This window comes from Nonomuraea antimicrobica (genome assembly GCF_039536965.1).
In the GTDB taxonomy this organism is placed as follows: Bacteria; Actinomycetota; Actinomycetes; order Streptosporangiales; family Streptosporangiaceae; genus Nonomuraea; species Nonomuraea antimicrobica.
The window spans coordinates 113,350-208,954 of record NZ_BAAAZP010000238.1 but is presented as its reverse complement, the minus strand read 5'-3'; the positions used below and the strand labels follow the sequence as shown (position 1 = coordinate 208,954).

Sequence of the window (95,605 nt, the reverse complement as noted above, 5' to 3'; positions counted from 1 at the left end):
CCGCACCCGCCGGCCGCCGGTCAGGCGAGTCTGAACTGCAGGTCGGTGTCCCAGTTGTGCGGGTCGGGCTCGACCCGCGGATCGGTGTTGTACAGCTCCAGGCGGCACCCCCAGTGCTCGGTGCCGTCGTGCTCGGTCATGTCCCACTTCAGCTCCTGCTCGCCGGCCCACTTCAGCAGGGACTCGATGGCGCCGGCGAGCTGGTCGGGGTGGCCGTGGTGGGAGAGGGTGGCGTAGCGTCCGGCGGGCAGCACCGCGGCGAACAGGTCGCCCTCGCCCGCCACCGGCGTCGCCACCGGCACCCCCGCCTGCACCACGAGCCGGTCGCCCGGCATGTCGATGCTCTCGTACCTCAGGAACGGCGCCCCCGCGATAGGGACCCCGAGCCCGGCCAGCCGGCCGACGATCTCGCCGATGCGGTCGGCGATCAGGCCGAACGTGGTCATGGTGATGGTGGCGCGCGCCCCGACGTAATGACGCTCGGGGAACTCGATGATCTGTGGCATGTTTCCTCCTTCACCTCCCAGTACGGAGCGCGGGCTCGAAACTCATCGGCAGCCCGAAGAACGGGAACAACCCGGGATCCAGGTACGTCGTCTCCCCCGTGATCACTCCCCCGGCCACCTCCAGCACGACCAGGGCGAACGGCTCCCCTCGCAGGTACTGGCCGAACGCCGGGCAGCCGTTGGCCCGCGTCGGCAGCAGCCGGGATCCGGCGCACGGCGCGTCGGAGGCGAGCAGCACCGCCCGGACGGCCTCGCGCCCCCGCAGCCACCATGTGAACGGCGGCATGGACGACGTGGCGTCCTCGTGCAACAGCGACACCAGCGCGGCCACGTCGTAGCGCTCGAAGGCCGACACGTACCGGGCCAGCAGCTCTCCGTCCACCTCCTCGTCGACGGGGGCGGCGGCGGGGAGCCGGGCCCTGGCCCGCTGCAGGACGCTGTTGACCGAGGTGACCGTGCTGGCCAGCAGGGCAGCCGTCTCGGCGGCGCTCCACCCGAGCACGTCGCGCAGGATGAGCACGGCCCGCTGCCGGGGTGGCAGGTGTTGCAGCGCGGCCACGAACGCCAGCCGCACGGACTCCCGCGCCACCGCCAGGTCGGCGGGGTCGAGCACGAGTGCGTCGGGGACCGGCTGGACCCAGCGGCCGGGCGGCAGCGGCTCGCCCAGTTCGGCTCCTGGAACGGCGGCGGGCCCGAGGTCCATGGCGCGGGCGCGGCGCTGCGGGCCCCGCAGCATGTCCAGGCAGACGTTCGTGGCCAGGTGGAACAGCCACGCGCGCAGCGGCCCCCGCCCGGGGTCGTACGTCCGCCAGGCCCTGACGAACGCCTCCTGCACCGCGTCCTCGGCCTCGAACCCGGAGCCGAGCATGCGGTAGCAGTAGCCGGTCAGCGCGGCGCGGTGCGCTTCGAGATCCATGTCAGCTCACTTCGATCTGCAACTCGGTGACCCACGCGTCCCGGTCGTCCGGGCAGTGCAGGGAGACCTCTCTGGCCAGGTCGCGGGAGCGGTGGCCGGTCTCCTCGATCCAGTGGGCCAGCGCCTGGAACGTCGGCCCGACCGCCTCCATCGGCCCGTGGTGGATGATCGTGGCGGCCGTCTCGATGCCGGGCAGGCCGGTCACCTCGAAGTCGTGCCGGCCGACCTGCCCGGGGGCCACGTTCACCGGCAGGCAGGCGTGCACCATGACGGAGCCGTCGTCCTCCTCCCGGTAGTGGGCGATGCCGGGGCCGGTGATGCGCAGGCAGGCGTCCTCCACCCGCCGGCACAGCTCCCCGAACAGCGGGCCGATGACCGGCCCGATGTCCGCGCCGTCGTAGCTGGCCGCCCTGGCGGAGAGTCGCGCGACGCGGACGGGGTTCACCCTCTTCAGCACGACCTCCGCCGTGCGCATGCGCCCCTCGGTCTCGATCGTGCGCAGCCGCGCCTCGACGCTGCGCAGCCTGTCCAGGTCGGCGTTGATCCGCTCTTCGAGCTGGGCACGGCGCAGGCGGACCATGCCGTGCAGCTCCTCCGTGCTCACCTTCTCGTCGAGGATGGCCCTGACCTGCTCCAGCGTGAAGCCGAGGTCCTTGATCGCGACGATGCGGTTGAGCCTGGCGAGCTGCTCGGCCTGGTAGGAGCGGTAGCCGGTGACCGGGTCGACGTGTGCCGGGCGCAGCAGGCCGATGGCGTCGTAGTGGCGGAGCATGCGTACGGACACCAGCCCCAGCCTGGCGAACTCTCCAATGCTGAACATGGTCTCTCCAGGTCTAGGGCCTGACACCGTGTCAGGGTCAACCTATGGCGATTTCTCATACCTTGGGGTATTTTTCGTCTCAAAGCGGGCGACCGAACGTTCGGTAGGAGCCATGATTCCCCAACTGTCCGACACCGGCGAGCGCATCAGGACGGCGGCGGTGCTGCTGTTCGCCCGGCAGGGCTACGCCGCCACGAGCATCAGAGACCTCGGCAGGGCGGTCGGCATGACCAACGCCGGGATCTACCACCACGTCGCCAGCAAGGAGGCCCTGCTGGCCGACCTCATGCGGGTGGCCCAGCAGGGGCTGATCGAGGCCACGCGCCGCCTGCTGGCCCCCTGCGCACGTCCCGCCGACCGACTCGCCCTGCTGATCAGCTCGCTGACCGCCGTCCACGCGCTCAGCCCCATGACCACCCGCGTCATGGACGGCGAACTGCGCTCGCTGACCCCCGGCTCCGCCGCCCACGACGAGATCATCGCGCTGCGCGACGCGTACGAGGCCCACTGGAAGCAGGCGCTGGCCGACGGCGTCGCCGAGGGCACGTTCCGCGTCGCCGACCAGAAGCTCACCCGGCTCGCCCTGATGTCCATGTGCACCGGCACCAGCGAGTGGTACCGCCCCGACGGGGACTCCACGCTGGAGCAGGTGTGCGCCGAGTTCGTGGCGATCGGCCTGGCCGCCGTACGCGCCCCGGCCCAGGCCGTCGTCACCGCCGACCTCTCCCTGCTGCCCGACTTCCCGTGGGAGCCGCCGCATGAGCGATACGATCCCCGACCTGATGAGGCACGCCGCCCGCACGTACGGTGAGCGCGAGTTCCTCTGCTTCCCCGGCCACTCCGGCTCCGCCTCCCCCGTCTCCCTCACCTTCGCCGAGGCCGACGAACGCTCCGACCGGCTGGCCGGGGCCCTGATCGGCCACGGAGTGCGCCCCGGCGACCGGGTGGCGGTCATGCTGGACAACGAGCCCGGCTGGCCGCTGAGCTGGCTGGGGGTGCTCAAGGCCGGAGCGGTCACCGTGCCGGTGAACGTCCGCTACCGGGCCGCCGACCTGGAGCACGTCCTGCGCGACTCGGGCGCCGTGGCCACCGTCACCACGGCCGGGCACGCCGCCCAGGTCCCGGGTGTGGTGCACCTGCGCGACGCGCTGGCCGACGGCGTGCCGCGCCCCGCCCCGCCGGCCAGGCCGCAGGACGTGGCGAACTTCCAGTACACGTCGGGGACCACGGGCTTCCCCAAGGCGTGCATGCTCACCCACGACTACTGGCTCAGGTCCGCCCAGGTCGTCGCCGACCAGATCGGCCTCCGTGACGACGACGTCCTGATGATCGCCCAGGCGTACTCCTACATGGACCCCCAGTGGGTCACCCTCCTGAGTCTCATCGGCGGCGTCCCGCTCGTGGTGCTCCCCCGCTTCTCCGCCTCCGGCTTCTGGGCGTCGGCCAGGGAGCACGGCGCGACGCTCACGTACGTGCTGGGCACGATGCCGCTCCTGCTGCACAAGCAGCCGCCGCACCCCCACGACCGCGACCACCGCATGCGCCTGGTGCTCTGCTCGGGCATCCAGCCCGACCTGCACCGTACGTTCGAGGAACGCTGGGGCGCCCCGTGGCGGGAGCTGTACGGCTCCACCGAGAGCGGCCCCGACCTGCTCATGCCGATCGACGCCGTGGAGACGGTCGGCACCGGCGCCATGGGCCTGGCCCCGCCGGGCAAGGAGGTCGAGCTCGACGCCGAGACCGGGGAGATCCTGGTCAGGGGCGCGCCCATGATGACGGGCTACTGGAACCACCCGGAGGCCACCGCCCACGCCTTCAGGGGCGGCTGGTACCACACCGGCGACCTGGGCCTGCGCGACGACCGGGGCCACATCCGGCACGCCGGGCGGATCAAGGACATGGTGCGCAGGGGCGGCGAGAACATCTCCTGCGCCGAGGTGGAGAGCGTGCTTGTCGGGCATCCCGCGGTCATGTCGGCGGCGCTCGTGCCCATCCCCGACGAGCTGTGGGGTGAGCTGCCGAAGGCGTTCCTGCAGCTCCGCCCCGGCCACGCCGCCACCCGCGACACGGCCATGAGCGTGATCGAGCACGCCGGGCGACGCCTGGCCCGCTTCAAGATCCCGGCGTACGTGGAGTTCGTCGAGGAGTTCACGCTGACCCCGTCGGCCCGCATCGAGAAGCGCCACCTCCTCCACCCCGGGCGCGACCAGCGCGCCGCCCCAGCCATCCAGGTCGACAAGGAGCAGAGATGATCGACGTTACGGTACGCGACGAGGTGGCCCTGATCACCCTCGACCGCCCCGACAAGCTCAACGCCCTCACCGCCGCCATGCGTACGGACCTGGCGGCAGCCGTCCGCGAGCACGGCCGCAACTCCAGGGGCATCGTGGTCACCGGCACCGGCCGGGCCTTCTCCTCCGGCGAGGACATCAATCAGGCGGTGGGCCGGTCGCTGGTGGACGAGGTCGAGCTGTTCCACGACATGACCAGGGCCGTGCTGGAGACGCGGGTGCCGGTGGTGGGGGCGATCAACGGGCTGGCCGTGGGCGGCGCCGCCGAGTGGACGCTCTGCTTCGACGCCCGCATCGGCACCCCCGCGGCCGAGTATTTCCTGCCGGAGAACCACCTCGGCCTGTCGATCTCCAACGCCGCCGGCTATCTGCTGCCCCGCCTGGTGGGCGGCCGGGCGCTGCGGCTGGTGCTCGACTCGACCCGGATGAGCGCCGCCGACGCCCTGGCCCTGGGGCTGCTGGACGAGATCGTGGCCCAGGAGGCGCTGGTGGCGGCGGCGATCGCCCGCGTACACCGCTGGAGCGCCCCCGGCACGGCCACGGCCGTGCACCTCGCGCTGCTGCGCCCGCCGCTGGCGGAGGTCGAGCGCGCCTTCGCTGCGGAGACGGAGGCGGCCAAGCAGGTGGAGGCGTCGGGCCTCGCCCAGGAGGGCATGTCGCGCTTCCTCAACCGGCCCAGGTCATGAGAGCCAGGGCCTACGCGACGACCAGGGCCGCCACCACCAGCGCCGCCGCGACGACCACCAGCACGATCGAGTCGTAGGACCACGTCACCCGGGCCGGCGCCGCCTCCTCCCCGCGGCGCCGGGCCGACTCGGCCCGGTCGCGGATCTGGTCACCCACCCAGTCGGCGTGCGTCTTGCCCGCGAACGCCTCCAGCGCCGCCTGCTCGCCCTTCGACAACGTCGGCTCGGTCTTGAGCCGCCCCCGCTGCGCCGGAGCGGTCGCCCGCCGCTGCGCCTTGGCCCGCTCGCGGGCGGTGCTCATCGGCGTCCACAGCCGCAGCACCTGCTCGTCGCCGTAGCGCACGGTGATCGCGTGGGACACCGTGACGTCGTCGATCGAGGCCCACGGCAGGAACGTGGTGCGGAACGGGTTGCGCCCCGCGAGCCCCGCCTCCGTCAGGACGGTGGCGGGGCGCAGCGCGACCGCGTAGACGAGCGCCGTCAGCGCCCCGAGCACGGCCAGCGCGACCAGCGAGGGCTTGCCGGTGTAGCGGACGATCAGGTCGAAGACGTTGATCGCGACGAAGGCCAGCCACACCCAGGCCAGCACGAAAGCGGTCCTGGACCGGTAGACCTGCTTCACGACTGCCACTTGATCTGCGCGAACCCCGGCTTGATCACGCCGTTGATCAGCGCCAGCCGCTCGTCGAACGGGATGAAGGCCGACTTCATCGCGTTGACCGTGAACCACTGCAGGTCGTCCCACCCGTAGCCGAACGCCTGGACCAGCTTGTGGAACTCCAGGGCCAGGGTGGTCGAGCTCATCAGCCGGTTGTCGGTGTTGACGGTGACGCGGAAGTGCAGCCGCCGCAGCAGCCCGATCGGGTGCTCGGCGATCGAGGTGGCCGCGCCGGTCTGCAGGTTGGAGGTGGGGCACATCTCCAGCGGGATGCGCTTGTCACGCACGTACGCCGCCAGCCGCCCCAGCTTGGCCGACCCGTCGCCGGCCACGGAGATGTCGTCGATGATGCGTACGCCGTGGCCCAGCCGGTCGGCGCCGCACCACTGGATGGCCTGCCAGATCGACGGCAGCCCGAACGCCTCGCCCGCGTGGATGGTGAAATGGGCGTTTTCCCGCTGGAGGTATTCGAAGGCGTCGAGGTGCCTGGTGGGCGGGTAGCCAGCCTCGGCCCCCGCGATGTCGAACCCCACCACGCCGCCGTCGCGGTAGCGCACCGCCAGCTCGGCGATCTCCCGGGAGCGCGCCTGGTGCCGCATGGCGGTCAGCAGCGTGCCCACCCGGATGCGCGGCTGCCCCCCAGGGCCGCGTGAGCCCTGCGCGAACCCGTCGAGCACCGCCTCCACGACCTGGTCGAGGCTGAGCCCTCTGGTGGTGTGCTGCTCGGGCGCGAAGCGTACCTCGGCGTAGACCACGCCGTCGTCGGCCAGGTCCTGGGCGCACTCGGCCGCCACGCGGACGAGGGACTCGCGCGTCTGCATGACGGCGACCGTGTGGTCGAAGGTCTCCAGGTAACGTTCGAGCGAGCCGGAGTCGGATGCCTCCTCGAACCACTCGCGCAGGTTGTCGGGGTCACCGGTGGGCAGCCGGCCGTAGTCGCTCTCCCTGGCCAGCTCGACGATCGTCTCGGCGCGGAGCCCGCCGTCGAGGTGATCGTGCAGCAGCACCTTGGGAACCCGCCGGATGTCGTCAAGCAAGGGACTCATCTGGCCATGATATGAGCACCCGGCGACCGGTTTTCAGTCGCGCCCCGCGCTCTCCGGGGAGAAGGCCGGCAGGCACACCGCGACGTATTCGGCGCCCTCCGGCCCGGTGCTGTAGCGCACCCTCTCCCCCGGCGAGGTCACCAGCGACTGCCCGGCCTCCACCCGCGTCGTGCCCCCATCGTGCTCCACGAGCACCGTGCCGCGCAGGACCACGGTGTACTCGGTGAACGACGGCGTCTGGGGCGGCTCCTCCCAACCGGGCGGAGCGGTCATGTGGGCGATGGAGATCGCCTCGTCGCCGCTGTTGACGCGGCCCACATGCTCGTCGATCAGTTTGCCACCGGGTACGGGGACACGGGTCGCCCCCTCGATCTTTCTCACCACCACGTCAGTGTGCCACGTCCAGGATCAGCCGGTGCGGCGAGTCCTGCTCGGTGAGCTGGAACGCGGCCCGCCGGGACAGCACCAGCCCGATGCCGACGCGGCCCTCGAAGTCGCCGGTCCTGACGACGTCGGTGAGGTTGTTCAGGTCGGCCTGGTAGACGGGGCCGCCGTCCCAGGTGGACACGCCCTCCTCGTCGTGGGCGTGCGCGGGGAAGAGCGTGAGCTGGAGGTAGGCACCCCCGCGCACGTTCATGGTCCGGCCGGAACCGTCCTGGACGAACTGGTCCACCCACTGCACGTTGTAGCCGGGGACGCCGCCCTTGAGGTCGACCACGAGGCGGTCGTAGGTGTCGTGGGCGGCGTACCGCACGTTCGTGACGATCGCGGGCTCCATGCCGCCGCGCTCGACGTCGACCTCGGCGGTGTTGGTCGGGGCGCCGGGCGTGCCCAGCTCCCCTGACGGGCTGCCGGACTGGGTGCCCGACTGGGCGGCGGGCGGGCTCTGGGGCAGGGTGGCCTGCGGGGCGGGGCCACACGCGGTGACCACGGCGAGGCAGGCGAGCGTTACGGCCACCCGGGCACGCGACGGCCGGCCGCAGGATGGGGATGACGTGCGCATGCCCGGTAGATGCCCCAGCGTACGGACCCGCAAGCGGTGTCATGCGGATCCGTGCACCGGTTTCGGCGACCCCACGGGAAGCACCGGAGGGCCCCTACGGCATGCCCGAGGTCAGACGGTCTCGTACGCCTTCACGTCGTCCTGCTCCACGGCCGCCGCCTTGCGCGAGCGCAGGCCGGTCGCCGAGATCGCCAGCCCAGCCAGGGCCAGCACCAGCGAGACCACGATGGCCGCGCGCAGCGAGCCGATGGAGAGCGTCTCACCGCCGCCCGAGGTGAGCACGGCGGTCACCGCGGCCAGCACGATCGCGCCGCCCACCTGTCCGGAGGTGTTGAGCAGGCCGGAGGCCAGCCCCTGCTCGTCGTCGTGCACGCCGCTGGTGGCCTGGATGTTCAGCGAGGGGAACGACAGCGCGAACGCGATGCCCAGCAGGACCATGCCGGGGATCACCATGCCGCCCAGGCTGGGGGTGCGGTCGATGCCCAGGAAGATCGCGTACCCGCCGGCCAGCGCGGCGGCGCCGATGACGATCAGCTTGCCGGTGCCGAACCGGTCGGCGAAGTCGCCCATCTTGGTCGACGTGAGCGCCACGAGCAGGCCCGCGGGCAGGAACGCCATAGCGGTGCCGAGGGCCGACCAGCCCAGCAGGTTCTGGAAGTACTGCATGGCCACGAACTGGAACGCCACGTACGAGCCCATGAGGATGAGCAGCCCCAGGTTGGCCCGCACGATGTGACCGGAGCGCAGGATGCCCAGCCGCACCAGCGGGTGGCGCATCCGCAGCTCGGCGAAGACGAACACGCCGAGCAGCACGGCCACGCCCACGAGCGAGCCGATCGTCTGCACCGAGGCCCACCCGACCTCGGGCGCCTGCACGACCGTGAACACCAGCAGCAACATCGACGCGCTGATCGTCACGGCGCCGATCAGGTCGTGACCGCCCTCGGCCCGCTCCTCCCGGCCCTTCGGCAACACCTTCAACGCGGCGACCAGCGCGATGATCGCGACAGGCACCGGCATCAGCAACGTCCAGCGCCAGCCGATCTCCGTCAGCAGGCCGGACAGCACGAGGCCGAGTGAGTAGCCGCTGGCTCCGCAGGCGGTGAAGATGCTCAACGCCCGGTTGCGCTCAGGCCCTTCGGGAAACGTGGTGGTGATGATCGACAAGGCGGCGGGCGCGGTGAAGGCGGCGGCCACCCCCTTCACGAACCTGGCCGCGATCAGCAGCCCGCCGTCGTCGACGACGCCACCGAGCAACGAGGCCACGGCGAACACGCCCAAGGCGACCAGGAACACCCTGCGCCGCCCGAGCAGGTCGGCGGTCCTGCCCCCGAGCAACAGAAGACCGCCGTAGCCCAGCACGTAGCCACTGACCACCCACTGCAGGGAAGACGTACTCAAGCCCAGGTCGTGCTGGATGGCGGGCAGGGCGACGCCCACCATCGAGACGTCCAGGGCGTCAAGGAAGATCACAGCGCAGAGCACGGTGAGCGCGCCCCAACGGGATGAGGTAGAGGACATGGAGCAGAACAATACATGCAGGCGCATCTAATGCAAATGCATTTAATGCCATTGCATGAGTTTTAGCGAAGTGGTAACCTCCGCGTCATGGACGAGCGGTTCGTGGTGGACACCTGGCACTACGTCCTGGGCAAACACGCCAAGGCGATGTGCGCCCTTGAGCGTGAGCTGGGCGACCGGCACGGCCTGGGGCCCAGCGAGTTCGAGGTGCTCGACCGGATCGTCCATCACGACAGGAAGCTGCGCATCCAGGAGCTGTGCGACGAGGTGCACCTGAGCCAGAGCGCACTGTCGCGGGTGGTGGCGCGGCTGGAGAAGGCGTCGCTGGTGTCGCGCGTCGTCTGCGACGACGACCGGCGCGGCGTCGTCGTGTGCATCACCGACGAGGGCCGCACCCGCCACGCCGAGGCGCTGCCCACGCAGCGCGCCGTCCTCTCCCAGATCTTCACCGACACCCCGGCCCTGGCCCCCTGACGGAGAAGGGGGCCGGAGTCAGGGAGCGGTGACGCGGTCGATGACCAGGGGCAGGTGCTCCTCCGCCGCCGGCCCCACCGCGTACGCGCCCTCCAGCGCCTCCAGCGCCCGGTCGAAGCGCGACGTCTCGTCCGCGTGCAGCGTCATCAACGGCTGCCCGTCCCGCACCAGGTCCCCCGGCTTGGCGTGCAGCACGATCCCCGCCCCGAACGACACCGGGTCCTCCTTGCGCGCCCGCCCGGCCCCCAGCCGCCAGGCCGCCAGGCCCACCGCGTAGGCGTCGAGCCGGGCCAGCACCCCGGACGAAGGCGCCTGCACGGTCAACGTCTCGGCCGCCCTCGGCAGCACGGCGTCCGGGTCGCCGCCCTGCGCCGAGATCATCCGGCGCCACGCGTCCATGGCGGAGCCGTCCTCCAGCGCCTTGGCCGGGTCCTTGCCCGGCGAGACCCCGGCGGCGGCCAGCATCTCCCGCGCCAGCCGTACGGTGAGCTCCACCACGTCGGCCGGGCCGCCCCCGGACAGCACCTCGACCGACTCCTCGACCTCCAGCGCGTTGCCCACGGCCCGCCCGAGCGGCCGGTCCATGGCCGTCAGCAGCGCGACCGTCCGCACGCCCGCGTCGGTGCCGAGCGCGACCATGGTCTCGGCCAGCTCCCTGGCCGCCGGGACGGTCTTCATGAACGCCCCGGAGCCCACCTTCACGTCGAGGACGAGGGAGCCCGTGCCCTCGGCGATCTTCTTCGACATGATCGACGAGGCGATCAGCGGGATCGACTCGACGGTGCCGGTGACGTCGCGCAGGGCGTACAGCTTCTTGTCGGCAGGGGCCAGCCCCGAACCGGCCGCGCACACGACCGCGCCGGCCGCCCGCAGGACGCCCAGCATCTCGTCGTTCGACAGCGAGGCCCGCCAGCCGGGGATCGACTCCAGCTTGTCGAGCGTGCCGCCCGTGTGGCCGAGCCCGCGCCCGGACAACTGCGGCACGTACGCCCCGCACGCGGCCACCACCGGCGCCAGCGGCAGGGTGATCTTGTCGCCGACCCCGCCCGTCGAGTGCTTGTCGGCCGTGGGCCGGTCGAGCAGCGACCAGTCCATGCGCTCGCCGGAGCGGATCATGGCCTGGGTCCAGTCGGCGATCTCGCGCCGGTTCATGCCGTTCAGCAGGATCGCCATGGCCAGGGCCGACATCTGCTCGTCGGCCACCGCGCCGCCCGTGTACGCGTCGATCACCCAGTCGATCTGCGCCGTGCTCAGCTCGCCCCGGTCCCGCTTGGCGCGGATGACCTCGATGGCGTCCATCACGCGCTCCTGCTGAGGTCCTGGGGCCCGAACGCGTACGGCAGGACGTCGGCCATGCGCTTCGGCCCGGCCTCGGTCTCGACCAGCAGGTCCTCGCCGCCGAACTCGTACAGGAGCTGGCGGCAGCGCCCGCACGGCATCAGCAGCTCGCCGTGGCCGTCCACGCAGGTGAAGGCCACCAGCCGGCCGCCGCCCGAGCGCTGCAACGCCGAGACCAGACCGCACTCGGCGCACAGGCCGAGGCCGTAGGAGGCGTTCTCGACGTTGCAGCCGGTGACGATCCGCCCGTCGTCGACGAGCGCCGCCGCCCCCACCGGAAACTTCGAGTACGGCGCGTACGCGTGCCGCATGGCCTCCGCGGCCTCGTCACGCAGGCCGTCCCAATCGATGCTCACTGTTGTTCCCCCCGGTTCAATGTTGCTCCCCCCGCCGATAACGCACGCCGTCGGCCTTGGGCATCCGCAGGCGCTGCGAGGCGACCAGGAGCACGAGCAGCGTGAGCACGTGTGGCGTGATGTAGACGAACTCGTCCGGCAACTGGCCGACGGTCAGCCAGAGCCAGAAGAGGATGACCGCGCCCAAAGCGGCCAGGGCCATCAGGGTGTACTGCCTGGCGCTCGTGGCCGCCAGCTCGGCGGGCCGGTCGGCGGAGATCAGGCGGCGGACCTGCAGGACGAGGTACGCCAGCAGCAGCACCGCGCCGAACAGGAAGAACGTGGTGACCGCGCCGGTGCTGCGCAGTTGCAGGCCGTTGGCGTAGCCGAACAGAGAGGCCCCGGCCGTGAGGCCGCCGGGCCGCCAGTTGCCGAAGATCATGGCAGCCAGGCCGATGAAGCCGCGCCCCTGCGTCTGGCCCTCGACGTACTTGGTGGAGACGAAGACCAGGAACACGCCGCCGAGCCCGGCGAAGGCCCCCGAGATGACGACGGCCGCGTACTTGATCAGGTAGACGTTGACGCCCAGCGACTCGGCGGCCCACGGGTTCTCGCCCGCCGAGCGCAGCCGCAGGCCGAAGGCCGTGTGCCAGAGCACGAAGAACGTCAGCGGCAGCATCAGCACGGCCACGATCACCAGCACGTTGACGTCGTGGGTGAGCCCGCGCAGGATGCCGGCCAGGTCGGAGAGCAGGAACCAGTGGGTGTTCTCCAACCGGCCGAGCAGGTCGGGTCCGTCGGAGAGCACCGGCAGGCTGATCGACGGCGCGGGTGAACTGATCGCAGGCGAGCTGGTGATGCCCGCGCCTGCGTCGGAGGCGGAGGTGCCCTCCTGGTAGAGGACCTCCGACAGGAAGCGGGTGACGCCGGGGCCGAGCAGGTTGATGGCGACGCCGCTGATGATGTGGTCGACGCCGAACGACACGGTCGCGATCGCGTGCAGGAGCCCGCCGAGCGCGCCGCCGAGCAGCCCGGCGACCAGCGCGGCCACGGCGCCCCACTGGTATCCGGCCCAACCGGCGAACCAGGTGCCGAGCACCATCATGCCTTCGAGGCCGATGTTGACCACGCCGGCCCGCTCGGCCCACAGGCCGCCGAGCCCGGCCAGGGCGATCGGCACGGCCAGCAGCAGCGCGGCGGCGAACGTGCCAGAGGAGGTGATGTCCTCCTGCCCCGACACGATCCGCACCAGCGACATCAGCAGGATGAGCGCGGCGACGCCGATCAGCGTCACGTGGTACTTGCCGATCCTGGTCATGCTGTCACCTCAACGGGGGTGTGCCTGCCGAGCTGCTGGGCGGCCCGTCGTTCTTCGAGCCTGAGCGCGAACCGGTTGGTCATCTCGTTGGCGACGACCACCAGCAGCACGATCGCGCCCTGAATGATCGTTATCACGGACGCCGGGACGTCGGCGAACTGCAACGCGCCCTGGCCCCGGTCGAGGAAGGCGAACAGCAGCGCGGCGATCGCGATGCCGCCGGGCTTGTTCCGGCCGAGCAGGGCCACGGCGATGCCGAGGAAGCCCAGACCGGCGGTGAAGTTGGAGTTGAAGGCGCCTCTGTCGCCGAGGATCTCGGGCAGTCCGATGAGCCCGGCGACGGCACCGGACAACACCATCGCCGCGATCACCATGGTTTTCGGATTGACGCCCGAGGCGAGCGCGGCCGGGCTGTTGAGTCCGCTGGCCTTGACGTTGAAACCGAAGCGGGTGCGTTCGAGCACGAACCAGATCACGATGCCGAGCACCGCGGCCACGACGAGGAAGCCCCACAGGCCGCCGTTGCGGGTGGGCGGGAGCAGCCCGAACCCCTCGAACAGGAAGTTCAGGTCGGGGAACATGCCGGAGGCGGGCAGCGGCGGCGTCGTGGTGGTGAGCTGGCCCTCCGCGCGCTCGCCGGCGAAGGGACCGCGGACGAGGAAGGTGGACAGGTTGATCGCGATGTAGTTGAGCATGATCGTGGCGATGACCTCGTTCACGCCCCTGGTCACCTTCATGACCGCGGGGATGAGCGCGTACAGGCCACCGACGATCGCCGCGACCAGGATGATCACCGTGATCCGGATCGGTGCGGGAGCCGTGAACGTGGAGCCCACGAACGCCGCGCAGACGGCGGCGATGCGGTACTGGCCCTCGACGCCGATGTTGAAGAGGTTCATGCGGAAGCCGATGGCCACCGCGAGACCGGCGATGTACAGCGGCACCGCGCGGTTGAGGAAGGCGGCGACGGAGTTCGCCTGCGCCCGCGCGGTCTCCCCGAAGTCGAAGAAGGCGGCCAGCGCGTCCAGTGGGCGCCCGCCCGCGATGACGATGGCCACGCTGCAGATCGCGATCGCCAGGATGATGGCGACGACGGCGCCGACGACGGTGAGCAGCGCCCGGTTGAGCCCGGCGGGCATCACGTCTCCTCGTTGCCGGCGATGGCGCCGGTCATGTAGCCGCCCAGCCGCTCGGGCGTGATGTCGGACGGGTCGAGCGCGGCCACGAGCCGCCCCCGGTAGATCACCCGGATCGAGTCGGACAGGCCGATCAGCTCGTCGAGGTCGGCGGAGATGAGCAGCACTGCCAGCCCGGCGGCACGGGCGTCGCGCAGGTGGTCCCAGATCGCGGCCTGCGCGCCGACGTCCACGCCGCGCGTGGGATGGGCGGCGATGAGGAACGCCGGATCGCCGCTCATCTCGCGGCCGACGATCAGCTTCTGCTGGTTGCCGCCGGACAGGGCCAGGGCGAGGGTGTCGACGCTCGGCGTGCGTACGTCGTAGTCCTTGACGATGCGCTCGGTGTCGGCCCTGGACGCGCGCCGGTCGACCCAGATGCCGCGGCGTGCGGGCTTCCTGGTCTGGTGGCCGAGCACGCGGTTCTCCCACAGCGACGCCTCCAGGAGCAGTCCCTGGCGGTGGCGGTCTTCGGGGATGTAACCGATGCCCGCTTCGCGGCGCTTGAGCGTGGACCAGGCGCTGATGTCGTGGAAGTCGAGGTCGATCCGGCCGTGCGCGGGGCGGATGCCCATGAGGGCCTCGATCAGCTCGGACTGGCCGTTGCCCTCGACGCCCGCGATGCCGAGGATCTCGCCCTTGTGGATCTCGAAGGACACGTCGTCGAGCAGGAGACGCTTGCCCTCTGCGCGGAGCTTGTCGGCGTACTGGGTGATCGAGGTGCCTTTGGGCAGCGGGTGGTGGCCGTCGGCCTCCATGGTGAGGTGCGCGGCCCTCAGCGCGACCGTGTCGGTCACCGTGGACTCGCGGGTCTCGGGGGTGGGCAGTTCGCTGCCCACCATCAGTTCGGCGAGCTGCCGCGCGGTGACCTCGGACGGGTCCACCTCGGCGACCGTGGTGCCCCGCCGGATCACGGTGATCGCGTCGGCGATGTCGAGCACCTCGTCGAGCTTGTGGGAGATGAAGATGACGGTCAGGCCGTCGGCCCTGAGCTCGCGCAGGTTCTGGAAGAGCTCCTCGACCTCCTGCGGCACCAGGACAGCGGTGGGCTCGTCGAGGATGAGGATGCGGGCGCCACGATAGAGGACCTTGAGGATCTCGACGCGCTGGCGGTCGCCGACGCCGAGGTCCTCGACGAGCTTGTCGGGATCCACCCGCAGGCCGTGCGTGCCGGCCAGTTCGGTGATGCGCCTGCGGGCTCCGACGGTGTCGAGCCTGCCGCCCTTCTTCGGCTCGGCGCCGAGAACGATGTTCTCCAGGACGGTGAAGTTGTCGGCGAGCATGAAGTGCTGGTGCACCATGCCGATCCCGACTCCGATGGCGTCACTCGGCGTGCGGAAGCTGACCTCAACGCCGTTGACCTTGATGGTCCCCTCGTCGGGCTTCTGCATGCCGTAAAGGATCTTCATCAGGGTGGATTTGCCCGCGCCGTTCTCCCCCACGATGGCGTGCACCGTGCCGGGCTGGACGGTGATGCGGATGTCGTGGTTCGCGACGACACCGGGGAAACGCTTGGTGATGCCCTCAAGCTCTACGGCAGGTTTCACCGTGGCCAAGGTGTCAGCACTCATCTGCCTCTCCTACAGGGGGCGGGATAGACAGAAGGCCCGAAGTTCGCGGACTCCGGGCCCTCGTTTGTCACTTCTACCCCGGCTTACGGCTTGGCGGGAACCGTGATCTTGCCGTCGACGATGTCCTTCCTGGCAGCGTCGAGCTTGTCCTTGATGTCGTCGATCTCGCCGCCCGTGGTGGACAGGCCGACGCCGTCGACCTTGAGGTCGTACGTGACGTTGGCGCCACCCTTGGCACCGCCCTGGAACGCCTTGATGAACTCGAAGACACCGACGTCGACGCGCTTGAGCATCGAGGTCATGATCACCGACTGCAGGTCGGTCTCCTTGACCGTCTGGCGCTGGTCGGAGTCGACGCCGATGGCCTTCTTCTGGGCCGCGGCGGCGGCCTGGAACACACCGAGGCCGGAGTCGCCGGAGGCGTGGTAGACGATGTCGGCGCCGTCCTGGTACATCTTCTCGGCCGCGACCTTGCCCTTGTCGGGGGCCTTGAAGCCGGTGAAGTCACCGTCGGGGGACAGGTACTTGATGTCGATCTTGGCGTCCGCCTTGACCGACTTCACGCCGGCCACGAAGCCCGCCTCGAACTTCTTGATCAGGTCGCTCTCGACGCCGCCGACGAAGCCGACGTGGCCCGACTCCGACTTGGTCGCGGCGGCGACGCCCGCCAGGTACGAGCCCTGCTCCTCGGCGAAGAGCAGGCCGGTCACGTTGGGGGCGTTGGAGGCGGAGTCGACGACCGCGAACTGGATCTCCGGGTATTCCTCGGCCGCCTTCTTGACGTCCTCGGCATAGGCGAAGCCGACACCGATGATCGGGTTGAAGCCCGCATCGGCGAGCTGGCGCAGCAGGTCGCCACGGTTGGAGCCGTCGGCGGAGGGGCTCAGCTCCTTGATCTCCGCGCCGAGCTCCGTCTTGGCCTTCTCCAGGCCCGCGTAGGCGGCGTCGTTGAAGGACTTGTCACCACGCCCGCCGACGTCGAACGCCAGCCCCACCTTGAGCGCGCTGCCCGGTGCCGCGCTGCTCGCGCCGGCCGCCGGCTCCTGATCGGCGGTAGTGCCCCCACCGTTGCCACCGCAGGCGGCCGCTGCCATGAGCATGACGCCGGCCACGGAGCCGAGCATGACCCTGTTGAATCGCTTGCCGAGCAACGCGACTCCCTTCCATTTCCCCGCCGCCGAATCTCATCGCAGGCGCGAAGAAACGTACGGCACCTGCACGGAAGATAGTTGCTTGACCAGGGACAACCAAACTCGCGCACAGGGTCGCAACCTGTCCGTTATCGACATCACTCGCGTCCGTGACCTGAAGCGAGATTCAGGCACACCAGACACCTCGCCGAAACTTTTGCCCAACTTTGGGGCACGATCACCTCTTGCCCGGAGGCCCGATCATGGCGGAGATTCCACAGCGACGGTTGAAATCTCGTATCGGAGTCCCGCATGCATCCCTGGAGAGCCCTCGCCGTGCCGCTGGCCGCGTTACTCGTGGCCGGCCTGTGCGGCGCCCCGCCCGCCGCGGCGGACACCCCCACCATCAGGATCGAGGACAACGCCACCCAGCCGGTCTTCTCCCGGGCCGACGCCGTCAGGCAGACGGTGTACGTCGAGGTCGAGGGGACCGACAGCGACCGCGACGGCGCGAACGACCGGGTGGCCGTGGACATCCTGCGGCCCAAGGAGACCGAGCAGGGCCTGAAGGTCCCGGTGATCATGGAGGCGAGCCCCTACTACGCCCCCGGCAACGACGTCGCCAACCACCCGGTCGACGTGGACGAGAACGGCGTCCCGCTGCCCGCGCTGAGCGCCCTGTCGGCCAGGTCGGCCGCCGAGCCGTTCGACAGCTACTACGACAACTACTTCCTCCCCCGCGGCTACGCCATCGCGTTGGTCGAGAACGTCGGCAGCGCCCGCGCCACCGGCTGCCCGACCTCGGGCGACCGCAACGAGACCGCGGGCCCGAAGGCCGCGATCGACTGGCTGAACGGCCGCGCCAAGGGCTTCGACGCCGCGGGCAACCCGATCGAGGCCACCTGGTCGACGGGCAAGGTCGGCATGATCGGCGTCTCGTACAACGGCACGCTGCCGAACGCGGTGGCCGCGACGGGCGTGGAGGGCCTGGAGACGATCGTCCCGATCGCCGCGATCTCGAGCTGGTACGACTACTACCGCGCCAACGGCGGTGTCCTCGCCCCGGGCGGCTACCAGGGCGAGGACCTGGACGTGCTCGCCAAGTACGTACTGACCAGGCAGAACGGCCAGGAGGCGTGCGGCGCGGTGATCGACGAGATCACCCAGACGCAAGACCGGATCACCGGCGACTACAGCCGCTTCTGGGACGACCGCAACTACGTCAACGACGTGCGCAAGGTCAAGGCCAGCGTCTTCCTCGTGCACGGGCTCAACGACTGGAACGTCAAGACCAAGCAGTTCGCCCAGTGGTGGTACGCCCTGGCCAAGCAGAACGTGCCCCGCAAGATCTGGCTGCACCAGGGCACCCACATGAGCCCCTTCAACCTGCGTACCGCCGAGTGGCTGCGCCAGTTGCACGGCTGGTTCGACCAATGGCTGTACGGCATCGACTCGGGCATCATGCGTGAGCCGCAGGCCGACGTGGAGATCGCGGCCGGTCAATGGGCGCAGCACGCCTCGTGGCCGCTGCCCCGCACGGCCACCGTGCCGCTCCACCCGGGCCCAGGCTCGACGCTGGGCCTGCTCCCGCGCCCGCGCACGGCGGCCGAGACGTTCACGGACCAGAAGGTCAGGACGGCCGAGCAACTCGTGGAGGCGACGGGGGCCGATCCGAACCGGCTGGCGTACACGACCGGGTCGCTGCCCGCCGACGTACGGATCTCGGGCACGCCCACGGTCTCGGTGCGGGCGTCGATCAAGGACGGTGCCTCGCCGTACCTGACGGCGCTGCTGGTGGACTACGGGACCGACGTGCGCCCGAACGGCACCCTGGTCTCGACCGGCCAGAACTACTGCTACGGCCAGGGTGTCCCGGGTGACACGGGCTGCACGACACTCAGGACGCTCGGCACCGCCACCACCCCTTACAAGATCGTCACCAGGGGGTGGCTGGACGTCCGCAACCGGCACCGCGCCGACCGCACCGAGCCGCTGCGCGCGGGCAAGGAGTACACCTTCACCTGGGACTTCCAGCCGACCGACTACCTGTTCAAGAAGGGCCACCGGCTGGGCCTGGTGATCATCTCGACCGACTACGACTACACCCTGCGCTACCCGCCGGGCACGAAGATCACGGTGTCGCCGGGGCAGTCGTCCCTGCGGCTGCCCGTGGTGTTCGGCAAGCTGCTCTAGCGTGACGGAGCCCGCCGCGCGGGCGGCGGGCTCCTCGGCGCACGGCGGCGCTCACAACTGGGCGCCCTCCCACAGCGCGCCGAACGTGGTGGTGGCCAGCGTGCGCACCCCCACGGCGATCGCCCGCTCGTCGATGTCGAAGCCCGGGTGGTGGATGTCGACCGCCGTCTCGCCGGGGACGCCGGTGCCGAGCCGGGCCAGCGCGCCGGGGACGGAGTCGACGTACCAGGAGAAGTCTTCGCCACCGAGGCTCTGCGGCGTGGGGACCGCGGCGGCGCTGCCGAACGCCTGGGTGATCGCGTTGTTGAGCATCTCGATGCTGCTCGCCTCGTTGACCGTGGGCGGCGTGCCGCGGCGGTAGTCGAGGTCGGTCATGATCCCGTAGGGGGCGGCGACCGCCTCGACCAGGTCCTTGATGAGATCGGGGGCCTGGTGCCAGGCCGCCTCGTCGAGCGAGCGCACGGTGCCCTGCAGGAAGCCCTCGCCGGGGATGGCGTTGAAGGCCGAGCCCGCGGCGATCTGCCCCCACACCAGGCTCAGGCTGGAGCGCGGGTCGACGCGGCGCGACAGCGCGGCGGGCACCTCGGTAACGATCTTGCTCAGCGCGAAGACGAGGTCGGCGGTGAGGTGCGGGCGGGCGGTGTGGCCGCCGGGCCCGCTCACGTTGATCTGCAGGTGGTCGCAGGAGCCGGTGATCGGGCCCACGCGGAGCCCGACGTGCCCGACCTCGATGCGCGGGTCGCAGTGCAGGGCGAAGATGCGGTCGACGCCGGACAGCCCGCCGTCGCGCATGACCTCGAGCGCCCCGGCCGCGATCTCCTCGGCCGGCTGGAAGATCAGCCGGACCCGGCCCGGCAGCGCGCCGAGCCGCGCCTGCTCGGCCAGGAAGAGGCCGACGCCCAGGACGACGGACGTGTGCGCGTCGTGCCCGCACGCATGGCAGACCCCGCGGTTGCGCGAGCGGTAGGGGACGTTCTTCTCGTCTTCCATCGGCAGGGCGTCGATGTCGGCGCGCAACGCCACGGTCGGGCCGCCCTCACCCCCGATGTCGGCCCACAGCCCGGTGCCCCGGCTCAGAAAGTGGGGCGTCAGGCCCGCGTCGACCAGGCGTTCGGCGATCTTCTCGGTGGTGCGGTGCTCGCTGAAGGCCACCTCGGGGTGCATGTGCAGGTCACGACGGAAGGCGATCAGCTCCTCCTCCGTCTTGCCGAGGAAGACATCGAGCTGTCCCACGAGATCGCGCCCCGCCGCAGCCCTCGGGGACGGCTCTTGTGCCGCGACCGACAACATGTCCAATGTCTTCCATCCTCACGCATTCGACTTCGTGCCAACCCCGCCCGGCGAGCCCGGCCAGATGCGCACGCGTGAGCGCTTTCGACGAATGCACACTCAGGCCCAGGCAAGGGTGTGACTGCAGACGAGCCGAGTGTCGGGCAGAACGCCAAGACCGGTAAGCCTCATGGACGCCCCGACGGTTACTCGACTCTATCTCTCCGCTGACCCGCAGAACCTCTACTAACCAAAAAGATAGCCGACGGCATGGCCGTAACCTCGGGTTTCGGTGCTCCGGACCTGCGCGGGTGACCCGGAAATAGTCCGAAGGGATCAGGAGATCGTGACCCGATGCTGCCAGTTCAAACGTGGTCAGCGATTCCGAATCCTGTCACCTTCCGCCATGGTCATCACACTCTAGCGATGGCTGCTTTTGAGAAGAATGCGTGCTTCACTCGCTATATGATCACTAATATCCCGTTCGGGGAGAAGTATGCTGGGTTGAGCATCTTCGAGCCGGGCGAGGGGACCCTGGTGGTCGTGCCCTCGCTCTCCCTTCCGCAGGATGAGCTCCGCCGGATCACCGGAGCCAGATCGTACGAGGAACGCATGCTGTTCTTGCTGCTCACGCTGCGAGAACCCAGGGTCAAGGTGGTCTACCTCACCTCCGCGCCGATCGACCCCGACATCGTCGACTACTACGTCTCGTTCCTGCCGGATCCGGACGACGCCGCCAAGCGTCTGACGCTGATCAGCCTCGACGACCCCTGGTCTCAGCCGTTGACCAGGGCCCTGCTCGACCGTCCCGACGCCGTCGAGCGGTTACGTTCGGCGATCGACGGCGACGCCTGGCTGGTGCCGTTCGTGCTGAGCGAGTTGGAGGAGGAACTCGCCTCGCTGCTCGGCGTCCCCCTCTACGGGCCCGCGACGTCCCTTTCCTATTACGGCTCCAAGAGCGGCTCCCGCGAGGTGGGACACGAGGCCGAGGTGCCGATGCCGCGCGGTTTCGCCGACGTGCACTCGGCGCTGCAGATCGAGGAGGCCATCGAGGCGCTGCCGGGCGAACGGGTGATCGTCAAGCTGAACGACGGATACTCGGGCCTCGGCAACGCGATCGTCACGAAGACCGACAGGTCACTGACCAGCTTCTCCGCGGCGGGAGAGACCTGGGGCAGCTTCACCGCGAAGATCCGGGAGCGGGGCGCCGTGGTCGAGGAGTTCATCGAGCACCACCCGCTCTACCACCCGAGCGCGCTGGCGCGGATCACGCCCGGCGGGCACGCGCAGGTCATGGCCACGCACGACCAGGTGCTCGGCGGTCCCAACGGGCACGTCTACCAGGGCTGCACGTTCCCGGCCGCCCCCGAGTACCGGGCCGAGGTGGGGGCCTCGGCCGGCCGGATCGCGCAGGTGCTCGCGGATCGGGGCGTGGTCGGCGTCTTCGGGATGGACTTCTTCGCCCTGAAGGCCGACGCCGGTTACGCGGCCCTGCTGTGCGAGATCAACCTGCGGATCGGCGGCACCACACACCCGTTGGGCGCGGCCATGCTGACGACCGGGGCCACGTACGATCCGGCCACCGGTCTGCTCATGTCCGGCGACCAGCCGAAGTACTACACCGCGACGGACAACTGCGCCGCCGCCTGCCTGCGCGGGCGGGCCCCCGGCGAGGTGATGCGGACGGCCGAGCGGCTCGGGATCGGGTTCGACTCGGGGCGGCGTACCGGCAACGTGTTCCACCTGCTCGGCGCCATCCCCGAGCACGGCAAGCTGGGCTTCACCTCGATCGGCGACTCCCGCGAGGAGGCCGACGAGCTGCACGCGCTCACCCGGCGTCTCCTTTGCGGCCCTTGACCGACGACTCGCGCAGGCCCCGCCAGCCGATGATCGCCAGTACGACGGCGAGGACGACGTTCACCGCGATCAGGATGCCGTGCACCACGTAGAAGCTGGTCGGATGCCCGTCGGCCAAGTTAAACCCCAGGTTCACCCACTCGAAGATCATGAATGCGCCCAAGATGATGAGGAATCCGGCGATCTTTCGTGACACATGTGCCTCTCTAGCATCGAAGGTGGATCTTCGGGGGATGTGTCGCCACATGGGCATTAACACGGAGCTACGCTGAGATCGCCATGTGGACGAAACTCGTGCCGGTCACGGCACTCATCGCCTCGGTCGCGCTCACCGGCGCGACCGCACACGCCGAACCGACGACGCCGGTCGGCGGCAAGGCGCTGGGCAGCCGCGGCCTGGTCGCCCCCGAAGGCGTCAAAAAGCCGCCCAAGAGCAAGGCTACTTCGTACGTCATCGCGGACGCCGACACGGGTCAGGTGCTCGCCGCGAAGGACGCGCACGGGCGTTACCTGCCGGCCAGCACGCTCAAGACGCTGACCGCGCTCACGCTCATCCAGAAGCTCGACAAGGAGCGCAAGGTCCGGCCCAGCCAGAACGCCTGCAACCAGGAGGGCAGCGCGGTCGGGCTGACGCCCAAGGTGACTTACAAGGTCGACGACCTGTTCAAGGCGCTGATGATGTCGTCGGGCAACGACGCCGCCATGGCGCTGGCCGAGACGAACGGCGGCGTCCCCAAGACCATGAGTGACATGAACGCCGAGGCCAAGCGGCTGCAGGCGTACGACACCGTGGCCAAGACGCCCAGCGGGCTGGACGAGCCAGGACAGAGCAGCTCCGCGTACGACCTGGCGCTGATCGCCCGCGCCGGCCTGGCCAACCCCGACTTCAAGCGCTACATCAGCACGAAGACCGCCAAGTTCCCGGCGCCCAAGGGCCACTACGAGATCAGCAACCACAACAAGCTGCTCTGGCGCTACGAGGGCATGGTCGGCGTCAAGAACGGCTGGACGTCCAAGGCCCAGGCCAGCTTCGTCGGCGCGGCCACCCGCGGCGGCCACACGATCGTGGTGAGCATCATGCGGCACGAGGGCTTCTTCTGGGACGAGGTGGCCTCGCTGCTCGACTGGGGCTTCTCGGTACGGGGCAAGGTCACCCCGGTCGGACAGCTCGTGGACCCGGTACCGGCCGGAGGGCTGGCCGCGTCCCAGCAGCGTCCTGGGGGCTCGCCCGCGCCGGGCGCGTCCGGCGCGGCCTCGGTCACGCCCGCCGCGCAGCCGCCGCTGCTCGGCGCCGCCGCCGCCAAGCAGACCGACGACACCAGGATGGTCGGCTCGCTGGTGATCGGCGGTGGGCTGCTGTTCGGGCTGCTCTGGCTCGGGTTCGGCATCCGCCGCAGGCGCCGCCGCTCAAGCACCTGACGGCGGGAGCGGTGACGGGGACGGCGGCGGGCCGAGGCCGGCGGTCGCCGTCCAGGCGGCCACGAAGAGCACGAGCCTGGCCGAGAAGTTGATCCAGACGAGCAGCCCGACGATCACCGCGAACGTGCCGTAGAGCGGGTTGCCCAGCGTGGTCGCCAGCAGCAGCGTCGCCACCTGCTTGAGCACCCCGAACCCGAGCGCGCCCAGCAGCGCCCCCTTGGCGATCACCCGGAACGGCCGGATCGGCCCGGCCACCCAGCCCAGCAGGATCACGAACAGCACCCAGTCGGCCCCCACGCTGGCCGCCACCCCCAGCGCACGAAGCCCGAGGTTGCCCAGTACGGACCCGCCGCCGAGCACGACGTCCATGACCTTGTCCGTGGCGGTCGTGGCGAACCCGGCGACCAGCACGGAGCTGATCGCCGTCACGCCGAGCAGGATCAGCGAGGCCAGGTCGCGCAGCTTGCCGAGGAAGAAGCCGAACGGCGGCGTGGTGATCATCGACATCTCGCGCAGCGCCCCGCGCAGGACGTCGAGCGCGCCGAGCCCGGCGTAGAGGAGACCGAGCAGGCCGATGATCCCGGCGGTCTCCTTGGTCCTGGCGATGTTCTCGAGGGGGAGCTGGGCGGCGATGCCCGGCAGTCGTTCCTCGATGGCCGTCTGCAGGGCGTGCCGGGTGGTCTCGCTGGTCGCCACCGTGAACCCGAGCACCGCGTACGACAGCGCCACCAGCGGGAAGAACGACAGGAACGCGAAGTAGGTCACCGCACCCGCCAGCCGGTCACCCGACTGGACCTCGTAGCGCTGGACCGCCCTGAGCAGATGGTCGAGCGACGGTCTGCGGACCCGCCAGCGCTCCAGCCCGGCACGGCCCCAGGCCCTCACCGACGCGACGCGTTCCGTCAAACTCGCCATCACACCCACTTCCCGGGGGCCTCCTACCCTGAGCCCGGGACGACGATCACGCGTCGCCCGGCCGCGGTGACGCAACCGCCCGCCGCACCGGCGCGGCGTCACCGGGAGCTCGGGGACAGCCTGTTCACGCCAATGGTCTGACCGGAAATGCGAGCAACGTTCGGATTGCCTGCTCTGTCACCGGCTCGCCGCTCCCCTCCTCGTGCTCTCTGAGCAGGGCGGAAACCAGTACAGGCGGACTTCGAGAGCCCTAGCCTGTGGGGTGTTGCGACCGATCCAGGAGGCGTCAGGCCCATGGCCGAAATCAGCACCGGGCAGATGGTCAGGCTTCAGCGCGAGCGGCGGGGAATGAGCACCACCGCGCTGGCCACACAGTCCGGCTGCACCCCCAGGCACATCGAGCTGATCGAGCACGGCAAGCGAACCCCCTCGCTCCCCCTCCTGCGGGAGATCGCCAAAGTGCTCGGCGTGCGTACCGCGGTGCTGTTAGGAGAGACCCCGCGCGACTCCCACGAGCCCAGCAGGCCGCAGATCAGCGACATCGAGCGGGCCCTGTTCACGTGCCGTTCGCTGGTGACCGACATCGAGCCGCCCGACGCCGACCAGCTCGCCGAACGGGTGACGGCCGCGCGCAACGCCTGGTTCACCTCGGCCTGGCGCTACTCGATCCTCATGAGCGCGCTGCCGTCGCTGATCACCGGCGCCGAGAGCCTGGCGCTGACGCCCACGCCGCGCGCCCTCACCGTGGCGACGGACGCGTACCTGCTGGCCAGGGGGGTGCTGAAGCACCTGCGGCGGGTGGACCTGGCCCACCTCGCGGCCGACCGGGCGATGCGCTTCGCCGAGGAGTCGGCCGACCCGCTGATGATCGCGTGGGCGCACTGGAACCTGGGGCAGTCGATGCTGTCCGACGACATGCACCAGATCGCCTACGACGTCGCGCGGCGCGGCCTCGAGTTCCTGGAGCCGCACACCAGGGACGGCGACGACCGCCACATCAAGGCGCTCGGCGCGCTGCACCTGCTCGCCGCGATCGCCGAGGCCCGCATGGGCGACGACGACCAGGCCAAGGAGCGGGTACGCGGCCCCGCCGCCCGGCTCGCCGAACGCGTCCAGGACGGCTCGGACGTCTACGACCTGGCCTTCTTCGGCCCCACCAACGTCGCCATCCACATGGCCAGCATCGAGAACGACACCGGCCACCCCGAGGCGGTGCTGCACATCGCCGACGACATCGACCTGCGCCGCACGCCGTCCATCGAGCGGCGCACCACGCACCTCGCCCAGGTGGCCCGCGCCTGCGAGGACCTCGGCGACGACGCCGCCAGCCTGCTCCACCTACTGCGCATCGAGCGGGAGAGCCCGGAGGAGCTGGACCACAAGCTGCTGCTGCGGGAGATGGTCAGGTCGCTGGCGCGGCGGGCACGGCCGTCCTGGGCCCCCGAGGTGCGCCATCTCGCCGAACGGCACGACATCCCCATCTGAGCCCCGCGTCCGAGCACCCCACCGGAGCCGCCCCATCTGGGCGAACTCAGAGTTCGGGCGCGGCGAACACGGAGTTCCTGCGCCCGAGTTCGTCACACTCAGGCATCTGGATGCCACTCTGCGTTCATGACCAGAGCGCCCAGTGCTGATTTCGTCATGGAACGTCTGATGGAGGAGGCCACCCGCGAGTTCCCTGGGTGGTCCTTCGAACGAGACCGTTCCGGCTGGACGGCCGTCCACGACAAGACCCGGCTCACCAGGCCCAGCCTGGCGGCCCTGCGCGCCATCCTGCGCGTGCACCGGGTGAGCCGCGGGAGCTGAGCGGGCCCGCCCACCGAGGCGAGAAGGGCCGGACACACCCAAAGGCGTGCCCGGCCCACGAGCTTCGGGACGTCAGAGCTTGGGCAGGAAGCCGACCCTGTCGCGCACCCGCGCCATGGTCTCCCTGGCCACCGCCGACGCGCGCTCGGCGCCGATCGCCAGCAGGCGGTCGAGCTCGGCCTCGTCGGACAGCAGCTTCTCCGTGCGCTCCCGGATCGGCGAGAACGCCTCGACCACGGCCTCCGCCACGTCTTTCTTGAACGTGCCGTAGCCCTGACCCTCGTAGCGGGTCACCAGCTCGGGGATGGACGTCCCGGTCAGCGCGGACTGGATGCGCAGCAGGTTGGAGATGCCGGGCTTGTTCTCCTCGTCGAAGAGCACCTCGGAGCCGGTGTCGGTGACCGCCCGCATGACCTTCTTGCGCAGCGGGCCTGGCTGCTCCAGCACGTCGAGGATGCCCGCCGGGCTGGAGGACGACTTCGACATCTTCGCCGTCGGGTCCTGGAGGTCGGTGATCTTCTCGACCTCCTTGAGGATGTACGGCTCCGGCAGCGTGAACGTGTCACCGAAGCGGTGGTTGAAGCGCTGACCCAGGTCGCGGGTGAGCTCGAGGTGCTGCTTCTGGTCGGCCCCGACCGGCACCCGGTTGGCCTGGTAGATCAGGATGTCGGCGGCCTGCAGGATCGGGTAGGTGAACAGGCCGACGCTGGCCGCGCTCTCCCCGAACTTGGCCGACTTGTCCTTGAACTGGGTCATCCTGGCCGCCTCGCCCATGCCGGTGAGGCAGATCAGGATCCAGGCCAGCTCGGTGTGCTCGCGTACGTGCGACTGCACGAAGACGGTGGACCGCTCGGGGTCGAGCCCGGCGGCGAAGAGCTGGGCCGCGGCGACGCGGGTGCGGCGGCGCAGCGCGGCGGGCTCGGTCGGCACGGTGATCGCGTGCAGATCGACCACGCAGTAGAACGCGTCGTGGGTCTCCTGCAGCGTGACCCACTGGCGGACCGCACCCAGGTAGTTGCCCAGGTGGAAGGAGTCTGCCGTGGGCTGGATGCCGGAGAGTACACGAGGTCTGGCCATAGCTGGCAATTGTGTCAGGAATCCAGCTCGGGGGGCGACTCGACGACCGGACGGCGTTTCACCCTGACCCTGGCGATCCGCCGGCCGTCCAGCTCGGTCACGGTCAGCTCGAAGCCGGAGAACTCCACCCGCTCCCCCACCGCGGGGACGTGCCCCAGCATGGCCATGACGAAGCCCGCCAGCGTCTCGTAGGGGCCGTCGGGCAGGCGGATGCCGGTCTCGGTGGCGAAGTCGTTGAGGTTGGTCAGGCCGTCGATCTCGATCTCGCCCGCGGGCAGGACGACGACGTCCTCCTCGACGTCGTACTCGTCCCTGATGTCGCCGATCAGCTCTTCGACGAGGTCCTCCATGGTGACGATGCCGGCCGTGCCGCCGTACTCGTCGACCACGATGGCCAGGTGCTGGCCCTCGTCGCGCATCTCGTTGAGCGTGCTGAGCAGGCGTTTGGAGGCGGGCACGAACTTGGCGGCCCGGATCGGGACGACCGCGCTCATCGGCTCGGTACGCCCGGCCAGCTCAGGCGCCAGCAGGTCGCGTACGTGCACGAAGCCCACCACCTCGTCGTACGACTCGCGGTAGACAGGGAAGCGGGAGTGCGGGAGCGCGGCGGCCAGCCGGGCGGCCTGGTCCAGCGGCGTGTCGGCCTCCATGAACTCCACCTCCGTACGCGGCAGCATCACCTCCCTGAGCTGCCGCTTCCCGGCGGCGAAGACCTCGCCGATGAGCTTGCGCTCGTCGGCGGTCAGGTCGGTGTGCCCGACCACCATGTCGCGAAGCTCCTCGGTGGTGACCTCCTCCCGGTCGGCCGCCGGGTTGCCGCCGAGCAGCCTGACCACGCCGTCGGAGGACTTGGACAGCATCCAGATGATCGGCCGTGACAGGGAGGCGATCCGGTCGAGGAACGGGGCCACGAACAGCGAGAGCCCCTCGGCCCGCTGCAGCGCCAGCCGCTTGGGCGCCAACTCCCCGAGCACCAGCGACACGTACGAGATCGCCAGCGTCACCAGCACGAGCGCGAGCACGGGCGCCACTCCCCTCGGCACCCCCCAGCCCTCCAGCGCGGGCGCGAACTGCGCGCCCAGCCGGTCGGCGCCGAAGGCGGCCGACAACATGGTGGCCACGGTCACGCCGATCTGCACGGCCGACAGGAACCTGTTGGGGTCGCGGGCCAGCTTGGCCACGCGCTCGCCGCGCCGGCCGAGCCGCGAGAGCTTGCGGACCTGGCTCTCCCGCAGGGAGACCATCGCCATCTCGGCGGCGGCGAAGAAGCCCCCGATCAGAATGAACAGCAGGACCAGGGCGATGTTCGCCGCGAGGGTGTCAAACATGGTGGTTGGCAGCGTACTCGTGGGTTTTCCCGCGTATGCTGAACGGCAAGCCGTACAAAATCAAACATATTTACACAGGAGTACACGTGAAGCTCTTGGTCACCGGAGGGGCCGGATACATCGGCAGTGTGGTCGCGGCGCAGCTCATCGAGGCCGGGCACGAAGTGACCGTACTCGACGACCTGTCGACCGGGCATAAGGACGCCGTGCCGGAGGGCGCCCGGTTCGTCCGGGCGGGCATCACCGAGGCGGGGCAGGCGCTCGACGGCGTGCACGCGGTGCTGCACTTCGCGGCCAAGTCGCTGGTGGGCGAGTCGGTGCAGCAGCCGGACCTCTACTGGGCCAACAACCTGGGCGGCACGCTGGCGCTGCTCGACGCGATGCGCGAGCACGGGGTGGACCGGATCGTGTTCTCCTCGACGGCGGCCACGTACGGCGAGCCCGAGCGCTCCCCGATCGAGGAGGGCGACCCGACCCGGCCGACCAACCCGTACGGCGCCACCAAGCTGGCCGTGGACACCGCGCTCAGCGCGTACGCCGGGCAGCGCGGCCTGGGCGCGGTGAGCCTGCGCTACTTCAACGTGGCCGGCGCCTACGGCCGCTACCGCGAGCGGCACACCGTCGAGACCCACCTCATCCCGAACGTGCTCAAGGTCGCGACCGGCGAGCGCGAGTCGGTGAGCGTGTTCGGCACCGACTACCCCACGCCCGACGGCACCTGCGTCCGCGACTACATCCACGTCGCCGACCTGGCCAGGGCCCACCTGCTGGCCCTGGAGGCCACCACGCCCGGCGAGCACAAGGTCTACAACCTGGGCAACGGCACCGGCTTCTCCGTGCAGGAGGTGATCTCGGTCTGCCGCGAGGTCACCGGGCACGAGATCCCGGCCGTGGTCGGCGACCGGCGTCCCGGCGATCCGGCCGTGCTGGTGGCCTCGTCCGCCAGGATCCAGCGTGACCTGGGATGGAAGGCCGAGCGGGCGTCGCTGCACGACATCGTTTCCGACGCCTGGGGAGCGCTTTCTGGCAAATGAGCCCTGCGGCGAGGAAATATGTGCTGTGATACCGAAATGTGAGGAGCTTTTCACCAAGGGTCACGAAGCTGGTCTTCGGTGCGCTGATCATGGTGGGCAGCCTCCTGGCCGCAGCCGGCGTGATCTTCGCGACCTCCCAGCCCGCGCCCGCCGGGCAACCGACGTCCTGCCCGCATGGGTTCCCAGGAGGGGCGACGCCGCACTGTCCAGAGGTGGCCCCATGAACACTGGCCAGAGATGGCCCATGAACGCGGACGCGCCCCCGCCTCGACGAGAGACGGGGGCGCGAATCGGCGTGCTCAGATGGAGCGGCGTGCTCAGATGGAGCGGCGTGCTCAGATGAGGCCGAGGTCGCTGACCGCCTGGCGCTCCTCCTCCAGCTCGCGCACGCTGGCGTCGATGCGCTCGCGGGAGAAGGCGTCGATCTCGAGGCCCTGGATGATCTCGAACCTGCCGTCCGCCGCGCGTACCGGGAAGGACGAGATGAGGCCCTCGGGCACGCCGTAGGAGCCGTCGGAGACCACGGCCGCGGAGGTCCACTCGGTGCCGTTGACCCAGTCGTGGACGTGGTCGATCGCCGCGTTGGCGGCCGAGGCCGCCGAGGAGGCGCCGCGCGCCTCGATGATGGCGGCGCCGCGCTTGGCCACCGTCGGGATGAAGGTCTCACGCAGCCACTCGGCGTCGACCTGCTCGGCCGCGACCTTGCCGCCCACCTCCGCGTGGAACAGGTCGGGGTACTGGGTGGCGGAGTGGTTGCCCCAGATCGTCATCTTCTTGATCTCGGTGACCGGGACCTGGAGCTTGGCGGCGAGCTGGGACAGCGCGCGGTTGTGGTCGAGCCTGGTCATCGCGGTGAAGCGGTCGGCCGGCACGTCGGGCGCGTTCCGCTGGGCGATGAGCGCGTTGGTGTTGGCCGGGTTGCCCACGACCAGGACCTTGATGTCGTCGGCGGCGTGGTCGTTGATCGCCTTGCCCTGCGGGCCGAAGATCCCGCCGTTGGCGCCGAGCAGGTCGCCGCGCTCCATCCCGGCCTTCCGCGGCATCGCGCCGACCAGCAGCGCGACGTTCGCGCCGGCGAACGCGACGTCAGGGTCGTCGGTGATCTCGATGCCGGACAGCAGCGGGAACGCGCAGTCGTCCAGCTCCATCGCCGTGCCCTCGGCCGCCTTCACCGCGGCGGGGATCTCCAGCAGCCTGAGCTTGACCGGTGTGTCGGCGCCGAGGAGCTGCCCCGACGCGATGCGGAACAGCAACGCGTAGCCGATCTGGCCGGCGGCTCCGGTGACGGTCACATTGACGGGCACCTTGACGGGCGCAGTGGCTGACGACGCCATGGCCTTCCCCTAACTCGCAGCGTGAATCATTGACGTTGGGGATGTTACCCGCATGTCATCAGCAATTTTCCATCGCGGGCACCTTCAGCTCCTCCTCGAAGTCCACGTTCCCGAACTGGCTGGTCAGCAGCTTCTGGACGACCCCCGTGGCGTAGAGGTCGGCGATCACGCCGGACACCGCCTTGCAGGTCTTCACGTCGCCGTCCTTGATCCCGACCGCGTAGCGCTCGTTGGTGAGCCTGGCCCCGAGGATCTTGTAGCGGGCGTTCTCCCTGGCCGCGAACCCGGCCAGGATGAGATCGTCACCCGGCACCGCGTCCACCTCGCCGGACCTGAGCAGGTCCATGCAGGCGGCGTAGTCGCTGGCGGCGTACGGCTCGACCTTCACCCGGTCCTGGACCGCGCCGACCGACGGGCTGTTGGGCGCGCAGATCTTCTTGCCCTTCAGGTCGCCGAGCTTCTCCACGCCGCCGCCCGCCCGCACCAGGACGTCCTGGTGCGCCAGGTAGTAAGGCCCGGCGAACTGGGTCTCGCTCCTGTCGATCGAGTAGGTGGCCAGGACCAGGTCGACCTGGCCATCTGCCAGGGAGGTGGCCCGGTCGTCGCGGCCCACCCTGACGAAGGAGACGTCCGTCGCCCCCAGCCCCTCCGCGATGCGTTTGGCGATCTCGACGTCGAAGCCCTGGAAGTCGTCACCGTTCTGCAGCCCGACGCCCGGCAGGTCGCCCTTGACGCCGATCACGATCTTCCCGGTGCGGGCGACCTTGTCCACCACCGTCGCGAAGCTCGGCTCGGGCCCGGTCGGGCCGACGGTCGGGCCGACCATGCCGCCGAGGGTCACGGGACGCCAGCCGTTCACTAACAGCGTGATCACCGCGACGGCGGTCAGCACGAGGGCGGTCAGCAGCGTCAGCCACACCTTCAGCCGCCTGCGCCGCGCGGGCGCGCCGGACTCGGTCGCCTGGTACGGCACACCGCCGGGCGGCGCCGTCGCGGCGGGATGGCTCGGGCCGCTCGCCGCCGTGACGGCGTCCTGACCGGTCACGTGCTGCTCGACGGCCTGCTGCCCAGTCGTGTGGCCCGTGGTGTGCTGGCCGCCCGTCTGGTGGCCCGTAGCGGGCTGCCCGGTCGTACGGTGGTCCTGCGGGGCCGCGGCACCCGCCTCGGTGCCCTGTCCGGCCGTCGCCCCGCCCGTGCCACCGGTCTGGGACGGCGACGGCGGCACCACGGACGAGCCCCGCCGGCCCGGCTGGTCGGTGATCGACCCGGCCGACACCCTGGTGAACGGCGTGGTGTCGTCACCGGCCAACTGGACGCCCCGGGTGAGCACCGCCGTGGAGGCGTTGACCGTGGACGACTGCCCCAGCAGCCGCAGCAGGATCTGGTCGGCGGAAGGCCGCTCGGCCGGCGACTTGGCCAGCGCCGAGCGCACCACGCTGCGCAGCGGCTCGTGCATCATGCCGACGTCGACCTCGTGGTTAAGGATCCGGTTGAGCACGACCGCGATCGACTTGCCCTCGAAGGCGACCGTCCCCGTGGCCGCGAAGGTGATGGTGGCGCCCCACGAGAACACGTCGGTGTAGGGCCCGATGTCGTCGCCGGCGATCTGCTCGGGCGCCATGTAGGCGGGGGTGCCGATCGCCCGGCTGGTGATCGTGCCGGTGGAGTCGATGATGCGGGCGATCCCGAAGTCGACCACGCGCGGCCCGTCGGCGGCGATCAGCACGTTGTCGGGCTTGAAGTCGCGATGCACGATCGAGGCGTGGTGGATCGCGGTGAGCGCGGTGGCGGTGCCGATGGCCAGCCGGTCGAGCACCGTGCCGGTGAGCGGCCCGTCGGTCTCGATGATCTCCCGCAGCGGCCGGCCGTCGATGTACTCGCTGGCGATGTACGGCGTGTCGCCGTCGAGATCGGCCTCCATGACCCGGGCGGTGCAGAACGACGCGACCCGCTGCGCCGCCTTCAGCTCTCGGGCGAAGCGCGACCTGGCGATCGTGTCACCGCTGAACTTGACGTGCAGGAGCTTGATCGCGGCCCGCTCATCCTGGTCGTTGACCCCCAGGTAGACGATCCCCTGGCCGCCCTCCCCGATCCGTCCGGACAGCCGGAAGGACCCCAGCTCGGTGGGATCGCCGGTGACCAGCGGCGAGATCTGCGGCATACGTCATCCCCACGTGTACAGAACCCATCGACGCAAACTTTACGACGCTCAGCAACTTCTCAGGAATCGGTTGAGGGTTAGGCACGTCACGGGTTCGCCTCTTTCGGCGCCGGTACCGGGCACTTGCGTCCCCGGGACGCGAGCGGAGAGGCTCTGATCATGGATCGCCTCCACGACATCGTGCTCTTCGGCGCCACCGGGTTCACCGGCGCGCTCACGGCCGCCTACCTCGCCCGCGAGGCCGGCCCCGGCACCCGGTGGGCGGTGGCCGGGCGCGACCGGGCCAAGCTCGAACGGCTGGTGGAGCGGCTCGGGCTGGACGTGCCGGTCCTGGTCGCCGACGCCGCCGACCCGGCCTCCCTGGCGGACCTCGCCCGCCGTACGCGGGTGCTGGCGACCACCGTCGGCCCGTACGTCCGGTACGGCGAGCCGCTCGTCGCCGCCTGCGCCGACGCGGGCACCCACTACCTCGACCTGACGGGCGAGCCCGAGTTCGTGGACCGCGTGTACGTCCGCTACCACGACCGGGCGGCGAGGAGCGGGGCCAAGCTCGTGCACGCCTGCGGCTTCGACTCCATCCCGTACGACCTCGGCGTCCTGTACACCGTCACCCGGCTCCCGGAGGGCGTCCCGCTCAAGGTCAGCGGCTTCGTACGGGGGAACGGGCGGCCGTCGGGCGGCACGCTGGCCACCGTGCTGTCCGCGCTCGGCCGTGCCAGGGAGACGGTGGGGCAGGGCACGCAGCGCCGTTCCGCCGAGCCCAGGCCCCGGGGACGCAGGGTCAGCTCCCTGCCCGGCGGCCTGCGTCACGTGGGCGGCTGGGCCCTGCCGATGCCCACCATCGACCCGCTGATCGTCGGCTACTCCGCCCGGCTGCTCGACCGCTACGGCCCCGACTTCACCTACCGGCAGCACTACGCGGTCCGTACCCTTCCCGCGGCGCTGGCGACCGTGGCCGGCGTGGGCCTGCTCGCGGCGCTCGCCCAGGTCCCGCCCGCGCGCCGCTGGGCCGAGGGCCGCCTCGGGCCCGGCGAGGGGCCGTCGCCGGAGCGGCGGGCCAGGAACTGGTTCAAGGTCACGTTCCTGGGCGAGGGCGGGGGCCAGCGCGTGGTCACGGAGGTGGCGGGCGGCGACCCCGGCTACGACGAGTCGGCCAAGATGCTCGCGGAGTCGGCCCTCTGCCTGGCCTTCGACGCCGTCCCCGACCGGGCCGGGCAGCTCACGACGGCCTCGGCGATGGGACGGCCGCTGATCGACCGCCTGCACCGGGCGGGCCTGACCTTCGCCGACAGGTCCTGATCCCGCCCCGCCGCCCTCCCCCGCCCGGACGAGGCGCGCTCAGTAGGGCAGGCTCCACGTGGTGAACGCCTTACGCAGGTACGGGGCCTTGAACTTCGGATAGGCCACCGTGCGCACGTCGCCGTCGGACGTGTAACGCATGTCCGGGTTGTTCTTGAGCCAGTCCAGCCACGCCGCCGAGCAGAACTGGGCGCAGTCGCCCTTCTTCTCCATGACCTTGATCCGCGGGATCCCCGCCGGGTCGAACGCCTTGCTGAACGGCGCCGCCGCGGGCGTGTAACCGGCCAGGAACGCGCCCAGGTGGTGGTAGTCCTTGCCACGCAGCGCCCAGTCCTTCTTGCTGGGCTGGTTGCCGTACGGCAGGGCGATGGTGGTGGGCTTGATGTAGGCCAGGGCGGCGATCTCCTTGCCGATCGAGCCGATCTGCTCCTCGACCTCCTTCTCCGGGCGGCCCCGCAGGTTGAGGTGGTCGCGGGTGTGGTTGCCGATCTCGAAGCCGTTGTCCTTGAGCCAGAGCAGCGTCTGCGCCTGCTCCTCGCGGACGGTCTTGCCGAACATGTCGCGCGTCACGTAGAAGGTGGCCTTCGGCTTCCAGCCCGGATGCGCGGCGGCCACCTCCTTGAGTATCGCCACCGCGGTGTCCTTCTGCGGGACGCCCATCTCGTTCAGGGTGAGCTGCGACGGTGACGAGTCGTCGAACGTCAGCACCACGGGATGCTTCCCGGCCGGGATGTCGATCTTGCCGACCACCATCTCGGCGGCGGTGATCGGCACGTAGTCCTCCCGGACCAGCCGCTCCAGGTCGGCCCTGAACTGCTGCGGCGACCGGTCGTCCGTCGTCTGCGGCTTGGCCACGATGCGGTGGAACATGAGCACCGGGATCTGCCCGAGCTCGTTGGCCTTGACGCTGGCGGCGGCCTTCACCTTGGCGGCCTTGGTCGCCTTGAGCCTGGCCGCGGCGTCGACCTTGTTGTCCGTCAGCTTGGCGGTGTCGGACTGAGAGCCGCAGCCCGTCAGGATGGCGGCGGTGGTGAGCGCCCCCAGCCCACTCAAAATACGCAGTCGCATCCTAACCCCCCGAGACACGTACGACTGTTGCGAGGGGGCTCATACCCAGGTGATCAACTGCGCCACGCCGCGAGATCGTCAAGACATGGGAAAACGCCGCCGCAGCGGCCCTCCACGCCGGGGCGGCGTGCGTCCTGGAGGCGGCCCCCGTACGACGAGGGCCGCCCCGGACGTCACGCCGAGGGGGGTCGGCGCCCTACTTCGGGCGCAGGCCGGACTCGATGGCCTCGATGATCCGCGGACGGAGTTCGGCGGCGCGGATGACGGCGTCGACGGAGCCGACCTCGACCGCCCGCCGGATGTCGTGCACCCGGTCGAACTCCGCGGCCACCTCGCCCAGCTTCTCCGCGCGGACCGACGACCGCAGCTCGTCCAGCTCCGCGGTCAACGCCGCCCTGCCGGTGCCCGAGGCCGCCGCGACCCTGGCCTCCAGCTCCTGGACCCGCGGATCGGCCGCGGTACGGGCGTTGACGTCGCCGGAGAACACCACCGCGGCGGCCGGCGCGCCGCCGAGCACCGAGGCGAACGAGCCCTCCAGCGCGAGCACGGTCATGTTCGGGTTCAGCGCCTTGGAGAACACCACGAACGCGCCGCCGTGGTAGCGCGAGATCACGCAGAACACGATGGGCCCGCGGAAGTTCACGATCGCGCGGCCGATCTCCGCCCCGTACTCCAGTTGGAGCTTGCGCATCGACTCCGGCGAGCCGTCGAAGCCCGACAGGTTCGCCAGCACCACCAGCGGCCGGTTGCCGCTGGCCGCGTTGATCGCCCGCGCGGCCTTCTTCGACGAGCGCGGGAACAGCGTGCCCGCGGTGTAGGTGTCGGGGCCGTCGGTGGGCGGGAAGCCGCGCCGCGGGACCGCGCGGGACTCGATGCCGAGCAGGCACACGGGCATGCCGCCGAGGTGCACGTCCTGCACCACCGCGGTCTCCGCGTCGGCCATGCCCGCCCAGCGCTCCAGCACCATGTGGTCCTGGTCGGACAGCGCCCGCATCACCGTGCGGATGTCGAACGGCTTCTTGCGGTCGGGGTTGGACACGCTGGAGAAGATCTCGCCGACGGTGGTGAAGTCGCTGCCCTCCATGGCGTGCGGGAAGCCGGTGACGTCGCGGTCGACGGGGTCGGTCGTCATCGCCCGCCGCGGTGCGTCCTCGCCGGGTGCGACGTAGGTGTGGTCGTAGTGCGCCATCAGCACGTCGCGGGCGGCGGTCAGGTTGGGGGCCCAGTAGTGGGCCTGCCCGTTCGGGCCCATCACCCGGTCGTAGCCGCCGATGCCGAAGTTGTCCTCGGCCGACACGCCGCCCGAGAAGTCGAGCGACTGCTTGCCTGTGAGCACCATCGCCGAGTCGGGCGTCATGACCAGGATGCCCTTGGTGTGCATGAGCATGGTCGCCTCGGCGTTCCAGTACGGCTGCGCGCCGACGTTGATGCCCGCGACCACGACGTTGATCTCGCCGCCGTCCTGGGTGAACTCCACGATGCGCTTGAGCGCGGCGGCCACCCAGTCCATGTTCTCGGTGCCCGACTCCATCGAGATGCGGGCGCCGGCGGACAGCGCGTACCACTCCAGCGGCACCCGCATCCGCTCGGCCAGGTCGAGCGCCGCGATCACCCGGCGGCACTCCGGCTCCGACAGCGCGCCGAGCGACTTCGTCGGGTCGCCGAGCAGCACGACCCTGCTGACGCCCGCCGGGTGCCGCGGGGTCGGCGTGGTGACCACGCCCGCGACGAGCGCCGCGGTGTTGCGCCCCTTCGGCCGGTCGACCGGGACCAGCGCGTGGCCGGCGTCGAGGTCGTGCTCGACGAAGTCGCCGAGCAGGCCGGTCAGCTCGTACGGGTAGACCGTGTTGCGGCTCCGCGCGCGCAGCACCTTCTGGCGGTAGTCGTCCAGCGGCTCGATCGGCTCGATCGACGGCTCGCCGATGGTCAGTTCGGTGCCGCCGGTGGCGTCGAGCGCGATGCGTACGGCGATCTTGGTCAGCTCGCCGGTCTCCCTGTCGCGCTGCCTGGCGATGAACAGGGTCTCCTCCAGCCCGGCGCCCGCGGTCGCGGGCAGCACGCGCCGGGCGATCATCTCGATCTCCGACCGGGTGATGTTGCTGGGCGGCCAGACGTAGACCACGATGCGGTTGGTGTTGAGGCGTCTCGACGGCCGCCGCGCCTGGGCGATGCGGATCGCGTCGACGCAGGCGGCGACGGCGTCCTCCGCCGTGGGCAGCGCGACCAGCCTGCCGTCGTGCTCACGCAGCTCGGTCAGGTCGCGCACCTGGGCGAACGCGACGAGGCGGTCGTCGGACGGGTTCTCCCTGGCCACGCACTGGAAGAGGTAGACCTCCTCGTCAGACGACGGGAGCCGGGTGAGGTCGAACTTGCTCAGCCGCTCCATCTGCATGCGCTGCGCGATGTACGGGTGCAGGCCGCGGATCAGCCGTTCCTCGGCCATCCCGGTCTCCGACGGGCGGAAGGTGAAGTGGTGGTGCATGACCGCCCCGCCGCGTCCTGCGACGGTGGCGGTGATCCTGCGGACCTGGCCGGGCAGCGGGTGCGCGCTCACGATCTCGTGCAGCGCGGCGGCCATCGCGTCGGAGTCCGCCGGCTGCCCTTCCCAGAGGAGGTAGATGTCGGCGTCGACGGCCTCCTCGCCCGCGGCCAGCTCGGCCAGCCCGCGCAGCGCGCCGCCCAGCGTCTCGATGCTCACGGCGGTGGAGACCACGCACGAGCCCGCCCGCTCGGCGATCACGAACGTGCAGCCCGCGACCTCGCTGGTGCGGACGGCGACGAGCTCCTTGTTGCCGTAGTAGCGCCTGGTCAGCACCTCCAGCATGATCGCGTTGTCCAGGTGGTCGCGGACGAGGCGCTGGCCGAGCAGGCGTACCAGCGGCTCGGTGCTGCGTACCATCTCGGCGACGCGCTCGGCGCGGTCGGGCGAGTCGGGGTGGGCGTCGAGGTGGCGCAGGTGCCTGCGGACGTTGGCGTAGACGCGGGCGCGGTTGCGGCGCAGCAGCGGCTGGCCGAACCAGGCGTACACCACGCCCCTGGCGAGGTCGGAGACGACGGGGAAGCGGACCTGCGTGGCGGCGAGGAGGCGTTCGAGCGCGAGGCCGGCGGGCTCGCGCAGCGCCTCGTCCGGCGGCGGCTCCCGCAGCCAGGCGCGCAGCAACGTCGCGACGATCGCGGCGTCGGCGGACGCGCGCTGCTGGGCCAGGAAGATCCGGAAGACGGCGGACTCCAGCTCGCCCGAGCGCTCCAGCTCGGCGACGCCGTAGTGCGTGAGCACCTTGGCCAGCCTGGCCTGGAACGTCTTCGGCAGCCCGGCCCGCTCGACGTCGAGGCTCTGCAGGTAGGTGTGGAAGTATTCGCGCGGGCTGTGCACGTGAGCGTCGCCGCCGCCGCTGTCGTCGCCCGCCGGCCGGTTGCGGCTCAGCTCGGTGAGGTCGGCGAACACCTCGATGAGCGCGATCTCCTCGGCGAGCGGCCGGTGACCGGTCTCGATGACCGACTGGCGCGCGGCGAGGTAGTCGTCGAGCACCCGGCGTTCGTCGTGCGGGTCGAGGTCGAAGCCCAGCAGCAGGCCGCGCAGGTCTTCCTGGCCGCGCGTGGCCCGGCGCCACGCCGGAACCGTCGCCTGCGCGATGGGCAGGTCGAGCGGGACGGCCCCGGCGGCCGTGCTCTCCTCCGCCTCGGCGGCGGCGTCGGCCAGCGGCTCCAGCCGCAGCAGCGGCGCACCGGTCTCCACCTGGCTGCCCACGGAAACGGCGCATTCCTTCAGCCGTGCCCTGAACGGCGCCCGCAGCACCGTCTCCATCTTCATGCTCTCCAGCACCAGCACCGGAGCGCCCGCCTCGACCTCGGCCCCCACCTCCAGCGGCGTGGCGACGACCAGCGCCGGGGCGGGCGAGCGGACGACGCCGCCCTCGTCGCGGCCGACCCGGTGCGCCACGCCGTCCACCTCGACCAGGAGTATGGGCCCGTGCGCGCCGGTGAGCAGGCGGTATCGGCTGCCGTTGACGGTGATCTGCCCGGTGTGCCGGTCGAAGCGGTCGAGCTCGACGTCGGCGGTGCGAGGGCCGTCACCCGTCTCGACGCCGACGCGGAACCGGGTCGCGCCGACCCGCGCGACCCGTACGCGGTAGCCGACGCCGCGCAGCTTGAGGTCGAGCGGCCGGCTGCTCTTGTGCTGCACCTGCGGGCGTCCGCCGAACGCCGTCGACAGCAGCCGCTGCCGCTCGGCGCGCTCCTCCTCCTCGTACGCCTCGATGGCGGCGGCGGCCAGCGCGACCCCGGAGTGGCGGTGCGTGACGAGCCTGTCCTCGCCGCGGACGCGGTCGATCCAGCCGGTGTCCGCGCTGGCGTCGATCGCCTCGGGCTGGTCGAGCAGGTCGAGCACGAAGCTCTTGTTGGTCGCGCCGCCCTCGATGACCACGGTCGTCTGCGCCATGGCCCGGCGCAGCCGACCGAGCGCCTCGTCGCGGTCGCGGCCGTAGGCGACGATCTTCGCGATCATCGAGTCGAAGTCGGCAGGGATGGTGTCGCCCACGCTGACGCCGGTGTCGACGCGGATCCCCGGCCCGGCGGGCAGGTCGAGCCGGACGATGCGGCCAGGGGCGGGCGCGAAGTCCCTGTCGGGGTCCTCGGCGTTCAGCCGGGCCTCGATGGCGTGCCCGCGCTCCACCGGCGGCACGCCGTCGAGCCGGCCGCCGGAGGCCACCCGGAGCTGCGCCTTGACCAGGTCGAACCCGGTGGTGCACTCGGTGATCGGGTGCTCGACCTGCAGCCGGGTGTTGACCTCCAGGAACGCGAACAGCTTGTCGCCCGGATGGTAGAGGAACTCGACGGTCGCCGCGCCGCTGTAGCCGACCGCCACGGCCAGCCGTTCGGCCGACGCCTTCAGCTCGGCCGCCTGCGCGGGGCTGAGCACGGGCGAGGCCGACTCCTCGACGACCTTCTGGTTGCGCCGCTGCAGCGAGCAGTCGCGCACGCCGAGCGCCCACGCGGTGCCCGCACCGTCGGCGATCACCTGGACCTCGACGTGCCGGGCGCCGGTGACCAGGCGCTCCAGGAACACGACGCCGCTGCCGAACGCCCGCTCGGCCTCCTGCCTGGTGCGCTCGTAGGCGTCGGTCAGCTCGGCCTCGTTGGCGATCACGCGGATGCCGCGCCCGCCGCCGCCCGCGGTCGCCTTCAGCATCAGCGGGTAGCCGATCTCGCCCGCCACCGTCACGGCGGCCTCGAGGGTCTCGACCGCGCCACGGCTCCACGGCGCGACCGGCACACCGACCTCCTCGGCGATCAGCTTCGAGCCGATCTTGTCGCCGAGTCTGCGCATGGCCTCCGGGCTCGGCCCGACGAAGGTGACGCCGATCCTCTCGCACAGCTCCGCGAAGGCCGGATCCTCGGCGACGAAGCCCCAGCCCACCCACGCGGCGTCGGCCCCGGTCTCCACCAGCGCGCGCTCCAGCACCTCAAGATCGAGGTACGGGCGCGCCGCGGCCGGACCGAGGCAGTAGGACACGTCCGCTTCCCTGACGAACGTGGCCGTCCGGTCGACGTCGGTGTACAGGGCTACGGTCTCCATCCGCGTCCCGGTCTCCGCGGCGAGGTCCCGTACTGCGTGGATGAGCCGCATGGCGGCCTCACCACGGTTGACGATGGCGACACGACTGAACACCCGAACGAGCCCTCCCGTTGGACCGACCCGGTGGATCGACCCCGTAGACCTACCTCTGCAGACCAACCTTGTGGAGCCAGCCTGGCCGCGCGACCCGCGAGACGCGGCACGGCGGCCCATGGCAATCTTCACTCTGCCCTCTGCCGACCGTCAGCGGCATGTCGCAGACAGCGCACGCTACCCGGCCTCATTTGTGGAAAACGCCCAAAAGACGTCCGCCATGCCGAGCGGCCGGGCACGTGCACCGCACCCGCCCCGAGCCCGCCCCGAGCCCGTTCGGACCCGCTCCGAGCCTGCGCGGCCCCGCTCGCAAGCCGCTCAAGGCCCGCTCAGGCCCCGCAGGGGGCCTGTGACGGCCCACAGGCCCACAAGGCGGGCCCGGCATGCGAGACGGCCCCTACCATACGCGGTAACCGCAGGTAGAGGCCGTGTTCGACGACGGCTAGGCCGACATCTTCTTCTTGAGGTTCTCGTCGAGCGCCCCCAGGAAGTCCTGCGTGGTGAGCCACTTGGCGTCGCCGCCGACGAGGAGCGCGAGGTCCTTGGTCATCTGACCGCCCTCGACGGTCTCGACGCAGACCTCCTCCAGCTTGGTGGCGAAGTCGATCACCGCGGGGGTGTCGTCGAGCTTGCCCCGGTGGGCCAGGCCGCGCGTCCACGCGAAGATCGACGCGATGGGGTTGGTGGAGGTGGGCTTGCCCTGCTGGTGCTGGCGGTAGTGACGGGTCACGGTGCCGTGCGCGGCCTCGGCCTCGACGGTGCGGCCGTCGGGGGTCATCAGCACCGAGGTCATCAGGCCGAGCGAGCCGAAGCCCTGGGCGACCGTGTCGGACTGGACGTCGCCGTCGTAGTTCTTCGCGGCCCAGACGTAGCCGCCCTCCCACTTCAGCGCCGCGGCGACCATGTCGTCGATGAGGCGGTGCTCGTAGATCAGGCCGGCCTTCTCGAAGTCGGCCTTGAACTCGCTCTCGTAGACCTCGGCGAAGATGTCCTTGAAGCGGCCGTCGTACGCCTTGAGGATCGTGTTCTTCGTGGAGAGGTAGACGGGGTAGTTGCGGTTGAGGCCGTACCGCATGGAGGCGCGGGCGAAGTCGCGGATCGACTCGTCGAGGTTGTACATCGCCATCGCGACGCCGCTGCCGGGGAAGTCGTACACGTCGAGCTCGATCGGCTCGGAGCCGTCCTTGGGGGTGTACGTCAGGGTCAGCGTGCCCTCGCCGGGGATCTTCAGGTCGGTGGCGCGGTACTGGTCGCCGAAGGCGTGACGGCCGACGACGATCGGCTTGGTCCACCCGGGGACGAGCCGCGGCACGTTCGACATGATGATCGGCTCGCGGAAGATCACGCCACCGAGGATGTTGCGGATGGTCCCGTTGGGGGACTTCCACATCTTCTTGAGGCCGAACTCCTCGACACGCGCCTCGTCAGGGGTGATGGTGGCGCACTTCACACCGACGCCGTACTTTCTGATGGCGTTCGCGGCGTCGATGGTGACCTGGTCGTCCGTGGCGTCCCGGTGCTCGATGCCGAGGTCGTAGTACTTCAGGTCGACGTCGAGGTAGGGAAGGATCAACTGGTCCTTGATGAACTGCCAGATGATCCGGGTCATCTCGTCGCCGTCAAGCTCGACGACGGGGCCCTCCACCTTGATCTTGGGCATGCGAATGGTTCCCCTTCAATGAATGGATGCGTTGAGGCTATCGGACCGGTCTGTCACGGTGCGAAAAGGGACAGGATCAATGCCTTGAGCCCGTTGTTGTAAAGCAGGAGCGAGGTCAGCACCATCACGAACCCGAACGCGGACAGCGTGATGACGTCGCTCTTCTTGCCCCTGAGGGCGAGCTGCCCGCCGTAGCCGGCGAAGCGCAGCGCGGCGGCGATCATGATGACGGCGCCCAGCGCGAACCCGCCCCAGCGCGGGTCCGCGATGAAGATCACGAGCACGCCGACAGCCGCACCCACCAGGATCAGCGGGTACGGCCCCCAGGTCTCGCGGTCAGTCCCTTGTCGGCTCAACACTCAACGCTCTTCTATCGGCTTCCACTTCTGGTCGGTCTCACCGATGTACTCACTGTCGGGGCGGATCAACCGGTTGTCCGCGTGCTGCTCGATGACGTGAGCGGTCCACCCGGACATACGGCTGACGGAGAAGACCGGCGTGAACAGATCGGTCGGGATGCCAAGGTAGTGGTAGACGGAGGCGGCGTAGAAATCGACGTTCGGATAGAGACCTTTTGTCGCGAAGACGACCTCCTCCATCTCCTTGGACATCCGGTAATACGTGTCGTCGCCGGTGGCCTCGCCGAGTTCGGCCGACATCCTGCGCAGGTGGGTCGCCCGCGGGTCCTCGGTCTTGTAGACGCGGTGCCCGAAGCCCATGATCTTCTCGCCCGCGGCCAGCTTGTCGCGTACGGCCTGGGCCACGCCGCTCGGCGACAACGACTCCAGCGTCTTCATGACCTGCTCGTTCGCCCCGCCGTGCAGCGGGCCCTTCAGGGTGCCGATGGCGGCGACGATGGCGGAGTGCATGTCCGACAGCGTCGCGGCGCAGACCCGGGCGGCGAAGGTGGAGGCGTTCATGGTGTGGTCGGCGTGCAGCACCAGGCACTCGTCGAAGATCTCGACCTCACGGGGGTCGGGAGTGCGACCGGTGACCTGGAGCAGGAAGTTCGCGGCGATGCTCTGCGACGGATCGGGCTCGGGAGCGGTGCCGCCGGTGCGGGCGGCCTGGTAGCGGGCGACCAGCAGCGGCTGCTGGGCCACCAGGCGGGCCGCCTTGCGCAGATTGGCCTCGGGGGCGATGGAGTCCTTGTCCGGATCGTCCGCGCCCGACAGCGAGACCAGCGAGCGCAGCGCCTCCATGGGCTCCTGCTTCTCGGCGATCTCGGCGATGTTCACGGACACCAGGGTGCCCAGCTCCCAGCCCCGCGCCAGTTCCTCGCCGTAGGCGTCGAGCTGGGAGCGGGTGGGCAGCTTGCCACGCTGAAGCAGGTGTGCGGTCTCCTCGAACGTCGCTCGGCCGGCCAGGTCGTGGATGTCGTATCCACGGTAGAAGAGGCGACCGGCCTTTCCGTCGATGTCGCTCAGCGCGGTGGACGCCGCGACGACATCGGCCAGACCTTTCGTGGGCTTGTCCGCCATGAGTGTTTCCTCCGCTTATCTTCGTCCGAAGTCTACCCGTGAGCAGGCAAAACCGACCGCAAAGGTCCAGACCAATTTCACGCCGGATTCTCCTTTCGGCAAAGGAGATTCCGCATCCCCTCGGTTGGGTAAGCCGGAGCTGTAGTAATAGTTACGGCGGGCTACCTGGGGAGGAACTGCCGTGGAGGGGCCGTTCATACGCATCGAGGACACTGGCGAGGTGGTCCCGTTGCGCCCCGAGATCACGACGGTCGGGCGAGGCCGGGGTGTTGACATCCGGCTCACCGATCCCAGCGTGTCTCGACTCCATGCCGAGTTCATCAGACGAGGACCCTACCTGTACGTCGTAGACCTGGGGTTGTCCAGGAACGGCACGCGGGTGAACGGCAGGCCGATCGCCCGGAGGGTCCTCGACGACGGCGACGTCGTCTCCTTCGGCGCGGCACGGGGTCGCATCGGTGGAGTCCCCCGTGAGGACTTCACCCCCGAGGTCGAGCTGCGCAGGGCGGCCGCACCCGAGCTGACCAGACGCGAGGTCGACGTGCTGACCTCGCTCTGCCGGCCGGCGCTGTCGGACGAGGCGTTCGTCGCCCCGGCGACCGCACGCGAGATCGCCGACGACCTGGTCGTGACCGAGGCCGCGGTCAAGCAGCATCTGCTGCGGCTCTACCAGAAGTTCAGGATTCCCGAGGGCACCAACCGGCGCACGCGGCTGGCCAACGAGGTCGTCGCGCTCGGTCTGGTGCGGCCGACCCCCGTGGTTCCGCCACAGAGGTCGTCGGGAGCCTCGGCCGAGCAGGCTTCGGCCGCTGGGCGCAGGGCTTCTTAGCACAGGATCGCGACCGGGGCTTCGGCGAGGGGTTCCGGCAGCGTCGGGACCTGGACGTCCACCGTGCCCGCGCGGGCACGGTGGCGAGCGGCGGCAGGCGTCCGAGCAGCGCTATGCCGCGCTCGTCGCGGGCCGGGAGATCGGCCCGCGACGCGGGCAGGCGTAGCGCGCTCTCGGATCACCCCGCACGGGTGCCGAACACGCGGCGCGTGGTCAGATCACGCGGAAACCGTTGCTGGGCTTGCTGGTGCGGTTGGCCCGGTCGACCGCGACCACGTAGTAGTGGTGGCCGCGCTTGCCGTCGGGGTCGGTCCAGCGCACCTGCCGGTCGCCCGGCACGACCGCGACCAGGTTGCGGGCGTCGGCGAACTCTCCGGAGCCCGCGTTCCGGTCGAAGCGGAAGACGGCGAAGAGGAAGGGTTCGTCCCTGCCGGTGGCCACCGCCCGCACCTCGACCCCGCCGTCGCGGCGCAGCGCGTACGCCACCACGGGCCGCCTGGGCGGCTCACCACCGGCCAGGCGCGGCAGCACGGGCGCGAGCGCGGGCCGCTGGTAGTGGTCGGCGACCGCGGTGCTGATCGAGCCGATCCTGTCCACCTTGACGTCGTTGGCGTTGTACCAGATGTCGCCGCCGATCTCGGGGTGGTCGCGGTTGAGCGTCAGGTGCCTGGACAGTTCGCCCGGCGCCTGCCACTCGGCGGCCTGGGCGGGGTCGCCCGCCTTGTACGCGGCCTGCCCGATCCACAGCAGCGTCTTCGTGCCGCTCGCGACGTCCGACCACCAGGGCACGAGCTTGGAGTAGTCGGCCGGCGGCTGCCCGATGTACCAGTAGAGCTGCGGCGCGATGTAGTCGAGCCAGCCCTTCTTGACCCAGCCGCGGGTGTCGGCGTGCAGGCTGTCGTACGACTGGCCGCCGTTGGTGTCGGAGCCGAGCGGGTCGGTGCCCTTGTTGCGCCAGATGCCCGAGGGGCTGATGCCCCAGGCGATCTCGGGCTTGGCCGCCAGCACGCGCGCCTGCATCTCCTGGACCATGAGGTCGACGTTGTTACGCCGCCAGGCGGCCAGGTCGGGGAAACCGGCGCCGTATTTGGCGAACTCCTCGGCGTCGTCGAAGGCCGTGGTGTTGGTGGGGTAGAAGTAGTCGTCGAAGTGCAGGCCGTCGATGTCGTAGCGGGTGACCGCGTCCATCATGGCGTCCTGGCAGAACGCGCGCACCTCGGGCAGGCCGGGGTTGTAGTAGAGCTTGCCGCCGAACGGCAGGATCCAGTCGGGGTGCTTGCGTCCGGGGTGGTCGGGGTGCAGCTTGGCCGGGTCGGCCTGCATCGAGACGCGGTACGGGTTGAACCAGGCGTGGAAGGCCAGGCCGCGCTTGTGCGTCTCGGCCACGGCGAAGCCGAGGGGGTCGTAGCCGGGGTCCTGCCCCTGGGTGCCCGTCAGATACTGTGACCACGGCTCGAACGGTGACGGCCAGAACGCGTCCGCGGTCGGCCTGATCTGCACGAACACCGAGTTGAGCCCGCGTTGCACGGCCACGTCCAGCCAGGCGAGATACTCCGCCTTCTGCTCCTCGGCGCTCAGCCCGGGCTTGGACGGCCAGTTGATGTTGACCACGGACGCGATCCACATACCGCGCATCTGGCGCAGCGGCGGAACGTACTGGGCCTGCGCTAAGGCGGGCAGCGGGACGGCGGAAGCGGCGGTCGCGAGAGCGAGACCCTTCAGGAGAGTCCTTCTGCTGGGCATGGGGGGTGGCCTCTCGGAAGTGGTTGTATCGAGGGCGACGATGACAGAAAATTACCTTCAGATCAACAACTGTGAAGGAAAATGCCGATGAGCGATGACCTGTACGGACTGGCGATGACGGTGTTGCACCCGGGGTTCGAGGGGACCTCCACCCCCGACTGGCTGCGCCGGGCGCTGGGCGAGGGTCTGGGCGGCGTGGTGCTGTTCGCGCGCAACGCGATCGACGAGCGGCTCGTACGACAGTTCCGCGCGGAGAACCCCGACGTGGTGGTCGCCATCGACGAGGAAGGCGGCACGGTCACCCGGCTGGAGGTCACGGACGGCAGCTCCTTCCCCGGCAACCGGGCGCTGGGCGTGGTGGACGACGTGGAGCTCACCGAACAGGTGGGCCGCCAGATCGGAAGGATGCTCGCAGATCTCGACATCACGCTCAACTACGCCCCCTCCGCCGACGTGAACGCGAACCCGGCCAACCCCGTGATCGGCGTGCGCTCGTTCGGCCCCACGCCGGAGCTGGTCTCCCGCCACACCGTCGCCTACATCGACGGCGTGCAGGGCGCGGGCGTGGCGGCCTGCGCCAAGCACTTCCCCGGGCACGGTGACACCGTCACCGACTCCCACCTGGCGCTGCCGACCGTGCACGCCTCGCGCGAGGTGCTCTTCGAGCGCGACCTGCCGCCGTTCCGCGCCGCGATCGAGGCCGGGGTGCGCGTGGTCATGTCCGGCCACCTGCTCGTCCCCGCCCTCGACCCGGCCGTGCCCGCGACGCTGAGCCGTACGGTGATGACCGAGATCCTGCGGGACGAGCTGGGCTTCGACGGGATGCTCACCACCGACGCGATCGAGATGCGGGCCGTGGCCGCCCTGGCCGCCCCCGGCGAGATCGTGGTGCGCGCGCTCAACGCGGGCGTGGACGCCATCTGCGCCGGGCTCTGCGACGAGGACGGCCTGCGCGAGATGCGCGACGCGATCGTGGCCGCGGTACGCGCGGGCACGCTCCCCGAGGAGCGGCTGGCAGAGGCCGCCGCCCGGGTGCGCGCGGTGTCGGCCTGGTACGCCGCCCAGGAGCCGCTGCGCCGCCAGGCGCACGACGACGTGGACGAGGACGCGGGCCTGCGGGCCGCCCGCCGGGCGCTGACCACGTCGGGGACCGCCGCACTCGGCCGCGGGCCGCTCGTCGTCGAGATCAACACCCGTTTCAGCAAGGCCGTGGACCCCGCCACCCCGACCGGGATCACCGCGGCACTGACCGCCCTGCTGCCGGACACGGCCAGGGTGCAGATGGAGGCGGAGGGCGAGCTGCCGCCGTTCGACGACCGGCCGGTCGTGCTGGTCGTGCACGACGCGGCCCGGCACCCGTGGGTGCGCGAGACCGTGGCCAAGGCCCTGGCGCTCCGGCCCGACGTGATCGTGGTGGACACCGGCGTGCCCGCCCCTCCCGACGGCGCGACCCACGTCGCCACGCACGGCATCTCGCGGGTGTCCGCGCAAGCCGCGGCCGAATGGCTGCTCACGTGAGCATGGAGCCCGCGAACCCGGTCGCGGCCGTACGCGCCGTGCTGCCCTCGCTCACCCCGGCGGCCCAGTCCATCGCCCGCATCATCCTCGACGACCCGGGGCTGGTCGTGCGCAGCACGATCACCGAGTTCAGCGCGGTGTCGGGGACGAGCGAGGCGACGATCGTCCGTACGGCGCGGGCGCTGGGCTTCGCCGGGTACTCGCAGATGCGCTTCGCGCTGGCCGCGGCGGTGGCCGTGGCCAGGGAGCCCGAGCGGCTGGTGCCCGGCGACCTCGGCCCCGACGACCCGCTCACGGACGTGATCGCCAAGGTGGCCAGGGCCGAGTCCGACGCCTTGGCCGACACCGCCGCCCAGCTCGACCCCGACCGGCTCGGGGAGGTGGTGAAGGCGATCTCCGAGGCGCGGCGGATCAACGTGTACGGAGTCGCCGCCTCGGGCCTGGTGGCCGCCGACCTGTCGCAGAAACTGCTGCGGATCGGGCTGTCCAGTCACCCGTTCAGCGATGCCCACCTGGCGTTGACCAGCGCCGCCCTGCTGCGGGAAGGGGACGTGGCGGTGGCGATCAGTTGCACCGGCGAGACGCCCGACGTGCTGGTGCCCACCAGGACGGCGGCCGAGGCGGGCGCGTCGATCGTGGCGATCACCAACAACCCGCGGTCCTCGCTGGCCGACCTGGCCGATCACACGCTGGTGTCGGCGGGGCGCGAGACGGCCTTCCGCCCGGGGGCGCTGGCCAGCCGGATCAGCCAGTTGCTGATCGTCGACTGCATCTTCGTCGGGCTCGCGCAGCGGCGGTACGAGACGGCGGACGCCGCCATCCGCGCCACCCGCCTGGCCATCGACAGCTACCGCAACCGGTGACCCGTGCTTACCGCGGTCAGAAGGGGTAGGCGGCGATGTCGCCCTGCATGGTGACCCACTGGGTCTCCGTGAAGGCGTCGAGGTTGGCCCCCGCGCCGCCGAAGCGGGCGCCCGTGCCCGAGGCGCGCACGCCGCCGAACGGGGCCACGGCCTCGTCGTCCACCGTCTGGTCGTTGATGTGCACGATGCCCGTCGGCACCAGGTCGGCCAGGGCCAGGCCCTTCATGACGTCCCGGGTGAGGATGCCCAGCGACAGCCCGTACTCCGAGTCGGCCGCCAGGGCCGCCGCCTCCTCCAGCGTGGCGAACGTGGTCACCGGCGCCACCGGCCCGAACACCTCCTCGGCGTAGGCGGGCGCGCTCACCGGCACCTCCGCCAGCACCGTCGGCCGGTAGAACAGCCCCTCGTACGTCCCGCCCGCCGCCAGCCGCGCCCCCGCCGAGACGCTCTCCGTGACCAGCCGGTGCACCCGGTCGAGCTGCCCGGCGTCGATCAGCGGCCCGAGCGCCACCTGTCCCGTGGCCGGGTCGCCCACCGGCAGGGCGGCGGCCTTGGCGGCCAGGCGTTCCACGTACTCCTCCGCGACGTCCTCGTGCACCAGGTGGCGGCCCGAGGTCATGCAGATCTGGCCCTGGTGGAAGAACGACGCCCACGCGCCCGCCGAGACCGCCGGCCCGAGGTCGGCGTCGTCGAAGACGACCAGCGCCGAGTTGCCGCCCAGCTCCAGGTGCGCGCGCTTGAGCGAGCGCGCCGCCGCCTCGCCGACCTTGCGCCCGGCCGTGGTGGAGCCGGTGAAGGAGATCACCGGGATGTTCGGGTCGGCGACCAGGGCCTGACCCGCTTCCTGGCCGCCGGGCAGCACGTGCAGCAGGCCGCTCGGCAGGCCGGCCTCCTCGAAGACGCGGGCGACGGCGTATCCGCCGCAGACGGCCGTACGCTGGTCGGGCTTGAAGACGACCGCGTTGCCCAGCGCCAGTGCCGGGGCGACCGACCTGATGCCGAGGATCAGCGGGAAGTTGAACGGCGCGATCACACCGACGACGCCGACCGGCACCCGCCGCGCGAAGCTGAGCCGCCTGCGGGCCGTGGGCAGCACCTCACCGAGCGGCTGCGAGGCCAGCGCCGCCGCCTCGTAGCACTCCTGGGCGGCCACGTGCGTCTCGAACGCCGCCTTGCCCGGCACGCCTCCCGACTCGCGCACGATCCAGTCCTGGATCTCCTGCGCGTGCTCCTCGAACAGCCGCCCGGCCCGCCGCAGCACCGCGGCCCGCTCCTCGTACGGGGTCGCGGCCCAGGCCCGCTGCTCCCGCCGCGCGCGTACGGCGGCCGCCGTCACGTCCTGGGGGCCCGCGGTTCCGGCGCGGCCCAGCTCGTTCCCGGTCGCGGGCTCGACGACGGGCGCGTCCCCGGCGCGCGAGGCCGTCCAGTCGCCGTCGAAGATCGAACCCGTCCAGATCTTGGGGTCAAGGAATGTCATGGTGTGCCTCCTCAGGGCTGGAAGTCCGGGTCCACGGTCACGGCCACGTCGAGCAGCAGCGGGCTCTCGCGGGTGGCGAGCGCGGGCATGACGTCGTCGAGGGCGGCGGTCAGACCATCGTACGAGTCCACCCGGAGGGCGGGGCAGCCGAGCGACCTGGCCAGCGCGCCCATGTCCACCTCGGTGAACGGCGGCCACGGGGCCTTGCCGCCGCCGTGCTTGTCGGCCAGCCGGTCCATGACCGCGTACCGGCCGTTGGCGAGCACGACGAACAGCGCGCCCACCCGGTAGTGGGCGGCGCTCCAGAGGGCGTGCAGGCCGTAGAGCGCGGAGCCGTCGCCCACGACGGCGACCACCGGCCGGTCGGGGAGCGCCATGCGCAGCCCCACCGCGGCGGGCACGCCGAACCCGAGCCCGCCCATGGCCGCCGACACGAAGCCCAGCGAGGTCCTGGCGGGCACGAGCCGGTGCAGGTCGGGGCGGGAGGAGGGGGTCTCCTCGACGAGCACGGCGTCCCGGGGCAGCCGCCTGGCCAGCTCGCGCAGCACGTCCGCGGGCCGCAGCGGGTGCCCCGCCGTAGGCCCCGCTGGAGGTCCCGCTGTAGATCCCGCTGTAGATCCCGCCGCGAGCCTCGTCACCGGGCTCGGCTCCTGTGCCCGACGGGCGCGCCCGCCCTCGGCGCGGGCGGAGTACGGCAGCAGCCCGGCCAGGCGTTCACAGACGGCGGCAGGGGAGGCGAGGTAGGCCAGGTCGGCCGGGCTGCGATGCGCCTCCGACGGCTCGTCCGTCACCAGCGCGACCACCGTGCCCGGCCGGGTGAGCGGCCCCGGCGCGTACGCGTACTGCCGGAACACCGGCGCCCCCACCGCCAGCACCACGTCGTACGCCGCCAGCCGCTCCCGCAGCCGCCCCCGGTCGGCAGGCAGCACCCCGGCGTACTGGGGATGGTCCTGCGGGAACCCGGCCCGCCCGCCGAACGACTCCTGGAACACCGGGCACCCCAGCCGTTCGGCCAGCGCCACCAGCGCGTCCCACCCGGGGCCCACGCCCGCGCCGGCCACGATCGCCGGGCGTCGGGCCCCCGCCAGCAGCTCCACCAGCGGCGCGAGGTCGGCGTCGGCCACGGCGGCGGGCCGCAGCAGCCGCCTCGGCGCGGCCGTCGTCTCCCCCTCGTACGGGGCCTCCCAGTCGTCCATGGGCACCACGACCAGGGCGGGCCCCCGGTACGTGAGCGCCTCGTGGCCGGCCCTGGCCAGCGCGCCCGGCACGTCCTGAGCGCGTACCGGCTGGTCCACCCGTACCGGGTAGTCGCCGGCCAGCCCGCCCAGCCGCCCGGTCAGGAACGGCTCCAGCGCCAGGTGCCGCCGGTCCTGCTGCCCGACGAGGATCACCAGCGGCACCCGGTTCTCCCTGGCGGTGGCGATGGCCCCGACGGCGTTGCCCAGCCCGGCCACGGTGTGCAGGACGGCCAGCGCGGGGGCCCGGCCGCCGATGGCCCAGCCGGTGGCCATGCCCACGACCGAGCCCTCGTGCAGGGCCAGGACGAAGCGCAGGTCGTCCGGCAGCCCGGCGAGCAGCGGCACCTCCGTGGAGCCGGGGTTGCAGAAGAGCGTGGTCATGCCGTGCCGCCGCAGCACGTCGAAGACGGCCTCCCTGACAGTGGTCACCGTTCTCCCCTCGCCCGCTGGATCTGCCGGTAGACGTGGCCGCGCAGCTCCCCGAAGCGCGGCAGCGAGCGGGTCGTGAGCTGGTCGCGCTCCGGCGGCAGGTCGATCTTCAGGTCCTCCATGACCGTGGTCGGCGAGGAGGAGAGCACGACGACCCGCTGACCGAGGTAGACGGCCTCGTCGATGTCGTGGGTGACGAAGAGCGTGGTCACGCCCAGGTCCCGCCACAACCGCAGGATCAGGTCCTCCAGGTCGGCCCGGGTCTGGGCGTCCACGGCGGCGAACGGCTCGTCCATGAGCAGCACCTGCGGCTCGTACGCCACCGCGCGGGCGATGGCCACCCGCTGCTGCATGCCGCCGGACAACTGCCAGGGGTGGGCGTCGGCGGCGTCGGAGAGGCCGACCGCGCGCAGGGAGTCGGCGACCAGCTCGCGCCGCCGGGCGGGCGGCAGGCGCTTCTCCTTCAGCGGCAGCTCCACGTTCTGGCGTACGGTCATCCAGGGGAACAGGCTGCGGCCGTACTCCTGGAAGACCACGGCCATGTCGGGCGGCGGACCGGTCACGGGCACGCCCGACACCCGCACCTGGCCCTCGCTGACCGGCAGCAGCCCGGCGACGCAACGCAGCAGCGTGGTCTTGCCGCACCCCGAGGGGCCGACCACGCAGACCAGCTCGCCCGCGCCGACGCCCAACGTGATCGAGCGGATCGCCTCGACCCGGCGGCCTGGGCTCTCGTAGACCTTGCGCAGCTCGTGGATCTCAAGCACGGGCGGCTCCACTGCCGTAGTACCAGGACAACACCCGCCGCTCCAGGCGGCGGAAGAGCAACGACAGACCGAGCCCGAGCAGGCCGAGCAGCAGGATGCCGCTCCACATCTCGGCGATCTGGAACTGCCGCTGGAACAGCACGATCGTGAACCCCAGGCCGCTGGAGCTGGCGAACATCTCGCTGATGACCATGAGGATGATCCCGATGGACAACGCCTGCCGCAGCCCCGTCATGATCTGCGGGCTGGCGCCGCGCAGCACGAAGCGGCGCAGCCGGGAGCCGCCGCGCACGCCGTACATGCGGCAGGTGTCGGCGAGCACCTCGTCCAGGGCCCGTACGCCCTCCACGGTGTTGAGCAGGATCGGCCACACGCAGCCCGAGACGATGACCAGCACCTTCATGGGCGTGTCGATACCGACCAGCAACATGATCAACGGCACCAGCACCGGAGGCGGGATCGCCCTGAAGAACTCCAGCACCGGCTCCAGCGTGGCGCGCAGCCGCCGCGACGACCCGATCGGCACGCCCAGCCCCACGCCGAGCACCCCGGCCAGCGCGTATCCCGCGAGCAGCCGTCCGACGCTGGGCAGCACGTCCTCGACCAGCCGTACGGAGAACCAGGTCTCGGCGAACGCGCGCCCCACGGCGGCCGGTCCCGGCAGATAGAACGAGCCGCCGCCGACCGCCCACCAGAGCAGCACCAGCAGAGCGGGCAGGGCCAGCAACCGGACCACCCTCATGGTGCCCCTCATGACGCCGCCTCCGCCCGCACGGCCGGGTGCCAGGCCAGGACCCTGCGTTCCAGCAGCCGCACGCCCGCGTTCACCGCGATGCCGACCAGCCCGGCCAGCACGATCAGCGCGTACACGGTCGGCACCGCGCCGCTGCTCTGCGCCACCTGGATCTCGGCGCCCAGGCCGGGGCTGCCGATGACCAGTTCGGCCGTCACCGCCAGGATGAACGCCACCGCCGCCGCCAGCCTCAGCCCGGTCATGACGTACGGCAGCGCGGTGGGCCACACCAGATGCCTGACCCGCGACCAGGCGGACAACCCGTACGACCGGGCGGTGTCGAAGGCCACGGAGTCCACGGCCGCCACGCCGTACAGGACCTGGATGAGCACCTGCCAGAACGAGGCGTAGACCACCAGCAGCAGCGTCGAGCCCAGCGACGGCCCGAACAGCAGCGTGGCCAGCGGCACCAGCGCCACCGACGGGATGGGCCGCAGGAACTCCACGGTAGAGTTCGTCAGCGCGCGCAGGCCGGGCACGACGCCGATGACGACGCCGCTCACGACCGCCGCGCAGAAGGCCAGGGCGAGGCCGACGGCCCAGCCGCGCAGGGTCTCGCCCAGCGCGATCCACAGTTCGGGCGTGGCCAGTTCCCCGGCCAGCGTGGCGAGGATCTCCGAGGCGGGCGGCAGGAAACGCGCGTCCACCAGGCCGAGCCGGGGCACCGCCTCCATCAGGAGCAGCAGGCCGCCGAGCCCGGCGGCGCCGTACCCGAGCCTGGCGAGCAGTCCGTTGCCTCGGATCACGGAATCAGCGCCGAGACGTCGATCTTGTCGTTGAGTATCCCGTCGGCCAGCGCCAGGTCGGCGACGGTCTGCACGGAGGCCCTGTTCACCTCGACCGGCCACTTCGGCAGGTAGATCTTGGCGATCACCTCGGGCGCGATCTCGGTGTACGTCTTCAGCACCTCGCGCACCTCGTCCGGGTGGGCGTCGGCGTACTCGAGGGACTTGCGCATCGCCGCCGTGAACCGCCTGGTCAGGTCGGCGTCCGTGGTGCCCGTGGTGAAGTACATGGCCACGGTCAGGTCGGGGGCGGCGTCGGCGAAGTTCCAGGCCACGGGGCGGGCGCCCTGGCTGATCGCCTGGCTGACGAACGGCTCGACCACCCAGACGGCGTCCACCTGGCCGTTCTGCAGCGCGGCGGGCGCGTCGGGGAAGGGCAGCTCGACGAACTCGATGCCGCTCGGGTCGCCCCCTGCCCGGCGTACGGAGGCGCGCACGGTCGTGTCGCCGATGTTCTTGAGCTGGTTGACCGAGATCTTCTTGCCCGCCAGGTCCTTGGCCGTCCTGATCGGGCTGTCCGGCTTGACCAGCACCGCGCTGAAGTCGTTGCCCTGCTCCCCGGTCGAGGAGACGCCGTTGGCGACGACCTTGACGTCCAGCCCCTGCTGCTTGGCGGTCAGCAGCGAGGTCGTGTTGGCGAAGGCGAACTGGAACTGCCCGCTCACCGCTCCGGACACCGCCGCCGCGCCACCCGCGACGGGCGTGATGGTGAGGTCGATCTGCTGCTCGGTGAAGAAGCCCTTGGCCTTGCCGAGGTGGATCGGAGCGGTGTCGACGATGGCGATCACTCCGGCGTTGACCTTGGACGTTCCCGAGCCCTGGTTGGGTGCCGCGGGCTGCGTGGCACCGCACGCGGCCACGAGCAAGGCGGCGAGGATCAAGAGAGGGCGACGCACGGCTGACTCCTCTATTTGTTCGCTATGCGCACATGTATTCTCTGACCGAACAACCCCGTATCGCGGAAGCTACGCCTTTGACGGCTGCTGTCAAGGGGGATCACCATGGTCGATCATGTGCAGTCGCTGGCCCGTGGGCTCGCGGTGATCAGAGCGTTCAGCGCCGCCGAGCCCGAGCTGACGCTCAGCCAGGTGGCCCGCGCGACCGGGCTCAGCAGGGCGGCGGCCAGGCGGTTCCTGATCACGCTGACCGACCTCGGCTACGTGCGCAGCGACGGACGGCTGTTCGCGCTCACGCCACGGGTGCTGGAGCTGGGCTACGCGTATCTGTCCAGCCTGTCACTGCCCGAGGTGGCCGACCCGCACCTCGAACGCCTGGCCGCCGAGGTACGCGAGTCGGCCTCGGTCGCGGTCCTCGACGGCGAGGACGTGGTGTACGTGGCCCGCGTGGCCACGGCCCGGATCATGCGGGTGACGATCAACATCGGCACCCGGTTCCCGGCCTACTGCACCTCGATGGGGCGGGTGCTGCTGGCGGCGCTGCCGTCCGAGGAGCTGGAGGCGTACCTGGAGCGGGCCGCGCTGCGGCGGCTCACTTCGCACACCATCGTCCTGCCCGCGGCGTTGCGCGCGGAGCTGGACGACGTGCGCGGGCGCGGGTGGGCGATGGTGGACCAGGAGCTGGAAGAGGGGCTGCGCTCGATCGCCGCGCCCATCCGCGACCGTACGGGGCGGACGGTGGCGGCGGTGAACGTCTCGACGCACGCCACCCGTACGAGCCTCCAGGCCGTCCGGCGCGACCTGCTGCCGCCGCTGCTGGCCACGGCCGGCAAGATCGAGGCCGACCTGACCTCGCTGAACACCGCCCGCGCCTGACGCCCGGGGTCGCCCCCGGGCGCGGAACGTCCTTTAAGCGGAACGTCCTAAAGCGGAACGGCCTGGAAACGGAACGGCCCGGAAGCGGAACAGGCCGGAAGCGGAACGACCAGGAACGGAACGGCCTGAAAGCGGAGCCCGCTGTTACCGGAGGCCGCGCTCGGCGGCCTCCACGACGTTGGACAGGAGCAGAGCCCTGGTCATGGGGCCGACACCGCCCGGGTTGGGCGTCAGGTGTCCGGCGACCTCCGCCACGTCGAGCGCCACGTCGCCCGCGATCTTGCCGTCGACACGGGACACCCCCACGTCGAGCACGGCCGCCCCGGGCTTAACCATGTCACGCTTGATCAGCTCGGGCACACCGGCCGCCGCCACCACGATGTCGGCACGGCGTACGTGGGCGGCCAGGTCGTGGGTGCCGGTGTGGCAGAGGGTCACGGTCGCGTTCTCGCTGCGGCGGGTCAGCAGGAGGCCCAGGGAACGCCCCACCGTGATGCCGCGCCCCACCACGACGACGTCGGCGCCTTTGATCGGCACGCCGTACTCCTGCAGGAGCAGCACGATGCCGTGCGGGGTGCAGGGCAGCGGGGCATCCACCATGTGGACCAGCCGCCCGAGGTTGACCGGGTGGAGGCCGTCGGCGTCCTTCGCCGGGTCGATGCGCTCCAGCAGGGCCATGGTGTCGAGCTGCTTGGGGAGCGGGAGCTGGACGATGTAGCCGGTGCAGGCAGGGGAGGCGTTGAGCTCGTCGATGGCCGCTTCGACGTCGGCCTGGGAGGCGCTCGCCGGCAGATCGACCCGGATGGAGGCGATGCCGACCTCGGCGCAGTCGCGGTGCTTGCCGGCGACGTAGATCTGACTGCCGGGGTCGTTGCCCACGAGCACGGTGCCCAGGCCGGGCGTGACGCCGCGTTCCTTGAGCGCGGCCACCCGCTTCGTGAGGTCTGCCTTGATCTTGGCGGCGGTCGCCTTGCCATCGAGTTTCACTGCGCTCATGCCGCAATCCTTCCATGCCCCTCCCCCCACCCCACACCACTCTCCCCGCCTGCTGCTCTCCTCGCCCGCTGCGGACGGACAGGAAACCGAGCGCGGTGAACAGCACCCGACCGGCCGACCATGGCTCACGAAGGTCGGCGCTCGTGTGGTCGCCGCCTGTATGGTCGACGCCTTGACTTGGCGGGAGGGCGGCGACCGCACATGCGGGTGACGATGACGAGCGTGGCGAAACGGGCTGACCGCGCGAACGAGGACTTCACCGCCGCCGGGCCGGCGGCGGCGGTGCTGATCGACGGCGCCGGCATCCCCGGCGCCGAATCGATCTGCCGACACGGTGTGGCCTGGTACGCCCATCGCCTGGGAGGCGCCCTCCTCAGCCTCCTGGCACCCGTGAGCCCCTTGTCACCCGCGCGCAGCCTTACCGCGCTGCTCGCCGAGGCCATCGAGCAGGTGACCGGCGATCACCGTGACACCTGCGACGTCGCCGACCCCATCAGCCCGTCGGCCACCGTGGCCGTCCTGCGCCTGTCCGACGACCTCCTCGAGTACCTGGTGCTCGGTGACTCGCTCGTCGTACTCGACAGAGCGGACGAGGCGCCGCTGGTCGTCTCCGATCCCCGGGAGGTGCTCATCAGCCGGTCGTACGAGCCCGCGATCGAGGCCGCCGTCAAGGGTAGCGACGAGTACCACGGGCTCCTGCGGGACCTGCGCGCCCACAGGAACCGGCCGGGCGGCTTCTGGGTGGCCAAGAACGACCCGCGAGCGGCCGACGAGGCGATCACCGGAAGCCGTCCGATCTCCGAGCTGACCGCCGCCGTCCTGCTCAGCAACGGAGCAGGACGCATCGTGGACCGGTTCCGGCTCACCGACTGGCCGGAGGTCATGGCCGTCCTGGCGTCGAGCGGACCCGCCGAGATCATCCGTCGTGTCCGGCGGGCGGAGGCGCGCCACGCGGTGGCGTCGGACGATGCGACGATCACGTACTGCACCCACCTCGGCGAGGTCTGATCCGCCCCCTGGCGGCCAACGTGAGTTATCCACAGGCCATCGGTGACATCGTTGTCATCGATCGGGGAAAGGCTTAGTGTTACCCGCGCCAGCAACAAAGCGCACGGAGGTTCCCTTGCCTTTTCGCCTGCTGTCGGCCGAGTCCACCGACCTGTTCACGGGCTCACGTGACGAGCCGCGCCATGTGCCGCGCGTGGCCAAGGACGGCCGCGAATGGCGACGACCCCCGTCCCCCGAGCGCCCTGCCCACCGTCACGTACGACACAGGCTGTTCGACACCCCCGAGGCCGCCTGCGCGGCGACCCTGCCCGCCCTGGAACCCCTCGGCCTGATCACGCTCGACTCCCCGCCCTCCGCGATCGCCGACGCCATCCGAGCCCACCCGTACGGCACCCTCGTCGGCCCGATCGATGGCGCCCGGGGCCGGCACGTGGCAACAGCAAGACCGGAGACCGCCGCCCCACAGCGCCACACCACACTGCAAAACGCCGAAACCACACCCGGGACCAAGCCACTCGGATCCGCCCCCTCCGGGGCCGCGACATCCGGGACCACCGCATTCGGGACCACCGGCACCGTCGCCGCACTCCGGCCCGACACACTCGTTCTGGAAGACACTGTGCAACCGCCTCACCACACAGCCGTAGCGGGCAGCAGCCCCGGCCTTCACCACCATCCCCTCCTCCTTGAGGCCGCCCGGCGGAAGGCATTCGCGCGGTGCCTCGATGACATGCGTGCCAAGAAGGTAAGACTCGTCCCCGCCCTGGAGCACCCTGGCGACCCCCGCCAGCCCGACAACCACCACAAACACTGATGAACTGCGTACTTGCCATTGATATCGGAGGAACCAAGCTCGCCGCCGCGCTGGTGGACGAGGAGGGTTCCATCCTGCGTTCCGCTACCCGGCCCACACCGCGTACGGAGGTCATGTCGGCCCTCGCCGCCCTGATAGCCGAGGTCACGGAGGGCGGCCCCGCACCGGAGGCCGTCGGCATCGGCTGCGCGGGCCCGCTCGACCTGGCCTCGGGGACCGTAAGCCCCGTGAACATGCCCAGTTGGCGCGGGTTCCCCCTGCGTGACGAGGTGCAGCAGCTGACCGGGCTCCCGACCGTGCTCGCGGGCGACGCGCAGTGCTTCGCGCTCGGTGAGCACTGGCTCGGGGCCGGACGCGGCTGCGCGTCGCTGCTGGGGATCGTGGTGTCGACCGGGATCGGCGGCGGCCTGGTCATCAACGGCGCCCCGCTCCTGGGCCCCACCGGCAACGCCGGACATGTCGGACACATGAGCATCGACCCGTACGGCGAACGCTGCGAGTGCGGCGGCCGAGGATGCGTCGAACGCTACGCCAGCGGCCCGAACATGGTCCGCTGGGCACTGGAGAACGGCTGGTCCCCCACCGCCGACACGGCAGGCCAGGATGCCGCCCCCCGCACCGAGCCGGCCCCTCACGCCGAACCGACCGTTCAGACTGAGCAGCCCGTCCGAGCCAACGACGCACTTCACACCGAAGGACCCCTCCGTGGCGGAGCAAACAGCCCGGGTGGGAGCGATCACGTGGACCAGGGCAGGAGCAACCAGGGTGAGCAGGGCGGAGTCGATCACGGAGACCAGGGCGGAGTCGATCACGGAGACCAGAGTGGTGGCGGTCACGGGGAGCAAGGTGCGGGCGGTCACGGGGACAAAGAGCCCGGTGGTGAAGGCCCTGGTGACCGGGTAATCGGCGATCGGGAAATCGGCGATGGTGAGGCGGAAGGCGGCGGAACGGGCCTTCGCGCGGTAGGAAGCGTTCCCGGCTCGGCGGCCGTGACTGGCGGGGAGCGAGCGGATGCCCGGGCGCTGGCGCGGGACGCCGCCGCCGGACATCCGATCGCGGTGGCCGCCTTCGACAGAGGCACCAGGGCGCTGGCTGGCATGATCGCCTCCACGGCCGCCGGCGTCGAGCTCACGACCGTGGTCATCGGTGGTGGCGTGTCGGCGGCGGGCGAAGTGCTGTTCGGTCCGCTGGAACGGGCGCTCGACGACGTGGCCGGGCTCGCGTTCGTCCGGGCGGTTCAGGTCAAGCAGAGCACGCTCGGAGTACGCGCCGGGCTGGCAGGAGCGGCGAACTTGGCCTGGCAGGCACTTCGGCCAGCGACTTGATCCCCGACGCCGGGTGCCAGGGGAGACCCGGCCCGGCGGGTCAGGGGACCGTGCCCGGCGGCACCGGGAGCAGGAGGCATTGCCGCTGGGCGTGCATGATGTGCTGGTAGTGGGCGTGGTCACGGGCGCTGTAGAGCACCTCGAGATCGATGATGGTGCAGGTCGCCACCGCCCGGGCCGCGTACAGCGGCTGGAGGGCCTTGGCGATCACGTCGTCGACGCGGATGCGCGCCAGCGCGCTCCTGTCGAGGAGATACATCAGTCCTGTCGTCGCCACGCCTGCTTCGATTGCCGTACGCATGCAATAAGCACCTCCGTACCTCCGGGATATACGAGATGTGTGACCTTGGATGCGCGCTCACCACAAGTTGACGCGGCCTTGAAAGTGGCGCCTCGCAGAAGTTATGGCCTGGGTGCGGACACGTGACGGGCGAGATCGCCGCGTAGTGGAGAAGAATTCCGCCCGGGGGCGAAAGGATTCATCCCAGCCGGGGTCCACGGCAAAATTCGGGGCAGGCGGAGTTGCGGGCAAGCGAAAGGCCCCGTACTGCGCGTACGTCCGCGCGGCACGGGGCCTCCTGCCCGACCGGGAAAAGCGGTCAGCGAGCCTGCATGATCTCGCGCATGAGCCGCGCGGTCTCGGAGGGGGTCTTGCCGACGCGTACGCCGACCTTCTCCAGGGCCTCCTTCTTGGCCTGCGCGGTGCCGGCCGAGCCGGACACGATGGCGCCCGCGTGGCCCATCGTCTTGCCCTCGGGCGCGGTGAAGCCCGCCACGTAGGCCACGACCGGCTTGGTGACGTTCTGCTCGATGTAGGCCGCGGCCCGCTCTTCGGCGTCGCCGCCGATCTCACCGATCATCACGATCGCGTCGGTGCCGGGGTCCTCCTGGAACGCCTGCAGCGCGTCGATGTGCGTGGTGCCGATGACGGGGTCGCCGCCGATGCCCACGGCGGTCGAGAAGCCGAAGTCACGCAGCTCGTACATGAGCTGGTAGGTGAGCGTGCCGGACTTGGAGACCAGGCCGATGCGGCCGGCGGTGGTGATGTCGGCGGGGATGATGCCGGCGTTGGAGGCGCCGGGGGAGGCGATGCCGGGGCAGTTGGGGCCGATGATGCGGGTCTTGTTGCCCTTGTCCACCGCGTACGCCCAGAACGCGGTGGAGTCGTGCACCGGCACGCCCTCGGTGATCACCACCACGAGCGGGATCTCGGCGTCGATGGCCTCGATGACCGCGTCCTTGGTGAACGCCGGCGGCACGAACACCACCGACACGTCGGCGCCGGTCTGCTCGATGGCCTCCTTGACCGTGCCGAACACGGGCAGGCCCTCGTGCGTGGTGCCGGCCTTGCGGGCGTTCACGCCGCCGACGACGCGGGCGCCGGAGGCGAGCATGCGGCGGGTGTGCTTGGTGCCCTCACCGCCGGTCATGCCCTGAACGATGATCTTGCTGTTTTCCGTCAACCAGATGGCCATGGGTCACGCACCTACCGCAGCGAGCTCGGCGGCGCGCTTGGCCGCTTCGTCCATCGTGTCTACCAGCTCGACCCGCGGGAGCGCGGCGTCGGCCAGGATCTGCCGCCCGAGCAGGGCGTTGTTGCCGTCGAGGCGGACCACCAGCGGGTGGGTCACGGCCTCGCCACGGCTCTCCAGCAGCTTGAACGCCGAGACGATGCCGTTGGCGACGGCGTCGCAGGCGGTGATGCCGCCGAAGACGTTCACGAAGATCGACTTGACACTGGGGTCGGAGAGGATGATCTCCAGGCCCGCGGCCATGACCTCGGCCGACGCGCCGCCGCCGATGTCGAGGAAGTTGGCGGGGGACGGCTTGCCGGGGAACGCCTCGCCGGCGTAGGCCACCACGTCGAGGGTGGACATGACCAGGCCAGCGCCGTTGCCGATGATGCCGACGTCGCCGTCGAGCTTGACGTAGTTGAGGTCCTTCTCCTTGGCCTTGGCCTCGAGCGGGTCCTCGCTGGCCTTGTCGGCCAGCGCCTCGTGGTCGGTCTGGCGGAAACCGGCGTTCTCGTCGAGGGTGACCTTGCCGTCGAGGGCCTTCACCTGGCCGTCGGCCGACAGGATCATGGGGTTGACCTCGACGAGCGTGGCGTCCTCGTCGACGAAGCAGCACCAGAGCTTCTCGATCAGCTCGGCGGCGCCGTCGAGCGCCTTCTCCGGCAGGCCGCCGGCCACCGCGATCTCGCGGGCCTTGGCGCGGTCGATGCCGGCCAGCGCCGAGACCGGTACCTTGGCGACCTTCTCCGGCGAGGTGTGGGCGACCTCTTCGATGTCCATACCGCCCGCGGCGGAACAGATCGCGAGGAAGGTACGGTTCGCGCGGTCGAGCAGGAAGGAGAAGTAGTACTCCTCCGCGATCGCGCTGGCCTCTTCCACGAGCACCTTGTGGACCGTGTGGCCCTTGATGTCCATGCCGAGGATGGCCTCGGCCTTGGCGACGGCGTCCGCGGCGTCGTCGGCCACCTTCACGCCCCCGGCCTTGCCCCGGCCGCCGGTCTTGACCTGGGCCTTGACGACAACGCGGCCGGTCAGCTCCTGAGCCGCCGACCGCACCTCCTCCACGGTGTGGGCGACGATGCCGCGTGGCACCGGGATGCCGTAGTCAGCGAAGAGCTCCTTCGCCTGATGTTCGAACAGGTCCACGAGGGTCCGTCCTTGCTTGTCCGACTGATGTTCGACGGCCCGGGCATCTGCGCTGATGGTCGCGGTCCGCATCGCCGTTCGGTGGCTCCGTTCGTCGCTCTCTCACGGCGAGCTCCTACGCTCAGGGACGCGTGCCAGGGCGTTTCCGCCAGTGAAGCCTAGCCCGAAGCTTGACCTGCCCAGGTCATCGGGTCACGGTTCTCCCGCGGTGTGACGGTGATCTCACTTCTTCAGGACGGCTTCTGCACGGAAATTGCACGGATTAGCCCGCATAAGACCCAACACTCGATATATCCTCGTGATCTTCAAATGGCAGGCTTGCCCTCCGTTCTTGCTGAAATGCCGAAGGAAACCCTTATGAAGCGAATTCTCGCGGGCCTGGCGCTGGCGTCGTCCGCCGCGCTCATGACCGCCGCGCCCGCGCAGGCGGCTCCCGTCGATCCGGTGAAGGCGCTGAAGAAGCAGTACGTCACCGGGCACGGGGTTCGGGTCTCGGAGAGCGCCAAGACGGTGGTCGACGGCAAGAGCAGCGCGACTATGACGACGAACGGGGCCTTCGGATTCGGCGGGTCGCGAGTCGTCGCGGCGGACCTGCGTACCGAGGCGAAGGGCGGTACGGGGCTGGAGCCGTCGCGGTTGATCACGGTGGGCAAGCACAGCTACGCCCAGGGCGGACTGTTCAGCGTAGACCTGCCCGAAGGCAAGAAGTGGGTGCGCTACCCCTATGACGGCGGCCCGCTCCTCACCAGCCAGCCGCTCAACGTCCTCGACCCCAAGGTGCTGAAGACGCTCGTCTCCAAGGCCAAGAGTTTCAAGGGCGGAACGTACCAAGGCGCCATCAGCTTCGGCGACCTCAGCAAGTTCTACGGCGAGAAGATTTCCGGGAAGATCGCCAAGGTCAAGATCAACTACTCTCTCGACGTGAACTCCAAGGGCCTGGTCGACAGGATCCGCAGCCAGTACACGATGGACTTCGGTGTGCTCGGATCCACCACCGCCACGGTGAACACCCGGTTCACGGGCTGGGGGGCCAAGACCACGGTCAAGGCTCCCCCCGCCGACGCGGTGGTCGACATCAGCGAGTTCGGGGCCGACACGCAGGTGCCGCAGGAGATCCCGAACGGCTCGCTGAACTCGCTCGGCGGGACCCAGTAGGTTCCCGGGTCCGCCGAGCCGCTCCACGGGGCCGCATGTCGGCTTCGACGTGCCAGGGAAACAGCAGTATTTCCCCCTCAACAACAAAGGAAGAATCCGTATGAAGCGAATCCTCACGGGCGTGGCGTTAGCCACGACCGCCGCTCTGGTGACCGCCACGCCCGCGATGGCCGCCGCGCCGAAGGACCCGGCGGTCGCCGTCAAGAAGCAGCTCAAGCCCGGCAAGGGCGTGAAGTTCAGCGAGCGCACCACGATCATCGACGGGACGACGCGCGACATCTTCGTCCGTCGTAGCGGCACCCTGCAGTTCAGCAAGTCGGGGATCGCCGCCTCCGACAGCACCGGCAGGTTCAACATCTCCCTGAGCCAGCTCGGCGAGCTGCCCGAGGGCGAGACCGGTGAGATGATCAAGGCGCTGGCCAGGGAAGAGCGCACGATCAGGATCGGCACCACGTCGTACCTGTCGGGCGGCATGTGGGAGGGCTTCCTCGCGGAGGGCCAGACCTGGTTCAAGGCCCCCAAGGGTCCGACCGGCGGCCTCACCGGCATGTTCGGGCAGCCGCTGAACCTGGCCGAGCCCGCCACGATCAAGACCCTGCTCAAGGGCGCCAAGACCACCGCGAGCGGCTACGCGGGCACGACCAAGGTCGGCGACATCTGGAAGGCCTCCCCCTGGCTGCGTTCCACCTGGCTGAGCGAGCCCACCGCGAAGGCGAAGAAGGGCTCGATCTCGTGGAAGATCACGGTGAACTCGGCGGGCCTGCCGACGCGGCTGGTCACGACGTTCCCCGGCTCCGCCATCGGCGGTGACGGCAGCCTCAGCGTGGACACGCGCTACACCAACTGGGGCACCTCCGTGTCGATCAAGGCGCCGACGAACGAGGTCGCCGACGAGTTCAAGGACGGCGGCGACGACATCTCCAAGCTGCCCATCCCGCTGGGCAGCCTGGCCGGCTGACCAGGCCCTCTCCGGGCACTTCGGCCGCTCCGGCGTGTTTCGGCCGGAACGGCCGCTTCGACCCTCTCTCGTCGCTCCGGCGGGAGAGGGTCTCCCCGGCCGACGGATCAGCCGGGACGGCAGCGGCCATGGTTGTGGGCGTGTGGGGCGTGGGTGTGGGTGTGGGCGGTCAGGAGAGCCGGGAGTCGCGCAGGCTCGCCCATTCGAGCGAGTGCCTGATCCCGTCTTCGACCGAGTGCCGTGCCTGCCAGCCGAGCAGGCGGCGGGCCCGGTCGCTGCGCGTGTAGGCCCCGGCCACGTCACCGGGGCGGGCGGGGGCCTCGACGACCTCGACGGTACGCTCGACGACCCGGTTGAACGCCTCGACCAGCTCGCGGACCGTGGTGCCCGCGCCGGTGCCGAGATTGATGACGTCGGTCCCCAGCTCGTCGAACCGTTCCAGGGCCGCCACGTGGGCGGTGGCCAGGTCCCATACGTGGACGTAGTCGCGGATGCCGGTGCCGTCGGGGGTCGCGTAGCCGGTGCCGGTGATCTGGAACGGGACGCCTTCCTCGTACGACTCGATCATCTTGCCCAGGGCGTGGCTGGGGCGGCGCAGTTGCAGGCCCGTACGCATCCGGGGGTCGGAGCCGATCGGGTTGAAGTACCGCAGGGACAGGATCCTGATCGGCCGTCCGGCGGCGATGTCGGCGAACATGCCCTCGCAGACCGCCTTCGTCCGCGCGTAGGGGCTCTGGGGGTCGAGCGGCGACTCCTCGGTCACCGTGTGGTCGTCACCGGTGCGGTAGATGGACGCGGAGGAGCTGAAGATCATCCGGGTGCAGCCGTTGCGCAGCAGGTGGTCGACGAACTCCAGGCTCTTGGTGACGTTCGCGCGGTAGTAGCCGATGGGATCGGACACCGAGTCGGGGACCACGATGAGCGCCGCGCAGTGGATGACGGCCTCGATATCCGGATATTCCGCGAATATCTTGTCAATCAGTGGCCCGTCACTGATATCCCCCTCATAGAACACCCGCCCCTCGGCGAACTCCCGCCGCCCTGTCACGAGACTGTCGAGAATCACGGGGGCGATGCCGGCGTCGAGGCAGGCCGACGCGATCGTGCTCCCGATATAACCCGCCCCGCCGGTAATCAAAACACGCATCCCCGCACCCTAACCATCGGCGGACCACGGCGTGAGCGGGCCTGTGGATAACTCCGCGTTCCTGTGTCCGATTTGAGGGTGGATCGCCCGGTACGGTCACTCGCGACTTGTGGAAGCGGGAGCCGATTTGGTCCGCGCTTGCTTTCGGGCTCTGGCCGGGCCGGCCGTGGCGTGCGACATTTCCAGCTATGGGCAGGGACGTTCCGGCGCTCGCGTTCCATGGGGACGACCGCCGTGGACGCCGGCGGCGAGGCACCATCCACCGGTGGCGCCGGCCGGTGTACGCGGCCGTGGACGGGGTACCGCATGTGCGCGTGGAGAACCGAGTCCTGCCCGCCGGGCCGTCCGTGGCCGACGTCGTGGCCCGGCGGGCTCGACACGCGCCTCTGCCGGCCGGGGCTCGGCGAGGCGGTGGCGGCCGAGCCGATCTCGCGGCGGCCGCTGCCCGTGACCCTCGGCCCCATCGATCGCCTGCACACCGACGAACCCGTTCACCCTTGGGATGCGTGAAGCCCGTGACCCGTGCTCTGATCATCGTCGCACTCGTCGTGTTCGCCGCCGCGTGCGGTGCCGCCCCGCCGCGCTCCATGGACAGGGAGGGGACCGACACGTTCGAGGGCGACGTGCGTACGGCCCGTACGCTGGCCGAAGCGTTCTGGGCGCAGCAGTTCCAGCAGCTCGGCCGGGTCTACCGGCCCATCGAGGACTTCATCCCCTACTCGGGGAACGCGGGGCCGAGTTGCGGCGAGCAGCCCGCCGTCCCGAACAACGCCTTCTACTGCCCCATCGGCCACTTCATCGCCTATGACCAGGAGTGGATGGAGTCGTTGTGGACCCAGATGGGGGACGGCTCGGTCTATGTCATCGTCCCGCATGAGTTCGGGCACGCGGTGCAGGCGCAGCTCCAGACCGGCTTCGACCTGAACGTCCAGATGGAGCTCCAGGCCGACTGCTACGCGGGGGCCACCCTGTCGGCCCTGGTGAACTCGGGCGCGCTGCTGGCCGAGGAGGGAGACGAGGGCGAGCTGTTCCTGAGCCTGGCGGCCGCGGGCGACCCGACGGACGACTGGCTCAACCCGGCCGCCCACGGGACGGCGGAGCAGCGGCAGTCGTCGTTCGTGACCGGTTACCGGGGCGGGGTGGGGGGCTGCTGAGGACGTACGAACCGGCCACCGATCGGACCCCGGGATGTAGTCACAGGTCAACCCGGAGGAGGATGTAGGCGATCACGTCCACGCTCTACCTTTGAACCATGCCATTGGAGGAGATCGGCTGGCTCCGCAGGGGGGCGTGCAGGTCCAGCGACCCTGACCTCTTCTTCCCCCTCGCCCCCACACCCTTGCAGGAGGCCCGCGCCAAGGCGGTCTGCGCCACCTGCCAGGTCATGGAGGAGTGCCGCGCCTACGCCTTACGAGCCGGAGAGTCGGAGGGCATCTGGGGCGGCCTCACCCCGGAGGAACGCCGCCGCACCCGCTTCCCGGAGGGCTGGCGCCGCCCCGCCGCCTCCTGATCCGGCCAACGCTTGCGGCGGCCTCCGGGGCAGGGCCGCACCCAGGTGACACGGGCACCGGGGCGCGGCGAGCGCTGGGGCTGCGGCGGGCACCCGTGTTGCAGTGGGCGCCCGCGGTGCGGCGGGTGCCGGAATGCGGGCATGGGGATCGCGGTGGGTGCCCGCGGTGCGGTGGGTGCCCTGTTGCGGTGGGTGCCCGTGTTGCGGCGGGTGCCGGAGTGCGGGCATGGGGATCGCGGTGGGCGCCCGTGGTGCGGTGGGTGCCCGGGTGCGGCGGGTGGCCGGGGTGCGGTGGGGTGTAGGAGTGTGGGGATCGGGCGGGCGACTGGGGCCGGCGGGACGTAGCCTGCAAGGGTGCTGTTGCGCTCGATCGCCGTACTCACCGCCGCCAACGTCATGAACAACAAGATCGCCCCTCGCCTCGGCCCGCTGACCTCGACCATCGCGACGGCCGCCCTCGTCGCGATGGCGCGCAGGTCAGGGCTGTCGTGGCAGGAGATCGGTTTCGAGCACGGCCGTCGCGGCGCCATCGCGGGTGGCGCCTTGGCGGCGGCCGTGGCCGCCGTCTACACGGTCGGCATCGCCTCACCCCGCACCAGGCCGCTCTTCCACGACGAGCGCGCCCTGTCGCTCTCGCGTGCCCGCGTCGTCGAGGAGGCTCTTCTCCAGGTCCCTCTGGGGACGGTGCTGCTGGAGGAGGTGGGTTTCCGGGGCGCCCTGTACGGCATGGTGCGGCAGCGTCGCGGCACGGTCGCCGCCACCGCCGTCTCCTCCACGCTGTTCGGCCTCTGGCACATCCTCCCGTCCATCGACATGGCCCGCGCCAACCCCGCCCTCGGCGCGCTGACGGCGGGCGAGTCGCCCGGGCACCTGGACACCGCCCGGGTGGTGGCGGGCAGCGTCGTGTCCACGGCGGCGGCGGGTGTGCTCTTCTGCGAGCTACGCCGCCGTCGCGGCCTGCTCACCCCCGCGATGCTGCACCTGGCCACCAACTCTTTCGGCTACCTCTTCGCCCGGCTCGCCGCCAGGAAGAAGCCCGACTGACAAGCCCCCAGACCGTGCGAAACTCTCGACGAGGACGGCCTCCCCACGTCCCCGGCCCCTTCGGCGTCCCGGCCCCGAATTGTGGCCCTTCGGCTCGTCGGAGGGCGGGATGGCGTCAGGATTGGGGCGGACAGCAGCACAAAGTGGGCCGAGGGCGGCGCGTCAACCAAGCGTTGGTCGGGAAACCTTGAGAAAATCGCCTACTGTGACGGCGATTCTCGACCAGTTGCGTACTGCCCCCCGGTCGGTGCTCGGCAAGCTCCCGGGGGTCTCCGGCGACGAAGACGAGGCCCGGCGGCCGCTGCCGGTGTCGGGAATGCTGGCCGCCGCCGCCACACTCGGCGTCGGCCTGGCCGCCCTTACCACGCTCACCCTGGTCGGCTGGATCGCCGCCCCGCGCGGCACTCTGGGCTCCGGGCTGCCGGGCGTCTTCCGTACGGCGGCGCAGCTCTGGCTGGCCGCCCACCACGCCGGGTTCGCGATTCCCGGCGGACGCGTCGGGCTGCTGCCGCTCGGGCTGATGATCCTGCCCGCCATGCTGCTCTACCGCGCGGGGCGGTGGATGGCCCGCGACGCCGACCTGCGGTTGCGGCTGCCCGCCCGGCTGCCGAAGAACAGCCCGAAGGAGCAGGCCGGGGCCCGGCGGCGGGCCCAACTCGTTCTGGTGGTGCAGGCCGGGGTGTCGCTGGCGGCCCCGTACGCGCTGCTGGCCGGTCTGATCGCGCTCGTGACAGGCAACGAGATCACCCAGCCGTTCATCGGCGAGGCGCTGCTCAGCCACTTCGTCCTGGCCTTCCTGGCCGGTTCGCTGGCCACGGCCCGCATGATCGGCCCTTGGCGGGTGATGCTGCGGCTGCTGCCCGAACGCGTCCGCGCCATGACCGTCGGCACCACGGTCGCCACGGCGGTGCTGCTGGTGTCCGGGCTCGTCCTGGTGCTGCTCGCGGTCGCTCTGAACTTCGGTCAGGTCAAGGACCTGTCGGACGTCCTGGCGCCCGGGTTCGTCGGCGGCCTGCTGCTGGCGCTGCTCCAACTGCTCTACCTGCTGAACGCCGTCATCTGGGCCTTCTCCTACATCGCCGGCCCGGGGTTCGCCATCGGCGCCGACACCCTCGTGGCGCCCACGGGCGTGCAACTCGGCACCGTGCCGAGCCTGCCACTGCTGGGGGCGCTGCCGGAGAGCGGGCCGGTGCCCGCGTGGATGATGGCGGTGATCGCGGTGCCGTTCGCAGCGGGGGCCGTGGCGGGCGTGATGGTCGCCCGCATCTCGCCCTCGCCGTCGTACGAGGCCGCGCCGCTGTGGGGGTTCCTCACCGGGGTCACGACCGGGCTCGTGGCCGGGCTGCTCGCGGCGCTGTCCGGGGGCCCCATCGGCGGCGGACGGCTGGCCGCGGTCGGGCCCTCGCCGTGGGAGGTGGCGCTGTCGGTGGCGCTGGAGGTCGGCGTGGCCTCGGGCATCTCGGCGGGCGTGACCAACCTGCTGCTGCTCAACAAGCGCGCACGGGCGCCGCTGGACAAGGCGGCGGCCCCCGTACGCAAGGCGGGGGCGGCGCTGGCCAAGGCGGCGAGCAGGGTGGGGCTCGCGGAGTCCGACCCGCGCCCGCTGCCCGGACACTGGATGGACGCCACGGAGGCCGACACCCAGGAGATCCCGGTCATCAGGGACGACTGGCAGGACGAACACGCCTCCGCGGAGGCGGAGACCCTCGCCCAGGCCCGCCCTCGCCGCCCGGAACCGGACGCCGCGGACCGGCCGGTCCGCAAGGACATCGTGGACGAGTCGGACGACCGCGGCGGCAAGGTCATCTACGTCGACCCGTACGCGTGGGACCGCGACTGATCGCAAGTGCCCCTGTCGAAACAGGGGCCGAAGTGGGGTGGCGGAGCGGCAGTCGCTCGCTCCGCCGCCGTCGCCGGGTGGTCGGAGCCGGGAGGGTTACGGCTGCATCGCGCCGAGCATGTCGAGGACGTCGGCCGGGAGCTTGCGCTGTGCCGCGTCGCGGAACTGGGTGAAGCACTCGCCCTGCGCCGACACCGTCCCCGCGCCCTTCATGCACTCCTGGTAGGCCGAGTATTCGTCCATCAGGTAGAGCTGCATCGCCGTGGCCAGGGCCGACAGGAGCAGCGCGAACGAGGACACCGTGATGCCGCCCATCGCCACGCCGGTCGGCCTGCCCTCCCCCTTGAGCAGCGGCAGCGCCCGGAAACCGGCCACCAGCGCGAACAGCGCCATGACCAGGCCGGCCAACGGCAACATGAACGTCATGGCCAGCGCTGCGATGGACAACCAGATCGCTCGGCGGCCCGCTGAGTCTGCGGGCGGCTGGCCTGCCGGCGCCTTCACCGGTGTCGACACCTGACCTCCTCTGCGTCGCCGGGCGATGAACAGATACCCTGTGACCCCCACCCTGTTTCCTCATTGGAGTGTGCGTGTCTAAGGCTGGGCGGCTCGTCGTCCTCGTCTCCGGCTCTGGAACCAACCTACAGGCCCTGCTGGACGCTTCCGCCGACCCGTCGTACGGGGCACGTGTGGTCGCGGTCGGCGCCGACAGGGATGGGATCGAAGGGCTGGTCAGGGCGGCGAGCGCGGATGTCCCGACTTTTGTAGAAAAATTGGGCGATTACCCGACGCGAGGCGAATGGGATGCCGCTGTCGCGGCTCGCATCGCAGCGTACGAACCCGATCTGGTCGTGTCCGCGGGCTTCATGAAAATTTTGGGTACGCCGACCCTCGACGCCTTTCCCGTCCTGAACACCCATCCGGCGCTGCTGCCGTCGTTCCCCGGCGCGCACGGCGTACGCGACGCGCTCGCCCACGGGGTCAAGGTGACCGGCTGCACGGTGATGCTGGCCGACGAGGGCGTCGACACCGGGCCGATCGTGGCCCAGGAGGCGGTGCCCGTGCTTCCGGACGACGACGAGGCGGTCCTGCACGAGCGCATCAAGACGGTCGAACGACGGTTGCTCGTCGAGATCGTCGGCCTGATGGCTCGCGAGGGCTGGACGGTCAGCGGACGCATGGTCCGCATCGGCAACCACACAGGAGGGGAATCCACGTGACTCGCATCGCCATCCGGCGCGCGCTGATCGCTGTTTACGACAAGTCCGGGCTCGAAGAGCTGGCCAGAGCCCTCGACGGTGCCGGGGTGGAGATCGTCTCGACCGGCGGCACGGCGGCCGCGATCTCCTCCTTCGGCATTCCGGTGACGAAGGTGGAGCAGCTCACCGGGTTCCCCGAGTGCCTGGACGGGCGGGTCAAGACCCTGCACCCGCGCGTGCACGCCGGGCTGCTGGCCGACGTCACCAAGCCCCACCACCTGGCCCAGCTCGACGAGCTGGAGATCGACCCGTTCCAGCTCGTCGTGGTGAACCTCTATCCGTTCCAGGAGACGGTGGCCTCGGGGGCGTCCGACGAGGAGTGCGTGGAGCAGATCGACATCGGCGGCCCCGCCATGATCAGGGGCGCCGCCAAGAACCACAACACCTGCGCGGTCGTGGTCGACCCCGCCTTCTACGGCGACGTGCTCAACGCGCTGTCCGAGGACGGCTTCACGCTCACCGAGCGGCGGCGGCTGGCGGGCATCGCGTACGCGCACACGGCCTCGTACGACGTGGCCGTGGCCAACTGGTTCGCGGGCACGTACGGAGCGGAGGGTGAGTTCCCCGAGTTCGCCGGGTCGGCGTACCAGCGCAGGGCCACCCTGCGTTACGGCGAGAACCCGCACCAGCGCGCGGCACTCTACGCGGGCGGCACGGCCGGGACCGGCGGCCTGGCCGACGCCGAGCAGTTGCACGGCAAGGAGATGTCGTACAACAACTACCTCGACGCCGACGCCGCCTGGCGGGCCGTCTGGGACTTCTCCGAGCCCTGCGTGGCCATCATCAAGCACCAGAACCCGTGCGGCATCGCCGTCGGCCCCGACGTGGCCGACGCGCACCGCAAGGCGAACGCGTGCGACCCGGTGTCGGCGTACGGAGGTGTGATCGCGGTCAACCGCGCGGTCACGGAGGAGCTGGCCCGGCAGATCGCCGACGTGTTCACCGAGGTCGTGATCGCGCCCGCGTACGACGCCGGGGCCCTGGAGGTGCTGCGCGGGAAGAAGAGCCTGCGCCTGCTGGTCTGCCCGGAGGGGCCCTCGTCGCCCACCGAGTTCCGCAAGATCGACGGCGGCCTGCTCGTCCAGACCGTGGACCGCGTGGACGCGCCCGGCGACGCGGCGGCGCGGTGGGAGCTGAAGACCGGTGCGCCCGCCTCGCCGGAGCTGCTGGCGGACCTGGAGTTCGCCTGGCGCGCGTGCCGCTCGGTCAAGTCGAACGCGATCCTCCTGGCCAGCGGCGGTGCGACCGTGGGCGTGGGCATGGGGCAGGTCAACCGGGTCGACTCCTGCCGGCTCGCGGTGACCAGGGCTGGTGAGCGGGTGACCGGGTCGGTGGCGGCCTCCGACGCGTTCTTCCCGTTCGCCGACGGGCTCGAGGTGCTGGCCGAGGCCGGCGTACGGGCGATCGTGGAGCCTGGCGGGTCGATCAGGGACGAACAGGTCATCGAGGCGGCCCAGAAGGCGGGCATCACCCTCTACTTCACCGGCACCCGCCACTTCTTCCACTGAGCCGCCGCACGCGTCATCGCGACTGACCCGCCGCCCGCATCGTCGCGACTGACCCGCCGCGTCCGCATCGTCGCGACGCCTGACACGCCGCCCCGCCCCGCCACCTGCGCGGGGCGGGGCGGGGCGGGGCGCGGCGGTCACCGCTCGATCTTGATCACCTTTCTCAACGTGCGCAGGGACAGCTCCAGCGCCGCGTGTTTCGAGGCGTGCTGCCCGCGTGTGTGCTGCCACGCGGAGTAGAGCAGCGACCACATCACCTCCGTCAGCCACGCCGCCGGTTGCCCCGCGTCGATGGTGCCCTCTTCGCGGCCGCGCTCGATGAGCCGCAGCAGCGCCCGGTCGCTCTCGGTTTCGTCGTCCCAGCCGGTCCAGTCGGTCATCTGCGGGTTCTCAAAGGCGAACAGCAGCACGTCTTCGAGCTCGAAGTACTCCTGGCAGACCCGTTCCAGCGCCTCGTCGGCGGGCCCCTCGTCGAGCCGCGCGCGTACGGTCGCCACCTCGATCCGCTCCAGCAGGTGGGTGCCGATGGCGCTCAGCAGGTCGGAGCGCTCGGGGAAGTACCGGTGGATCGTGGTGCGCCCGACCCCCGCCGCGGCCGCGATGTCGGCCATGGACGCGGCGGCGTTCTTCGAGAGCGCGGAGAGTGCCGCGTCGAGGATGGCGCGTCTGGTCCGCGCCCGCGCGCCGTTGGGGGCGACTGAGTCCATGCAGCTACGGTAGCGCGGATTCCATCTCGGAACACGTTTGACATTTTCGGAACATCACTGTTCCACTGGGGTCATGAGTGTTCCAGAAAGGTATCCAAGGCTCCAGATCTTGTGGTCGTTCGCCCGACCGCACCTCCGCACCTTGATCCTCGGGCTGGTCCTCGGGCTGGCGGGCTCCGGGCTCGGCCTGGCCTCGCCCATGATCACCAAGTGGGTGCTCGACTCGCTCGGCACCGGCGGGTCGCTGGCAGGTCCCGTGCTGGCGCTGCTGGGCCTGCTCGTGTTCGGCGCGGTGATCTCGCGCTGGCAGTGGACCACGCTGGGCGCGCTCGGCGAGCGCGTCGTGCTGGACGCCCGCGAGTCGATGGTGCGCCGCTTCCTGCGGGCCACCGTTCCCGCCGTGACCAGGCGTCCGCCGGGCGAACTCGTCACCCGCGTGACCTCCGACACCGTGTTGCTGCGCGAGGCCGCCACGTCCAGCGCCATCGGATTGATCAACGGGGCCGTCATGCTCGTCGGCACCCTGGTCCTGATGAGCGTGCTCGACCTCGTGCTGCTGGCCGTGACCGTCGCGGCGGTGCTGGTGGTGATCGTCCTGTTCGCGCTGCTCATGCCCGCGATCGCCAAGGCGCAGGCGCGGGCGCAGGAGGAGGTGGGGCTGCTCGGCGGCGTCCTGGAGGGCGCGCTGCGGGCCGTCAGGACCGTGAAGGTGAGCCGCGCCGAGGACCGCCAGGCCGACCGGGTCCTCGCGCACGCCAGGACCTCGGCCGAGCACGGCGTACGGGCGGTCCGCGCGGAGGCGACCGCCTGGACCATCGCCTGGTCTGGCATCCAGCTCGCGATCATCCTGATCCTCGGTGTCGGGGCCTGGCGGGTGGGCGCCGGGCACCTGGAGGTGTCGAGTCTGATCGCGTTCCTGCTGTACGCGTTCGGGCTCATGGAGCCCATCACGGAGCTGAGCCAGAACTTCACCTCCCTGCAGTCCGGCATCGCCGCCGCCGAACGCATCCGCGAGGTCGACGCCATGGAGACCGAGCCCACAGGTCCCCGTTCGGCAGAAGACTCGTTCCCCGCTCGCCGAGCCGGGACCGCCGTCACGGTGAGCGGAACGGCGCAGGCGGGACCTGCCTCGCGTTCCGTACCGGGGACGGGAGACGCGCCGGGGCCCGACCGCACCCGGGAACTGCCGCCGCTGCTGGAGTTCCGCGACGTCACGGCCGCCTACGGACCGGCCGCCGAGCCCGCCGTACGCGGCATCGACCTGGCGATTCCCCGCCGAGGCCACGTGGCCGTCGTCGGCCCGTCCGGGGCGGGCAAGACCACGTTGCTCTCGCTCGTCCTGGGCTTCCTGGAGCCGCGGCAGGGGGCGCTGTTCCTCGACGGCCGGTCGTACGCGGAGTACAGCCGGGACGAGATCAGGGCGCGACTGGCGTACGTCGAGCAGGACGCCCCCATCGTGCCGGGCACGATCCGCGACAACCTGGTGTTCTCCCACCCCGACGCGACCGAGGAGATGCTGGCCGGCGTGCTGCACGAGGTCCGCCTCGCCGACAAGATCGGCGTCCTGGACGACGGCCTGGACACGCCGCTGTCGTCCACCCAGATCTCCGGCGGCGAACGTCAGCGCATCGCCCTGGCCCGCGCGCTCCTGCGCACGCCCGACCTCCTGCTGCTGGACGAGGCCACGGCCCAACTGGACGGCCTCACGGAGGCGGCCATCCACGACTGCATCCGCACCCGCGCCGCCGGAGGAGCCGTGGTCACGATCGCGCACCGCCTCTCCACGGTGATCGACGCCGACACGATCATCGTCATGGAGCGGGGCCGCATCCGGGCCCAGGGCGACCACGAGGAGCTCATGGACACCGACACCCTCTACCGGGAACTCGTTGCCGCCCTCCGCATCTCCTCCCAAGCCCCCGCAACCAGCCCTTGAACGTGTCCCGGGCACCTCAGGTGGGCGACATCGCCAAAATTGTCGCTTTTATCCCATTCGGTGGCGACCGTGCATCGGGTGCGGCTAGCCTGAACTCCTCCCCGACCCCCGTCCCCTGGAGTCTCCTATGGCACTCGACGCGATCCTGCAGGCATTCGTCACCATGAACGGCTTCGCGGGCAACCCGTTCGTCCTGCTGGTCCTCGCACTCGTCGGCGCCTACCTCGGGAGCCGTGTCGTGGAGCTCATCCCCTACACCCGCCGCATCATCGAACGCCGCCAGGCCCAGCCGACCGAACGCGACTGAGCTCGGCACGCCGTACTTAGCGGGCCCGCTCCTTTGCCACGAACTCGCGTACGGCGGGGGCCACTTCCTCCCCGAACCGCCTGATCTGCCCCGCGTCCATCGTCATCAGCGTGAACGCACTGGTCCCGTGGGCCAGCGCGATCTCGGCCAGTTGCTCGGCGGGCAGTTCCTGGCCCAGGTTGAGCAGCCGCCTGATGTCGGCGGGCTTGCGTCCGGCACGTTCGGCCGCCTCGTCGATGACGGCGTTGCCGCGATCGAGCCCGTCAGGCCCGCCCAGGCGAGGGAGCGAGGGCAGCCAGCCGTCCGCGGTACGGCCGATCAGTTCCAGCATCCGTGGCTTGTATCCGCCCACCCAGATGCCGATGTCGTGGGCGGGGCGCGGTCCCCGTTCCATGCCGGTGGCCCGGTAGTGCTCGCCCTCGAAGCGCACCTCACCCGGCGGGTCCCACACCGCCCGGATGATCGCGATGGCCTCCTCCAGCGCGGCGACCGCCGCTCCCGGGGCGCGGCGGGGCCCGCCCATGGCCGCGATCGCGTCCCAGAACCCGCCGGCCCCCAGCGCCAGCTCCAACCGCCCGCCACTGAGCAGGTCGAGGCTGGCCGCGCTCTGCGCCAGCATGGCCGGTGGCCGCAGCGGGAGCGGGTGCACGTTGCCCGCTAGCCGGATCGTGCTCGTTCGCGCGGCCACGTAGCTGAGCAGCGTCCAGGTGTCGAGGAACGCCGGCTGGTAGGGGTGATCCTGGAAGGTGACCAGGTCGAGGCCGGCCTGCTCGGCGAGCCCGGCCAGCGCCACCACGGTGTCCGGGTGCTCGCTCGACGGGATGAGGTTGGCGCTGAACAGCAGGTCGTGTCCGTAGTCAGTCATGGATGTCCATCCCCCAGCTCACCACCCGGGTCGGGTGGATGACGATCGTGTCGCCCTCGGTCATCGCGTGGCCGCGGATCTCGACGCCGCGTGGCCGCCACGGCGGCAGCACGTCGTCGATCACCAGCGCCGCGACCCCGGACGCGGCCACGTCGCGGAACTTCTTCGACGTGGCGTTGTTGCGCCCGTTGATGTGGATGGTCTCGGCGTCCGGGCCGAATGACCAGCCCACGGGCACGACATGTGGCAGGCCGTCCGGGCCGATCGTGGCCAGCCGGGCCAGCTTGCGTGCCAGTGGCCGCTCGCCGGTCAGGTAGTCAAGCTCGTGCTTGCTGAACACGCTCATGTTCCCTCCCACGTGCGTGCCGTACCGCGAAGGGGGCCGCCGCGACGCCGAGCACGCTGGTCGCCGTGGCCAGCCAGAACAGTGTGGTGAAGGCCGAGTCGGTGTAACCGGTGCTCAGTACGGCGGCGGCCAGGCCGCTGCCCACGACGCCGCCGACCGTGCGAGCGATGTTGTTGAGCCCGTTGGCCACGCCGGTCCTGGTGAGCGGGACCAGGTCGCCGATCAGCTTCGGCAGCGAGGCCATGACCAGGCCGGATCCGGCGCCCACCACAGTGTAGAAGACCAGGTGCTGCCACATCGAGGCGTGGGCCAGGGCGAGCAGCGCGGAACCCACGACGGCCACCGCGAACCCGAGTACCGCCGGCCAGCGCGGGCCGAACCGCTCGGCCAGCCTGCCCACCGCCGTACCCGTCGGCAGCAGGACGAGTGCGCCCGGCAGCATCAGCAGGCCGGACACGGTGACCGTGGCGCCGAAGCCGATCCCGCCCGCCCCCGGATCGAGCTGCGCGTACGCGGGCAGGGCCAGGTAGAAGAAGTACGACGCGGCGCCGAAGAGGAACGCCAGAGCGTGCGTGGCCAGCATCGGCCGGTCGGCCAGCTCGGCCACGTCGATCAACGCGTCGTCCCGGCGCCGCTCGACCAGCAGCAGGACGACGAAGAAGGCCACCGCGGCCGCCCCGAGCGCGACCGCGGTCCAACCCCGGCCCTGGGTGAGCGCCAGCAGCAGGGCGACCAGCCCGGCGCCGAGCAGGACGGCACCGGGGAAGTCGAGCCGGCCCTTCGCGGTGTGCGTGCTCGCCGGTACGAAGCGGGCCACCAGCCCCAGGCTGACCAGGGTGAGCAGCGCGCCGACCCCGAACAGCCAGCGCCACGACAGGTAGTCGGCGAGCAGCCCGCCGACCACCAGACCGGCGCCGGCGCCCGCGCCGACGATCCCGGAGATCAGCCCGAACGCGAACGCCATGCGCTCGCGCGGCATCGTCTCCCGCAGGATGGCCATGGACAGCGGCACCAGCGCGAGCGCCGCGCCCTGCACGACCCTGGCCGCGATCAGTTGCCCGATGTCCTGCGCGGCCAGGGCCCCGGCCATGCCGACGAGATACGTGATCAGCACGGCGAGCAGCACGCGCCGCTTGCCGTACAGGTCGCCCATCCGGCCGAGCAGCGGGGTGAGCACGGCGCTGGACAACAGGAACCCGCTGATGATCCACGAGGCCCAGCCCGGCGTGGTGGCCAGCTCGCGCTGCAGCAGGCCGACCGCGGGGACGACCATCGTCTGCATCAGCGCATAGCTGAAGACCGAGGCGACCAGGGCGAACAAGGTCGCGTTGGCACTCTTCACTGGCCTTCCTTAATTCGTTGGACGGATAGTTCGTAGCGCGAATGACTGTAGTTCGTAGTGCAAACTATCGTCAACTAGACTGCGAGGATGGAAGACACCAAGCTGGCCACCGCGCTGGTACGGCTGGCCCACCTGGTGACCCGGGTCTACGCCGAGGTCAGCAAGGAGTTCGAGCTGACTCCGCAGCAGATCCAGCTCCTGTGCATGCTGCTGGGCGGCTCGACGGGCATGACGGAGATGAGCAGGGCGCTGGGGCTGGAGAAGTCCAGCATGACCGGGCTCGTCGACCGGGCCGAACGGCGCGGCGTGGTGGTCCGGGTCCGTGATCAGCGTGACCGGCGTGCCTGCGGCATCGAGCTGACCGAGCAGGGCAGGGAGATCGCCCATGACGCGCACCGCAAGGTCACCGCACGGGTCGAGGGACTGATCGGGGAGATCGATCCGGGTGATCGCGAGCGCCTGGAATCCGTACTGGTGGGCATCGTCCGCGCCCCGCACGTCGGCCGCGATCTGCCGCAGGTGGCGCTGTGACCCCGCCCCGACCTGGCCCGCCCGTCCCCGGCCTGGCCTCGCTGCGGCCCGCTCTAGTTACGAGGCCCCGCTCTAGTTACGACGCCGACGCCGCACCGCGCTGGTGCTCCTGCGGTGTTTTCCGGTCGCCGCACCGGTCACGGTCAGAGGGCTCAGCCCGTGGGGACGACCTGGAAGGCTTCCGCGTAGCGGTCTTCGCCGAACCCGGCCTCCTTCGCCCACGCGGCGAAGCGGCTCCTGACGAAGTCGGCGAAGCCCTCGACGTGGGAGACCTGGCTCACGTGTGACCGCAGGGCCGCGAGCTTGCGGTCGATGGTCTCGGTGATGTCCACCCAGTGGTCGGGGGTGGCGCCGCCGTTCAGCCACACCTCACGTACGGTCCACGCCTCCAGCCCCTCCTCCTCGATCAGCTCCGGGAACGCGTACGGATTGCGCGCGTCCGGATACACCGCGTCGAGGGTCGCGCCGCCCACTGCGCGGTGGTCGGGGTGGCTGGGGGCGATGGACCGGTAGTTGCGGTCGGGGTGATGGGTGATGACGAGGTCGGGCCTGACCTGGCGGATCACTCGGGCGATGGCCTTCCTTAGCTCCAGGGAGGGCACCACCCGGCCGTCGGGCCGACCGAGGAAGCGTACGTCGCTCACGCCCACCGCCTTGGCGGCGGCCAGTTGCTCGGACCTGCGCAGCTCCGCCATGCCGGAATTGTCCAGGGTGCGCTCGTTGCCGCCCGCGTCACCGTCCGTGACCAGCAGGTACGTGACCTCCACGCCCCGGTCCACGAACAACGCCACGGTCCCCGCCGAGGCGAAGTCGGCGTCATCGGGATGGGCGGTCACGACGAGCACCCTGTTGATCTCGCTCTCCGGCAGCATGACTCCCCTTTCCCGGCCTTCCACCGATCACAACCGGCCGCCCGCCGATGGCATTCCGGGCGCCGATTGTCGGTGGAGCGTCTTAACCTAGGTAGGTGCCGACCCAAGTCTCTGTTGACCACCCCTTGCTCGACGGTCTCAACCCGCAGCAGCGCGAGGCCGTGATTCATCATGGCAGTCCGCTGCTCATCGTGGCGGGGGCGGGATCCGGCAAGACGCGGGTGCTGACGCACCGCATCGCCTACCTGCTGGCCGAGCGCGAGGCGCATCCGGGCGAGATCCTGGCGATCACCTTCACCAACAAGGCCGCCAAGGAGATGAAGGAGCGCATCGACAAGCTGGTCGGGCCGCGTTCCAAGGCGATGTGGGTGATGACGTTCCACAGCGCGTGCATGCGGATCCTGCGACGCGAGGCCAAGCGGCTGGGGTTCCCGTCGAGCTTCTCGATCTACGACCAGGCCGACTCGCAGCGGCTCATGGCCATGGTGTGCCGGGAGATGGAGCTCGACCCCAAGCGTTACCCGCCGCGCTCGTTCTCGGCGCAGGTCAGCAACTTCAAGAACGAGCTGGTCGACTACGAGACGGCGCTCGACAGGGCGGGTTCGCACCTGGAGAAGACGCTCGCGCAGGCGTACAAGAGCTACCAGCTCAAGCTGACCGAGGCCGGCGCGATGGACTTCGACGACATCATCATGAACACGGTGACGTTGTTCCAGCTCTTCCCCGAGGTGGCCGAGCACTACCGGATGCGGTTCAGGCACGTGCTGGTCGACGAGTACCAAGACACCAACCACGCCCAATACATCCTGATCAGGGAGCTGGTGGGGCATCCCGAGCTGCGCACGGCCGACGGCGAGTTGGTGCGCTCGGGCGGCGACATGTCCGAGCTGTGCGTGGTGGGCGACGCCGACCAGTCCATCTACGCCTTCCGTGGCGCGACGATCCGCAACATCCTGGAGTTCGAGCGCGACTATCCCGACGCCCGCACGATCCTGCTGGAGCAGAACTACCGCTCGACTCAGAACATCCTGGCCGCCGCCAATGCCGTGATCGCGCGCAACGAGTCGCGCAAGCCCAAGAACCTCTGGTCCGACCAGGGCGACGGGCCCAAGATCGTGGGTTACGTGGCCGACAACGAGCATGACGAGGCCATGTTCGTGGCCCAGGAGGTCGATCGGCTCAGCGACGAGGAGGGCGTCAAGCCGGGCGAGGTCGCGGTCTTCTACCGCACCAACGCGGCCTCCCGTGTGTTCGAGGAGATCTTCATCCGCACCGGGCTGCCGTACAAGGTGGTCGGGGGCGTGCGCTTCTACGAGCGCAAAGAGGTCAAGGACCTGCTGGCCTACCTGCGGGTGCTGGCCAACCCGGCCGACGTGGTGTCCCTGCGGCGCATACTCAACGTGCCCAAGCGCGGCATCGGCGACCGGGCCGAGGCCATGATCGAGGCGCTGTCCTCGCGCGAGCGCATCTCGTTCTGGGACGCGCTGCGCCGCGCCGACGAGGCGTACGGGATGGCCACGCGCTCGCTCAACGCCGTACGCGAGTTCGTCGCGCTCGTCGAGGAGCTGATCGCCAAGGCCGCGGGCGTGCCGCCGTCGGCGCTGGCCGAGGAGGTGCTGGTGGCCACCGGCTACCGCGCCGAGCTGGAGGCGTCAGAAGACCCTCAGGACGAGTCGCGCCTGGAAAACCTCAACGAGCTGATCTCCGTCGCCTCCGAGTTCGAGGAGGCCAACCCGGAGGGCACGCTGGTGGAGTTCCTGGAGCAGGTGTCGCTGGTGGCCGACGCCGACCAGATCCCCGACACCGACGGCGGGCAGGGGGTCGTCACGTTGATGACCCTGCACACCGCCAAGGGGCTGGAGTTCCCCGTGGTGTTCCTGACGGCCATGGAAGACGGCGTGTTCCCGCACATCCGGTCGCTGGGCGAGCCCAGAGAGCTGGAGGAGGAGCGACGGCTGGCCTACGTCGGCATCACCAGGGCGCAGAAGCGGCTCTACCTCACCCGGGCGGCCGTGCGCAGCTCCTGGGGGGCGCCGTCGTTCAACCCCGCCTCGCGGTTCGTCAACGAGGTGCCCGGGCAGCTCATCGACTGGCGTACCGATCCGGAGAAGTCCGCCTGGAGCGCCGCCACGCGACGCGAGCCCGCCCGCACCCCTCCGGCGAAGAGCGGCGGTGGAGGAGGAGGGCGCACGATGCCGAGCCTGGCGCCCGGCGACCGGGTCTCGCACGACGCGTTCGGGCTGGGCACGGTGGTGTCGGTGGACGGGGTCGCGGAGAAGACCAAGGTCAAGATCGACTTCGGCAGTGACGGGGAGAAGACGCTGCTGCTGGCGTACGCGCCGCTGGAGAAGCTCTAGCGTCTCCCCCGGGACAGCGCCTCCCCGGCATGGGAAGGGCCGCTCCCCTTGGCGGAGGAGCGGCCCGTGAGGCCGTGCGCGCGGGTCAGCTCTTCAGCGCGCTGCCCTGCTTCCACTGGGTCCAGTTGAGCTGCCAGTAGCTCCACCCGTTGTTCCACTGGAGCTTGCGCTTGGTGCCGGTGATCTTCACGACGTCGCCGCGCTGGGCGATCGTGTAGAACCACTTGGCCCCGGCCGGGGTGGCGCGCACGCAGCCGTGGCTCTGGTTGGAGCGGCCGAGATACTGGTAGTACCCGGCGCTCTGGTGGACGTACTCACCGCTGTCGGAGATGCGTACCGCCCACGGGATCTCCTCCTTGTAGTAGCGCGGGTCCTTGGGGTCCGTCACGCCCATCCACGAGGAGGTCATGGTCTCCACGGCCTTCTTGCCCATGGTGAGGTGAACGCCGCTGGTGGTGAGATAGACGTCCACCCCGTTCCTGACCAGTCCGCCCTTGCCGGCGCTGATCGGGATCTTCTTGGCCAGCTTGCCGTTGCGGTAGACCTTCATCGTGTGCTTGCGGGTGTCGACCACGGAGATGTTCTTCGCGCCGACGGCGAAGCGGCGGGAGACGTCCTTGGCGGCGCTGTTGCCGGGCAGTCCGGACAGCCGCGCGCTGAAGAGCACTTTCTGGTTCGGCTGCCAGTACGTCTTCGTCCGGTAGATCACCTTGCGCTCCGACACCCAGCGCCAGGCACCTTCCACCGGTTTCTCCGGCTCGACTTCGAGCAGCGCCTCGACGGCCGCCTTGTCTTTGACGTCACGGTCGAAGGTGACGATGATCGGGAAGCCTACTCCGACTTTCTCCGTATTCTCCCCCATGGGGGTTATGTCGGCTATGCCGAGCTTGGCCTTCGCCGGCGGTTCGGTCGGGGCCGCCGCCGCGGCGAGCGTCGCGGGCTCGACCTGTGCCTGTACGTTGACCTGCACCGGGACCTGTGCCCTGGCGGGCTCCTGGGCCACAGGGGCAGAGGTGCTCTCGGCCGCGCAGGCTGTCGCGGTCACGAGTGCGATCAGTGCCGGAAGCATCCGGGTGACGCGCTTCAAAGGGGTTTACTCCTGGACTTTGTGCTTCGACTACCTCCCTATGTGACAAATGTGAGGGATGATTTGAGCGCGATTAGCCGATAACTATCTCGTAACGGTCCAATCCACACCAAACAAGGATCTACACCGGACCGAACAGCCGCAGTCAGATGTCAGAAGTCAAATAGGGCCAGGAGCCCTCATATAGGACCAGACGGGGTCAGACGAGGCGGCGGGCGGTGGCCCAGCGCGACAGCTCGTGGCGGTTGGAGAGCTGGAGCTTGCGCAGCACCGACGACACGTGGGTCTCCACGGTCTTGACCGAGATGAACAGCTCCTTGGCGATCTCCTTGTACGCGTACCCGCGCGCGATCAGCCGCAGCACCTCCCGCTCCCGCTGGGTCAGCGAGTCGAGCTCGGGATCGATGGAGGGCGCCTCGGAGGAGGCGAACGCGTCCAGCACGAACCCCGCCAGCCGCGGCGAGAAGACCGCGTCGCCCTCGGACACCCGGCGGATGGCGTCGGTCAGCTCCTTGCCGCTGATGTTCTTGGTCACGTAGCCGCGGGCGCCGCCCCTGATCACCCCGATGACGTCTTCGGCGGCGTCGGACACCGACAGCGCCAGGAACCGGACCTGCGACCCCGAGCCCAGCACCCGGCGCAGCACCTCCTGGCCGCCGCCCCCGGGCATGTGCACGTCGAGCAGGACCACGTCGGGCTGGTGCTCGGCGATCGCCTGGACGGCCGTCTCGACGTCTTCGGCCTCGCCGACCACCTCGATCGAGTCGCCCAGCTCGGCGCGTACGCCCGATCGGAACAACCGGTGGTCATCGACGATCAGTACGCGCGTCATGCCTTCTCCACCTTCATCGTCAACATCACTTCCGTGCCCTCACCCGGCGAGGTGCGCACACGGGCCGAGCCGCCGTGACGTTCCATTCTCCCGATGATGGACTCCCTGATGCCCATCCGGTCGAGCGGCACCGCCTCGAGGTCGAACCCCTTGCCCCGATCCTTCACGAAAATCGTGACCACTTCACCCTCGACTTCCGCGTACACGGAAATGGACGGACTCTCAGAGTATTTGGCCGCGTTGACCATCGCCTGCCTGGCCGCCTTCAACGTGGCGGCCAGCTTGCCCGCCGGGTCGAGGGCGAAGTCGCCGACGCAGACGACCTCGATGGGCACGCCGTGCGCGTCCTCCTCCTCCGCCGCGATCCGGCGTACGGCCGCGGCGACCGTGGCGTCGGCGTCCTGGGCCGGCTGGTAGAGCCAATTGCGCAGCTCGCGCTCCTGCGAACGGGCCAGGCGGGACACCTCGCGCGGATCGTGGGCGACGCGCTGGATGAGGGTGAGCGTGTGCAGCACGGAGTCGTGGACCATGGCCGCCACCTCGGCCCGCTCCTCCTGCCTGATCCGCTCGCGGCGCTCCAACTGCAGCTCTTTCCACAGGCCGGCCAGCCAGGGGGCGGCGATCACCGCCAGGCCGCCGACCACCACGACGGTGAACAGCAGGCTGTCTCTGACCTGGGGCAGCTCGCCCTCCGCGGCCAGGAAGCCGATCGCGCCGATCACGACCAGGACGATGCCGAGCAGCGTACGCACCCGGTTCTTGCGCATGCTCAGCGTCGCGCCGCTCATCCAGCTCCGGCGGCGGTCCGGATCGGCCTGTTGCCAGAGGATCAGCGCGCCGATCCCGCACACCGCGAACGGCAGCAGGCCGATGCCTCCCTGCGAGGCCCCGGTCAGCCAGTCGAACGCGAACAGCGCCACCCCGATGGCGCTGAACGCGGCGAGCTGGCTCCAGTCGCGTTGCGGCGGACTCCCCTCGTACGGCTCGCGCGGCGTGATCATCCACAGCACCGCGTACGCCACCACACCGACGCCCTGGACGACGGTGAGCAGCACTATCATCAGCCTGATCACCACGGGATCGAGCTTGAGCTGCGTCGCCAGGCCCTGGGCGACACCGCCGAGCAGCCGCCCTTCCATTGGGCGCATCATCCGGCGGAAGGGCTTGTCGCCGCTCTGCTCGGCGAGTGTCTTCTGGTCAGCCATAACATGGCCATAGTCACATGTCGGCGGGCATGTCCACCATCGGGGAACAACCCCCGGGTCGGGTCAGGGGTGTCCCGGATGCGGCACACGGCTGGTTCGTCCACGATGGTAGGCATGACAGAAGCTCCGCCCCGGCAACCGGCCGCTCCTCCCCGAGAGCTGCGACGCAGCGGTGAGGGACGCATCCTCATGGGGGTCTGCGCCGGGCTCGGACGGCACACGGGGATCGATCCTGTGGTGTTCCGTGTGGCCTTCGCGGTGCTGCTGCTCGGCTCCGGGATCGGGCTGTTCCTCTATCTCGCGGCGTTCCTGCTGATGAAGGAGCCGAACGGCCGGCCGGGGATCATCGAGCAGTGGACGCGGCGCGACTTCGACGCCGAGACCGTGATGGCGCTGCTGACAGCGGTGCTGGGGTTCGGGCTGGCGATCAACCTGGCGACGGTGTGGCTGGACGCGGGCTCGCTGGTGGTCGCGATGTTCCTGGCGGTGTCGTTGCTGGCCGCGCACTCCAGCGGGGTCGACCTGCTGGGGCTGGCCCGGTCGATGCCGGAGCGGCTGATGCGGCGGCAGGGGGCTCCGGCGGCCTTCTACGAGGGCCCGGCCCCGGCCTCCCCCGTCCAGGCCCCGCGCCCCGGCCCTTCTGTCCCCACCCCGGAAACCCCCGATGTCCCGCATACCACGCATGTCCCGCACGTCCCGGATATGCCGCACGTTCCGGATGTGCCCGCTCCCGGGCAGCGTTCCTCCGTCCGCGCCCCCGAGCCCGGCCCGATGGCGCCTCCGTCCGACGTGCCCCCGGCCGCAGAGCCTCCGACGGCCGAGCTGCCGAGGGTCGCGCCCTCGAACGACCCGCCCCCGCGTCAGGAGGCGGCGCCCGTGGCCGAGGCCGTGTCGCCGTCCGTCGAGGAGTTGCGGGAGACCGCCCAGGGCGTACGCGACGCGGCCTACCAGGCCCGGCAGACCCGCCAGGGCCAGCGGCGCGATGACAGGCGCGATGACAGGGGGGTGCCGCCGGAGGCGGTGACCGCGCAGCACGCGTCACCGTCTTACCAGCCCACCCAGCCCACCCAGCCCACGCGCCAGGAGCGCGCCTACCGGCCCGACCCGCCGACCGCCGTCGACTACACCCGCCAGGGCGAGCCGTTCGCGCCGAACGGCCCCTACCGGCCGCTCGACCCGGCCAGGCAGGCGAGCCACGCCGGCCACGGACCTTACGACCCGGCCCTGTACTTCCGCCCGATCCCGAGGCGGGAACGCGCGCGGCGGCCGAAGTCGTACATCGGCGCCATCACCATCCTGCTGGCAATCATCATTGGAGGGATCGTCGTGGCGGTCCAAGCCAGGTCGGCCGCCGGAGTGAGCCCGACCATCGTCGGCGGCGCCATGCTCATCACGATCGGCGCCGGGCTGCTCGTCGCCGCCTGGTGGGGCCGCGGGGCCGGTCTGGTGGCCGCGGGCACCGCGCTCGTGCTGATCGTGGGCATGGGGTTGATGCTCGGCGGCGTGCCCAGGAACCTCGGCTCCGTCGAGTGGGTGCCCACCAGCGTCGCGGAGGCCGGTCAGGTCTACGATGTCGGGCTGGGCGACGGCCGCCTGGACCTGTCGGAGCTGAAGCTGCCGCCGGGGACGAGGGTGACGTTCAGCGCGGCGATCTCGGCCGGCGAACTCGAGGTGATCGTGCCGTCCACGGCCAGGGTCGAGGTGCACGCCAGCAACAAGGTCGGCGACATCGTGATCGGCCCGTCGCTCACGGGCGGCGTCGACGTACGCGTGAACAAGGTGATGGAGCCCGAGGTCGAGCCGGAGGGCAAGGTCTCCACGATCGTGCTGAACCTGAAGGGCGGCCTGGGCGATATGGAGGTGCGCAGTGCCGCGTGACGTCGAACGCCCCCGTCAACTGCACCGTACGGACTGGATGGCCCTGCTGAGTGGTGTGCTCTTCATCGTTCTGGGCATTTTGACAGTGACACGCACGATCACGCATACGCTGGTCCTGGTCGGGGTGACAGTGCTGGGATTGGCATTCGCAGGGTTGGTGGCGATCGTCGCGCGAATGGTCCGCGGTAAGTAAACCTTGACCGGAAATAACACCGGCGTAGGTTCGGAGTGTCCGCCTTTCCCCTGCTTCTGAGGGAGGACGTATGCCCCGAATCACCATCACCGTCGACGGGACCACGTACGAGGAGGACGTCGAGCCGCGGCTCCTGCTCGTCCACCTGCTCCGAGAACGACTGGGCAAGACCGGCACGCCCATCGGTTGCGACACCAGCAACTGCGGCGCCTGCACGGTCATGCTCGACGGGAAGAGCGCGAAGAGCTGCTCGGTGCTGGCCGTGCAGGCCGACGGCAGCGACGTCGTCACCATCGAGGGCCTGGGCACGAACGGTTCGATGCACCCGATGCAGCGGGCCTTCCACGAAGAGCACGCCCTGCAGTGCGGCTACTGCACGCCCGGCATGGTCATGGCCGCGATAGACCTGCTCAGGGACGACCCCGAGCCGTCTGAGGAGACGATCAGGCACGGCCTGGAGGGCAACCTGTGCCGCTGCACCGGCTACTGCAACATCGTGCGCGCCGTACGCAGGGGCGCGCAGGACATGGGCCGGGCGGTGAGCGCGTCATGACCGTTCAGGAGATCGGACGCCCGCGCAGGCGGAAGGAGGACGCCAGGCTGCTGACGGGGCGCACGCAGTGGACGGACAACCTCTCCCGTCCCGGCCTGCTGTACGTGGCGTTCCTGCGCAGCCCGATGGCGCACGCCAGGATCACCGGGGTCGACGTGTCGGGGGCGCGCGACCTCCCGGGGGTGGTGGCGGCCTTCAGCGGCCAGGACTTCGCGGCCGAGCAGGGCAGCCTGCCGTGCGCGTGGCCGGTGAGCCCCGACATCGTCATCCCCGACCACCCGCCGATGGCCGTCTCCGAGGTCCGCTACGTGGGTGAGGCCGTGGCCTGCGTGATCGCGACCGACCGCTACCGCGCGGCCGACGCGCTGGAGGCCATCGAGGTCGACTACGAGCCGCTGCCCGCCGTGCTCGACATGCGCCAGGCGCTCACCTCCGACAGCCCCAAGGTGCACGAGGCGGGCAACAAGGCGTTCAGCGTGAAGATCAACTCCGGGGACATCGAGGCCGCGTTCCGTGACGCGCCCGTCGTCATCGACCGGACCTACGTCCAGCAGCGCCTCATCCCGAGCGCGATGGAGCCGCGGGCGGTCCTGGCCGACACCGACGGCGACGCGTTCACGTTGTGGTCGGCCACGCAGATCCCGCACGTGCTGCGGGTCATGCTGGCCGTGGTGACCGGCATCCCCGAGCACAAGATCCGCGTGATCGCGCCCGACGTGGGCGGCGGGTTCGGCTCGAAGCTCCAGGTCACCGCGGAAGAGGTGCTCTGCCTGCTGCTCGCCCGCAGGCTCGGCAGGCCGGTGAAGTGGACGGAGTCCCGTTCCGAGGGCAACCTGACCGTGCACCACGGACGCGACCAGCTCCAGCACATCCGGCTGGCCGCCGAGTCCGACGGGCGCATCCGCGGGTTGCAGGTGGATCTACTGGCCGACATGGGCGCGTACCTGATGCTGGTGACGCCGGGCGTGCCGATGCTGGGCGCGGCGATGTTCAACGCGATCTACAAGATGGACGCGTACGAGTTCGGCTGCACGGGTGTGTTCACCACCAAGATGCCCACCGACGCCTACCGGGGCGCGGGCCGTCCTGAGGCCACGTTCGGGATCGAGCGGGTGATGGACGAGCTGGCCGTCCGGCTGGACCTGGACCCCGTGGAGGTGCGCAGGCGCAACTGGATCAGGCACGACGAGTTCCCGTACACCACGATCTCCGGGCTGACGTACGACTCGGGCAACTACGAGGCGGCCACCGACAAGGCGCTGTCCCTGTTCGGCTACGACAAGCTGCGGGCAGAACAGGCCGACCGGCGTGACAGGGGCGACCCGGTGCAGCTCGGGATCGGGGTCAGCACGTACACGGAGATGTGCGGGCTGGCTCCGTCCAGGATGCTCGGGGAGGCGAGCTACGCGGCGGGCGGCTGGGAGCACGGCTCGGTGCGCATGCTGCCAACGGGCAAGGTCGAGGTCATCACCGGCACGTCGCCGCACGGGCAGGGCCACGTGACGTCGTGGAGCCAGATCGTGGCCGACGCGCTCGGGGTGCCGTTCGACGACGTCACGGTGCTGCACGGCGACACGGCGATCGCGCACAAGGGCATGGACACCTACGGCTCGCGCTCGCTGGTCGTCGGCGGGATCGCGGTGTTCAAGGCGTGCGAGAAGGTCAAGGACAAGGCCCGCAAGCTGGCCGCGCACATGCTGGAGTGCTCGCCCGACGACCTGGAGTTCCAGGCAGGCGCGTTCAAGGTGCGCGGAACGGACGCGCAGAAGACCATCCAGGAGCTGGCCTACGCCGCGTTCACGGCGCACGACCTGCCCGACGGGGTGGAGGCGCGGCTCGACTCCGAGGCCACTTTCGACCCGGAGAACTACTCCTTCCCGCACGGAACCCACCTGTGCGCGGTGGAGGTGGACACCGAGACGGGCATGGCGAAGATCCGCTCGTACGTGGCGGTGGACGACATCGGCAAGGTCGTCAACCCGCTGATCGTCGAGGGCCAGTTGCACGGCGGCATCGCCCAGGGCATCGCGCAGGCGCTGTTCGAGGAGGCCGTGTACGACGCCGAGGGCAACCTGCTGACCACCACGATGGCCGACTACCTGCTGCCGTCGGCCGCCGACCTGCCCGGCTTCACCCTCGACCGGACCGAGTCCCCTGCGACCAGCAACCCGCTGGGCGTCAAGGGCGTGGGCGAGGCCGGCACGATCGCCTCGACCCCGGCCGTGGTGAACGCCATCGTGGACGCCCTTCGCCCGCGCGGCGTCAACGACGTCCAGATGCCGTGCACGCCCGAACGGATCTGGCGGGCCCTCGAAGATCGGGCGCAGGAAGGAGCGCGGCGATGATCCCCGCCCAGTTCGACTACGTGCGCCCCGGCTCGGTCGCCGAGGCGTGCCAGGCGCTGGCCTCGGACGAGGACGCCAAGGTGCTGGCCGGCGGCCAGTCGCTGCTGCCGTTGCTGCGGCTGCGGCTGGCGTACCCGTCGACGCTGGTGGACGTCGGCCGCCTGACCGAGCTGAGCGGCGTGCACGACCGCGGCGACCACGTCTACATCGGCGCGCTGACCACGCACGACGAGATCATGCGCTCGCCCGTGCTGAGGGCGGCCTGCCCGCTGCCGGCGCTGGCCGCGGCCCAGGTGGCCGACCCGGCCATCAGGCACCGGGGCACGTTCGGCGGCTCGCTGGCCCACGCCGACCCGGCCGGTGACCTGCCCGCCGTGGTGCTGGCCCTGGACGGCGTGCTCGTGGCCGCCTCGGAGGAGGGCGAGCGGGAGATCCCGGCCGCCGAGTTCTTCGTCGACTATCTGGAGCCGTCGCTGCGCCAGGGCGAGCTCCTGGCCGGGGTGAAGCTCCCGAAGCTCGGCGCGGGCTGGGGCTTCCACTACGAGAAGTTCCACCGCACCGCGCAGGCGTGGGCCATCGTGGGCGTGGCGGCGGCCGTCAGGCGCTCCAACGGCTCGATCGCCGAGGCCAGGATCGGACTGACCAACATGGGGCCGACGCCGGTGCGCGCCGTGGCCACGGAGGCGGCCCTGCGGGACGCGGAGCCGGGCGACCAGGTACGCCAGGCGTGCCAGGAGGCGGCGGCCGGCACTTCGCCGCCCGCTGACCTGCACGCCCAGCCCGACTACCGCAGGCACCTGGCGAAGGTCCTGACCCGTCGCGCGGTGCTGGCCGCGGCGGGATCGCCCTGATCCCGCCGCCCGGGGACGCCCTCCTTCCAGGGCGTCCCCCACGCGGGCGGCCCCATCGCGACATAGGGTCACAGGCATCGGAGGAAGGAGCGGATCGATGGCGATGCGGTTCGAGCACGAGTTCACTGTTCCCATTCCGATCCAGCGGGCCTGGGCGGTGCTGCTCGACGTCGAACGAGTCGCGCCGTGCCTGCCCGGGGCGACGCTCGACGGCTTCGAGGGCGACGAGTTCACCGGCAGGATGAAGGTCAAGGTCGGCCCGATCGTGGTCACCTACCGGGGCACGGCCAGGTTCGAGGACGTCGACAAAGACTCCTACGCGCTCACCATCCAGGCGTCCGGCAAGGAGGCCAGGGGCTCGGGCACGGCCTCCGCCACGGTCAGGGTGCGGATGCGGCCGCGCGGCGAGGCCACGCTGGTGACCGTGGAGACGACCTTCAACGTCACCGGGCGGCCCGCGCAGTTCGGGCGGGGCGTGATGGCGGAGGTCGGCGGCAAGCTCATCGAGAAGTTCGCCGCCAACCTGGCCGACCTGCTCGCCGAGTCCACCGTGGAGCCGACGTCCGTGGGTGAGCCTCTCGGGGGTGCGCCGGTCGGGGCGCGGGCGGAGGAGGGGCGGCACCTGAGCGCGGTGCCGTCGCCTGAGCAGGACGCGCATCCCGTGGGCACGCTGCGCACGTCGCGCACGCCCGACGAGGAGGCCCTCGACCTGCTGGAGATCGCCGGGCAGCCGCTGCTGAAGCGGCTGGCGCCCGTCGCGGGCGCGCTCGTGGCGCTGCTCGCCATCATCTGGGTGATTCGTCGGCTTACGCGCTGATTTTCGGCAAATACTCAATCAAGTCCGGACACTTCATCCCGCCTGGGGGAAGGGCGATTCCCGCCGGGGAAGGTCGAGCGGGAGGACTTGGGGATGCCGGACGTCACCGTCGTCGTCATCACGTACAACGACGCTGCCCGCCTGCCCAGAGCCGTGCGTTCCGTGCTCGGGCAGTCGCTGCGCGACCTGGAAGTGATCATCTGCGACGACGCCAGCACGGACGGCACGCCGCAGGTGGCACGGCGGCTGGCCGAGCGCGATCCCCGCGTGCAGTACCTGCGCAGACCCGGCAACAGCGGCGGCTGCGGGGCGCCACGCAACGACGGGATCGCCGCGGCGGCGGCGCCGTACGTCATGTTTCTGGACAGCGACGACGAGTTGCCCCGGCACGCCTGCAAGAGCCTGCTCACCGAGATCGAACGGACCGGGGCCGCGTTCGTGTCGGGGCAGATCTCGCGGCTGTTCGAGTCGGACGGGCGGCTGCGGCCCTACTACCCGTCGTTGTTCGCCAGGCGGCGGGTGGTCGAGGGCGTCAGGGCCGAGCCCGAGCTGTTCCTCGACTGCTTCAGCACCAACAAGCTCTACGACGTGGCCTGGCTGCGCGAGCACGGGCTGCGCTTTCCCGAGCACATCCACTACGAGGACCACGTCTTCGGCGCTGAGCTGTACGCGGTGGCACCCAGGTTCGCCATCGTGCCGTGGGTCGTCTACCACTGGCACCGGGCGCCGGGGAACGACTCGATCTCGCAGGGCGTCGACGACCTGGAGAACGTGCGCCAGCGGGTGATCGCGGCACGGCTGAGCGACGACGTGCTGCGCGAGCGCGGGGCCGCGGACCTGGTGCCGTACCGGCAGTACCGGTTCCTGCGGCAGGACCTGCGCGTCTACCTCAACCCGTTGCCGCTGCGGGACCTGGTGTGGGTCAAGGAGTTCGCCTCGGTGGTGCGGCCGTACCTGGAGGAGATCCAGGACGAGGTGTACGAGCGCGTCGACCCGCTGGACCGGGTCTGCTGCCGGCTCATCCTGGACGACAGGTTCGAGGACCTGCGGCTGGCGGCCGGCTCGCTGAACGGGCCCCGGGCCGCGCCACGGGCGGCCGTGCAGCTCGGCGGACGGACGTACTGGGGCACCTCGGCCTCCCCCGGGCTGGACATCACGCCGCTGCGGCTGGCCGAGCTGCCCTACACCTCCTCCCGGCTGCGGCACGAGGTGACCGACCTGGCCTCGGACGGCCGGCGGGTGCGGATGACCGTGCGGACCTACGACCCGTTCGGCGTGCTGCCGCCGGAGCGGCGGGCGTTCCTGCAGCTCGGCAAGCGGCGGGTGCCCATCGAGCCGGAGCCGTCGGACGAGGGCGGCTACGTCAGCCACGTCACCTTCGTGCCGTCGGGCAGGTGCGACCCGTGCATCGGCTTCACCCGGCTCTCCGACGGGCACACCACGACCGACCGGCTCATCGCCGACCCGCGTACCGAGCCGATCGAGCTGCGCGGCTGCACGGTCAGGGTCGAGGGGTACGCCGGATACCTGTGCGTGCGGCCCGACTCCATCGCCCGCGCGGTGTGGCGGCGGGTCAAGCGGCGGCTGCTGCGGCGCGTCAGCACGCCCGCGAACAAGCTGCGGGCGTACAAGGTGCTGATCAGGGTGCTGCCGCGACGCCAGGACCTGGCGCTGTTCGAGTCAGACGTCGGCAAGGGGTACGGCGGCAGCCCGCGGGCCATCTACGAGGAGCTGCGGCGGCGCGGGCTGCCGATCGACGTCGTCTGGTCGGTGGCCAAGGGGCGCGGGAGCTTCCCCTCCGACGCGCGGCTCGTCCGCCGGGGAAGCTGGCGCTACGTCTACACCATGGCCAGGGCCGGGATCTGGGTCGACAGCCACGGCTTCCCGCTCGACTACCCCAAACCCGCCGGCACGCGCTACCTGCAGACCTGGCACGGGCAGGGCATCAAGTCGATCGGGCTCGACGCGCCCGACCTGCGCGGCGACTTCGACCGGCCGCGCGACAGGTGGCGGGCCGCCGTCGCGCGCTGGGACGCGCTGATCTCGCCGAGCGCGGAGTTCTCGCGGGTGTTCCTGCCGTCGAACGGCTACACGGGCAAGGTGTACCGCTGCGGGACGCCCCGATGCGACGCGCTCGTGCGGGGCGGGGCGGCGCGCGAGGTGCTGCGGGCGCTGGAGGTGCCGCCCGGACGACAGGTCCTGCTCTACGCGCCCACCTACCGGGACCGGGTGAAGGGCAGCGGCCGATCCGTACGGGCGGACCTGGCGCTGATGGCCGACGAACTGGCCGACGAGTGGGTGGTGCTGCTGCGTACGCATCCGGTCGAGCGCTACGAGCCGCCCGAGCACCTCAGGCACTTCGTCCGCTCGGCGAGCGCGTACCCCGAGATCAACGATCTGATGCTGGCCTCGGACGCGCTGCTGACCGACTACTCCTCCGTCATGTGCGACTACGCGCTGACAGGCAAGCCCATGGTGTTCCTCATAGACGACTGGGACGACTACCGCCTGTCGGAGCGCGGCGTCTACCACGACCTGCCGTCGATCGCGCCCGGCCCGTGCGTCGCCACGACCGAGGAACTGGTGACGGCGCTGCGCCGGCTGCCCGAGCTGCACGAGTACCACGCCGGCCGGTACGCCGCCTTCCGCGACCTGTGGTGTGCCGACGAACGCGGCGACGCGACGGCCAGGATCGTCGCCGACTTCTTCGAGGGGCCCCGATGAGCGTCGTGTTCGCCTGCCTGGACGCCGACACGCTCGGCGGTGTCCAGCGGGTCACCCACACC

General features: G+C 70.6%; 85 protein-coding genes (1 of these 85 cut by a window edge). 38 read left to right on the top strand and 47 right to left on the bottom strand.

Annotation, left to right across the window (positions count from 1 at the left end; translation table 11 throughout):
• Positions 1-20: 20 nt before the first annotated feature.
• Genes ABD844_RS50930 through ABD844_RS50920 form a run of 3 tightly spaced genes read right to left on the bottom strand, consistent with a single transcriptional unit; the run spans position 21 to position 2,242 of the window.
• A complete protein-coding gene (locus ABD844_RS50930) occupies positions 21-506 on the bottom strand; it encodes a GyrI-like domain-containing protein (protein ID WP_344896789.1) in 486 nt (161 codons plus the stop codon).
• A 10-nt stretch (positions 507-516) separates the two neighbouring features.
• Positions 517-1,422, bottom strand: coding sequence for a sigma-70 family RNA polymerase sigma factor (locus tag ABD844_RS50925; protein WP_344896786.1), 906 nt, complete (start codon positions 1,420-1,422; stop codon positions 517-519).
• A 1-nt stretch (position 1,423) separates the two neighbouring features.
• Positions 1,424-2,242, bottom strand: coding sequence for a MerR family transcriptional regulator (locus ABD844_RS50920; RefSeq protein ID WP_344896783.1), 819 nt, complete (start codon positions 2,240-2,242; stop codon positions 1,424-1,426).
• Between the two features lie 112 nt (positions 2,243-2,354).
• Between ABD844_RS50920 and ABD844_RS50915 the strand changes: the two genes are divergently transcribed.
• The 3 genes from ABD844_RS50915 to ABD844_RS50905 are packed head-to-tail and all read left to right on the top strand — an operon-like array spanning position 2,355 to position 5,219.
• A complete protein-coding gene (locus tag ABD844_RS50915; RefSeq protein WP_344896781.1) occupies positions 2,355-3,053 on the top strand; it encodes a TetR/AcrR family transcriptional regulator in 699 nt (232 codons plus the stop codon).
• Positions 3,001-4,494: an AMP-binding protein gene (locus ABD844_RS50910; protein WP_344896778.1), complete on the top strand. Its 1,494-nt coding sequence runs from the start codon at positions 3,001-3,003 to the stop codon at positions 4,492-4,494. Before ABD844_RS50915 ends, ABD844_RS50910 begins: the two co-directional genes overlap by 53 nt.
• The gene (locus ABD844_RS50905; RefSeq protein WP_344896775.1) at positions 4,491-5,219 is read left to right on the top strand and encodes an enoyl-CoA hydratase/isomerase family protein; all 729 of its coding nucleotides are present in this window, start codon (positions 4,491-4,493) and stop codon (positions 5,217-5,219) included. The genes ABD844_RS50910 and ABD844_RS50905 overlap by 4 nt, the downstream gene beginning before the upstream one ends.
• Before the next feature lie 10 nt (positions 5,220-5,229).
• Here the strand turns inward: ABD844_RS50905 and ABD844_RS50900 are convergent, their stop codons facing one another.
• The 5 genes from ABD844_RS50900 to ABD844_RS50880 form a co-directional block, all read right to left on the bottom strand.
• Positions 5,230-5,841 (bottom strand): PH domain-containing protein, encoded by a 612-nt coding sequence (locus tag ABD844_RS50900; protein WP_344896772.1) that lies wholly within the window; start codon positions 5,839-5,841, stop codon positions 5,230-5,232.
• The gene (locus ABD844_RS50895; RefSeq protein ID WP_344896769.1) at positions 5,838-6,923 is read right to left on the bottom strand and encodes an adenosine deaminase; all 1,086 of its coding nucleotides are present in this window, start codon (positions 6,921-6,923) and stop codon (positions 5,838-5,840) included. The genes ABD844_RS50900 and ABD844_RS50895 overlap by 4 nt, the downstream gene beginning before the upstream one ends.
• 33 nt (positions 6,924-6,956) lie before the next feature.
• Complete coding sequence (locus ABD844_RS50890; protein WP_344896766.1) at positions 6,957-7,307, bottom strand: cupin domain-containing protein; 351 nt, start codon at positions 7,305-7,307, stop codon at positions 6,957-6,959.
• A 4-nt stretch (positions 7,308-7,311) separates the two neighbouring features.
• On the bottom strand, positions 7,312-7,881 hold the full coding sequence (locus ABD844_RS50885; protein ID WP_344896763.1) for an AMIN-like domain-containing (lipo)protein: 570 nt from the start codon (positions 7,879-7,881) through the stop codon (positions 7,312-7,314).
• Between the two features lie 156 nt (positions 7,882-8,037).
• Positions 8,038-9,447: an MFS transporter gene (locus ABD844_RS50880; RefSeq protein ID WP_344896760.1), complete on the bottom strand. Its 1,410-nt coding sequence runs from the start codon at positions 9,445-9,447 to the stop codon at positions 8,038-8,040.
• Positions 9,448-9,534: 87 nt separating this feature from the next.
• Here ABD844_RS50880 and ABD844_RS50875 point away from each other — a divergent pair, with 87 nt between their 5' ends.
• Positions 9,535-9,921 (top strand): MarR family winged helix-turn-helix transcriptional regulator, encoded by a 387-nt coding sequence (locus ABD844_RS50875; RefSeq protein ID WP_344896757.1) that lies wholly within the window; start codon positions 9,535-9,537, stop codon positions 9,919-9,921.
• An 18-nt stretch (positions 9,922-9,939) separates the two neighbouring features.
• Here the strand turns inward: ABD844_RS50875 and ABD844_RS50870 are convergent, their stop codons facing one another.
• From ABD844_RS50870 to ABD844_RS50845, 6 genes are all read right to left on the bottom strand, one after another.
• Complete coding sequence (locus ABD844_RS50870; protein WP_344896754.1) at positions 9,940-11,220, bottom strand: thymidine phosphorylase; 1,281 nt, start codon at positions 11,218-11,220, stop codon at positions 9,940-9,942.
• Positions 11,220-11,615 carry a cytidine deaminase gene (locus tag ABD844_RS50865; protein WP_344896751.1) on the bottom strand — a complete coding sequence of 132 codons (396 nt, stop codon included), beginning with the start codon at positions 11,613-11,615 and terminating at the stop codon, positions 11,220-11,222. Before ABD844_RS50865 ends, ABD844_RS50870 begins: the two co-directional genes overlap by 1 nt.
• A 16-nt stretch (positions 11,616-11,631) precedes the next feature.
• On the bottom strand, positions 11,632-12,912 hold the full coding sequence (locus ABD844_RS50860) for an ABC transporter permease (RefSeq protein WP_344896748.1): 1,281 nt from the start codon (positions 12,910-12,912) through the stop codon (positions 11,632-11,634).
• A complete protein-coding gene (locus tag ABD844_RS50855; protein ID WP_344896745.1) occupies positions 12,909-14,051 on the bottom strand; it encodes an ABC transporter permease in 1,143 nt (380 codons plus the stop codon). Before ABD844_RS50855 ends, ABD844_RS50860 begins: the two co-directional genes overlap by 4 nt.
• Complete coding sequence (locus ABD844_RS50850) at positions 14,051-15,658, bottom strand: ABC transporter ATP-binding protein (RefSeq protein WP_344896742.1); 1,608 nt, start codon at positions 15,656-15,658, stop codon at positions 14,051-14,053. The genes ABD844_RS50855 and ABD844_RS50850 overlap by 1 nt, the downstream gene beginning before the upstream one ends.
• Before the next feature lie 83 nt (positions 15,659-15,741).
• Entirely contained in the window at positions 15,742-16,809 is a 1,068-nt protein-coding gene (locus tag ABD844_RS50845) for a BMP family lipoprotein (protein ID WP_344896739.1), read from the bottom strand.
• Between the two features lie 291 nt (positions 16,810-17,100).
• Here ABD844_RS50845 and ABD844_RS50840 point away from each other — a divergent pair, with 291 nt between their 5' ends.
• Positions 17,101-18,981: a Xaa-Pro dipeptidyl-peptidase gene (locus ABD844_RS50840; RefSeq protein WP_344896736.1), complete on the top strand. Its 1,881-nt coding sequence runs from the start codon at positions 17,101-17,103 to the stop codon at positions 18,979-18,981.
• Positions 18,982-19,032: 51 nt separating this feature from the next.
• Here ABD844_RS50840 and ABD844_RS50835 read toward each other — a convergent pair whose 3' ends face one another.
• Positions 19,033-20,271 (bottom strand): amidohydrolase, encoded by a 1,239-nt coding sequence (locus ABD844_RS50835; RefSeq protein WP_344896930.1) that lies wholly within the window; start codon positions 20,269-20,271, stop codon positions 19,033-19,035.
• Positions 20,272-20,754: 483 nt separating this feature from the next.
• On the opposite strand from ABD844_RS50835, the gene ABD844_RS50830 reads away from it, so the two are divergent.
• Entirely contained in the window at positions 20,755-22,107 is a 1,353-nt protein-coding gene (locus ABD844_RS50830; protein WP_344896733.1) for a peptide ligase PGM1-related protein, read from the top strand.
• Here the strand turns inward: ABD844_RS50830 and ABD844_RS50825 are convergent.
• Complete coding sequence (locus ABD844_RS50825) at positions 22,079-22,303, bottom strand: SCO4848 family membrane protein (protein WP_344896730.1); 225 nt, start codon at positions 22,301-22,303, stop codon at positions 22,079-22,081. The genes ABD844_RS50830 and ABD844_RS50825 overlap by 29 nt on opposite strands.
• 83 nt (positions 22,304-22,386) lie before the next feature.
• On the opposite strand from ABD844_RS50825, the gene ABD844_RS50820 reads away from it, so the two are divergent.
• Complete coding sequence (locus ABD844_RS50820) at positions 22,387-23,526, top strand: D-alanyl-D-alanine carboxypeptidase family protein (RefSeq protein WP_344896726.1); 1,140 nt, start codon at positions 22,387-22,389, stop codon at positions 23,524-23,526.
• Here ABD844_RS50820 and ABD844_RS50815 read toward each other — a convergent pair.
• Positions 23,515-24,441 carry a YihY/virulence factor BrkB family protein gene (locus ABD844_RS50815; protein WP_344896723.1) on the bottom strand — a complete coding sequence of 309 codons (927 nt, stop codon included), beginning with the start codon at positions 24,439-24,441 and terminating at the stop codon, positions 23,515-23,517. The two genes, ABD844_RS50820 and ABD844_RS50815, sit on opposite strands and share 12 nt — an antisense overlap.
• Before the next feature lie 294 nt (positions 24,442-24,735).
• On the opposite strand from ABD844_RS50815, the gene ABD844_RS50810 reads away from it, so the two are divergent.
• Together ABD844_RS50810 and ABD844_RS50805 are read left to right on the top strand one after the other, a co-directional pair.
• Positions 24,736-25,926: a helix-turn-helix domain-containing protein gene (locus ABD844_RS50810; RefSeq protein ID WP_344896720.1), complete on the top strand. Its 1,191-nt coding sequence runs from the start codon at positions 24,736-24,738 to the stop codon at positions 25,924-25,926.
• A gap of 126 nt (positions 25,927-26,052) precedes the next feature.
• Positions 26,053-26,247: a hypothetical protein gene (locus ABD844_RS50805; RefSeq protein WP_344896717.1), complete on the top strand. Its 195-nt coding sequence runs from the start codon at positions 26,053-26,055 to the stop codon at positions 26,245-26,247.
• A 72-nt stretch (positions 26,248-26,319) separates the two neighbouring features.
• Here ABD844_RS50805 and trpS read toward each other — a convergent pair whose 3' ends face one another.
• Entirely contained in the window at positions 26,320-27,324 is a 1,005-nt protein-coding gene (gene trpS / locus ABD844_RS50800) for a tryptophan--tRNA ligase (protein WP_344896714.1), read from the bottom strand.
• 14 nt (positions 27,325-27,338) lie between these two features.
• Complete coding sequence (locus ABD844_RS50795) at positions 27,339-28,652, bottom strand: hemolysin family protein (protein ID WP_344896711.1); 1,314 nt, start codon at positions 28,650-28,652, stop codon at positions 27,339-27,341.
• Between the two features lie 86 nt (positions 28,653-28,738).
• On the opposite strand from ABD844_RS50795, the gene galE (ABD844_RS50790) reads away from it, so the two are divergent.
• Positions 28,739-29,686, top strand: coding sequence for a UDP-glucose 4-epimerase GalE (gene galE / locus ABD844_RS50790; protein WP_344896708.1), 948 nt, complete (start codon positions 28,739-28,741; stop codon positions 29,684-29,686).
• Between the two features lie 335 nt (positions 29,687-30,021).
• On the opposite strand, the gene ABD844_RS50785 is transcribed toward galE (ABD844_RS50790), so the two are convergent.
• Positions 30,022-31,020, bottom strand: coding sequence for a malate dehydrogenase (locus ABD844_RS50785; RefSeq protein WP_344896705.1), 999 nt, complete (start codon positions 31,018-31,020; stop codon positions 30,022-30,024).
• A 58-nt stretch (positions 31,021-31,078) separates the two neighbouring features.
• Positions 31,079-33,181: a serine/threonine-protein kinase gene (locus tag ABD844_RS50780; RefSeq protein WP_344896702.1), complete on the bottom strand. Its 2,103-nt coding sequence runs from the start codon at positions 33,179-33,181 to the stop codon at positions 31,079-31,081.
• Between the two features lie 159 nt (positions 33,182-33,340).
• On the opposite strand from ABD844_RS50780, the gene ABD844_RS50775 reads away from it, so the two are divergent.
• On the top strand, positions 33,341-34,480 hold the full coding sequence (locus tag ABD844_RS50775) for a saccharopine dehydrogenase family protein (RefSeq protein ID WP_344896699.1): 1,140 nt from the start codon (positions 33,341-33,343) through the stop codon (positions 34,478-34,480).
• Between the two features lie 39 nt (positions 34,481-34,519).
• Here the strand turns inward: ABD844_RS50775 and ABD844_RS50770 are convergent, their stop codons facing one another.
• From ABD844_RS50770 to ABD844_RS50750, 5 genes are all read right to left on the bottom strand, one after another.
• Positions 34,520-35,548, bottom strand: coding sequence for a polysaccharide deacetylase family protein (locus tag ABD844_RS50770; protein ID WP_344896696.1), 1,029 nt, complete (start codon positions 35,546-35,548; stop codon positions 34,520-34,522).
• A 196-nt stretch (positions 35,549-35,744) separates the two neighbouring features.
• Positions 35,745-41,216: an ATP-binding protein gene (locus ABD844_RS50765; protein WP_344896693.1), complete on the bottom strand. Its 5,472-nt coding sequence runs from the start codon at positions 41,214-41,216 to the stop codon at positions 35,745-35,747.
• A 442-nt stretch (positions 41,217-41,658) separates the two neighbouring features.
• On the bottom strand, positions 41,659-42,876 hold the full coding sequence (locus ABD844_RS50760) for an NADP-dependent isocitrate dehydrogenase (RefSeq protein WP_344896690.1): 1,218 nt from the start codon (positions 42,874-42,876) through the stop codon (positions 41,659-41,661).
• Between the two features lie 53 nt (positions 42,877-42,929).
• On the bottom strand, positions 42,930-43,232 hold the full coding sequence (locus ABD844_RS50755) for a DUF3017 domain-containing protein (protein WP_344896687.1): 303 nt from the start codon (positions 43,230-43,232) through the stop codon (positions 42,930-42,932).
• 3 nt (positions 43,233-43,235) lie between these two features.
• Positions 43,236-44,357 carry a citrate/2-methylcitrate synthase gene (locus tag ABD844_RS50750; protein WP_344896684.1) on the bottom strand — a complete coding sequence of 374 codons (1,122 nt, stop codon included), beginning with the start codon at positions 44,355-44,357 and terminating at the stop codon, positions 43,236-43,238.
• A 181-nt stretch (positions 44,358-44,538) separates the two neighbouring features.
• On the opposite strand from ABD844_RS50750, the gene ABD844_RS50745 reads away from it, so the two are divergent.
• Positions 44,539-45,186 carry an FHA domain-containing protein gene (locus ABD844_RS50745; protein ID WP_344896681.1) on the top strand — a complete coding sequence of 216 codons (648 nt, stop codon included), beginning with the start codon at positions 44,539-44,541 and terminating at the stop codon, positions 45,184-45,186.
• A 213-nt stretch (positions 45,187-45,399) separates the two neighbouring features.
• Here ABD844_RS50745 and ABD844_RS50740 read toward each other — a convergent pair whose 3' ends face one another.
• Positions 45,400-46,929 carry a glycoside hydrolase family 10-like protein gene (locus ABD844_RS50740; protein WP_344896678.1) on the bottom strand — a complete coding sequence of 510 codons (1,530 nt, stop codon included), beginning with the start codon at positions 46,927-46,929 and terminating at the stop codon, positions 45,400-45,402.
• Positions 46,930-47,016: 87 nt separating this feature from the next.
• Here ABD844_RS50740 and ABD844_RS50735 point away from each other — a divergent pair, with 87 nt between their 5' ends.
• A complete protein-coding gene (locus ABD844_RS50735; protein ID WP_344896675.1) occupies positions 47,017-48,447 on the top strand; it encodes a glycoside hydrolase family 3 protein in 1,431 nt (476 codons plus the stop codon).
• Between the two features lie 2 nt (positions 48,448-48,449).
• Positions 48,450-49,310, top strand: a complete 861-nt coding sequence (locus tag ABD844_RS50730) for a MurR/RpiR family transcriptional regulator (RefSeq protein ID WP_344896926.1) — start codon at positions 48,450-48,452, stop codon at positions 49,308-49,310.
• A 16-nt stretch (positions 49,311-49,326) separates the two neighbouring features.
• Here ABD844_RS50730 and ABD844_RS50725 read toward each other — a convergent pair whose 3' ends face one another.
• From ABD844_RS50725 to ABD844_RS50700, 6 genes are read right to left on the bottom strand one after another with little or no spacing between them, the layout of a single operon-like run.
• Complete coding sequence (locus ABD844_RS50725; protein ID WP_344896672.1) at positions 49,327-50,787, bottom strand: benzaldehyde dehydrogenase; 1,461 nt, start codon at positions 50,785-50,787, stop codon at positions 49,327-49,329.
• Between the two features lie 11 nt (positions 50,788-50,798).
• Positions 50,799-52,454, bottom strand: a complete 1,656-nt coding sequence (locus ABD844_RS50720; protein WP_344896669.1) for a thiamine pyrophosphate-dependent enzyme — start codon at positions 52,452-52,454, stop codon at positions 50,799-50,801.
• Positions 52,451-53,221, bottom strand: coding sequence for an ABC transporter ATP-binding protein (locus tag ABD844_RS50715; protein ID WP_344896666.1), 771 nt, complete (start codon positions 53,219-53,221; stop codon positions 52,451-52,453). The genes ABD844_RS50720 and ABD844_RS50715 overlap by 4 nt, the downstream gene beginning before the upstream one ends.
• Positions 53,214-53,975, bottom strand: coding sequence for an ABC transporter permease (locus ABD844_RS50710; protein ID WP_344896663.1), 762 nt, complete (start codon positions 53,973-53,975; stop codon positions 53,214-53,216). The genes ABD844_RS50715 and ABD844_RS50710 overlap by 8 nt, the downstream gene beginning before the upstream one ends.
• The gene (locus tag ABD844_RS50705; RefSeq protein ID WP_344896660.1) at positions 53,972-54,760 is read right to left on the bottom strand and encodes an ABC transporter permease; all 789 of its coding nucleotides are present in this window, start codon (positions 54,758-54,760) and stop codon (positions 53,972-53,974) included. The genes ABD844_RS50710 and ABD844_RS50705 overlap by 4 nt, the downstream gene beginning before the upstream one ends.
• On the bottom strand, positions 54,757-55,695 hold the full coding sequence (locus tag ABD844_RS50700; protein ID WP_344896657.1) for an ABC transporter substrate-binding protein: 939 nt from the start codon (positions 55,693-55,695) through the stop codon (positions 54,757-54,759). Before ABD844_RS50700 ends, ABD844_RS50705 begins: the two co-directional genes overlap by 4 nt.
• Positions 55,696-55,800: 105 nt before the next feature.
• Between ABD844_RS50700 and ABD844_RS50695 the strand changes: the two genes are divergently transcribed.
• Positions 55,801-56,571, top strand: a complete 771-nt coding sequence (locus ABD844_RS50695) for an IclR family transcriptional regulator domain-containing protein (RefSeq protein WP_344896654.1) — start codon at positions 55,801-55,803, stop codon at positions 56,569-56,571.
• A gap of 144 nt (positions 56,572-56,715) precedes the next feature.
• On the opposite strand, the gene ABD844_RS50690 is transcribed toward ABD844_RS50695, so the two are convergent.
• On the bottom strand, positions 56,716-57,567 hold the full coding sequence (locus ABD844_RS50690; protein ID WP_344896651.1) for a bifunctional methylenetetrahydrofolate dehydrogenase/methenyltetrahydrofolate cyclohydrolase: 852 nt from the start codon (positions 57,565-57,567) through the stop codon (positions 56,716-56,718).
• 213 nt (positions 57,568-57,780) lie between these two features.
• On the opposite strand from ABD844_RS50690, the gene ABD844_RS50685 reads away from it, so the two are divergent.
• Positions 57,781-58,575, top strand: a complete 795-nt coding sequence (locus tag ABD844_RS50685) for a protein phosphatase 2C domain-containing protein (RefSeq protein ID WP_425568801.1) — start codon at positions 57,781-57,783, stop codon at positions 58,573-58,575.
• An 813-nt stretch (positions 58,576-59,388) separates the two neighbouring features.
• On the top strand, positions 59,389-60,714 hold the full coding sequence (locus ABD844_RS50680; RefSeq protein WP_344896645.1) for an ROK family protein: 1,326 nt from the start codon (positions 59,389-59,391) through the stop codon (positions 60,712-60,714).
• Positions 60,715-60,754: 40 nt separating this feature from the next.
• On the opposite strand, the gene ABD844_RS50675 is transcribed toward ABD844_RS50680, so the two are convergent.
• The 3 genes from ABD844_RS50675 to sucC all read right to left on the bottom strand — a co-directional run bounded on the left by ABD844_RS50675 (position 60,755) and on the right by sucC (position 63,374).
• Positions 60,755-61,015 carry a PIN domain-containing protein gene (locus ABD844_RS50675; protein ID WP_344896642.1) on the bottom strand — a complete coding sequence of 87 codons (261 nt, stop codon included), beginning with the start codon at positions 61,013-61,015 and terminating at the stop codon, positions 60,755-60,757.
• A gap of 298 nt (positions 61,016-61,313) precedes the next feature.
• Positions 61,314-62,189, bottom strand: a complete 876-nt coding sequence (sucD, locus tag ABD844_RS50670) for a succinate--CoA ligase subunit alpha (protein ID WP_344896639.1) — start codon at positions 62,187-62,189, stop codon at positions 61,314-61,316.
• Between the two features lie 3 nt (positions 62,190-62,192).
• Positions 62,193-63,374: an ADP-forming succinate--CoA ligase subunit beta gene (gene sucC / locus ABD844_RS50665; protein ID WP_344896636.1), complete on the bottom strand. Its 1,182-nt coding sequence runs from the start codon at positions 63,372-63,374 to the stop codon at positions 62,193-62,195.
• Between the two features lie 357 nt (positions 63,375-63,731).
• Here sucC and ABD844_RS50660 point away from each other — a divergent pair, with 357 nt between their 5' ends.
• Both ABD844_RS50660 and ABD844_RS50655 read left to right on the top strand, forming a co-directional pair.
• Positions 63,732-64,529: a hypothetical protein gene (locus ABD844_RS50660; protein ID WP_344896633.1), complete on the top strand. Its 798-nt coding sequence runs from the start codon at positions 63,732-63,734 to the stop codon at positions 64,527-64,529.
• Positions 64,530-64,629: 100 nt separating this feature from the next.
• Positions 64,630-65,487: a hypothetical protein gene (locus ABD844_RS50655; RefSeq protein ID WP_344896630.1), complete on the top strand. Its 858-nt coding sequence runs from the start codon at positions 64,630-64,632 to the stop codon at positions 65,485-65,487.
• A 169-nt stretch (positions 65,488-65,656) separates the two neighbouring features.
• Here ABD844_RS50655 and galE (ABD844_RS50650) read toward each other — a convergent pair whose 3' ends face one another.
• Positions 65,657-66,634, bottom strand: coding sequence for a UDP-glucose 4-epimerase GalE (gene galE / locus ABD844_RS50650; protein ID WP_344896627.1), 978 nt, complete (start codon positions 66,632-66,634; stop codon positions 65,657-65,659).
• A 306-nt stretch (positions 66,635-66,940) separates the two neighbouring features.
• On the opposite strand from galE (ABD844_RS50650), the gene ABD844_RS50645 reads away from it, so the two are divergent.
• The 5 genes from ABD844_RS50645 to ABD844_RS50625 all read left to right on the top strand — a co-directional run bounded on the left by ABD844_RS50645 (position 66,941) and on the right by ABD844_RS50625 (position 71,028).
• A complete protein-coding gene (locus tag ABD844_RS50645) occupies positions 66,941-67,144 on the top strand; it encodes a hypothetical protein (RefSeq protein WP_344896624.1) in 204 nt (67 codons plus the stop codon).
• The gene (locus ABD844_RS50640; protein ID WP_344896621.1) at positions 67,141-67,788 is read left to right on the top strand and encodes a neutral zinc metallopeptidase; all 648 of its coding nucleotides are present in this window, start codon (positions 67,141-67,143) and stop codon (positions 67,786-67,788) included. Before ABD844_RS50645 ends, ABD844_RS50640 begins: the two co-directional genes overlap by 4 nt.
• A gap of 98 nt (positions 67,789-67,886) precedes the next feature.
• The gene (locus ABD844_RS50635) at positions 67,887-68,144 is read left to right on the top strand and encodes a WhiB family transcriptional regulator (RefSeq protein WP_344896618.1); all 258 of its coding nucleotides are present in this window, start codon (positions 67,887-67,889) and stop codon (positions 68,142-68,144) included.
• A gap of 354 nt (positions 68,145-68,498) precedes the next feature.
• On the top strand, positions 68,499-69,188 hold the full coding sequence (locus tag ABD844_RS50630) for a CPBP family intramembrane glutamic endopeptidase (RefSeq protein WP_344896615.1): 690 nt from the start codon (positions 68,499-68,501) through the stop codon (positions 69,186-69,188).
• A 205-nt stretch (positions 69,189-69,393) separates the two neighbouring features.
• Positions 69,394-71,028, top strand: coding sequence for a cell division protein PerM (locus ABD844_RS50625; RefSeq protein ID WP_344896612.1), 1,635 nt, complete (start codon positions 69,394-69,396; stop codon positions 71,026-71,028).
• 96 nt (positions 71,029-71,124) lie between these two features.
• Here the strand turns inward: ABD844_RS50625 and ABD844_RS50620 are convergent, their stop codons facing one another.
• Positions 71,125-71,475: a hypothetical protein gene (locus tag ABD844_RS50620; RefSeq protein ID WP_344896609.1), complete on the bottom strand. Its 351-nt coding sequence runs from the start codon at positions 71,473-71,475 to the stop codon at positions 71,125-71,127.
• 143 nt (positions 71,476-71,618) lie between these two features.
• On the opposite strand from ABD844_RS50620, the gene purN reads away from it, so the two are divergent.
• Both purN and purH read left to right on the top strand, forming a co-directional pair.
• On the top strand, positions 71,619-72,248 hold the full coding sequence (purN, locus tag ABD844_RS50615; protein WP_344896606.1) for a phosphoribosylglycinamide formyltransferase: 630 nt from the start codon (positions 71,619-71,621) through the stop codon (positions 72,246-72,248).
• Positions 72,245-73,795 carry a bifunctional phosphoribosylaminoimidazolecarboxamide formyltransferase/IMP cyclohydrolase gene (gene purH / locus ABD844_RS50610; RefSeq protein WP_344896603.1) on the top strand — a complete coding sequence of 517 codons (1,551 nt, stop codon included), beginning with the start codon at positions 72,245-72,247 and terminating at the stop codon, positions 73,793-73,795. The genes purN and purH overlap by 4 nt, the downstream gene beginning before the upstream one ends.
• Positions 73,796-73,932: 137 nt before the next feature.
• Here purH and ABD844_RS50605 read toward each other — a convergent pair whose 3' ends face one another.
• The gene (locus ABD844_RS50605) at positions 73,933-74,502 is read right to left on the bottom strand and encodes a TetR/AcrR family transcriptional regulator (protein ID WP_344896600.1); all 570 of its coding nucleotides are present in this window, start codon (positions 74,500-74,502) and stop codon (positions 73,933-73,935) included.
• 73 nt (positions 74,503-74,575) lie between these two features.
• Between ABD844_RS50605 and ABD844_RS50600 the strand changes: the two genes are divergently transcribed.
• Positions 74,576-76,438, top strand: a complete 1,863-nt coding sequence (locus ABD844_RS50600; RefSeq protein WP_344896597.1) for an ABC transporter ATP-binding protein — start codon at positions 74,576-74,578, stop codon at positions 76,436-76,438.
• A gap of 127 nt (positions 76,439-76,565) precedes the next feature.
• A complete protein-coding gene (locus ABD844_RS50595; RefSeq protein ID WP_344896592.1) occupies positions 76,566-76,745 on the top strand; it encodes a hypothetical protein in 180 nt (59 codons plus the stop codon).
• Between the two features lie 16 nt (positions 76,746-76,761).
• On the opposite strand, the gene ABD844_RS50590 is transcribed toward ABD844_RS50595, so the two are convergent.
• From ABD844_RS50590 to ABD844_RS50580, 3 genes are read right to left on the bottom strand one after another with little or no spacing between them, the layout of a single operon-like run.
• Complete coding sequence (locus ABD844_RS50590; protein ID WP_344896589.1) at positions 76,762-77,610, bottom strand: LLM class flavin-dependent oxidoreductase; 849 nt, start codon at positions 77,608-77,610, stop codon at positions 76,762-76,764.
• Positions 77,603-77,956: a PPOX class F420-dependent oxidoreductase gene (locus ABD844_RS50585; protein WP_344896587.1), complete on the bottom strand. Its 354-nt coding sequence runs from the start codon at positions 77,954-77,956 to the stop codon at positions 77,603-77,605. The genes ABD844_RS50590 and ABD844_RS50585 overlap by 8 nt, the downstream gene beginning before the upstream one ends.
• On the bottom strand, positions 77,928-79,298 hold the full coding sequence (locus tag ABD844_RS50580) for an MFS transporter (RefSeq protein ID WP_344896584.1): 1,371 nt from the start codon (positions 79,296-79,298) through the stop codon (positions 77,928-77,930). Before ABD844_RS50580 ends, ABD844_RS50585 begins: the two co-directional genes overlap by 29 nt.
• A gap of 87 nt (positions 79,299-79,385) precedes the next feature.
• On the opposite strand from ABD844_RS50580, the gene ABD844_RS50575 reads away from it, so the two are divergent.
• A complete protein-coding gene (locus ABD844_RS50575) occupies positions 79,386-79,829 on the top strand; it encodes a MarR family winged helix-turn-helix transcriptional regulator (protein ID WP_344896581.1) in 444 nt (147 codons plus the stop codon).
• A gap of 152 nt (positions 79,830-79,981) precedes the next feature.
• Here the strand turns inward: ABD844_RS50575 and ABD844_RS50570 are convergent, their stop codons facing one another.
• A complete protein-coding gene (locus ABD844_RS50570) occupies positions 79,982-80,701 on the bottom strand; it encodes a PIG-L deacetylase family protein (protein WP_344896578.1) in 720 nt (239 codons plus the stop codon).
• A gap of 95 nt (positions 80,702-80,796) precedes the next feature.
• Between ABD844_RS50570 and pcrA the strand changes: the two genes are divergently transcribed.
• Positions 80,797-83,058 (top strand): DNA helicase PcrA, encoded by a 2,262-nt coding sequence (gene pcrA, locus ABD844_RS50565; protein WP_486348555.1) that lies wholly within the window; start codon positions 80,797-80,799, stop codon positions 83,056-83,058.
• A gap of 85 nt (positions 83,059-83,143) precedes the next feature.
• On the opposite strand, the gene ABD844_RS50560 is transcribed toward pcrA, so the two are convergent.
• The 3 genes from ABD844_RS50560 to ABD844_RS50550 all read right to left on the bottom strand — a co-directional run bounded on the left by ABD844_RS50560 (position 83,144) and on the right by ABD844_RS50550 (position 86,182).
• Positions 83,144-84,103 carry a L,D-transpeptidase gene (locus tag ABD844_RS50560; protein WP_344896575.1) on the bottom strand — a complete coding sequence of 320 codons (960 nt, stop codon included), beginning with the start codon at positions 84,101-84,103 and terminating at the stop codon, positions 83,144-83,146.
• A gap of 241 nt (positions 84,104-84,344) precedes the next feature.
• Positions 84,345-84,977 (bottom strand): response regulator, encoded by a 633-nt coding sequence (locus ABD844_RS50555; protein WP_344896572.1) that lies wholly within the window; start codon positions 84,975-84,977, stop codon positions 84,345-84,347.
• Entirely contained in the window at positions 84,974-86,182 is a 1,209-nt protein-coding gene (locus ABD844_RS50550; protein ID WP_344896569.1) for an ATP-binding protein, read from the bottom strand. The genes ABD844_RS50555 and ABD844_RS50550 overlap by 4 nt, the downstream gene beginning before the upstream one ends.
• Before the next feature lie 114 nt (positions 86,183-86,296).
• Here ABD844_RS50550 and ABD844_RS50545 point away from each other — a divergent pair, with 114 nt between their 5' ends.
• From ABD844_RS50545 to ABD844_RS50510, 8 genes are all read left to right on the top strand, one after another.
• A complete protein-coding gene (locus ABD844_RS50545; RefSeq protein WP_344896566.1) occupies positions 86,297-88,060 on the top strand; it encodes a PspC domain-containing protein in 1,764 nt (587 codons plus the stop codon).
• Positions 88,050-88,253 carry a hypothetical protein gene (locus ABD844_RS50540; RefSeq protein WP_344896563.1) on the top strand — a complete coding sequence of 68 codons (204 nt, stop codon included), beginning with the start codon at positions 88,050-88,052 and terminating at the stop codon, positions 88,251-88,253. Before ABD844_RS50545 ends, ABD844_RS50540 begins: the two co-directional genes overlap by 11 nt.
• A gap of 70 nt (positions 88,254-88,323) precedes the next feature.
• The gene (locus tag ABD844_RS50535; RefSeq protein ID WP_344896560.1) at positions 88,324-88,806 is read left to right on the top strand and encodes a (2Fe-2S)-binding protein; all 483 of its coding nucleotides are present in this window, start codon (positions 88,324-88,326) and stop codon (positions 88,804-88,806) included.
• Entirely contained in the window at positions 88,803-91,151 is a 2,349-nt protein-coding gene (locus ABD844_RS50530) for a xanthine dehydrogenase family protein molybdopterin-binding subunit (protein WP_344896558.1), read from the top strand. Before ABD844_RS50535 ends, ABD844_RS50530 begins: the two co-directional genes overlap by 4 nt.
• Positions 91,148-92,002, top strand: coding sequence for an FAD binding domain-containing protein (locus ABD844_RS50525; RefSeq protein ID WP_344896555.1), 855 nt, complete (start codon positions 91,148-91,150; stop codon positions 92,000-92,002). The genes ABD844_RS50530 and ABD844_RS50525 overlap by 4 nt, the downstream gene beginning before the upstream one ends.
• 97 nt (positions 92,003-92,099) lie before the next feature.
• A complete protein-coding gene (locus ABD844_RS50520; RefSeq protein WP_344896552.1) occupies positions 92,100-92,819 on the top strand; it encodes an SRPBCC family protein in 720 nt (239 codons plus the stop codon).
• A gap of 93 nt (positions 92,820-92,912) precedes the next feature.
• A complete protein-coding gene (locus ABD844_RS50515) occupies positions 92,913-95,543 on the top strand; it encodes a bifunctional glycosyltransferase/CDP-glycerol:glycerophosphate glycerophosphotransferase (RefSeq protein WP_344896549.1) in 2,631 nt (876 codons plus the stop codon).
• On the top strand, positions 95,540-95,605 hold the start of the coding sequence (locus ABD844_RS50510; RefSeq protein ID WP_344896546.1) for a glycosyltransferase. It continues 993 nt past the right edge of the window; the window shows 66 of its 1,059 coding nt (coding positions 1-66); it begins with the start codon at positions 95,540-95,542; the stop codon falls past the right edge of the window. Before ABD844_RS50515 ends, ABD844_RS50510 begins: the two co-directional genes overlap by 4 nt.

Bases quoted from the DNA above. Each gene is read 5' to 3' on its own strand.
- ABD844_RS50805 (WP_344896717.1), top strand. From the start codon at position 26,053: ATGACCAGAGCGCCCAGTGCTGATTTCGTCATGGAACGTCTGATGGAG.
- ABD844_RS50835 (WP_344896930.1), bottom strand. From the start codon at position 20,271: ATGTTGTCGGTCGCGGCACAAGAGCCGTCCCCGAGGGCTGCGGCGGGG.
- ABD844_RS50905 (WP_344896775.1), top strand. From the start codon at position 4,491: ATGATCGACGTTACGGTACGCGACGAGGTGGCCCTGATCACCCTCGAC.
- ABD844_RS50605 (WP_344896600.1), bottom strand. From the start codon at position 74,502: ATGGACTCAGTCGCCCCCAACGGCGCGCGGGCGCGGACCAGACGCGCC.
- ABD844_RS50710 (WP_344896663.1), bottom strand. From the start codon at position 53,975: ATGAGGGGCACCATGAGGGTGGTCCGGTTGCTGGCCCTGCCCGCTCTG.
- ABD844_RS50880 (WP_344896760.1), bottom strand. From the start codon at position 9,447: ATGTCCTCTACCTCATCCCGTTGGGGCGCGCTCACCGTGCTCTGCGCT.
- ABD844_RS50915 (WP_344896781.1), top strand. From the start codon at position 2,355: ATGATTCCCCAACTGTCCGACACCGGCGAGCGCATCAGGACGGCGGCG.
- ABD844_RS50735 (WP_344896675.1), top strand. From the start codon at position 47,017: ATGAGCGATGACCTGTACGGACTGGCGATGACGGTGTTGCACCCGGGG.
- ABD844_RS50660 (WP_344896633.1), top strand. From the start codon at position 63,732: ATGAAGCGAATTCTCGCGGGCCTGGCGCTGGCGTCGTCCGCCGCGCTC.
- ABD844_RS50530 (WP_344896558.1), top strand. From the start codon at position 88,803: ATGACCGTTCAGGAGATCGGACGCCCGCGCAGGCGGAAGGAGGACGCC.
- ABD844_RS50545 (WP_344896566.1), top strand. From the start codon at position 86,297: ATGACAGAAGCTCCGCCCCGGCAACCGGCCGCTCCTCCCCGAGAGCTG.
- ABD844_RS50860 (WP_344896748.1), bottom strand. From the start codon at position 12,912: ATGACCAGGATCGGCAAGTACCACGTGACGCTGATCGGCGTCGCCGCG.
- ABD844_RS50695 (WP_344896654.1), top strand. From the start codon at position 55,801: ATGGTCGATCATGTGCAGTCGCTGGCCCGTGGGCTCGCGGTGATCAGA.
- ABD844_RS50675 (WP_344896642.1), bottom strand. From the start codon at position 61,015: ATGCGTACGGCAATCGAAGCAGGCGTGGCGACGACAGGACTGATGTAT.
- sucD (WP_344896639.1), bottom strand. From the start codon at position 62,189: ATGGCCATCTGGTTGACGGAAAACAGCAAGATCATCGTTCAGGGCATG.
- ABD844_RS50740 (WP_344896678.1), bottom strand. From the start codon at position 46,929: ATGCCCAGCAGAAGGACTCTCCTGAAGGGTCTCGCTCTCGCGACCGCC.
- ABD844_RS50730 (WP_344896926.1), top strand. From the start codon at position 48,450: ATGGAGCCCGCGAACCCGGTCGCGGCCGTACGCGCCGTGCTGCCCTCG.
- ABD844_RS50520 (WP_344896552.1), top strand. From the start codon at position 92,100: ATGGCGATGCGGTTCGAGCACGAGTTCACTGTTCCCATTCCGATCCAG.
- ABD844_RS50600 (WP_344896597.1), top strand. From the start codon at position 74,576: ATGAGTGTTCCAGAAAGGTATCCAAGGCTCCAGATCTTGTGGTCGTTC.
- ABD844_RS50820 (WP_344896726.1), top strand. From the start codon at position 22,387: ATGTGGACGAAACTCGTGCCGGTCACGGCACTCATCGCCTCGGTCGCG.
- ABD844_RS50770 (WP_344896696.1), bottom strand. From the start codon at position 35,548: ATGCGACTGCGTATTTTGAGTGGGCTGGGGGCGCTCACCACCGCCGCC.
- ABD844_RS50645 (WP_344896624.1), top strand. From the start codon at position 66,941: ATGTGCGCGTGGAGAACCGAGTCCTGCCCGCCGGGCCGTCCGTGGCCG.
- ABD844_RS50585 (WP_344896587.1), bottom strand. From the start codon at position 77,956: ATGAGCGTGTTCAGCAAGCACGAGCTTGACTACCTGACCGGCGAGCGG.
- ABD844_RS50685 (WP_425568801.1), top strand. From the start codon at position 57,781: ATGACGAGCGTGGCGAAACGGGCTGACCGCGCGAACGAGGACTTCACC.
- ABD844_RS50850 (WP_344896742.1), bottom strand. From the start codon at position 15,658: ATGAGTGCTGACACCTTGGCCACGGTGAAACCTGCCGTAGAGCTTGAG.
- ABD844_RS50910 (WP_344896778.1), top strand. From the start codon at position 3,001: ATGAGCGATACGATCCCCGACCTGATGAGGCACGCCGCCCGCACGTAC.
- ABD844_RS50840 (WP_344896736.1), top strand. From the start codon at position 17,101: ATGCATCCCTGGAGAGCCCTCGCCGTGCCGCTGGCCGCGTTACTCGTG.
- ABD844_RS50785 (WP_344896705.1), bottom strand. From the start codon at position 31,020: ATGGCGTCGTCAGCCACTGCGCCCGTCAAGGTGCCCGTCAATGTGACC.
- ABD844_RS50795 (WP_344896711.1), bottom strand. From the start codon at position 28,652: ATGTTTGACACCCTCGCGGCGAACATCGCCCTGGTCCTGCTGTTCATT.
- ABD844_RS50655 (WP_344896630.1), top strand. From the start codon at position 64,630: ATGAAGCGAATCCTCACGGGCGTGGCGTTAGCCACGACCGCCGCTCTG.
- ABD844_RS50535 (WP_344896560.1), top strand. From the start codon at position 88,324: ATGCCCCGAATCACCATCACCGTCGACGGGACCACGTACGAGGAGGAC.
- ABD844_RS50920 (WP_344896783.1), bottom strand. From the start codon at position 2,242: ATGTTCAGCATTGGAGAGTTCGCCAGGCTGGGGCTGGTGTCCGTACGC.
- ABD844_RS50525 (WP_344896555.1), top strand. From the start codon at position 91,148: ATGATCCCCGCCCAGTTCGACTACGTGCGCCCCGGCTCGGTCGCCGAG.
- ABD844_RS50855 (WP_344896745.1), bottom strand. From the start codon at position 14,051: ATGCCCGCCGGGCTCAACCGGGCGCTGCTCACCGTCGTCGGCGCCGTC.
- ABD844_RS50570 (WP_344896578.1), bottom strand. From the start codon at position 80,701: ATGCTGCCGGAGAGCGAGATCAACAGGGTGCTCGTCGTGACCGCCCAT.
- ABD844_RS50635 (WP_344896618.1), top strand. From the start codon at position 67,887: ATGCCATTGGAGGAGATCGGCTGGCTCCGCAGGGGGGCGTGCAGGTCC.
- ABD844_RS50775 (WP_344896699.1), top strand. From the start codon at position 33,341: ATGGATCGCCTCCACGACATCGTGCTCTTCGGCGCCACCGGGTTCACC.
- ABD844_RS50515 (WP_344896549.1), top strand. From the start codon at position 92,913: ATGCCGGACGTCACCGTCGTCGTCATCACGTACAACGACGCTGCCCGC.
- ABD844_RS50550 (WP_344896569.1), bottom strand. From the start codon at position 86,182: ATGGCTGACCAGAAGACACTCGCCGAGCAGAGCGGCGACAAGCCCTTC.
- ABD844_RS50930 (WP_344896789.1), bottom strand. From the start codon at position 506: ATGCCACAGATCATCGAGTTCCCCGAGCGTCATTACGTCGGGGCGCGC.
- galE (WP_344896627.1), bottom strand. From the start codon at position 66,634: ATGCGTGTTTTGATTACCGGCGGGGCGGGTTATATCGGGAGCACGATC.
- ABD844_RS50875 (WP_344896757.1), top strand. From the start codon at position 9,535: ATGGACGAGCGGTTCGTGGTGGACACCTGGCACTACGTCCTGGGCAAA.
- ABD844_RS50590 (WP_344896589.1), bottom strand. From the start codon at position 77,610: ATGACTGACTACGGACACGACCTGCTGTTCAGCGCCAACCTCATCCCG.
- ABD844_RS50895 (WP_344896769.1), bottom strand. From the start codon at position 6,923: ATGAGTCCCTTGCTTGACGACATCCGGCGGGTTCCCAAGGTGCTGCTG.
- trpS (WP_344896714.1), bottom strand. From the start codon at position 27,324: ATGGCCAGACCTCGTGTACTCTCCGGCATCCAGCCCACGGCAGACTCC.
- ABD844_RS50925 (WP_344896786.1), bottom strand. From the start codon at position 1,422: ATGGATCTCGAAGCGCACCGCGCCGCGCTGACCGGCTACTGCTACCGC.
- ABD844_RS50870 (WP_344896754.1), bottom strand. From the start codon at position 11,220: ATGGACGCCATCGAGGTCATCCGCGCCAAGCGGGACCGGGGCGAGCTG.
- ABD844_RS50760 (WP_344896690.1), bottom strand. From the start codon at position 42,876: ATGCCCAAGATCAAGGTGGAGGGCCCCGTCGTCGAGCTTGACGGCGAC.
- ABD844_RS50575 (WP_344896581.1), top strand. From the start codon at position 79,386: ATGGAAGACACCAAGCTGGCCACCGCGCTGGTACGGCTGGCCCACCTG.
- ABD844_RS50810 (WP_344896720.1), top strand. From the start codon at position 24,736: ATGGCCGAAATCAGCACCGGGCAGATGGTCAGGCTTCAGCGCGAGCGG.
- ABD844_RS50595 (WP_344896592.1), top strand. From the start codon at position 76,566: ATGGCACTCGACGCGATCCTGCAGGCATTCGTCACCATGAACGGCTTC.
- ABD844_RS50780 (WP_344896702.1), bottom strand. From the start codon at position 33,181: ATGCCGCAGATCTCGCCGCTGGTCACCGGCGATCCCACCGAGCTGGGG.
- ABD844_RS50750 (WP_344896684.1), bottom strand. From the start codon at position 44,357: ATGGCGGACAAGCCCACGAAAGGTCTGGCCGATGTCGTCGCGGCGTCC.
- ABD844_RS50725 (WP_344896672.1), bottom strand. From the start codon at position 50,787: ATGACATTCCTTGACCCCAAGATCTGGACGGGTTCGATCTTCGACGGC.
- ABD844_RS50690 (WP_344896651.1), bottom strand. From the start codon at position 57,567: ATGAGCGCAGTGAAACTCGATGGCAAGGCGACCGCCGCCAAGATCAAG.
- ABD844_RS50815 (WP_344896723.1), bottom strand. From the start codon at position 24,441: ATGGCGAGTTTGACGGAACGCGTCGCGTCGGTGAGGGCCTGGGGCCGT.
- ABD844_RS50555 (WP_344896572.1), bottom strand. From the start codon at position 84,977: ATGACGCGCGTACTGATCGTCGATGACCACCGGTTGTTCCGATCGGGC.
- ABD844_RS50680 (WP_344896645.1), top strand. From the start codon at position 59,389: ATGAACTGCGTACTTGCCATTGATATCGGAGGAACCAAGCTCGCCGCC.